Below are 103323 nucleotides of genomic sequence, written 5' to 3'. Positions count from 1 at the left end.
GCGGCAGTCCCGATCACGTTGCCGGCGTTGTCGACCGGCGTGAACACGGGGTTCGTGGGCATCAGGGTGACCTCCGGTCAGGCAGGAGAAAGGCAGCAGCGGCAGCGGGCGTGAGCGGGCAGCGAAGGGGCGCTGAGCAGGCTGTAAGGGCTGTCGTCCTCGTTGTCCTGGCAGAGGTTGCAGACCCGTGCATCTCCGGCGGTCATCCAGACCACCGCCTGGGCTCCGGCGCCAAGGTAGGCGGCGAGCATTCCGGCCCCGTAAGAGGCGGAGACGGCAACATCGGCGGCGAGCTCCAGGTCGAGGCCGGCGTCGAGAACGTCTTCGGCGTCGCCTTCGGGATCGTCGTCGCTGTCGGCCAAGGCACGTCCGGCTCGGGTGGCGCCGGCCCTCAGTGCGGAGGAGAGGACAGCGGTCGCGGTGGCGTCGGCCCTGTCGTCGCTCAGGTCGGGCGAGCCGATCGTGTAGGGGTTCTCAGGTTCGTCGAGGTCGCTGTCGTCGCCCTCATCACGGGTGACGAGGGCGTGTCCGGCGGTCCAACCGGCGCGGTGGGCGCGCTGTGCGGCAAGAGCGAGCGCCGCGCGGGTGCGGCGCCAATTACGGGCAGCAAGGGCCAAGGCGACCGCCTGGGCTGCTGCCTGCCGCCGGTGCTGTTCGGCGGGCGTCAGAGCTTCGCCGACCGCGAGACGCCAGGCGTCGACGGACGGGGCGAGGTTGATGCCGTGGATGTCGGCCCGCCAGGCGGCGAGGATGATGGCGTCGGCGGTGGCGTGCAGGGCGAGGCGGCGGGCGTAGACCGGCCGCCACACGCCTTTCAGGCTGCCGAACTGGAGGGTGGCGTCAGGCACGGCCACCCCCTCGGCTCATCCGATCTGCTTGGCGATTAGCGGCAGTACGTCCTGAGCACGCGTGGGGTGTCCGGGGTTCACGGCGTCCGCCTCCCTACAGCTTGGCCAGCGCCTCATCGAGGCAGCGCCGGTACAGGTCGTCCCAGAGTTCCTCTGGCGGTTCGCCTTGGGAGGCGTCCTTGGCAAGGCCGGGACTGTCCTCCGGGTCCTGGGGCCCGTCGCCGGTGGACGGGGGTGCCAGGTCGTTCGGGTCGGGCGGGGCCGCGTCGGACGCCGATGCCTGGGAGCCGAGGTTCTTGACGATGAAACTCCTCGCCAAGTCCTGCATGTTGCCCCAGTCGGCGATGAAGGTGCGCTCCATGAAGATCGGGTCGTCGCCGCCGTCGACGGGGGGCTCACCGATTTCGGCGCGCCACCGGTTGAGGGTGTAGGCGCCGTTGCGCAGCCGCGTCTCGCGGATTTCCTCGACCACTTTGGAGTCTCGGAAGTCGATCTCTTCGAATTCGAGGTGCCAGTCGGTGATCCCGAATCCGAGCTGAAGGAGGTGGAAGTTCAGTTTCTCCAGGATCAGGTTGGCGATCGGGATGATCGTGTTGACCCGGAACGTCTTGTCCTGCGCCTCGCCCGTACCACCGCCGAGATTGCCGGTCTCGATGATGCCCAGCTTGGCAGGGGGCACCCCGAAGCTGGCGATGATCTGGTCGCGCAGCTGGCGATCGGCGTCCAAATAGTCGGTGACCTTCCGCTGGTCCAAGACACCGACCACGCCGCTCCCGGTCGTGATGACCGGCTCGCCGACAGCCTTCGGCCCGAGGTTGAACACCCGGTACTTCTCGCGCCACTGCTGCACGTCGGCGTCGCCGTAGTGCCCCAGGTCAACGTGGAGCCGCGGCGGGTCTCCCCGCCTGAAGCATTCCTTCAAGGTCGCCATGGTGAAAAGCCACGCCGTCACCGGCAGCAAAGCCTTCTGCGCCGGGCTGACGCCGTACAGGCCGCCACGCGGCGCATCGAGGCTGATGTGGATGACCTGGTCCGCGTCGAAGCGTGCGGTGCGCACCCCGTCGACGTCCTGGATGTAACCGGACACCTCGCCGTGCTCGTCGGACACCACCGTCATGGTGGTGGCGTCCAGCGTGTACAGGGCCACCGGCTCCCCCAGCAGCGCCACGACTTCGAGGTAGGCGTCGCCGAACAGCAGCAGGTCGGTGGCCACGTTCCGCAGCAGCTGCACCATGTCCTCGCGGGCATTGCAGAACCGCATCAGCCTGCGCAGCCGCGCCACCTGAGGCGTCTCCACCGCCGTTCCGTCACCGGTCGGGCTGTCCTCCGGAACAGCCTGGAGGCCGCCCGCCGTGACTGTCCGGGCGATCAGGTCGACGCACGCACTGACCCAGTTACACGACATGTACGCCTGGTGGAGCTGGGCGAGAACCTGCTGCCGCTCCGACGTCGCCGACGTCAGGCTGCTCGTGTGCTGGATGTTGAGCGGCAGGCCGTACTCATAGCCGACCCGCCGCACCTGCGCCGGCGTCGGCGCATCCAGCGACTCGACGACCGCCTGCTCCATGACCGGGGTGCGCCCGAAGCGCTCGCGCATCCAACTCACAGCCCCCACGGGTCACCCCCTGTCAGGATCGGGAACCCGCCGATCGATGGCACCGCGGGTACGGGCCGGCTGCTACTCGTGGCATTCGGGTCGAGGGCCGGGGCCACCGGATCCGCGGTCGGGAAGTGGAAGCGGGCGCCAGTTCCGAGGTTGGCCAGGAGATAGCGAAGGCTGTCGCAGTTATGCACCAAGACGCCGTCCGCAAAGAACTCGGGGACGGCGTCGATGGTGAGGTTGTAGACGTCAGCTCGCTGTTCGTCGGCGACGAAGCTGCGCACCACAAATACGGGAGCAGGTTCGGGCTTTTGCGTACTTGTTGATCCGGAAGACTGTTCCGCAGAATCCGCAGGCCCGGTCTTCGTCGTCGACTCCTGAAGCCTTACGCCACTTCGACTTGCAGTTGTTGGAGCAGAAACGGTCATTGTCGCGGCGAGTGATGGAGTCGAACTCGTTTTGACATTGATCGCATGACCGCCGCAGAGGTTGCCGCTTCGCCCAGGCTTCCACGCCGTTCTGGCTATGCCACGCCCGCCCCGCTTCTGATCGGTGCCAGGCTGAAGCCAGGGGGCGTATGGCTTCGAGCTGCGCGAGTCGCTCAGGGGTCCGTTGGTCTCGGTGCGCCATGTGGTGTTCAGCGTGCTCGCTACCTGGCAGGCATTCGAGGTTGTCGAGGCTGTTGTTGAGTGGGTCTTCGTCGCGATGATGGATGTGACAGCCCTCGGGTATGGAGCCGTGGGCCGCCTTCCATATCTCCTGATGTAGTCGCTGAACTCCACGCTGCCGGTCTGCGATACCGGGCGTGAAGTACGATCTGTCAGCCCAGTTGGGGGAATCTGGGTATCGGCGGAATATGACGCCTCGGAAGACGAAACGGTCAACTGCTCCCATGCCGCTATTTTATCGCGATAGCGCAAAGCGTCGAGGCGCTTCCAACCAATTCCCTCGACCCAGACCGGGTGATTCCTGGTGCCCCGAAGTGTGGTCCCATCCGAAAACAGAACGGACCCAACTTCCTGGGCTCGCGCGGTCAGTCCCGCTCCAAGCACCGACCGAAGTCCCTGGCGTGTCCACACTCGGTCGCCAATTGCTACGCGTTCGATCGGCACCGAACCGCGATCCGTCGTGACCACGGTTCCGGCGACGAGACAGGCGTGGTCGTCGGCGGTTGTGTCGGCGTCTTCCGGATCGCCCTTGGTGGCGTGCGGAAGGTCGGACAGTTCCCGGTACAGCTCTCGGCAGGTCGAGAACACGTGCAGTCGAGGGCAGACATCCAGGCCCTGGGCGCGGTGGTGCGGGCAGGCCGGGCCGTCGCCGAGGTAGGAGTGGACGCGCTGCCAGCCGTTGACACGCGAGCCGGCGCCTTTGCCTGCCGGGTTCAGGTGGACGCCTTCGTCGGCGTACACGGAGGCGATCGGTTTGGCGTCGCCCCGGGTCGCCCACATCGCATCGTCGGCGTACCGGGCGGCGACGTTCTCGCCCGCGGCTTCGGCGGCGAGGATCCGGCGGGCCTGCTCTGCCTCGCCGACGCCGCGCTGGTACAGCTCCCGGTAGATCCAGACCCGGCCGTCCTCGTCGACCGCTCCCCACAGGACTGCCCAGGGTGCGGTGTAGCCCCAGTCGATGCCGTTGTAGCGGCTCCAGGTGGCGGGCAGATCGATCGGCTCGATGACGTGCCGGTCGCGGGACAACTCGGGGAACATCATTCCGGCGAACACATCCCAGTCCCCATCGAGGAAGGCCGCACGTAGCTTCTCCGGCAGCGCTTTGAGGTCGGCGGCGTACTCGGGGTTGACGTGCGGGTTGTCGGACAGCTTCGACGGGATGAAGCGGACCGTCCGGCCGCGGTCATCGGTGACCACGGCCTCGCCGTAGTTGGTGGGCTGGATGTAGCGGGCCTTCACCGCGCCGTGCCCGGGGCCGCCGGGGTTAGTGCCGGAGCGGATCCCGAGCACAGGGATGTCGGCGCGTCCGGAGCGGAGTCGGCTTTCGAGGAAGGAGCAGACGTCGGGCGGGGCCAGGGTGCGCTCGTCGAAGATGAGCAGCTGGTACTGGCCGCCCTGCCGTCGGCTGGCATCCTTCACAGACTCGGCGTAGCGGAACATCATCAGCGAGCCGTTGCTGAACTTCAGCTCGTACTCGGTTCCGTTCCACGATGCGCCGAGGGCCGAGGCGTAGCCGAAGTTGGCGAGCTCTGCGAGCAGCGACTCCTTCAGCTCGCCGTAGGTGCGGCGGAACGCGCCGACGCGGATCCCGGGGTAGCGGACGCAGGCGCGGATCCCCTCGGTGATCAAGCTGACGGTTTTGCCGCCGCCAGCGCTGCCCCCGTAGAGGACGTCGAACTCGGTGGCATTGTGGAACTCCTGCTGCTTCGGCGTGGGTACGTAGCCGAGGAGCCCGAACACGTCGATGCGGCGCAGCCGGTCGGCCTCGCGCCGTTGGACCTCAGCCTGGAGTGCCTTCAGCTCCCTCAGCTTCTGCAGTTTCAGCAGGCTGAGGGATGGCGAGGGTGACGACATTGATCGCCATCACCCCCGTACATGCCAGCTCAGGCGACTTTCGCGCTCCGCTTCCTGTGGTAAGCCTGCCTCGCCCATTCCCGTGCACACTCGCGACAGACACGCCTACCCGAAGAGGTGATGCGGAGATTATCTCCAGCGAACGGATGCCCTTTGTCGCAGTGCGTCTTGAGAGCGTTCAAGATGCGCCCTTCGGCGTGGCGCTGCTCCTTCTCGGCACGTCGCCGTGTGCGCATTCTTTGCTGCTTGCACGCGCGACATACGCGCTTTCCGTCGGGCTGGGTATACAGGTTGTCCCCTTCGAGGGGATGGCCCTGAATGCAAATGTTGCGCCGCGCATTCTGTGCTGGCTTCCCCACGCCACGCAGGATGTTGGTACGGTTCTGGACTGGCTCCAGATGGGCGGGGTTTACACATGCCCGGTTGCGGCATAGGTGGTCCAGTACGAGGCCGTCTGGGATGGGCCCGACGAGATCCTCGTAGGCGAACCGATGTGCTCGGGCACTGAGACCCGTCCGGATACCGAAGCTCCCGTATCCATCTTGATCCCGGAACGCCTGCCATTCCCAACAGTATGCAGTCTTCTGGACTTTGCCCCAGAAGCGCTCGGAAGGGGTTCCCCTAACCAGATCCGCGTGTTCCGGGTCGCCAAACCTGCGCCACCGATGATAGTGACGATTGCACCAACCGCGCGCCTTGGCTGTTGATATACAGTCCGCGATGCTGCATTGAGGCATGCGCCTATTCTATCGAAGGTGACTGAACTATGGGCTCGCCAAGCTCATTTGCTAGCCTCTCAATTTCGGCTTCAATCGCGTCGATCGTCAGTACCTGAACCTTGATCTGGTCCAGCCCGCGCAGCTTGGCGATGCGATCGAGGATTTTAACGAGGCGGTCGATGGCCGCGAGGACGGGACCGTCGTCCTCCAGGGGCTGGCCGGTCTCGGGATCCTCGACGATCCGGCCGCTGGCGGTGACGACGTAGTGCCGGGCTCGCAGGATCTTGTGAGCTTCCTCGGCGAGATAGTCCAGCTCGACCAGCTGCTCCTCGCGGTACACCTCGACGCTGGCGTGTTGGCCGGCGAGGTTCTCCTCCAGGGTCCGGTGGAAGTCCTTGGAGGCGGCTTCGGGGCTGCTGTAGCCGAGCTCCTCGTAGATCTGCGAGTACGGGACCTTTCGGCGTCGGTACTCGACAAGCTTGGCCCGGCGCGCTGCGGTCGCGGCGCGTTCGGCGCGGGGACGCGGCATCGGATCCCCTCTTTGCTCAGTGCCAGCCGGGCGGTAGTTCCTGCGGCGCGGGGTAGGGCTCGGGGGCGGGGAGCGGCTCTGGTGTGCAGTCGCAGGCTGGCAGGTTCGCCGCGTTGGGCGCCGTACACATTTTGGTGTGGACGCGGGCGGCGGCGTCCTGCCCGATGGCGTGGTGGATGCACGCGCCGACGGCCCGCGTGACGTCGGCCTGCGTGGGCAGCGGTCCGAAGTCGGTCGGGGGCTGCTGCTGGTCGGCGAGAAGGGTGAGTTCGTCGCGGCGCGTCTGGACGGCGTGCAGGTAGTCCTCGAACTCAGCGTCGGTGAGGCGGCGTTGCCAGTGCACGAGAGCCTCGGCGCCACACAGCCCGCAGGTGACGGGCGCCGCGGGGGCCGGGACGAGAGCTGGTGCCGCGCCGGATTCGAGCTGCAAGTCGCTCATGGTCAGGCCTGCGGGGCCGGCGGCTCAGCGGGCGCCGGGGCCGGCGGCTCGGCCGGGGTCTGGCCGAGGAGCTTGGCGACTTCGGCGGCGAGCTTGGCCTCGTCGGCCTTCACGTCGGCGATCAGCTTCTGGATGTCGGCGAGTAGCTCGGTGCGGGCCTGGTCGAACAGGGGCGCGAGGTGCTCCTCGATGGCGGTGACGACCTGCTCGACGTCGGCCTTGCCGATCGAGGTGAAGCGCGACAGAAGGGCATGCAGGCGGTCGGTGAGTGCGGACATAGCGGGTCTCCTGCGGGTTGAGGGCGGGTTCAGGGGACGTCGACGGTGGCCGTGGTGATGAACACCGCGCGGGCGCCGTATGCGGCTTTGAGGGCGGCGATCGGGTCGTAGTCGAGCAGCTTGTTCGCGGCGATCAGGTCGTCGGCCTGGTCGACGACCAGCGCGAAGGGGGCGATCTCGTCGAGGGTGTCGGGGAGTTGCAGGATCTGGATCCGTGCCATCACTCCCCCGCTCCGGCGATGGTCAGCGCTTCCAGGCGTAGACCTTCTCGCCGCCGATCAGCGGTGCGCCTTCAGGGCCCTTGATGTGCGGCGCTATCCAGACCGGACGGTGCACTTCTCGGGCCGGATACCACTGCTGCCGCCAGTGGCCGCGCACGATCCACTGATGGTGGAACTCACGGTCACCGGCACCAGGGGCACCGCTGGTCTTGGGGCGGCGGAGCTCGATGACGCGCACAGTCTTGGGTTCGTGGCCGACTCGACTGAGGCGCTTGCGGGCGGCCCGGTTGGGTTCGACTTCGGACGTGCAGGCTAGTGGCTGCTGCATCAGCAGCCATGCAGCCCGAAGAACCTTGGCTGCCTCTATGAACCCCTCGGCGGTGGCATTTTCTGGCGTTCCGTCGGAGCTGGCTCCGAAAGGGCCGAGGCAGTCGCTCCCCAGCATGGGACTGAGCCGAGGGAGGAACCTCCGGTTGAAGGAGAGTTCACGACTGGACATGCCAACGATCTTGGCGGTTGCGGGAAGCCACGCCTCCCGGTCGCTGAAGAACTTGATCCACAGGCAGCTGACGCCCCACAACTCATACACGTCCCAGCAGGCTGCGCGGACAGGTGACGGAACCGACGGCTCCCCGAAGTTGACCGTCACGAGTGGTTCGGCGAAGGCGATGAAACCGCTCCGGACAGGCAGGTCTTCCTGCTGGATCCGGAACTCAGGGAGGCTCCGAGACGCGGCCTTGGCGAGCTCGGTCATCTCGGCGGTGACGCAGAAGAGGTCTGCCTTGTGTACGAGCCATTCGTCAACCAGGGCATGCTCACGCGCCGACGGCATGCGGCGCGCCGACCGGAAGGGCGAGCGACCGGAGGCGATGAGTTGCTGCCAATGTGAGTAGTCCGGGCAGTTCCGGATGGAGTCGACGATCTCAGCGCGCAATTCGGGCAGGTCTTGGGGTCGGATGTCCATGTTCGTCTCCAGGGAATGCGGAAGCCCCGAGCCTGGAGACTCGGGGCTCCCTTCCCGCAGGGATCAACTGCGGGCGCTTATCGGGGCTGGTTCCGCCGCCCGGCGCTGCTGGCGCACCATGACCCGGCCAGCCTGCGGGCCCTGCCCCGGCCCGGCCGGGCGACGGAAGTTCGGGGTGTCCCGCCGCCCTCGGGGGAACGAGGTCCGGGGCGGCGGGACGTCGGGGCCCGCCTGGAGGGCTATAGAGGCCCCGAGCCGATGGCGTCCGCCCGGCCCGTGGACGACCGGGCGGACTGGGGCCGAGCAGCGGGGGTGCGGCTCAAAGCCCCGCCTGCGCGCCACCGCACGCAGACGAACAGGGGGTCAAGCGACCTCAGGCCAGTGCCAGGTGCCGCCGCCTGCCTGCTCCTCGTCGTGGCCGCAGCCGCCTTCGGCCAAGGAGTGGAGGAACATCCCTGACGGATTCAGCACGGCGAGACCGACGAGGTCGCTTCCCTCGGTGGCTTCGGTGATGATGGCGGCCCGGCACTGTGGCGTGTACTCCCCGCCGGGTGTTCCGTAGGAGCGGTAGTGCACGATGGCGCCGATCGACAGCTGCATGGGCTCTCCCTGGGGCCAACGGTATTAGGCGTCGGGTCTTCGCGGCTCAGGCGGCCTGGGCGCTGTAGGTGCGGCGAGCCCGCTCGCGGGTGGCCTTTTCGGCCCGGATGACGTCGATCGCCAGGAAGAGCGGGCGGCCGTTGCGGTCGCGGGCGGCCACCGAAAGCCTCCCGCGGTACCGCCAGTTGTGGACGACGTTCGGGGCGACGCCAGCAGCCTCGGCGGCCTGGGTGACGTTCCAGAGCGCGGTCTGCAAGTCGGCGGTCAGATCGACCATGAGGCGTCCTCCCCGGATACGACGAAAGGCCCCGACGAGTGGGACTCGTGAGGGCCTTGGGCACGTATGGGCATGCGGTTCCGTCAAGAAGTTTCACGCGTGAAAGCGAAAAAATCAAGCCGCCTGAGCGACAACTGCCGCAAGGGCCTTGACATACGCGTCGTACTCGCCGGACGTGAGGATTCGCTGGCAGTCCGGGTCCCGGCACTCGATGTACGGGCGGTCGTCGACCAGCCGAAGATCTCGGGACTCGGCTAGATACGGCCCCTTGCAGCGGGGGCACGGTGCCAGCTTGCGGACGTCGTGCTGCGGGTGCGCCTTGACGAACCGGGTGGCCGCCCCGTACCAACCGCGAATCTGCCCGGCCGGGTTGGCGTTCCCCCGGTCATGGAGCTCGGCTGCGGCGGGGTGGTACTGCATCATCCAGTCGAGGTGGGCGTCCAGGACCGTGGCACAGTCCCCTATACGCCGGCCTTCGGTGACCCCGTCGCGGCCGGGTACGTGGCCGTCCCTCCAGATGCCCCGCAGGACGAGTACGTCGGTCTGCAACTCCTCCATCTCGTCGAGGATCATCTCGGTGAGAAGGCGGGCCGCTTGGCCGGGCCAGGCGGGGGCGTCACTGGAGCGGGCGTGGATGGTGGCCGTGTTCGGCGAGCGGGTCGCGTTGAGCGCTTCGAGGTGGACGGCAGCGAGGAGTCCGGGGAGCTCGCCGAGCTGCTGACGGGCGCGGGCCGTGCAGCCGTCGCACTGGACAGGCTGTCCCCAGGTGGGGGTGAGGTGGTGCTCGGCGCCGGTCTCGTCGAGGAGGGTCTCGGCGCGGCGCCACGCGGCGTTGCAGGGGCCGGGGCAGGCAGTGGCGTGCATGGTGTGGCTCCTCGACAGCGGTGGTGCAGAGGCGCAGGGGTTGGGCCAATTGTGCACGGTGCCGCCGACTAACCGGTGTTGTCCCGGTGTTCCACGTCGGCCGCACTCGGGTCCTGGCAGAGGATCTCGATGCTGCCGTCGGCCTTCCGGAACGGGAACAGGTCTGCGGCAGCGCGCTGCCAGGCAGCCAGGAACAGATCCCTTTCCCGATGGGGCATGCCAGGAGGGAACTCAATAACTCCGGCCGTGGCGGCTCCGGACAGGCGACCGAGATCGACAGCAAACGCTGCGGCTGTGCCGGGCTTCGGTTCGATGCCGAACAACTCGTACTCCAGGACCGCGATGCGCAGCGGGTCAGCGCGAGGTGTGGGGGGCTTCCGGTTTTCTCTTCGCCAGCGCCACCTTTCGCCCCAGCTCGTGGCGACGGCCCATCCGGGGATTTCTGGATCGACTCGGGCGGGCTCGCCGCACCAGCACGTGATGACGGAGCCTGGCGCAGCGGTGAGGGCATCGGCGGTGGCATACGTGCAGGCATGGGGCCCACACTTGCGCTGATGCCGGTTCATCCCGCCTCCTCCATCCCGCGCACGACCTGGTCAGTGCGTGCGCCGCCCCATTCGAGGACGGTGACGGGCCCGTAGTTCCCGGCGATCTTCGTCCAGGATTCCGGGTCGTGGACTTCGGCGTCAGGCTCGACCCAGCAGACGGGGTAGTGGCCGTCGTTCTTCCACACGCTGCCGCAGTCGTCCCGCACCACGGTACCCGCAGGTGGCTCTGGGGTGCTGGCAGTCAGGAGATGGCCGACCATCGGATGCTGTGCGCTCACCACTCCTCCAAGGCGTCGTCGAGCGGGGCGAGTTCGCTCATGGCGCCCAGTATGCGGCCCCGGCGCGCTACTGGTCGTCGTCGTTCTCGTCGGCGTCGTCTTCCGCCTCGTCATACCGCTCGCCCCAGTGGCGATCGGCTGCCACGACTTCTTCGAGCGTCTCCTCCCACCAGGGCGTGTTCTACGCGACCTCCGAGAGCTCGACGGCGACCAGGTGGCGCGTGCCCTTGTAAGTGCGGAGGCCGGTAATCAGCGCCGGGTCGTTCGGGGAGTAGACGTAGACGTGGATCCAGCGGCCGGTGGTGCGGTGCTGGACCCAGGCCCGGGGGGCGCTGACGCCGTGGGCGGCACGGTAGGCCTTGGCGACATGGCGGCCGTACCAGGCCTTCTGGCCGTCGGGGAGGTCGCCGGCGCCGAGCTGCTCCAGGAGGTCGCCGGTGCGGATGAGGCGGCCGGCTTGGAGGTCGGCGCCAGTCTGGCCGTTGAGGGCGGCGTAACCGAGGGCGCGGCCGGCGCGGAGTGCGGCGGCGATGGTGCGGCAGATCGAGCGGAGCTTGCGGAGCATTGGATCCCCCTTGTTCCTGGTGTAGCTACACCTTAGGATCGGGTGTAGCTACACCGCAAGGGATTCACCACAGAATCTGTAGCTACACCCGAAGGAGTGGCAGATGACGCACGTAGCTACACCCGAGTACGGTCGACGCATGTCGCCGAACGTGCCGAAGACCCCCGCCCGCCAGATCCGCATCGGAGACGAGTGGTACGAGTTCGACCTCGCAGCCAAGGCGCAGGGCACCGAACGGGCAGCGATCATCCGCGAATTCATCAGCTGGTACCTCAACAAGCCCGGAGCCAAGCTCCCCGCACGCCCGGACCCGGATGCCTGGCAGACGGGGGCGGACCAGTGACCGAACGCACCGCTCTCTACCGCCTCTTCACCGACCAGGGACGCTTGCTGTACGTGGGCATAAGCTCCCGGCCTGCCGCCCGCTTCACTCAGCACAAGGGCGACAAGGACTGGTGGCCGGAGGTAAGCGCCCAGACAATCCACTGGTACCCAACGCGGGAGGCGGCTCTGACTGCCGAGCTCCAGGCAATTCGAAGCGAGAGGCCGCTCCACAACAAGGCCGGAGTCTTGGCTGCAGATCCGTCGAGTTGGAGGCCGCGCATCAAATGGGCGTCAGGCGTAGCGCAACGGGAACGAGAGGCGCTTGAGCGCGAAGTCGCGGCGGCGCGCCTCGACGGCCATACCTTCCGCGAGATCGGCACATGGACAGAGATGAACCACGAGAGCGCCCGCAAGATCTGTCTCAGGATCAACGGCCACACACAGACCCGAGCCGAACTCGAAAAATAGCCCTGAGGCCCGACATGCCAGCGGCCCCGACCGAAGCCGGGGCCGCGCGTGTGCGGGTCAGGCGGTGGCCTCCTGCTTGTGAACCGCCAGGCAGCGTGCGCACAGATCGCCCGTCTCGCGGCTCGGGCTCATGTACAGGTGCTGGCCGCAGTAGTAGCCGCCGCAGCCGTACTCGTCGCCGCCTGGGGTCTGGCCGCAGAGGTAGCCGAGACCTCGGTCGATCTGCTCGGTGCAGCCGTCTTCCTCGCAGACCGCTTCGACGTTGTATCCGGCATCGGTCTTCTCGCCGTTGCGGCAGATCGTGTAGTTGGCGTAGCCCATGGTCAGTTCCCTTCCGGCCGCATCATCGCGCGGCACTTCTCGGCGTGCGCCTGGGCGCTCGGCTGCAGGCCGGGCACAGCCGCCGCGATCTTCTTGTCCTGCGCCTCGTCGGTGTCGTCGTAGAAGACTTCAGTCACCGCGTGATCGGTCCACCGGCAGTGTTCGCCACCGCAGGATGCCCGCAGCAGGCCGTTGTCGTACCAGAGGTCGACGGTGGTCCTGCCGTCGACGGTGCCGGCGAGGGTGACGTACCGGGCGACGACGCCCTTGGGCCAGGCGGCCTGGGGCTGCGCGGTGATGGTCATGCCTGCGCCTCGTCGTCTTCGTCGTCGCCGACCATGCCGCGGTACTCGTCGGTCATGTCCCAGACAGGCTTGAGGAGCTCGTCAGCCTTGCGGAGGAAGACGGCACGCTCAACGTCATCATCCGCAAGGAGGGCCTCGCCGAGAAGGATCCCCGCGGTCTCCAGGTCTTCGTGCCCAAGGATGCCTGCGAGGTCGAAGTTTCGTACCGCTGTGTCGAGTTGGTGGAGGAACGTGTCGAGGTCGACGGCCGGTCCCTGTTCGGCGACGTAGGCGATCTCGTCGGCGTAGCGGCGGACGATGTCGTCGGCGGTGATCGTGACTGTGGCCATGCGGGTCTCCTATCGGTAGGCGGGGCCGTCGTATTCGACGGCATAGATCCGGGCGTCGGGGTGTTCCTGCTGGGTGCGGAGTACGTCGGTGACGATGCAGTCGATGCTGTTGGTCGAGTTGAAGCTGAGCAGTTGGCCGGTGCGGCGGTCGTACAGCCGGTAGTGGATCTCGGTGAACTCTCTGCCTCGCTCAGGCAGCGCCTTGCCGTTCCAGGTGTCGGTCATGGCGGTTACCGCTTCCTGATCTCGTCGGGGTAGACGCCGACCGACTGGCCGTTGGCGTCCGTGATCTGTACGACCGTGGTTCCGGCGACGGTGCCGACGCTGGTGACGGTGCCGGTTTCGCCACCCTGGTGGCCGGTGGGCTGGATCGGGTTGGTTACGACGATCTCGTCACCGGGCTTGAAGCTGGTCATGATCAGGCCTCCTACTACTACTGGTTGGTGGTCTTGGCCCACAGGCCGGTGGTGCGGATGGCGGTGGCGCTGGTCCTGGTGCGTCGTGATGGCGGTCAGGTCCACTCCCAGGTCTGGCCGGCGCGCTCGGCACGTGTGGCGGCGTCGCCGATTTCGGCGGCGAGGCTGGCCCACTCCGCGCCCATGAGGCGGTGTCGGGCGGCCTTGTGGAGCAACTCGCCGATGCGGCCGGCCTCGTGCGGAGGGATGCTGACTTCGACGGCCACGTGGCCGTCGAAGAGGTCGGCGATCTCCCGCCATTCGCGGGCACTGAGGACGTGGGCGAGCTGCTGTCCGAGGTTGCCGATGATGGTGGCGGAGCGCGGGCCCTTGGCGCCGTGGCTGATGCTGATTCCCATGTGAAGCCTTTCGGTTAGAGGCTGCGGCTGTGGGCGAGTTCGGCCGCCTGGTCGAAGGCGAGCAGGACGGGCGCGACGGTGGGCTGCTGGGCGTTCCACGAAGGGATCGTCTCGGCCTGCCAGTGGCGCTGGATGGCTTCGAGGAGCAGGACGCTGGCGTCCTCACCTTCCCGTCGGCCAGCTGCTTCGAGGCGGATGGCGCGCTCGGGGCAGATGGCTCCAGCCTCGTCGTACAGGTCGTCCTTGCACCAGCCGTCGGTCTCGATCCGGATGCGGGCCCGGTGCAGGAGCGCGGCGATCGGCGTGCGGTACGGGCTGGGGATCGCGGTCTGCGGCAGGTGCGGAATGGTGATCTCGACCGGGAGTGCGGCCGGGATGTGGTGGGTGTTGACCTCGAAGGCGACGGCCGCTTGGTCGAGACGTTCGTCCATGGCGTGCGCGACAAAGGCGAGCCGATCGTCGAGGGTGAGCGCGGCCGGCCGGGTTGCGGACCGGCTGATCGTCGTGGTCATGTGGGCGTGCCCTCTGCGCTGATGCGCGGTCGGTGGAAGGGGCGCCCCTGGTCGCTTCCAGGCATTCGAGGGGCGCCCCGGCGGGTCATTTCTCGCGGAGCGAGTAGCGGACGATCACCACGTCGGTGACGGGGACGCCGCACTCCTGGGCGTGTAGGGCGCGGATTCCGTCGAGCAGCCTGCCGACCGTCGCGCCAGGGGGCGGGGTGTAGATGCCGGTACGGTCCTTGGACGGATTGGCGCCGTACCTCAAGGGGCCGGTGGTGAGCGTGGCGCTCCATGCGTAGCTGCCGCCGGTGAGCGGGATGTTGGGGTTGCTGTAGTCGGCCATGGTGATCTCCTGTCTGGAGGGTGGGATGTCCCGACCGGCTACGGCCGGTGGTTGCGGTGCAGGCGGCGCTTCCGCGGGTCGCTGCCCTGCGCGACCTGCTTCTCCAGGCCCCGGAGCTCGTCCTCGTCGAGGAAGGCGTCGTAGTCGCTGCCGAGCGGGGCGGTGACCTGGGGGCCGGGGGTGGCGACGTTCCGGAGGCCCTTGGGCGGGCTGGTGCTGATCGGCCCGTCGCGCAAGACGATGCCTTCGACGGCCTGTCCGCCGACCATGGCTCCTCCGAGGAGCGGGTGGGTGCCGGTGACGGTGTACTCGCTGTAGAGCTGGCCGTCCTCATAGCGGGCGAGGTTCTGGGCGACGCCGAGGATGACGTAGAAGGTGTCGCCCTCCTTGAGTTCACGGCCGGCCTTCTTCGCGTCACGGCTGGTGCGCTGGTAAGTGGTCATCAAGGTCTCCTGTTTGCGTTGCTTGTGATGGTTTGTTCACCCGGACAGGGCATGGTTTGCCCCGGTCTGCACCCAATGCGGGGATGGTTGGGGGTGGACGCGGCCCGGGCGTCGTCCAGGCACCGTGAAGGTGTCCAGCCGGATAGTCCGGGGCATAACGGGCCATGTCCAGGTACCGATTACGGGCAAAGCTCACATATCAGTTGCCTTCGAGCAGGCTCAGCGCATCAGCGATGTCGGCTCGCTGATAGCCGTTCACGCGACCCACGCCGTCGATATCGACCTTGCCCGTGCCGCCCGCCCCTGCGTCGCGCAGGAGCTTGCCGAGACGCGGCTCCGTCATGCCGCCGCCGATGATCTCGGCCATCTCCTTGAGCTGCGCCACGTCGCGGCCGAGGTCGTTCATGGCGATCAGGCAGCCGCGGCAGGCGTCCATCTGCATGCGCTGCTCCGGTGTGTGGCGGAGTACGTTGCGGCCCGGGACGCCGTCCCGCTTCGGGCCGCCGGCGGCCGAGGACAGGCCGGTGGCGTTGAGGAGGTGCTGCTCGATCGGGTCGTCCCACTGCCCGGCCAGCCGCCCCGCAGACTCGCGGATCTTGGCGGCCTTCTCCAGCAGCATGGTGATCTCGCCGCGCTCGTCCTCGTCCAGGTCGAAGGATCGGGCCAGGTCGGTGACCCCGGCGAACGGGTTCACCAGCCAGCCGAAGCCGGGCCGCGGCGGGTCGAACTTGGAGGCGTCCCGGCCGGCGCCAGCCTGCCCTGCGCCGAGGATCGCGTTGGACTGGGTGGCGTTCTCGACGCGCATCGCCCACTTCGCCCCGAGGTTCGCGGACAGGGCCTGCGGGATGACGTCGACCTCCGGGTACTGGGTGATCAGCACGAGGATGATGCCCGCCCCGAGGGCGACCGCTGACAGCTCGATCAGCGCTTCGATGATCTCTTCGCGCAGCGGCTTGCCCGGTCGGGTGTAGGTGGCGACCTCGTCGATGATGACGACTTCGAGGCCGCCGATCTGTTCGATGATGGTCGCTACCAGCTTGCTCTTGCCGAGATCGTTGAGGGCGCGTTCGCGGCGGTCCTTGTCGGCAAGCAGGGCCTTCAGGAGTGCCAGCAGCCGGGCGGGGTCGGGCTTGAAGTAGGTGCAGGCGACGCCCGCCTTGGCGTAGGGGTTCCACTCGGCGTTCTGCTTCCCTGCGACGATCCGCAGGTTGATGCGCGGGTCGAAGCTGGCGCCGACGACGAGGTTGGAGGCGCCGACCCCCTTGCCGGAGCGGGCCGTGCCTGCGATGACGAACGACTGGTTGTTGATCGCCAACTTGATCGTGATGCCGCGCTTGTTCCACCCGACGGGCACGCCGTCCTTCCAGGCGTCCAACTGGACCGGCTTGCGAAGGAGCGGGGAGGGGCGTGTGGCGGCGAACGGGTCCTGGTCGGTCAGCCACAGGGAGGTGCGCGCCTCGGTGCCAGCCTTCTCGACGTCGACCATGGACACGTCGCGGCCGAGCGCACCGGCAAGCCTCGGCAGCTTCTTCTTCAGCTCGGCGACGGTGGTACGCGGCGGCAGGTCAAAAACAACGGTCGTGTTGCCGTCCCCGTCACGCTGCGGCACCGCGAGGATCTGGAGCTGCTCGTCGCCGCGTACCTCGCCGATCGCGCGCAGCGCCTCTTCCAGTTCCTTAACCGTGAGCGCCGGCGGCGGCGGGGCGTTGAACTCGCGGCGCACGATCGGCTGTTCGGGCTTCGTCATGTTCACCGGGGAGGCCAGCTGCACCGGGATGCTCGGGGCAGGTACAGGCTGGCCGACGGCGAAAGGGCGCGACACGAGGTACCAGCCGTAGCCGCCCGCCGTGCCCAGGACTGCGAGGAGCAGGGGCTGACCGCTGGCGGCCTGCTCGATGGCGGCGCCCGTCGCGGGCAGTGCGGCCAGTCCTCCGGCGGCGATGATCCCGGCGCGGGCGGCTTTCTTGCCATGGCGGACGCTGTTGGCTTCACGGTCGGTGGGCGGCAGGACGGGGGTGTTCTGCAGGGCGGCCAGCTTGGCCTCTTCTGCGGCGACGCGTCCGCCGAGGGCGGCCAGGTTCCCGCCGACGCGTGCGCCGGTCTCGGCCTGTGCTTTGGCGTGGGCGAGCCGGCCGTGCGCTTCGGCGACCATGCGGTTCTGCTGGGTGATCTTGTGGTCTTGCCTGCGCTGCTTGCGCTCCTCGGCGAGCTGCATGATCTCGGAGTCGTCGAGGTCGCGAGTGGCCAGCCAGTCCTTCATGCGGGCGGCGGCGTGGGCCCGCTGCTCCTTGAAGGCTGCCTTGGCCCGGTCGGTGCGGCTGGGCTCGGTGACGATGTCGGTGGGCTGCGGCTGCGTCTCGGGCTGTACTTCGGTGGCCACTGGCCGGGCTCCCCTCTGTGGGTAACGGCGGGCCCGCGAGGTGCGGGCCCGGGCGGTGGCTAGTGAAGACCGCTGAGGATGCCGCCGAGGGAGCTGACTCCGGAGTTCGTCACCTGGGTGGCCATGGCGCCGAAGACAGTGCCGGAGAGGGCGACGCCGAGGAGCGCGACGATGACGGCGTCGCCCACCTTGATCTTGTCGTGCTTGATCTTGAAGAAGACGATGACGGCAAGGACGATCATCGCGACGATCCCGCTCCCCAGCACCGCACCCCCGCCCGCCTGAGTGGTGACCTGCTGATTGAGCCCGGCGGGCATCTGGCCGTTCGGGTTCTGGATCACCGCGCCCTGACCGCCGTCAGGAGTGACGCCGGTACCGACGTTCACGGACCCGGTGCCCGGCGTCGCGTCGGTCTTCGCCGCGAGCTGGACAACCACGGAGCGCTGCTCGGGGCTCGCCTTGTAGGCGGCGGAGTCTAGGCCTCGGACATGGACGACGCGGCCGTCCGGCGTGGCCACCGGAGCCCCGGCAGCACGATTGATCACGGCCTGGATGTCGGCAGCGGACGCGGACGGAGCGGACATCGTGGTGACGGCGGCAGCACCTCCGAGGAGGGCTACGGCCGCGCCGCCCGAGACGGCGATCCGGCGGATGGTGGCATTCATTTCGATCTCTCCTGAGGGGTCGGTTAGTTGATGCTCGGACGGGAGTCCTTGGAGGCGGCGACGGCCGTCCGGGCGGCCGTTTCGCGGCCGATCTGGCGCCGTGCGCCTTCGCTGTACGGCTGCGTGTCGCCGGGCCTGCGCATGGGCGGCACCCCGCCGTTGTTGCGGCGCCCGTCGGGGGTTCCGGGGTCCTTCTTCTGGCGGGGCTTGATTTGGGAACTGATCAGCGACTGAGGGCCCAGAACGGGGGCCTGGGCGGCCGTCGTCGCACGGGCCTCGGCGGCACGGGATTGGGCGTCGATCTCCGGCGTCACGCCGACCTGCCGGAAGCCCGTGACGCGGTACCAGGCTTCGCCCCAGATCTGCTCGGTGACGTGCTGGCCGCCGCGTGCCGAACGGATCGCGTCGGCGACCTTCCACACCTCGGGGTGGTGCAACTGGCGGTCCTCGTCGCGGTGCTGCTGCTCGGCCCTGGCTCGCGCCTCCGCTGCCTCCGCGGCGATGTGGGCCCGCTCGTCGGCAATGGCTTTCGCGGCCTCGGCCTCCGCTGCCGCCGCAGCCTGCGCCGCGGCCTCCTTCGCGGCAGCCCGCTTCTCCCGCCGGGACGGGACACCGTCGGCTTTCTGCGCGATGCCGCGCTCGTAGATCATGAGGACAACTGGTCCGCCGATGGAGGCGAGGGCACCGATCAGGCCCGCGTTGAAGCCGATCGCCGCGTCGGTCAGGCCGCCGTACAGATTGACCCCGGCGGCGATCACTGCGCCTGCCATGATGCCGATGCGGTACGGCATCGCGTCCCGGCGGTGCGCGACCGCCCACGCGGCGCCGAAAGCCATCGCCAGCGCCAAGCCCTCCAGGAGCCCTGGAGCGGCGACGAGGAACGGCCGCTTCGGGTCCCAGAAGTGCATAAATTGGACCGGTGCCGCGATGATCAGACCGATGGCGTAGATGCCGCGGGCGCCCCACCGCCACCAGCGCTCGGCGCGTTCCTGCTCCTTGGTGCGCTGCGCCTCGGCCGCTGCGGCTTCGGCTTCCGCCTTCTCGGCCTTCGCGCGCTCCGCCTCGGACTTGGCGATCTCCGTGTTCTTCTTCGCGACGTAAGCGTTGTGGTCGACCAGCTTCCGCTCCTGCGCCAACCGGGCTCGCTCGTTGGTGAGGCGCAGCTTCTCGGCCTCCTCGGCGGCGAGGGCGCGCGCGGCGTCGGCCTTGCCTTCGGCCTCAATACGGATCGCTTCGGCTTCGGCGTCGGCGCGTTTCCGGATCGCCTCCGCCTCGGCCAGGGCCACCGGGTCGAACCGGGGCTCGGGCGAGACCACGGGCTTTCCGTTGACCTGCTTGACGGCGGTGGAGGTCACGGTGCTGGGTCCTTTCGGGTGGTCGGGTTTCAGGTCACCGGCACTTGCGGCAGGTGCAGTCCTCGCGGCACAGGCTGCGGATGGGGCCGAGCACGGCGCTGGCGACGGCGTCGCCCGCTCGCCCGCCCTTCTCTCCGCCGACTTTCTTGCCTGCGCGGTGCAGGGCTCCGGCGGCTGAGTCGAGCGTCTCGGCGGTCTTACGGCTGAACAGGCCCATGGCGGGCTCCCTTCACGATGGCCGGGGCCGTCCCGGCTCCTCTCACCACCGGCACAGGACCGGCGGATCGGGCAGTTGGTCAGGCGTGCGCGTGGAGGTACCGGGCCATCGCGTCACGGAGGGCGTCGGCGGTGTCGCGGGCCACGTCGCCGACAGCGTCCAGATCGGCCGGGTCGGCGTCGCCCAGCGCGAGCGAGGCACCGACGAGATCCCGTGCCAGGCGACGGAGTTCGGCATCCCGGACGGTGGCGATGACGGCGTCCATCGCGTCCTGCATGGCGGTGTGGGCGTCATACCTCCGCCGCCGGGCCTCGACCGTGTCCGGGATGCCCTCGGAGCGGGCCACGAACTTCTGGTACTGCTCGCCGCGGTGGGCCCGCGACTTGCCGAGTACGCCCACGACGGCATCGGCGGCCATCCGGAGGCGCCGCTCCCGGCGCCCCACCAGGTGCATGACGTACTGGGCGAGCCCTGTCGCCAGCGCCCCGGTGAGAACGCCTGCGATCCCGACGATCGCGGTGCCCATCAGCGGAACCAGCCGCGCCGCTGGGCTTCGTCCAGTCCATCGTTGATGTCGTCGTGGGCGGCAGCTTCCCGCCGCTTGTCGCCCTTCTCGCGAGCTTCCTCGGCGATCCCCCTGGCCATGTCCAGGCCCTGGGAGAGGTCGTCGTCGCTCGCGGTGCGCCACCACTTGGCCATGTCTGTGCTCCTTGTCGTTGTGGGTGCGGATCGGGTCGTGTCGGTCGGGCCGGGCGCCCGCACCCGCATGTGGCGGGTGCGGGGCATGGACGCTGGGGTCAGACCTCGTCGTTGGGGATGCGGGTGGTGGTGCCCTTGTCGTTGTCCTCGGGGCCGTTCGCGATGCGGATCATGAGTTCTCCTTAATGTGATGGCGGATGGCCTCGGACATCTCTGCTCCCATCTCGGGGTCGGGGTCTCAGGCGCCGCGCTGCTGGCGGGCGGCCTCTGTCATGGCGGCGAGGGTCTGAGTCGGGCTGGCGTCGTTCTCGCGCAGCGCCTCGTTGAAGGTGGCCTGCAGGGTGCGGTCGTCGCCGGATTCCACAGCGGCGATCATCTCGGCGACCTTGTCGTTGACGAAGTTCGGCATGGTGAGCTCCTGTCGGGTTGCGTGCCGGACTATCCGGCCGCGGCACCCCACACCCGGGCCTGCGGTGCGGAGCACAGCGGGCGGACAGGGGTCAGCGGGGGCTGGTGAAGAGCACGTACACGGTGAAGGCGACGCCGCCGACGATCGCGAGCATCGACAGGACGATCAGGGCGTAGACCACGGGTCACGCGCCCGGCTTCGGCAGCGGCGCCGGGGTGAACGCCACCTCGCCGAGTTCCAGCTCGGGGAAGTCCGGGCCGGCCACCGGGCGGGACCGCAGCCGGTAGGGGCGCCGCAAGCGCCACACCTGCGGCTCGTAGTCGAACGCCACCGTGTAACTCGGGGCTGTCGGCCACTCCAACTCGGCGGCCACGCGGACCGCATCAGCCGGATCGGCCGCACGTACCAGCTGGGTGTAGACGCCGGTCGGACGGGTCGGCCAGGTCACCGACCAGCGCGGCTTCAGGAAGGTCATGACTGCTCCTTGGTGTCGATGATGTGGAGGAGCCGCTCGATGGTGTTGAGGTGCTGCTTGATCTCGATCTCCAGACGGGCGATCACCCTGATCAGGACCCGGTCATCCGCCGCTTCCAGCACCTCGGAGGCCGCCACGGTGGCGCGAGCCCGCTCGATGTACGCGCGGTCCGCGTCCGACAGATCACGGCGCGGCATCACGCCTCCCCGCCGTCGGCCTCGGCCTGGTCGTGGGAGCCGGGCGGGCACTGGTCGACCCAGCAGCGGTGCTCCTGGCAGGAGTCGGGCGCGTTAATGAACAGGGAGTTCCACAGGTCGTCCGACCACGGAGGCGCCAGAGTCGTCGCGCTCATGACCCGTCCCCCGTCTCCTCGAAGGCGACCGTGCCGCCGTCGAGGATGTACAGCAGGCCCGCGACCACAACCTCCAGGCGGCCGAGCATCTTGGCCACCGCATGCATGTCGCTCATGTCCAGCGACATCGACGTGGCCAGCACACCCCGGGCCACCCCCACGTAGTACCGGTCGACCTCGGTAAGCTCCCGGCGGCTCACGACACCTCACCGCCCCCGCGGACAAGGGCCTGCCGGGTGATCCGCCGGTACGCGAACACCAGCCGAGCCGCCCAACGGCGCCGAACCCGAATCCGGTCCAGATCATCGAGCGTGAACCCGCAGTCGGCCGCGGCAGACTCGAACGCCTCCCGCATGTGAGCCCGGAAGCTCGGGATCGCGGCCTGCATCGGGTGCCCGGGCTCGGACAGGATCGCAACGACCTCCGCCGCCATCTGCTCCGCCTGAACCTCCGCAGACGCCAGGGCCGGCGCGACACACACCAACAGGCTGGCCATCACGCCACCTCGATCCCGGCTGCGGCAGCCCGCTCAAGGAACGCGGTGCGCTCCGACAGTTCGGCATGCGCCTCCGCCAGCGCGTCGAACTCGGCGCCCGTCAGGCTGGGCTCAGCCGACAGCCGGACGATGGTCTCCGCACAGATCTCCGCCCGCACCGTCGCGCGGACGACGTCAGCGTTGGCGGCCATCACGCCGCCTCGGAGTACTGCGTGCCGAACATCTCGATCGCGTGCAGCTCGTCGAACAACGGCTGCTCATCCGGGTGCGCCCGGTCGTAGCGGACCGCGTCGGCGTACAGGCGCAGCTCCTCCGCCCAGTCGCCCTCACGGCGGGCCGCGGCATAGGCGGTCACCAGCTCGGCACGGAACGCGTCATCGTCCAGGACGGGGACGAGTGTCGTGGCACGGGCCTCAGCGGCCGGTCGGTCGCGCCGGGCGAGGTCGCCGTCGGAAAGGGAGTTGGGGTTGCTGTCGATGGTGATCATCAGGCCACCTCGGTAGGAGTGATCTCGTCGGCCCCACTGGCTACGCGCGCCGAGCGCAGATAGCTGACGACAGCCGACTGAGGGACTTTGAGGCCGGTGCGGCGCTTGGTGCCGCTTCCGACGCGAATGGCATGGAGCCGCCCCGAAGCGATCAGCCGGTAGATCGTCGCTTGGTGGACGTCCATCAGTTCTGCAAGTTCTGCCGGAGTGAGCGCCCCATGCAACTGGGCGAGCTCTGCGGCGAGTTCGTCGTTGGGTGTAGGCACTTCTGCCTCCGGGTTGGTTAGTGCAGGTCAGCACCGATCCAGCGCACTTGGATATCCAAGTGCGACTGATGCAACCGTAGCCAGTGCAGCTTGGCTATGCAAGTGGGGCGACAAGGTCAACACACAGAAATGCCCCCAACTGCTTGGCAGTTGGGGGCATCGCGGCAGGCGGCTGGATCTATGGCACATCGATCACGTACCTGAAGGTGTGTCGGTCGCAGGGCACGATGGACTCTTGCACCTCGACAGCGTCTCCGGCCGAGTCATAGGCGGTGCGCGTCACCTTCGCGACGGGCACCCCGTCCGGGATTTCGAGGAGCTCCACCTCGTGCGGGTACGGCATGCGGACATCAAGGTCTTCGATGAACTGAACGATGCGCCGTCCGATCGGCCCATCCGGGTTCTCGATGAACGCGTTCGCGCCGCCCTTGATCAGCTTGGCCTGGGCGAGCGGCGTGCCATGCGCCAGGCTGGCCTCGTAGTAGGTGTCGACGAGCTGCATCGGGCTCTCGTCGACCGTGAACAGCAAGCGGCGCACAATGACGGGCGCGCCAGCGTCGATGCTGAAACGGTCCGCCACCGCCTCCGACGCCGAGGTCTCGACGACCTCCCGGATCACCTGCTTGGCACGCTGCCCTTGAGCCTTAGCTTCGGCGTTGTAGTTCGCCTCGCCGGTTGCGCGGCGGGCTCGGTAGATGCTGCCCGTCTGCCGCATGTTGACGTGCGGGCGTTCGCGGACGAACGCACCCTTACCTTGCTGTGAGGTCACTAGGCCCTCCATTCGGAGGAGGGCGATGCCCTTCCGCACGGTCGCTCGCGTGACCCCGAAGCGATCCTTCAACTGGTTCTCGGAAGGGATCTTGTCGCCTGGCGCGAGATCCCCCCGAAGGATCTCCGCGCGCAGGTCATTGGCGACCCGCTTGAAGGGGTGCTCGTGTGCCGGGTTGGGTGACATCGCGCTCCTGACTGATGGCTACACAAGTGAGCGTAACCGGGAGTCACGGTGTCGCGTCTACTCCGGTTTTGCCACCCAGCCTGACCAGCGGTTTACCTGAATCTCGATCACGGGGCCCTGTGGTCGTTGAGCACGATACTGCTCGTACTTGCCTACCAATGCGTCTACAAGTTCGTAGGCAAGTTGGTTCTCGATCACGCGAGCCTGACCATCGGCCCGCACCCACCACAGCGCTTCCCAGTCCTCGTCGAAGTGATCAACGATGAGAGAGACGGAGGGGTTCTCTTCGATGTTCCGGAGCCGCTTGAGGTTGCTGTGGCGCTTCGGCTTGTGATCGACAGCGATGACGATGCGTTCGCCGACAAGAGCGAAGGTTGCCGGGACTAGGTGCGGGTTCCCCTCGCCGTCCACTGTGGCGAGCCTCAAGACGCGGGCCTCGCCGAACCGTTCACGCATCCCACGGTCCGTCATCTCCATGAGCGGACAGTACCGAGAACGAGATCCGTCGCACCACTTGCACGCTCCGCGACAGTGGCGCTACTTTCAGGGAGCCAGCTTGCATATCCAAGTTGGAGCGGATCGCGAAGGAGCGCCATGCCCGAAACGGAAGTCGGCCTCTACCACGACCCTGACTATGTCGACTGGGTCTACGAACAAGACGATCTCTATCCAAGGCGCATGCCAGCTCGCCACTATCTGGGATGGGCGATCAACAGCTGCAAGTGGGACGGCCGAGGCTTCTTCTACGAGCCGTGGCCGAAATCCGAAGATGTCTCACGGATCATGGTGATCTGCGGAGGCAAAGTCCAGGCAGGCAACCGGCGTCCCCGTACCCCCACCGCCCTGTACCGGCTACGGGACGACTCCGGCAACCTGCTCTACATCGGAATCAGCGCACATCCGGAACAACGCTTCGCCCAGCATGCTGACGACAAACCGTGGTGGCCCCAGATGGCCACATTCACCATCGAGTGGTTCGGCAACCGGCGCCTAGCCCTGACCGCCGAGGCAGTCGCGATCAAGGCCGAACGCCCGGCGTACAACGTCACCCACAACCGTGCCGCCTGACGGCTCAAGCGTCGAACTCGTACCGGAGGAGGTACTCGTGGGGGCGAAGGATCATCTCGTTGACTTCTACCGCACGCCCCTGGTCGTCGTTGGCGGTACGGATGATGCGGACGACTGGGTCTCCCGTCGCAAGGTCGAGGAGGGCAGCTGTCTGCTCATCCGCCGACTCGACACGGACGTCCTCGCGGAACCGGGCAGGGGCGTGACCAGCCTCGGCGAGGCGCGCGTAGACCCCGCCGCGCCCGGTATCGACCTCAGTGATGGGTGTCCCGTCAGCAAGGTCAACGGGCAGATACGAAACGGCACGCTGGACCGGTCGGCCATCGATTTCATAGGTCCGGCCGCGCCGCCAGACCGGCCCTTCGGTGTCGAGGAGTTCGGCGATGTACTCGGGTGGTTGAACCCGCTCGACCCGGATGTCGACAGCGCGCAGCGCGCGCTCGGCAGCCTCGTTGGCCTGGATGGCTTGGCCGCTGCCCCAGACGGTGGTCGCGAGGCGCTGCGGGCAGGCCCGGACGATGCGCTCGGCGCTCATGGCGAACTCTCAAGTCTCAACGTAGGCGACCAGCACCACGGTGCCGAGGACGGTGGGCAGGTAGATCACGCGGACGCCGTTCTGCCGGTATTCGCGTTCGAGTCCCTCGGATACCCGTCGTCCTGCGGTGAGGGGGTTGCGGGAGACCTCGACCAGGGCCGGGTCGAGGCGGGCGCGTTCGTCGTCGGTCATCCGCTCAATTTGTTCTTCGGCGACGGAGTGGAAGACGACGAGGGCCCTGCGGGGTCCGTGCTTGGGCGACATGGTTCAGGCGACGTCGGTCTGGGTGTCGTCGTCGAGCGGGGGCATGCCGTGCCGTTCGCGGATGGTCTCCCAGGGGGTGCAGGCGTCTAGGTCGATGCCTTCGTCGGCGATCTGCTGAAGGACGTAGGCGAGTTGCGGTTCGTCCATGGCTGCCGCGCGGGCCGAGGCGCGGAGCTTGGCGGCTTCCTCGGCTTCGAAGGTGATGCGCACGGTGCCTCCCGGTGACGATCCAGGCTTCGACCGTAGCGCAATGAGAACGGCCGGACAGCTGTAACTGCCCGGCCGCAACACCAGCGGGTGACACCCCGCTGATCAGGATTTCCCGTCTCGTCAAAGAAGGAGCTCCGTCATGAGCTTAGAGCAAGCGTCGTCACGCGTCTTCTCCCCCGCCCTGCTAGTCGAGGTCCCGCTGCCGGACCTTCTCGTGAAGCTGGACGCGGAGATCTACGACTCGTCGATCACGGATGCCGGGTTCTTCGGCGCTGCGATCCAGCGGGAGGACGGGCACATCGCGTTGGCGATGCCGCGCGACCGGGACGAGTTCGAGCGGGACACGGTGGCACGGATCCTGCTCGGCAAGGTGCTGGGGATCTCGATGGCACCTCTGCCGCGGGCCTTGCGGGCGGAGACGATCCCGGCGTGACCTGGTACCCGGCCAGCGAGTAGCCCCCCCCCATGAGTGTCCCCCGGGTAGGCCGGGGGCTGTGCACGATCGAGCTGGGAGGTCTGAATGCTCAGTAACTGTGATCACGAGTGGGTGCCGTGGAGCGGTGCTCAGCGGTGTCGGAAGTGTGGCGCGACGCAGGGCTGATCGCTCAGGGTGAGGGGTGCGGGGTCGCTTGTGCGGCCCCGCATTCGCGTTGGAGGGTGTCGGGTATGCGATGCGACTGGGATGGTCTGCCTGCGGCGGTCCGGGGTGCGGTACTGGCCGAGACGGGTCCGGTGGTCGAGGTGCGGCCGGTGGTTGACGGGTTGACGTGTTCGTTCGCTGCGGGAGTGCGGACGAGCACGGGCCGGTGGTTCGTGAAGGGCGCGCCGGAGGCGGATCGTCGGGCGTGGAAGGCGCAGTATGCGGAGCGTCTCGTGTTCCCGCTCGTGGATGGCGTGAGTCCGGCGTTCCGTTGGAAGGTGGCGGCGGCCGGCTGGGAGTTGATGGGCTTCGACTGGGTGGAGGGCCGTCATGCTGATCTCGGCCTGGGCTCTGCCGATCTGCCGCTGGTTGCTGGGGTGTTGCGGGCGGCGCAGGGGATTACCGCGCCGGAGGTTCTTTGCAGGCCGCTTGGCCACCGTCTCGGTGCGTTCCTGGAGTCGTCGGAGGTGCCGCTGCTGGCCGGCGGGGCGCTGCTGCACACGGATACGAATCCGCACAATCTGCTGGTCGGTGACGGTCGTGCGTGGATGGTGGACTGGGCGATGTGGGCGACTGGTCCGGCCTGGGTGGACGTGGCGTGCACGGCGGTGCGGCTGATGGAGGCGGACCAGTCCGCGGAGGCGGCGTTGGAGTGGGCGGCGCAGTTCCGGTCGTGGCGGGAGGCGGATCCGCGGGCGGTGGCTGCGTTCGTGTCGGCGTCGTGCCGCCAGTGGGAGGCGATGGTCGGGCCGGTGGACTGCCGGCCGTCGAACCGGCGCTTCGAGGCGCTGCTGGCCGCGGTCCACGCGTAGGCACGCAGACAACCCGCCGCCCCGAACGGGAGTGGCGGGCTTTGTCGTGTTCAGTTCCGGCGGCGGTTCTGCGTCATGCGTCTGGCCCGAGCGTGCGCCTCTTCGGCGCTGATCAGGGCGATGTCGAGGCGCAGGAAGCCTTTGGCGACGATGAAGAAGCCATTGAGGTCGCCGTCGCCGAGGTCGCGATACTCGAAGAGGCCCGGGTTTGGGATGTGCCAGGCGGTCCCGCGGTCTCCGAGGTAGTCAGGATGCTGGGGTGGGACGCGGCCGAGGAATTCGCGCTTGAGTTCGTACTTCGGGTGGAGGCCTTGGATCTCGGCGACCCAGCCTCGCATAGCCTTGGTGCGGACCAGCCGCCCGGTGATGATGGTGTGCTGGCCGAGGTCGATGGTCTTCATGGTCCCCCTGGCGTTGAGGGGCCTATGGGATCGCATTGTGTTGGCGGAACGTGGGGCCGTTGCTGTTTCGTAACCTCCCTCGCCGCCCGGGAGTTGACCGGCCATGGATGATCTCTCCGCTCCGGTGACTGGTGACTGGTGACTATCCGGACGGCCCGCGTCTGCCGCTGATCACGCTCGATGAGGCGCGGGAGGCGGTGCGGCTGCTGATGCATTTCGCCGAGGCCGCCGACGGGGACTCGGACGAGGAGCTGGACGCGTTCGCGCTGGCCACCGACATCGCGGGACGGCTCCCGTCGGAGTAGGTGCTGGCCTGCGGCGGTCACAACTGATCGCGCTCTGCTCGGCCCTGCGGGTGGCTGACGCGGATCCGGAGCGGCCGGATCTCTGTCGCGGGCTCCAGGGTGACGGTGTAGCCGAGCTCTTGCAGGAGCGCCGTGTACTGGTCGAGGTGCTGCTGCTGGTCTGGGCCGCCGTGGTGGACGCGGACGGTGCGGGGGCTGTCCTGCCGGACGTGGAAGCCGTCGTGTCCGGCGGCGCTGAGGTGGTCGGTGATCTCTTCGATCCAGATGCGGGCGGTCATGATTCCTCCTGGGGCGGTCCGAAGATCAGGCGTGCGATCAGGTTGGCGGGGACGCCGGCGACCGCGATGACCATGGCGACGTAGCCGAACACGGCGGTCACGACGGCTGCTCCGGTCCGTCGAGGGCGGCGATCGTTGGGCAGGGCCACGGGATGACGTCGCCGGAGATCTGGTTGCAGTGCGCGCACGAGTACGTGGTGTCGTCGTACACGGACCGATACTGCTGGTGGAGGGCGCGGACGCGGGCGATGGTCGCGTTGGCCGCTGCGGCTTCCTCGGCCAAGTCGATCTCGTCGAGGTCGCCGAGGAGTTGCTTGGCGGCGTCGCTGGCTTCTTCGTAGCGGTTGGTCACAAGTCCTCCTGGTTGTAGAGGCTGGTCCAGTAGCGCCGGTCGGCCGCGCCTTCCTCGGCGGGCGTGGTGTCGTCGGGCTGGCCGTTTCCGCGGATCGTCTCGTCGAAGAGGTACAGGGCGGTGCTGATCCCGGCGACGACGCCCACGGCGGACTCGCGAACCCCGGGGATCGTGCATTGCGAGGCGCGCTGCTTGGCCTGGTCGCGCTCGACGACCAGGCGGGCACGGAGGGTCTGGAGGGCGGGCAGCGCCTCAGGAAAATCAGTCATTGCGGCTCCTCGGGCAGCTCAAGGTCGGTGATGGTGTCGGGCCAGTCGCGGTAGGCGGGGCGGCGGGTGGCGGGCCAGGGCAGGCCGGTCGCGCCCAGGCCCGCGTGGTAGCCGGGCTCGTCGGGCCAGCGGGGCTCGTCGAGGCAGCACAGGTCGAGGAACGCCCGCTCGTCGGGGTCGAGTTGAGGGGTCACGGCTGCCGTCTGTTCAGCCTGTCGCGCATCCACCGCGAGTCGCTCTCGGCCAGGCCGCGGCACTGCGGGCGACATGGATGATCCTGAGCTGGTCGCCACTGTCACACCCACCCCCGCCCCAGCCGGACCTGGTCGGCTACCCAGGCTGACCAGGCCTGTGGCCCGCCGTCGGCCAGGGCGTGGCCATTGGGGCAGTGCGGGCACAGGGCGTCGGGATCGGCGGCGGCGCTGGGACGGTCGAGCCAGATGATCCGGGTTGCGTGACCGGGGCCATGGATGGCTTCGGCGTCGTCCATGCGGTCCCAGTGGACGGTGGAAGGCCGGTCGCCGACCCAGCGGACGGAGGCGGTGCCGTCGGGCCACAGGACGCCGTCGGCGACGCGTCCAGTGCCGGAGGCGCCGGTGACGTCGAGGTCGCGCTGGAGGTAGAAGCGGCGAGGGGGCTGAAGGTCAGTCATTTCGGTTCCTTCTGGTTGATTTCGTTGGCGCCGCCCCGCTGCGCGTCTCTACGGCGCTCTCGGGATAGGCGGCCCCGGACTGCCTCCGGGGCGGGTTCGGGGCCCAGGCGGGCGTACAGGGCCGCCCGTGGGGCTGCCCGGCCGCGGGTCTGCGGCCGGGGTGGGCGGTCAGTGCGTGTCCTCGCCGAACGCGGGCCGGTCGAACGCCTCCTGGAGACGGCGGCATTCACGGTTATGGCGCGCCGCGACGGCGCGCGACACGGCGAACAGCAGCAACTGCGACAGAACGATGCAGGCCAGGAATGGCGGCCGGTGGCCGAGGATCAGCCGGGAGAGCTCGGTCACCGCTCCCCCGGCCAGAGCGCCGCCGATCGCGGACTGGACGAGGACGTAGGCGGGCGGGAACCTCATGCCGCAGCCTCCTCCGGCACTGAGGTTTCGCCGGGGGTGCGGCTGACCTTGCCGCCACGGGTGCGCCAACCGTTGGGCTTTTCGACGGGGAATGCGGCTATGACCAGCAGGCAGTCGTCGCACGGCGGTTGGATGGCGGTGAAGCCGCACTGGTGACCCCAGGCCGCTTGGGCCGCGCAGCCTTCGCAGAGGCCGAGTTCGAGGTAGATGTTCTTGACGGTCATCCAGGCCTTCGCCTGGGTGATGGTCTCGGGCGGGTTGGGGCGGGGTGCTTGGCTCTTCATCGGATTTCACTCCTTCAGTGCGGATGTCAGCCCCCGGGGGTCCACGAGGACTCTGTTTGCCTCAGGCCCGCCTCAGCGCGGCGCGGTGAGGGCGGGAAACGGCAAAGCCGTCGGGGACGCAGCGGGCGGCGTCACGGAGCGGACCGCCCGGCCGCCGTCGAGCGCGGCAAAGAATCTTGGTCGGCGTGTAAAGAAGACCGGCGCCCCGAGCCTCTGCTCCATCAGGAGGCGCCCTCGGGGACGGCCGACAACCCGTTCCGGGCATCGGTCTGCTCCCAGCCGGACAGCTGCAGCATCGCGGCGAGGAGTTCGGCGGCCTGGCTCCGGACGATCGGCGCCGGGTTCCCGTCCCACCGGCCGGCGAGCGCACTGGCCCGCTCCACCGCCCGGCCGAGCTGGTCCAGCCGCTCGTACAGCCGGTCCAGCTCGTCATCGTTGATCGTGTCGGCGCTGTGGCGCTTCATCGCTTCCTCCTGGCGGCTCGGGCTATCGCCCTGCGGGTGGCGCGGTTTGGTATCGGGTCGGGGGCGTCGGCGGCCACGACCCTCTCGACGGGCCGGAGTTCGGTCTCCCAGCGGGCGCCCGGGGTTCCGGGACGCTCACCACGGGGGCTGGACGACGGGGCGCTCACGTCCGCCTCCCAGCGCGAGGGCCGGTGATGATCCGTCCGGCCGGGTCGAGGTGCCCGTCAGCCGTGGCGAGGAGCAGCAGCGCCCGGTCGAGGACGTCGTCCGGCCGCTCACCCCGGTAGCAGCGGCGCAGGATCTCCGCCGTCCGCGGCGACAGTGCCAGGCGCAGCGGGCGCGGGGCCGGGGCGGTCGCGCGGCCTCCCATCCGTCCACCTCGCCGCTCGCCGCCCGGGCGTGAGCGCTGCTGCCGACGTGGTGCAGTGCCCGCTCGACGGCGGCCGGGTGGCTGTGGGCGTGGCCGACGGTCGGGAAGCATGGGCAGACCCGGCAGTGCCAGAACCACATGCGGGTTGCGGCACAGCGGCTGATGCCGATCGGTGCCGTGCGGGTCAGCGGACGGATCACGTCGGTCATCGCTGGCTCCCGTTGAGCGCGCGGGCGAAGGCGAAGGCATGCGGGGCGAGATGGTCGTGCCAGAGCGGATGAGCCGTCGCAGCCAGCCGGGCGGCCTCGGCCTCCAGCCAGTCGGCGAGTGCAGCCTTCGCGGCGGGGGTCAGAACCGTGCCCCTCGGCAGGCGCAGCTTGTCGGCGGCGGCCTGAAGCTCGGCGGATGGGTTGTCGGTCATCGGGTTCCTCCTGGCTGGTTCGCCAGCCGCAGCAAGATCTGCGCGTGGCAGTGGTCGGGCTCACCGAGCTCGGGAAGCGGGCAGGTGCAGGCGACATCGCGATCCCTCAAGCGCCACAGGTCAGCGAGGACGCGACGGCGGCTGAATTCTTTGCGGCCCACCCGATGGGTGTCCGGGCCGGTACCTGCGAGCCACGCCTCGTGGTGACCGCTGGCTGCCTCTTGCGCTTCCGTGAAGGATCCGAAGGGCTGAGTGATGCCGTCGGGGTGGAGCAGGATGTGGTCGTCGATGATGCGCCAGGGATTGCCGTAACGGCTGCTGCGGTCGACGATCACGGCAGCACCGGCACGCCAACCGGGGGCGCGTTTGCGCTGGATACGAGCGGTCATCGGGTTCCTCCTGGGGTGGTGGTCGTGTAGGACTGGGCGGGCACTGCCCCGGATACGCGCCGGGGCAGTGCAGGCGGGATCACGGGGTGGGGCGGTCGTTGGCTCGCTGCCGGAGATAGGCCTTGAACTCGTCGACGGCGCGCTGGTCTTCGGGGCTGATGCGGTAGTTCGGGTTGTTACCGCAGGGCGGTCCGCCAGCGGGCGGCCGGTCGTCACGCTGCTCCTGGCGGCGGATCATGAGCTGGCCAATGAAGCGCCGGTCGACCTCGTGGGCGCCCATGCGGACGGCTTGGGCGCGCTTGGGCGGCGTGATGTCGTAGTGCCATCGGTAGTCGCGGTCGGACTTCTTCTGGAACCAGGTGCGCCGGAGACCGAGCTGGGCGGCGAAGGCGTGCAGCTCCTCTTCGGTGTCGGCAGTCAGGTGGCACCAATGGGTGTGGCGCAAGCCTCGGGCCTTGGCGATCAGGGTCCAGTCACGGATCTCATCCACGTAAACGCTCACCGTCCGGCCTCCTCGGGCTGCTGCGCCTCGGCGGCCATGCGGCGGAGCAGGTTTGCTGCGGCGTCACGGTCGCGGGTGTCCCACCAGAAGCCGCCGTCCTCGTCGAGCTGCGGCCTGTACGGGATCGCACCGGGATGCGCCTGCACGGCTTCCGCCGCCTCCCGCAGCACGGCCGCCCGGTCGACGGGCTCGGGCAGGACGGCCAGCACCGCGTCGGCGTGCTCGCCGTACTCGTCGGGCTCCATCAACTCGTCGGGCAGCCAAGTGAAGCCGCTGGCCTCACAGATCGCGCGGCGGATCCGGTCACGCAGGGACGGCTGGTCGGTCATCGGGTTCTCCTTCGGTGGGCGGCGGGTCAGGCCGGCAGATAGTGGACACGCAGGGCCATGCGGGCGTCCTCGGTGGCGAAGTTCATGAGCCACGGGTAGTCGGCGCCCTCCGGCTCCCAGTCGAAGACCACCCAGCGGGCCGTCATCCGCTCGACGGGCATGAACGCCACCTCCAAGTCCATGGCGGTCGCGTAGGCGGCCAGGGCGGCGCGCGCCGCGTCGGCGTCCGGGGTGAGGAGCACGATGTCGCCGTCCTCGAACTCGGCCACCGGGACGCCCGCGTATACGCCCGCCATGTCGGCGGCCGTCGGGCGGAACCGGCCTATCGGCAGTTCCGGCACCGGCCCGGTCTCGTCCAGGAGGCGCAGCTCCTTGTAGGCAGGCAGCCGATCCGGGTCGATGTGCAGGTTGGAGCGGGTTCCGTCGAGGCGGACGAGGAGCGCTCCGGTGTCGGCGATGCCGGTGATGACGCCGGGGTACGGGGTGGTGGTGCCGCCGTAGCCGACGAACTCGATACGGCGGCCAGGCGCGGGCTCGTTGGTCATTGAGGGTCTCCGTTCGGTGCGGATTGGGTGGCCACGGCGGTTGTCGTGGCACGGCGGGCAGATCAGGCGGCGGGGCGGTAGGCGTGGAGGACGGCGAGGACGACGTCAGCCATGTGGCTGGCCCAGTCCCGCTCGCGATCCTCGGCGGTCATCGGGTACGTCTCGCGCCACTGGCCGCAGATGCAGACCTGAAGGTCGTCGTCGCTCGCGCCAGCCGGGAAGACCATGTAGTGCGGGCGTATGGCGTCGGCGAGTTGCTTGCGCAGAGGGCTGGGGGTCATGTCGTGCTCCTTCTCGGGGTGGGTGGTCATGCGGCGGTGAGGAAGGTGCCGCGTCCGACGGCTTCTTCCAGAACGCCCTTGGGCCGGGCACGGTGGCTGTGCAGCTCGTTCTCGTCCCAGGCGGCGAGCGGGACCCAGCCGCGCCGGATGGCATAGCTGCGGGCCCTGGCCGCGCCCCCGAACGAAGCGCCTCGTGCAACCGGATCGGCTGCCCACATGTCGCTGTAGGTCGCGGCGATGGCGGCGGCAGCACTGAGGTAGATGCGGGGCCGGCGTCCGCTGCGGACAGCGCTCACCGTTTCGCGGGACAGGCCGGTCTCGCGGGCCAGGACGTCCAGGGTGTGGCCCTGGCGGGTGAGCGCTTGCAACTGGCGGGCCGACGCTACGGACGGCACGAGTCCGTCGGCGTCTGGCAGCCGGCGTCGCGCGGCGGGCTTGACGCCGAGGACGGCCTGCGCGGTGTCCGCGTAGATGCGCTGGCGTCGGCCCGCGATCAGGTTGGTGACCGACGTGGTGGACAGTCCTGCGATGGCGGCGATCTCCTTGGCGGGCATGCCGCGGGTCACAAGCCACCGGGCGTGGTCGGCTGCGGGCTGCGCAGGCACTGAGGCGCGCACTCCCTGGCGTACACGGCGGTGACTGGCGTTGATGGCGTCCTGGTTGGCGCGGCGGCACTCGGGGCGGTCGCACCCGTACCGGGCGCAGGAAGCCATGCCGTGACGGACGGTGGAGCGGAGCGGTCGGGCCATGATCAATACCCCCAGGGTTCAGAAGAGACGGTCGGGTCCGGCCAGTTGGGCCGGAATGTCGGGTGGCGCGGTTGCCGTGCACTGGTGGTCGGCGATGACGAGGTGGGTGCAGCGGCCGGCGGCGATGTGCTCGGGGCTGCGGTGGATCAGGCGCGGCGGCAGCAGCGGGTGCAGCCGCAGGCAGTACGTGAACCGGCCCGCGAGGCGTGCGTCGAGCTCGGTACGGAGGTCAAGCGGAACGGGATCGGCGCGGACGTTGAGGCCGCACGGGTTGCCGACGAGGGCGGTGAGTACAGGGGCACGGCACCAGGGGCAGTTGGCGGTACGAGGGCGGTCGCTCGTCGGCCGGGACGTGTCGAGCCACACCGGCGGCGACTTCTTCGCGGTGCTCACCGCGCTTCACCCGGTTTGCACCGTTTCACGTCCGGCAGTGCATGCAGAAGTGCAGGCAAGTGCAAGCACGCAGTGCAGGTACAAAGCGGACACGCCGCAGGCCAGGCGGGGGCAGTGCATACAGTGCAAGCAACTTCCGACATAGGCGGCTGCTCACATGCGCCTGCGCGCGCATGTAGGCGGTTATGGGAATCTGTATGCACTGTATGCACTGCACCCATGCTGACCTGCGAAGACAGCACTTTTTTGCTTGCACTTCTGTATGCACTTTGCTTGCACTGCTGTATGCACTGCCTGTATCGGGCAGCCATCACTGATCCCCCCAGCGGCGGTCATCCTCGTCGGGAGCGATCAGCGCGAGACCGAGATAGAAGTGCTTTCCGTTCGACGGCTTCCGGACCACCCCACGCTGCTTGATCTCCCGGCCGAACGGCGAGGAGGAGAGCGGCTTCTCGCCCTCGGCGTGACACCAGTTCTCGTAAGCGGAACGCAGCCTTTTGGTCTCGACCTTGACGTGCTCGCCGCCGCCGAGCAGGCAGCACTCCTCCAAAAAGCGGCCCAGCTGGTCCTCCTCCTCCGCGTACAACTGGGTTGCGGCCATGACGGCGGCAGGCGGGCGCAGGCCGCCGCCGAACACGTCGACAGCACCGGCCACAATCCAGGCGAGGATCCCGGGACCCTCTTCGGCGACGAGGATCTTCGCCAGGTTCTCGATCTTCTTGTCGTCGGGGACCTTGTGCAGGAACGGCAGCAGTCTCAGCCGCCGCCAGAACGAATCCCCGCCCGCCTTGACCTGCGGCTGGTGATTGCCCATCAGCCACAGGTGATGGGTCGGCTCGAACGAGAAAAACGACTGGCGCATGTAGCGGGCGGTCAGCGTGTCCCCGCCGGTGAGCTCCTTCAGCTTCGCCTCGTCGAACTTGGCGTCCTGGTTGACCTCCGAGGCCACCACCAGGCGCAGCCCTTGCAGGCGGGCCATTTCCTCTGAGTGCTCCTGCTTGCCCGCCATCAGGAACCCGGCCGGGGCGGTGGCCGCGTAGTCGCCGAGCAGCTGACGCAGGGCGTCCATGAGGACGGACTTGCCGTTCTGGCCGCCGCCGTGGAGGAAGGGCAGGACGTGGATGCCGGTGTCGGCGGATGCGGAGTAGCCCGCCAGACGCTGTACGAAGCCGGTCATCTCCAGGTCGCCGCCGAAGGTGTCGGCGAGGAAGGCGTTCCAGCGGGGGGTGGGCATGTCAGGGTCGGGGGCGACGAGGGTGGAGCGGGTGTGCAGGGCGGCCGGGTCGGACGGGCTGAGGGTTCCGGCGGTCAGGTCGACGATGCCGCCGGGAGTGTTGAGGTGGCGGGCTGCGGCGTCGAGTTCGGTGGCGGATGCGACGACGCGCCGGTCGGTGCGCGCCAGGTGGATCGCGGCGTTGACCTTGTCGCGGGAAAGGCTGGAGGCCTTGTGCTTGCGGGCCGCCTTCTCCAGTTCCTCGTTGTCGGCGAAGCGGCCCGGGTCCAGGTCGCGGATCATGTCGCGGGCGAGTTCGACGACCAGGCCGCCCTCGTCCCACGCCCATCGATGGTCCTGCCAGATCAGCCAGTTGCCGCGCTGCGGCACGTACCGCAGGTGCTCGCCGTAGGTGTCGACGAAGAGGAGGGCGTTGCCATCGTCGGTGAACGACTCCGGCCACGTGCAGTTCGAGGTCGGCGCGCGCCGCTGGGGCTTGAGGGCCGCGGTGCCGTCGACCGGCGGTACGGCAGCTGGGCTGTCGCGCTGGGCCGGAACGGCCGTGAGGTGGCGGGTGGTGGGCTGGCTGCCGTATCCCTGCCGTTTGAGGGAGCGGGCTGCCTCACTGTGGTTGCCGCCGTGTTCCAGCAGGGCGTAGGCGCCGAACTTGGTGTACGGACGCTCGGGGTCGAACTCGGTGCTGGAGGAGAACACGAACAGGCGGTCGCGGTCGTCGGCGTGCCCGGTGGTGGCGGAGATCCCGCGGCTTTTGCCGGGGCGCTGCCAGTAGCGGGTCCGCCCGCGCGAGCCGAGCAGGCTCCAGCCGTGGGGCTCAAGGATGTGCGTCCAGTCGGTGCGCTGCTCGAAGTCCTCGCCCGGCTTCAGGCCCTCATCACTGCTCGGTCCGGCCCGGAAGAAGGCTTCCTGGGCAGGGTCGATGTAGTCCTGTTCCTCTTTTTCAAGATTGTTTGAGGGGGCGGCGACGGTGTCGAGCATGCGGGCCATCGTGTGCAGCGCCTCGTGCTCATCGGCATCGATGACCGGCACCACGCCTGCGGTCCCGGCGAGCAGGTCGTAGGAACGGCCGGTCTCGTGCACCGGCCCGTGTGAAGGGGCGACGACGACGAAGCCGCCCTCGCCGCGGGTCTCGACCAGGTCACGGATGAAGACCTTGCCCGGCTTGTCGGCGAGCACCTTGCGCTCGGCGTCGCTGAGTTCGTCCTCGCGGGCGGGGCGGCGGGCCAGTTTGGTGTTGCCGGGCACCGGCCGGCCCTCGACGCGGTACAGGAGGTGGATCCCACCGGATGGGGACCGCTCCAGGTATCCCGTGGTGAGGCGCTGCCACAGGTCGCCGAGCCCGGAGGCGTGGGCGATCTCGCTGAAGTCGCCGAGGATGTTCTCCTGGACCGCCCGGCCTTCGAACTCAAGCATTTCGAGGCCGCCGGACACGGCACCGCAGATCACGCCGATGCCCGGGTGGCCGCTGCCGAACCAGGCGTCGATCTGCTCATGCGGGGCGGCCTGCTTCTGGTACTGGCGCCAGCCCCCGAGGGGCCGCTTGGTGCCGTCGGTCGCGACGGGCACGACGGCGACGCCGGCCGCATGCCAGGCGCGGGCGGCGCTGGCGGTGTCCTGCGGTGGCTCGGTGCTCAAGGCGGTCTCCTTGCATCGTGCGGAAGCTGGCGCAGTGCCCGCCCCGGGCATCGCACCTGGGGCGCCGGCTGCCGGTCACGGCTCCGGACGGGCTGATGGAGCGGCTAGAACGGCGGTGTTCCGCCCTGTACGGGGGCCGGGGCCTGTCCGCCCTGCAGCTGGGCGAGGAGCGCCCTGACGGCGGGGTCGTTCGGGTCCAGTGCCGCGGGCGCGGCGGCCGGGGCGGGGCTGGTGATCTCGCCGGTCTGCGGGTTTACTCCGGCCGGGAGCTGCTGCGGTTCTGGGGCGTGCAGTTCGGCGACGGCGGCCGGGACGTACTGGGCGTTGAACAGCTTCGGCGGGTTGAACCCGGCCTTCTTCGGCTGGCCGTCGTGGGTGTAGGTGACGGTCAGGGTGCCGCCGACCTCCAGGCCGCGGGCGTTGGCCGCCCTGACGGCGTCCTGGACGGCGCTCTTGAGTTGGCCCTTGACGTACAGGCGCCGCTTGCCGCTGTCGTCCTCGACGGACGGGTCGCGCTCGGCGGTCTGGATGGTGACGACCAGCTGCATCATCGGGTTGCCGTCGTCCCAGAACTTGGGGTTGCCGGTGGTGAAGTCGCGCTGCTGCTCGACGGTGGGCTGCTCGGTGATCCGGCCGCTGTAGGTGGTGCCGACGGTGGCGAACTTGGCGGAGGGGGCTCCGCCGCCGCCCATGAGGAAGTCGTTGGCGTTCACGGGAGTGCTCATTGCTGTGTGCTCCTTGGCTGTTATGCGATGAGGGATTCGAAGCCGGTCCGGGTGGACGGCTTCACGACGCCCGGGCAACCGGCGGACAGGTCCGTCGAGCCGGGCTTGAACCACTCGCAGAAGCGGCACTTGGCCTCTTCGCTCGTGGGGATCTGGGACCACCAGGCGTGGTCGTAGGGGGCGTGGGCGTCACCGGAGGCGGTGATGTGCTCACGGATGCGGTCCAGCCGGTCCAGCGCGTCGAGCGCGACCTGACGGTCATACGGCTCGGTCCACACGTGAATCCGCAGCTCGTGGTAGCGGGCGACGAAGACGATCGCGACGCGTTGCGGGTGCTCGCCGGCGTTCTCCTGGCCGAGCCCGTACAGGTGGGCTTGGGTGCGGTACTGGGGGCCGGGGCCCTTGCGCCGGTAGGTGTCCAGGCTGGACGTGCCCACCAGTTTCCAGTCGAAGACGGTGCCGCTGGCCCGGTCGTACAGGTCCGAGGAGCCCTGGATGACGGCCGCGTCGATCGGGCTCGGCCTGACGGTGACCCGCTCTTCGACCTTGTAGCGGCCTTCCGTGTTGCGGGCGGTGAAGACTTCTTCCATCCAGCCGTGGAAGCCGGTGCCCAGTACGGAGGCGATCGGGTCGCCGCCTTTGGCGGTGGCCGGCCAGTCCAGCAGCTTGAAGGTGAGCTTGCGTTCGCAGGGGTCGCCGACCTCGGACGGGCCGATGCGCTTCTGCAGGGAGCGGGGTGCGTTGTGGGCGGCGTCGATGATGAGTTCGCCGACGCGTGCGGCGAGGGCCTGGCCGACTTCGTCGGAACCGGTCGCGATCACGCGATCGCCTCCAGGACGCGTTCGCCGACCCACTGGGCGACGTTGCAGGACACCGCGTTCCCCGCCTGCATGGTCTGTTCGCCCTTGTTGCCGAGCACGACATAGTCGTTGGGGAAGCGCTGAGCGAGGAGTTGTTCGCGTGGTTGGACCATGCGGAAGAAGCAGTCCTCGACCTCAGGCACCTCGGTTGGCGTGGGCTCGGCGGCTGTCTTCGCTGCCGCGTTGCGGAACGGGATGACGAGGCCGTGGTGGTTACCGCCAGCGGTGACCGTGGCAAGGGGGCGTTCGACGGACTCTGCGGTCGCGTTGCGCCGGAACTCGATCACGAACGGCGAAGCGACCAGTGCCTCGAACCCTTTAGGGTTCGCCATGCGGGTCCGCATCGGCTCTCCGGTGCTGGTGGCCGTGGTGTTCCACGTTCCGCCGGACGGCACCAGCAGCCCCTCGCCGATCTTTACGGTGCGCGATGGCAGCGGCGCCCGGTCGGCGGGGAAGGGGCGGCCGTCGTGACCGGAGTGGTTGACGGTCAGAACGGTCCGGGTCTCGGGAAACAGCGCGAGACCGGCACGGATTCGTTTCATGGTGTTCTCGGCGAGCGGCCTCGACCGATCACCAATGCGGCTGCCGGTGTTCGACCAGTCGATGATGGAGGCGGCGGGCCTGATGTACGGCTCGACGAGAGCGTGACGGCAGGCGGTGTTGGGGCAGCGGTAGTCGTACTGCTGCTTGTACTTGCCGATCTTGCGGCCGTTGCGCCACGTCTGCACGGCCGGGACGTCATGGCCGCATGCGGCGCAGTGTGCGAGCGGGCGGGGAGCCAGGTCGGGCAGCGGGATGCCGTGGCGGGTGAACACGATGTAAATCCGGTCACGCCACTGCGGGGCGTGGGGGTTTGTGCCGCTGCCGATATGCGCGGAGGAGGCTGATACGACTTGGGAGTTGTAGCCGAGCATCTCCATGCCCTTGCGCCACCAGCTGAACAGTTCCCAGTCCAGGGCGAACTCGACGACGTTCTCGCACAGAACGGCCTTGTAGCGGTGGACTTCGGTGGCCCGGATGACGTCGTAGGCGGTTGCTCGGGTCCGTTCCCAGGCGGCGTCGGGAACCGATCCGTGGTCGAGGAGGGACAGTTGCCCCTTGGTGCGCTTGCGGCCTCCGGCCGGGCTGATCTCAGTGCAGATCGGTGAGGCCCACAGGATGTCGGTGCGGGGCAGGCGCCGCATGTCGTAGTTGTTGACGTCGGCGCACAGGTGATCAGCGGTGGGGTGGTTTGCGGCGTGTGTCTCGATGGCGCGGGCCCAGTGGTTTGCTGCCAGCTTGAGTTCGTATCCGGCTGCGACCAGGCCGCTGGATGATCCGCCGGCGCCGCAGAAGATGTCGGTGAAGGTGATCGTCATGAGGCCACTTCCTGGATGTGCAGGACGAGTTGGGTGCCGCGGACGACGGGGCCGAGCCGCATGTCGGGTCCGATGAGGCGGGTGGCGTCGTCGTCTTCGAGGACGCCGGCGTCGACGATCCCGTCGACGGCTGCTTTGACTGCGGGGTACCAGTTGGCGGGGTCGCGGCGGCGCTTGTCGTGCGGGTGCAGGACGGCGGTGATGTGGGCTCGCTGGAGTTCGGGGAGGCCGAACGCGGCTTCCATGGCCGCGCCGCGGATGGCTTTGGTGACCTTCGCGCGGGTGCGCCAGTGGAGGCGCTGGTTCGACGTGAACAGACGGAGCCCGATGGGGAGCGTGACGGTGAAGGTCCGCCCGGGATCGGCGCTCACCGTTCCTCCTCACGGTTAAGCAGGGCGGCGAGCTCGGCTTCGAAGGCTTCGTCGGTGGGCTCGGCCACGTGCAGTGGGCGGGCGGAGCGGGCCTGCTCGCGGAAAGCGCGGCGCCAGGCTGCGACGCGGATGCGGTGCCGGACGGTGGCGACGATCAGCCAGGCGGCGCCGACAAGGGCAGCGAACGGGACGGCGAGGACGATGACGTTCGCGGTGATGAGGGCGACGGTGTGGAGGAAGTGGAGCATCAGGCACCGATCCAGGTTCGGCAGGCGGAGTTGCGGACCGTGGCCCGCTTGGACGGGGCGTAGCCGTGCGGGGTGATGACGCCCTCGCGGTGAGCGATGGCGAACTGCGGACCCCAGTGGTTGGGGTGGCGGGGCTTGCCGACGAGTCCGGCGGCGACGAGGTCGGCTGCCTGGAAGGGGAGTTGGAGGCTGGCGGCCAGGGCAATGGCCTTCTGGCACTGCGCGGCCCACTCGGGATCGGTGCCGGTGACGGCCTGGTCCATGCCCTCGGCCTGTGCCGCGTTGGCCACGATCGGATCGGTGATGTTCTCGGTACTCATGTGTCGCTCCAAAAGGGATGAGGGTGCCGGGGGCCGCCGCTCCCGCAGGGGGGTGTCGGGGCGACGGTCCCTCGGCTGGCAGCCGGAGCAAGGGGGGGAGCTCGACGGCTGCCGGTTTATGGGCGGACTAGATGCAGGCCATCAGTCGTGGTCGTAGAACTCGACGTGGATGCCGTCCCGCCGGACCGTGATGTTGGCGTGATCGCCGAAGGCGTCGAGGAGGACGGTCTCGAAGTGGCCGCCCTCGACTGCTCCTTCAAGCTCCTTGCACCGGAGGTAGCGCGCCTCGTCAGGACCCTCATACGGATCCTTGACCCACTCGCCGATGGCGTCGTCGCGGTGGCCGGAGACCTTGCCCAGGCTGCGGTGACCCCACATCTCCAGGTCATCCTCATCGGCGTCTGCGTCGTCCGTGGTGCGAACCCAGAGTCCGTAGGCACTGAATGTGCAAGGGTCGCCGTCGTTGAAGTAGGGCGTGTACTGCCGCCACCCAAACTCGACCACGGTCGGGTCGTCGAGGACGGCTTGAAGGATGGGCCGGAACTCTTCGATCGGCTTCTGATCGGTACGGGTGGCACCCTGCGTGTAGTCGCCGTCGACGGGAATGCCGAGGAAGTTACGGTTCGTCACTTGACGCCTCCGGGCGCGTTGAGGAGCAGGTGGGAGAGCGGGACGGTCTTGCGCTGGCTGCCGGACATCCAGGGCTTGATGGGCATGCCGTCGATGAAGTCCGCCGGTGAGGGGAGCCAGCCGAGGTCTTCGAGAACGTGCTGCTCAGCGACGAGGCGGACGGGAACCTGGATGGTGTGCCGCGCCTTCGGGACGTCGAGGGTGACGCCGAAGATCCGCTGGCAGAGCCAGACGCCTTCGGTGTGGTGGTACAGCGACCGGTGCCGGACGTCGCCGATGATCCGCTTCGAGCTGTCGATGAACTCGTGGATCGGAAGGTAGAGGTCGGGTTCGCCGCCCCACTTGCGGGCGGAGGACTGGGCGTGATGCCAGGAATTCACGAGGGTCCTTCGAGGTGGTGGCCCGCCGGGCCGTGGGCGCGTACACCGCGGCACGGCGGGAGCAGATGGGGGTCAGGCGAAGCTCGGCGGCAGGTCGATGAGCGCGATGTTCTGCGTGTCTTCGTTCCTGGGGTCGCGGTGCGGCACCGGGGAGACGTAGGGCAGGACGACCTCGGGCGAGTACGGGCGGACCATCTCGCACGGCACCTGGGTGATTCGGGGTCGAGCCTGGATGACGGCCTCGCGCAGGCGGGTCTGCTCGGCGGCGGCGCGGATCACCTTGCCCTGCAGCCGCCGAACTTCAGTGACAGCGGCATCCCGTTCGGCCTCGGCCTGGGCGATGCGCATCCCGTCTCGCAGCGAGTTCTGCAGCGCCTTGTAGAGGGCGCATTCCAGGTCGGCGTTCGCGGCGGTGACGGTCCGGTTGTCGGCAAGGAGCTGCGCGATCGTGTCCTTCAGCTGGGCGGGTGTCCGGCCGGCGTGCCGGGCTCGGCGGATGCTGGCGGCGATGGTCATTTGGCCGCCTCCGTCCGGAGCCGTGTCGCAGTCCGCTGCAGGAGGGCGAGCGCGTCGCGCTTGCTGCGACCTTTGACGGTCATCCAGGCGGCGAGGGAGACCATGCCGCAGTCAGCGGTCACTTCGCGTTCCGTCTGGGCGACGAGGTTGCTGCCGCCGACGTAGCGCGGCGTTCCGTGGACGGCGATGTTGATCGCGCCGAACAGGTCGACTCGGCAGTCCCGCAGCGGGGTGCCGCCTGCGGCCTGCTTTTCGTCGTACAGCCAGAACCGGTGGAAGCCGTTGGCCTCGATCACCTCGTAGGCCTTGTCGACGACGTCGGCGAGCAGGGTTTCGGGTGCTTTCGTCATGGTCACCACTGCTCCTCCTCGTAGGTGTTGTCGCGGATGGTTCGCCAGGCGGCGCGGCGTGCCGGGTTGCGTTCGGCGGCGATCCGCTGGTTGATACGAGCTCGGCGGGCGGCCTCCTCGCGGGCCCGGCGGCGGTCGCTGACGTGCTGGCCGACGACCATCAGGTAGCCGAAGGCGGCGATCAGGGCTGCGGTCCAGGCGATCGTCGGCCACGGGTTGGCGGTCATGCGACCACCTCGCGCCCGCCGTAGTGGCGGCATTCGCCGTGCAGGCAGGGCCGGGCCCGGCGCTGCCACTCGGGACGCTCGACACGCTCATGCCGGTAGCCCTCAGATGCTTCACGGCGCCGATCGGCGACCTTCGGCGTGAACTCCTTGTGTGCGTCCTCGGCAAGGTCGCCCACGACGGAGGCGTACACGGAGCCCACGACACAGCCGCGAGGGTCGATACGGATCCAGAACCCGCTCACGCGATCACCTCGTGCCGGGCGAGGGCGGCCGTTAGGTCCGGTGCCACGTCGAGCACGTCGGTGGGCTGGCGGCGGGGACCATCGGCGATGCCGCGGCCGATGCTGAGGTCGTCGTTCTCCTGGCGGAGCCGGGTGTTCTCGGCGTCGAGCCGTGTGAGCTGCCGTTCGCGGATGCTCAACTCGGCGTGGACTGCCTGGAGCTCGCCCTGGAGGCGGCGGATCTCTGCGGTGAGGTCAGTCGTCATCGCGCTCACCGACCTTCGGGCCGCAGGTGCAGCGGGAACGTGCCACGTTCTGGTTGATGCAGCAGGCACATCCGAGGCCGATGGAGACGGCCTGTACGGTCCCGTCACAGTCGTCGCAGCGGGCTGCTTCGGCGAGCGGGCCGAACTGGTCAACGACAGTCGTGATGTTCCACGCGGTCTGTTCGCCCTCGCGGCGCCATAGCGGGTCGCCGTCGCACATGCCGACGTACACCCAGCGGGCACCCGCCGCGTCCAGGTATTCCCTGTCGCTGCGGTAGCTACCGTCGCGGTACAGCGTCGTGGACGGAGAGTTGGTGATTGCGAACGGCTCGAAGGCCGTCATCTCGAAGTCGTTCATCGGGTCCCCCCAGAGAGTCGTCGGCCTGCCCAGATCAGGGCGGTACCGGTGGTGAAGCAGACGGCCATCAGGGCCAGCGCCTGCGTGACGAAGCGGTTGGCCGCATGGGCCGGTTCGGGCGTCAGCGGCGTCAGCGTCCGCACCCCCTCGAAGTCGTCGGCACGCGGCGCCAACGACAGCTGCCCGGGCGGGTCAGGGACGGGCTGGGGCTCGAACGGCCCCTCGTTCTCGTCCCGGAACTCGATGCAGTGGTAGTCCGCGTAGACGGCCTGCTCTTCGGTCTCGGCGAGCCACTGGATCGGGGTGCGGTTCATCAGGGCGACGAGGATCAGCGGGCAACCGTTCCCGTCGTTACCGTTGCGGGCGGGCTTGTCGTGGATGCACCGGTCGCACCAGTTCGCCATCCATCCGCAGCCCTGGCTGCTGTTGGAGAACGGGGAACCCTCTCGGGCCTCGGCGAACAACTGCGGATAGTCCGAAGGTTTCATGCGGCTTCCCGCCTCTCCGGCGTCAGGCCGAGCACGTCGAGGAGGTCGAGGAGCTCCGCTTTGACGGCCGGGTCCTGGGCGAGCTGCCGCCCCGCAAGGCGCGGCATCAGCTCGTCCAGTTCGTGCGGATGGCGGGCGGCCACCCGGTCCGCGACATGAACCGCCGCCGCCCGCAACTGCTTCGGCTCGAACCGAGTCAGCGGCACACCCCGGACGATCCAGCCGAGGAACCGGCCACGCTCAACACCCGCCATGACCCCGCTCCTTCCGGGTAGCCCTGTACGGCACGTAGTCGCGGGGCTGTGCGGTCTGGGCCCGCCACGAGGCGAGGCCCTCAATGAACCCGGCGACTGCCTCGGGGTCGGTCAGCGACCGGATGAACCCGGCGTCGTCGCCGCCCTTCTCCCCACACGACCGGCCGGAGGAATAGGCCAGCATGAACAGCTCCCGCTTCTGCGATCCCTTGGACCGGGCCACGGCGATGTCGAGGGCACTCATGCCGTCACCTGCTTCGGGTCGCTTCCGAACGGCAGGCTGGAGCAGAAGTGCGGTTCGCCGTGGGCCTCATAGGCCTCGATGTACGTGTTCTCGTTGGCCCGCTGGAGGTGCTCCAGCCGGTCGGTCAGCGCGGCGAGCAGTGCCTTGCAGTCGCGCAGCTCACGCTCCAGGTCGGTGCTCATGCGGCCACCGCCTTGGCCGGGATGACCGGCATCGAGTGGGGCGGCTCCCACGGCGACAGCTCGTTGGCGTCGGCCCGCCACGTCTGGGCCTGCGTCCAGTCGGCGGTCGGGAACGCACCCTGTAGCCACGCCACGAGCTGGCGGCGCGCATCGACCGAGACCGGCAGCCGCTCGCCCCAAGCGTTCCGGGCGACCGTCACGACCAGCCGGTCGCTACCGTCCGCGCCCAGCACCGGCGTCACGAACACGAGCCGCACTCCCGGGACCAGGCGGCCGATCCGCCAGGACAGTTGCTTCACGTGACGACGACGGCGGCCGGCCGAGGACTTCTGCGGCCGGGACGGGTGGATCTCGCTGGCCACCCGCCGCCGGGACGCCTCGACTTCGAGGAACTCGCCGCGCACGCCCTTCGACCAAACCCGCATGTCGGGGCCATAGACGGCCAGGTAGTCGAGGTCGATGGCAATGAGGGCCTGCTCGACTTCCTCAGCCGCACGAACCATCGGCTTAAGCTGCATCGAGCTCACCTGCCTTCGCGGTCTGCTGCTCCAGCCAGTCCGCGATCTCGGCACTCTTCTGGGAGATGTCCCGCAGCGTGGCCGGGTCAGCGGTCCCGGGGCGGGCATAGACGCTGGCGGCGCTGCCGATGTGCAGGGCGGCGTAGGGATTCGGCGCCAGGCAGTAGGCGGCGGTGACGAGGCCGTCACCGAGGTCGACCCCGATCGGGCCGATGATGCGGGTCTTGGTCATGACGCCACCGCCAGGGCGGCCGACTCGAACGTGGCGATCACTTCTGCCGGGGTGCGGTCGGGCTGGTCGTTCCAGTCCGCGATCCGCTCCAACGGATTGCTGTCTTCGGTCGCGGACACGACACGCTGCGACAGGTCCGCGATCACCTCGCCGAAGACGCCGTCGAGGGACTCCGGCGGAACAGGGCTCCCCGTCACGACGAGCGAGAGGGCGCCCACGGTGCACACCCGGGACTTGCACGGCGAGAGTTCGGCGTAGAAGTCGTGGTACCAGTTCTTGCAGTGCCCGTTCGTGCGGATCACCTGCGCGGCCTCGCGGTACACGGCGGCCAGTTGCGGATCGTTCATGACGCCCCTCCGGGCTGCCAGTTGGGATAGTCGGCGGCGCTGGAGCACGCCTCCGGGTGGTCGACCGCGAGCCGCTCAAAGGCGTGGTCGCTGAAGTCGATGAGGTGGTGCGCCTCGGCGGCGACACCCTCGGCCAGACGCTGCGCCCGCTGCCGGGCGACGAGGGCCCGCAGGTCCTCCTCCAGGCGGGAGGCCGTCACGTCCAGGCGCTCGATCGGATTCGTGGGAGTCGCCATCACTCGGCCCTCCCGACATCTCCGAGGGCGGCCCGCTGGACGGGCGCGACCCAATCGGGGACCGGGATCGGGTTCTCCCAGCGCATCGCGTTGCGCTCTTCGCGGTCACAGATGTCCAGCACCGCATCCAGGCGGGCACGCTGCCGGTCCACTTCGGCGCTCAACGCCAGCGCGATCCCGTGCAGCGCCTTCTCGGTGCCGTCGTCGTAGGTCGCGGTGGACCAGGTCTTCGTGCGCTCGCCGTACTGCGCCAATCGGATCTGCGCGGCGCGGGCGGTCAGGGGCTCGGTCATCGCTGGTCACCGCCGTCCGCAGTGAAGGGGTGGCGCCACGAGCGGTCGTCGTCGCCGGGACAAGCCATGCAGACGGGAGTTCCGGGCGGGTCGATGTGTCGAGCCTGCGAGTGGCCGCACCGGCAGAGCTGCTCGGCCTCCACGGCGCAGGGAGCTCCAGCGCCGTCACGGGCCAGCCGGACATCCACGGCCCGCACCATCCGGGCGACCAGCTCCGGGGACTCGCCCGGCGCGAACGCCGGCAGGTCGGCGCGGTGAAGGTCGGCGGCGACCTCGGCGCGAACCGCATCATAGAAAGCGGCCAGCAGGTCGGATGCCGCATCGGCAGGGATGTCACGATCGATCGCCGTGACCAGCTGCTTGAACTCGCGAGTGGTCGAGATACTCATGACAGGCCGCCCGTCGTCGAGCGGGTCATCGACGGCACCGAGTGCAGGACCTTGTCCGCGGCGGCATGCCGGGCCAAGACCGTCTCGCGGTCGCCCTGGTCCTCGACCGACAGCAACGGGCCACGGAAGCGGCGCAGCTCACGCTCCGCGTCGTCCAGCTCCAGCAGAGCCGACAGGATCCGCGGCGGGAGGAAACCGGCCTTGAAAGCACCGACAGCGACAGGTCCTGTTGAAGATGGGGTAGGAGATGATTGGTTCACGAGCGTCTCGCTCTCTCATGCAGGTGATTGCGTGAGCAGGGATGTGGTGCTCGGGCTCGTCGCCGGAGGTCGCAGCCCGGCGGCGGGCCGTTTTGCCGCTCTAGGCGGCGGGCCGGTCTACGTCGGCGGGGGATTCTGAAGCGATGGCCGGGCTGCGTCGCCGAGTGCTCCAGGTGCGCTTGCGTCCGGTGCGCTTGGACCGCCGGTTTCGGCCGTTCTCCGCGATCCAGAAGAGATCGCTGTCGCTGAACATCAGCTGTCCCGCCATGCGGGTGCAGGGGAACGGCGTGCCGTCCTCGGGCTTTCGGTTGACTCCGTCGCGGAGCCACTTCTCCCCCTTCTTTGACGGATCGTCCTTGTCGCGAAGACCGAGGCGGACCGCCGCCTGGGAGACTGTGTAGAAGTTCTCCAGGACGGGCTTGGCGGGGGGTGCCTTGAGGGCTGCCATGTCACTCCTTCCGGTGCGGGTCCTCATGTAGGGCGAGGAGCCGGTGGTCGGTGGGGTCGAGCTGTAGGGCGGTGCGGAGCGCCGTGTACGTGGGGGGTCTCAGGCGTCGGCGGTGGCCGAGCTCCAGCTGGTTGAGGTACGGCCTGCTGATGCCGGCTTGCGCGGCGCACTCGGCGAGATCCATGCCGAGCTCCATGCGGCGTGTTCGGAGTGCCGCCCCGTTCACCAGGTAGGTGGTGGCTGGGGGTCTTTCCATGGAGAGAATCTAGCGGGCGCATATAGCGGTTTCTAGAGGTACCGGCAGGTAACTTCTATTTACCTCTTGATTCTTCTAGTTTAGTCGCTCGAAACCTCTGGCCAAAGGTCTGATTCCGGCCAGGGTTCTAGGTGTTCCTAGCGGTAGCTAGACGTAGCTGCGATGATGGTGAGCATGGCCGCCCCCCAGGACAGCAACACCCCCCACCTGCAGCTCCTCGCTGCACTCGTGAGGCAGCGGCGCGTCGCGCTCGGCTACTCCAGCAAGGAGAAAGCCGCCGAGGCCTGCGGGCTGTCGCACATGCCGTACAGGAACGTCGAGGCAGCGCGACCGGTGAGCGACCTCACCTACACGAAGATCGAGAACGGGTTCGAATTCCTCCCCGGCTCCTGTCATGCCGTCTTGAGCGGCGCAGACTCGATCAAGCTCCTCGACGGCACCGAGCTGATCCATGGAGCGAAGATCAACCGGCCGTCGCTTGCGGAGATGTCCGAAGAGGTCAGGCAGATCATCAACGACGCCGCAAGCGTGACCGCCCCGGAGCTGACCCTCGGCCAGACCCAGGAGCTGACTCAGCAGGTTGTGAAGGAACTGCAACGGCGCGGAATTCTGCCCTCCGCGCCATGATCTGCTGAGATTCCTGTGCAACTTTTCCCCCGTAACCGGACTGTGACCTCGCCCGGCCGAGAAACTTTCAACTACCCCACTGCATAAATGCAGTTGTCGTGACACGCTGTGGGCTCACCTGGAGGGGTTCCGCTAGTGGATTAGGGGGACCTATGAGCACAGTCATTGATCTCGATCTAGGTCCAGGGCACTACGCCCACGCACTGAAGATCGACGGCAAGACCGTGTGCATACTGACCCCTCGCGCGGCCACCGACAAGGACGTTCAGGAACGCGTCCGGCGGCTGATGAAGGGTCAGGGTACGGACTGCAGAAAGTGCCGCGGCTGCGCCGTTGGCACGGCACCATAGAACCTGCAGTTCGCTGCGGAAGGGCCGGTGGCAGGGGTGCCTGCCGGCGCCTCCGACCTCCAACTTCCGTGTCCGCAGGGGGACTGGAGTCATGCCCTACATCGAGCGCCGTGGCCACAGCATCCGCGTCAAGTGGTGGGCCGGCGAGTACCTCCCCAACGGGAGCAAGAAGTACGAGAGCGCCTCAGGCCCCCAGCCCGGCGTCCGGTTCATAGACGAAGACGAGGCCTACAACTTCGGCCTCGACCGCGAATACGACGTGCGCAATGGCGTCCACGTGCGTCAGCGCGACGGCAACACCCTGATGAAGGTCTTCCTCTGGGACTGGTACGCGGACCAGGAGCTGCGTTTCAGCTCGATGCGGCGGTACAAGTCGATGCTCACGGCCAGGATCGAGCCCTACTGGGGCGACCATGCCGTCGGTGCCATCACCGCCTTCGAGTACCAGGCTTGGTCCCGGCATCTCAACGCCCTGGTCGCCGATGACGAGCTGTCGGCCAGCTACGCGAGGGACCTTAAGAAGGTCTTCGCCACGATCATGTCCGATGCTGTCGAGCCGTACCGGCTCCGCAAGTTCTCCCCCGTCGTCGTCAAGGCGCGGCGCGGTAAGTACGTGAAAAAGGCGAAGGCCAAGAAGCGCCCCCTGGAGATGGAGACGCTGTACCGGCTGGCCTGCAACGCCTACACGGTCTGGGGCTACACCGGCTGGGTCTACATCTGGCACTGCGCATTCACCGGCTGCCGGCCCGGCGAGAACTGGGGTCTGCAGCGCCAGTTCGCCTCACCGACCTGGCCGGCCTCCGACCCAGACCCCGAGCGCCGGGCGGAGTCGCTGGAGCGGTACTGCGGCAAGCGGCCCATGCATGCCATCCGTGTGCAGTACCAGCACCAGGTCGTCGAGGGTAAGCAGGAACTGACCGAACCGAAATATGAGTCTCACCGCACGCTCGTCGTGCCGGACTTCCTCCATGAGATGTACAGCGTCCTGCTGGCCTCCCACAGTTATCAATGGGCCTTTCCGTCGATGCTGGGCCGGAGCCTGCTGTCCACGAAGTTCGAGCTGGACTACTGGTATCCGATCCGGGACGGCGCGGATGAGCGGCGCACCCACCGGGGTCACCCGGTCCGTCCGGAGATTCCTGGCGTGCCGGAGATGGCGGGCAAGCGGCTGTATGCCCTGCGGCACGGCCACAAGGAGTGGCTCGACGAGGACGGGCACTGCGAGATCGCCGTGGAGTCGCGCATGGGCCACGAGGTTGCCGGGGTAAAGGGGTTGTACGGCAACCTGACGCCGGCGATGGAACTGCGCATCGCCGGTACGCTGCAGCGACGGTGGGAGAGGTTCTGGAGGCCCAGGGGGAGCCTGTGGCAGCCCCCTTTTCCCACCCCTCTCCCAGTGGATCAACAGCAGGTGGCGAACGCCCAGCTCACACGGCCCCCGCGCCGAACGCACCGTTGACCCAGACGATCACGGTTCCCCCTCTTCGGTAGCCCCCAGTGGACTGCCCGCAACACCCTGCCACGGAAACGCGCGCCCGGCTCGGGCCCTCCTTGATCGCGTACACAACTGTGGCCGGGCCGTTGCCTGCCGGGTGCGACCTTCGGGCCCCGCGGCGCGTCTTGGTGTACGAGCACCGGCCACGGGGGGCCGTAACGCCGACGACGCGGGCGTCGTTGTGCGAGTGCCGGCCGAGACACAAGGGGGTGCGGCGAAATGCGCCGTACAGTACTGGAACGCTTTCCCGCGGGCGGGCCGCGTGGCCACTGGCCCGCCGAGGAGTTCGCCCGGGACCGCAGGAACGAGGGCCTCGCGGCGGAGGTGGTCATGGACCTGGAGAGCGACGCCTTCCTGGTCGTCGTCACCCGCCCCGTGCCGGAACCGGTCTGACACCCGGCCGCGGGCGCGACCCCAGGACGACGTCCGGATTCCGCCGGTCGGCGCCTCCCGCGGGCGTGACCCTCGATGTGTCGCACCATCCGGGACCGGGCCCCGCGCTCGGCTCCCCGCACATCGGAGGGCCCCATGTCCAGCAACCGCACGGCCGAACGCGTGGGCGCGGGTGACTGGCCGCGGATCGTCGAGGAGCTCGACGCCCACGGCTGCGCCCCGACCCACCGGCTCCTGACCCCGGCCCAGTGCCGAGCTCTCGCCGACGCGTACGACCGGACCGACCGGTTCCGCGCTACGGTCGACATGTCGCGCTACCGCTTCGGGTCCGGCCAGTACCGCTACTTCGCCGAACCGCTGCCGGACCTGGTGCGTGAACTGCGCGCCGCCTTCTACCCGTTGCTGCTGCCCGTGGCCCGGGAGTGGGCGGCCCGGCTCGGGCGTCCGGCGCCCTGGCCCGACACCCTCGACGAGTGGCTGGCCCGCTGCCGGGAGGCCGGTCAGGCCCAGTGCGCGCAGATCCTGCTGCGGTACGGGAGGGGCGACTGGAACGCCCTGCACCGGGACCTGTTCGGCGACGCGGTCTTCCCGCTGCAAGTCGTCATCGGTCTCGACGCACCCGGCACCGACTACACCGGAGGCGAGTTCCTGCTGGTGGAGCAGCGTCCGCGAGCGCAGTCCAGGGGCACCGCGACCCTGGTTCCGCGGGGACACGGGCTGATCTTCACCACCCGGGACCGGCCGGTGGCCTCCCGGCGCGGCTGGTCGGCGGCGCCGGTGCGGCACGGCGTGAGCACCGTACGCTCCGGGCACCGCCGCACCCTCGGCCTCGTCTTCCACGACGCGGCCTGATCAACTCCCTCAGAAGTCACCGTAGTTGACCTGCCAGGTGGGCAGGCCCATGCGGCGCCACACCGCGACGACCCGGTCGCGGTCGTCCAGGCTGACGCGCACGTTGAACCGGTGGCGCACGTGCGCGTCGAAGAGCTCGGCCTTCACCAGGTCGTCCCGCCGCCCGTCGCCGGCCGGCCGCATCCACAGCTCGTCGTACGGCACGTCGTGCGCGGCGAGCCACGCCTGTGTCTGCGGCCGGAACTCCTCGCCCCGGCCCGAGAGCAGCACGATCGTGTCGCCGTGTGCCTGCCGGAAGCCGGTCAGCGCGTCGCGCACACAGCCGTTGAGGCCGTCCTGTTCGCAGCGCGTGAAGTCGTACGGGTTGCGGTTCAGGTTCATCGCGAGCGTGCCGTCGATGTCGCACATCACCGCGCTGGGCAGCGACGCGTCCGGGGTGTAGGGCTCGACCTCCGCCAGGACGACGGTGTCGTTCATCCAGGCGTCGGTGAGCCGCCAGCCGCCCCGCACCGCCTTGGCGTGCTTGTCGGCGAGCAGCCGGATGATGTCCTCGCCGACCGGGACGGCACGGGCCGCGTCGCGGCGCAGGCACTCCTCCACGGGGACCCCGGTGAAGTCGTGCACGACGAAGCGCGCCCGGCCCGCCACCGCGGCCTTGAGGCGCTTGGGGATGTGCGGGGTCAGATGGGTGTTGTCGACGACGACGTCGAACCCGGCGGCCAGTGTCTCGCGCACCGCCGCGTCCTGGATGGCGAGGACGGACTGCTCGGCGGTGTGCGAGCGGTCAGGCCCGCCGCCCGCGGGGTTGAGCATGGCGCGCAGGTCGTCGAGGTTGACGCGGCGGCACTGGCCGCCGGAGTCCGCGACGAGTTCGCGGGCGGCTGTGGTCTTGCCGGAAGCGGGCAGTCCGGTCATGACGTGCACGGTGGGCATGGAGCGGTTCAGCTTTCGTCGTCGTTCGTGAACGGGTCGGCGGCCGCCGGCTTGACGGTCCGCCAGATCATGAGGTCGATGTCCCGGCCGTCGAGCAGCTGGAACACGGCCGCGCGTACGGTACGGTCCTCGATCCGCTGGGCGGCCCGGGCGAACGCCGCGCGGTCCTGGGCGAGCCGGGAGATCTCGGCGAACCGCTCGGTGGCGAGACGGGACAGCTCGGCGGCCTGCCCGTCCAGCCGCGCCGCCACGGTCTGCACCCAGGCGTCGAACTCGTCGGGGACCTGCTGGAGCATGGCCTCCAGCGGGTCGGTGCCGTCGGCGGTCAGGTCCGCGATCTCGCCGGGCGCGCAACCCAGCGCCTGGGCGACCCGCTTGGGGTCCTCGGCGCCGAACCGGCGGATGCCGAGGAAGCGCCAGATGTCGCGCTCGGTGATGCCGGTCAGCACCTTGTGCAGCCGTACGTACTCGCTGATCTTCGCCTTGACGCGCAGGCCCGAGGCGTACCGGATGACGTAGCCCTCCGCGTCGGTGCCGGTGGCCTCGCGGCCGTCGGCACGGACGTTCGCCTCAGCGCGCGCGAGGAGTTCGGCGAGCGGCAGCGCGGGCCAGGACCGGGCCACCGAGCCGACCGGCGCCCAGTCCTCGGCGGCGCGCGGGAGTTCGATCTCCTCGCCCGTCGCGTCGTATGCGGCGAGCAGCACGAGATCGCGCCGGCCGCCGTAGTCCACGACGATCCGGTTCTCGGGGTAGAGGATCTCCACGAGGTAGGTGACTCCGGGCCGCAGCGTCGCCGTGTCCCGTCCGTCGAGCCAGGCACCGGCCCAGGCGGCCTGTTCGGAGGTGAACGAGCCCCGGGAGGCGACCCGCCAGCGGTCCTCGTAGTGGAAGACGATGCCGAGCGAGCCGTCGACCTTGTCGTACACCTCGAACGGCTCGTCGGGCAGCGGCGGAGCGTAGGGGCGGCCGTGGGTGTGCTCGCCGACGTTGAAGAACTTGGGCAGGCAGTGCGCCACGATCGTCCCGCTCGCGTCGTCGACGACGAGTCCGCGGCAGCGGGTGGTCACCTCGTCCCACGCCTGCTCGTACTGGCAGGACCTCGTGTACGACAGGATGGAGAGCGGCAGTGCGGGGTGCGCCTTGCGGACGACGTGGCCGGCGTCGATGGCGGCGGCCAGGCCTGCGGGCGGGATGAGGCGGTCGAGGTCGATCACTGCGTGCTCCTGGAAAGGCTGTTGTCACCCGCAGCTTGACCGATCCCGACCGCGAGGGCGAGGCATTTTCGATCAGCGCTCAGGCGGCGAGCGGCACGCTGGGCGCGATGAAGTAGCCGTCCCGGTCGTACCAGCGGATCTCGGTGACGCGGACCTCGCGGAAGCCGGTGCGCTGGAAGATGGGGTCCATGAGCGCGGCTCCTTCCGGTGCGTCGGCCGGCTCCCACCGCAGGATGGTGACGGTGGGGTTCACCGGGCTGGGCCGCCGGGCGACCTCACGGCCGGGCAGCGGGTTCCCCGCCGCGTCGAGGTCGTGCAGGAGAGCGGTGGCGACGTGCAGTTCGACGGTCATGGCGGTCTCCGGGGCCGGGCTGCTCCCGCCCGGGTGAGGGCCGGGCGGTCCGCAGGCGTGTATCTGCTGAGGGTCGCAGACCCTGAGGCGAACGCCTCAAGGCGCCCTTGAGGCGTGCTGGAGCCGGCGTCGACGCCCAGTCGCATTGGCGCTCAACTCCGGTACCGGCGAGGCCGACTGACGTATCGTCAAACAGACGTCACCCCTTGCTGGAGCCGAGCGTGAGGCCCGCGATGAAGTGCCGTTGCAGCAGCAGGAAGACGACCAGGGTGGGGAGGGCGACGATCACCGAGCCCGCCGCCAGCAGGTTGTAGTCGGTGAAGAACTGGCCGCGCAGGTTGTTCAGGGCCGACGTGATCGGCAGCTTGTCGCCGTCGGACATGAAGACGAGGGCCCACAGGAAGTCGTTGTACATCCAGGTGAACTGGAGGGTCGCCAGCGCCGCCAGGGCCGGGCGGCACAGGGGCAGGGTGATCCGCCAGAACTGGGTCCACACACCGGCGCCGTCGACGATCGCAGCCTCCAGGATCTCCTGCGGCAGGGTGCGCATGAAATTGGCGAGCACGAAGACGCAGAACCCGATCTGGAAGCCCACCTGCACGGCGATGACGGCCCAGTACGAGTCGAACATCGTCATCGAGTCGGACATCCAGTAGGGCAGCGGGATGCGGTTGAACACCACGTACAGCGGCGTCACGATCACCTGCTGGGGCAGCAGGTTGCCCGCCGTGAACAGCATCAGCAGGACGAGGGAGCCCCGCAGTCTGAGCCGTGAGACGGCGAAGGCGACGAACGAGGCGAAGAACAGGACCAGGAGCACGCCCGGCACCGCGATGATCAGGGTGTTGACGAAGTACTTCGTCATGCCCGAGTCGGTGAAGGCCTGCCGGTAGTACGCGAAGGAGAGGTGCTTGGGGAGCGAGAAGTAGCCGTAGCGCGAGGTCTCGTCGTAGGGGCGCAGCGAGGCGTAGACGGCGAGCAGCAGCGGGGCGAGGAAGGCGAGCGAGACCGTCAGGAGGAAGGCGTGCACGCCGAGGCGGCCCGGGCGGCCCCGGCGCCGTCGGGCGGTGGGGGCGGCCGCCGGGGCGGTGGTCGTGGGCACGGGGGCGGTGTGGGTGGTCATCGGTTCTTCTCCCCTCGGATCTCCTGGACCAGGTACGTGATGACGAACCCGAGGGAGACGGTCAGCAGCACCACCGCGATCGCCGAGCCGAAGCCGATGCGGCTGGCCTCGCCGATGATGTTGTCGGTGACGAGCACCGAGAGCACTTCGAGGCCGTTGCGCCCGTGGTTGACGGCGTACACGATGTCGAAGGCGCGCAGCGACTCGATGACCGTGATGACGCCGACGATGACGTTGACCGGGCGCAGCGTCGGAAAGACGACCCGGAAGAAGGTCTGGCGCTCGGTCGCGCCGTCGATGGCCGCGGCCTCCTTGAGGGAGGGGTCGACGGCCTTGAGCCCGGCGAGGTAGAGGATCATCACGTAGCCGGTGTGCCGCCAGGTGGCGGCCAGCAGGATCATCCAGATGTTCAGGTGTGGGTCGCCGAGCCAGTCGGTCGGGTGGCCCCGGTCGCCGAGCAGGGCGTTGAGCGCGCCCTGGTCGCGGGAGAAGACCAGTTGGGCGATGAACCCGACGACGGCGAGCGACAGGACGACCGGCATGTACAGGGTCGACTGGTAGAAGCGGCTGAAGCGCACGCCCCGGTCGATGAGGACGGCGAGCAGCAGCCCGAACGGCGTCGCCACGAAGCCGAGTACGCCCAGCCACATCAGGTTGTGCCGGACCGCCGGCCAGAAGGGCGGGTAGTTGGTGAAGAGGTTGGTGTAGTTCTGCGTGCCGACCCACTTGATGTCGCCGATCCCGTCCCAGCTGGTGAAGGACAGCACGACGGAGGCCACGGTGGGGCCCCACACGATGGCGATGTCGAGCAGGACGGGCAGGCCCAGCAGCACGCCGAGGACGACGAGGTCGCGGGCGGTGAACCGCCTGGAACCCCGTCGTCCGGCGCGCCGCGCGGTGATGAACGCCACGGCTGAGTACTCCAAGTCGAAGCAGACGTCGGTCAGTTGGAGGGGCGCGGGACTCTCAGCCCTCGGTGGCGAAGATGGTCTTCTTCTGCCGCTCGATGTCGTTGACGAGCCCGTCCACGTCCTTCGGGTTGCCGATGAACTGCTGAATGGCCGGGATCATCACGGTGGAGGCGAAGTCGGGGCGGGTGTCGCGGTCCAGGAACTGCGAGATCTGCTTCGCCCCGGAGACCAGTTCGACCGCCTTCTTCTGCAGCGGGGTGTACTTGGCGGTGTCCGCCCCGGTGTTGACGGCGATGTTGTTCGGGTCGCCCGCGAGGTAGACGTCCTCCGCCTTCGGGGTGGCGAGCCACGTGAGCAGGTCCTTGGCGCTCTGCATGGACTGCTTGTTCTTCAGCTCCTTGGCGTTCTTGGCGAGCAGGAAGCCGTCGATGGGCGCCTCCACCGCGTCCTGGCCGTACTGCGGGTCCATCACGGGGAACGGGAAGAACGCGATGTCGTCCTGCTCCGAGGTGGGGAACTGCTGGCCCACGTGCGGCAGCCCGAACACCGCCATGCCGGACTGCTTCTTCTGGAGGCTCTGCGCCGCCTCCTGCCAGGTGCGCCCGTTGGCGCCCTGCTGGCAGTAGGGCAGGATCCGGCGCCAGCTGTCGAAGACGTTCTTGACCCGCTGGTCGGTCCACGCCTCCTTGCCCGCCATCAGGCTCTTGTGGAAGTCGTAACCGTTGGAGCGCATGTTGAGGTAGTCGAAGGTGCCCATGGCGGGCCAGCCGTCCTTGTCGCAGAACGCGATGGGGTCGAGCTTGTCCTTCTGCATCTGCCGGGCCAGCTCGACGTACTGGTCGAAGGTCTTGGGCGCCGTGTACCCGTGCTGCGTGAACAGGCTCGCGCGGTGGAAGACCGCCCACGGGTAGTAGTAGTACGGCACGAAGTACTGCTTGCCGTCCGCGCCGGTCGACTGCGCCTTGAGCGCGTCCGAGAAGCCCTGGAAGCCCTGCCAGAGGTCGCTGATGTCGTACAGCAGACCCTTCTGGGCGAAGAACTGCATGCGGTAGCCCGCGAACCACATGAAGACGTCGTCCGGCTTGCCCTGGAGATAGCGGTTGATGTTCTCCTGGAACGTGTTGTGGTCAACGGTGTTGACCTTGATCTTGCGGCCGTCCTTGGACTGCTTCTCGTACGCCGCGAACGCGTCGGCGAACGCCTTCTTGGGGACGGCGTCCGAGGAATTCGAACCCAACCGGATCGTCTTGGTGTCGCCGCCGGGCCCGCTGCCGCACGCCGCGAGCAGCGAGGGCAGTGCGACCGCCCCGGCTCCGATCGCCGCACCACGCAGAAGATTCCGCCGAGACATCCGATGTCCCGCCACGCCGCCGGGCGCTACGGGACCGTTGAACGATGACTGCGCCATGTCCCCCTCCTCCGGGGTGCAACCCAACACAACCAAACGCGAGGCTTGGATCACACCCCCAAGTCAGGGCGTCGTCAAGGGTTTTGACGCAAAGGCGAGCAACCGTTACCGCTTCTCATCCAACAGACTTCAACAAGCCCTACCGGAAACGCTCGCCCCGCGAGGACGGTCGGCGAGAGCACGAAATCGTCCCACCTCGTGCGAGTGCGGAGGAGGGTGACGATGTGTCACCTTCCGGCCGTGCGGGTCCCGTGGTGACACCTCGGAGCGGTGGGGAGGGGCGGAGGCGGCCGACAACTACCGGGCGGCCTTCGTCACTTGAGCAACGCCGCCGCGTCCGGCCGCCGCGCCGAGGCGGCCGCCGCCGCCCCCACGAGACCGGCGTCCGTACCCATCAGCGCCGGCGCCACGGTGAGGCGCTGGACGAAGGAGAGCGTGGCGTAGTCGCGCAGCGCCCGGCGCAGGGGGGCGAACAGGACGTCGCCCGCGCCCGCCACTCCCCCGCCTATGACGGCGATCTCGATCTCGACCAGCGTCGCGGTCGCGGCGATCCCCGCCGCCAGGGCCTGGGCCGCGCGCTCGAAGGAGGCCACCGCGACCGGGTCGCCGCGCCGCGCGGCCGCGGCGACGGCGGCGGCCGAGGTGTCGCCGTCGGGGCCCGGACGCCAGCCGCCCTCCAGGGCCCGGCGGGCGATGTTGGGGCCACTGGCGATCCGCTCCACACAGCCGCGCGCCCCGCACGGGCACGCATCGCCGTCGAGGTCGACGCTGATGTGGCCGATGTGACCCGCGTTGCCGGTGGGGCCGGGGTGAAGTTTGCCGCCGAGAACGAGGCCGCCGCCGACGCCGGTGGACACGACCATGCACAGCGCGTTGTCATGACCGCGCGCGGCGCCCAGCCAGTGTTCCGCGGCGGTCATCGCGACACCGTCGCCGACGAGCTCGACATCGAGCCCGCCGGTCGCCGCGCGCACCCGCTCGACCAGCGGAAACCCGCGCCAGCCAGGGATGTTGACAGGACTGACCGTGCCCGCCGACGCGTCCACGGGCCCGGCACTGCCGATGCCTACCGCGCTCGCGCGGTGCCACAGCGGGGATCCGGTCAGCTCGGCGATGACCGCCTCGGCCGCGCGCATCACCGTGTCGCCGTCCTCATGGGCGGGAGTCGGCCGCTGCGCCCGGGCGAGAAGTCGCCCTTCGGCGTCCACCAGCGCTCCGGCGATCTTGGTGCCGCCGATGTCGAGCGCGGCCACGAGGTCGGTGTGCATCGAGGTCGGATCTCCTGGTGAGGGACGGGTAACAGCAGGTCAAGATGAGAGTCTCCCTGCATGTGACAACGTTGTCCAGGGCCTATGCTCGACGCCACACACACCGTTATGGCACCGGACCGCGCCGGACGGCTCCCGACGACGACAGGACAGCGCACTGTGGCCGAGAACGCCCGCCACCACGAGCCCCGCTACGGCAACCGTCCGACGATGAAGGATGTCGCCGCGCGCGCCGGGGTCGGCCTCAAGACGGTGTCCCGGGTGGTCAACGGGGAAGCCGGGGTGACCCCGGACACCGAGCGACGGGTACAGGAGGCCATCGAGGCGCTGGGCTTTCGCCGCAACGACAGCGCGCGGGTGCTGCGCAAGGGCCGCACCGCCTCGATCGGCCTGGTGCTCGAAGACCTCGCCGACCCGTTCTACGGGCCGCTCAGCCGGGCCGTGGAGGAGGTCGCGCGGGAGCACGGGGCGCTACTCATCAACGGTTCGAGCGCCGAGGACGCCGACCGGGAGCAGGAGTTGGTGCTCGCCTTCTGCGCCCGCCGGGTCGACGGCCTGATCGTGATCCCCGCCGGGTCCGACCACCGCTATCTCGAACCGGAGATAAAGGCGGGCGTGGCAACGGTGTTCGTGGACCGTCCCGCGGGGCGGATCGACGCCGACGTGGTCCTGTCCGACAGCTTCGGCGGCGCCCGCGCGGGAGTGGCCCATCTCCTCGCGCACGGCCACCGCAGGATCGGCTTCATCGGCGACCAGCCGCGCATCCACACCGCCACCGAGCGGCTGCGCGGCTATCACGCGGCGATGGCCGACGCGGGTCTGGCCGTCGACGACTCCTGGGTGTCGCTCGGTTCGACGTCCCCCGAGCGCGTGCGCGCGGCCGCCGAGTCGATGCTGGCGGGGCCGGACGCGGTCACCGCGCTCTTCGCGGGCAACAACCGCGTGACGGTCACGGCGGTGCGGGTGCTGGCGGGGCGCGAGCGCCCGGTGGCCCTGGTCGGTTTCGACGACATCGAACTCGCCGACCTGCTCGGCATCACGGTCATCTCGCAGGACGCCGCCGCCCTCGGCCGGACGGCCGCCGAGCTGCTCTTCCGGCGGCTCGACGGCGCCGACGAGACGCCCGCCCGGGTCGAGCTGCCCACCGCGCTGATCCAGCGCGGCTCGGGCGAGATCCCCCCGCCCGCGGACGCGTAGCCCTCCATCGGCCCCGGCTCCGGCTCCGGCCCCCCGGGCACGGCGGGCACGGCGGGCGCGGTCAGCAGGCCTTCAGGCCCGGCACCGGCTGGTCGTTGTCGCCGCCCTTCAGATAGACGACGCTGACGTAGACCTGGGTGTTGCCGCTGTCGTCGTCGGTCCTGGCCCACCAGGTGTTGGTCCACTTCCCGTACGTCTCGCGGCGGCCCAGGTTCGTCTGGCAGTAGAAGTAGTTGGTGCCCGCGTTGAGCACGCCCGCCGCGGCGCCGTCGGACCGGATGGACTTCGCGGCGCGCCACACCTCGCAGTTGAACCTGCCGCCCGCCCCCGGCCGGCAGCTGCCGGCCGGGGGCGCGGCACCGCCCGCGCTGGGGGTGCCCGGCGGGTTCTTCTTCGGATCGGGCGCCTTGCCGGCGTCGCCCTTGGCGTCACCGCTCTTGGCGGGGTCGGCCTTGGCGGACGGCCTGCCGCTCGAACGGGGCGCTGCCGAGGGCGAGTTGGGGGTGGCACCCAAGGACGGGGCGGAGGTGCCCTGGCGCGCGGCCTCGCCCGGGTCGTCGGCGGGGCGCGGGGTGGTGCCGTTCGCCGCTCCCACGGCCTGCTGTCCCCCGCTGTCCCCCGAGCCGTGGCCGAGGAGCGCGTAGGCTGTCCCGCCGCCGACCAGCACCACCGCGGCGGTCCCCGCCGCGACGAGAAGCCTGCCCCGCCCCTTGCGTCCGGCCGGTCGCGCCGGGGGCTCCTGGGCGACCACGGGCCCAAACGCCTCGGCCGGGTGGGGCCGCGGGACCGGCGGGACCACCGGGCCGAAGCCCTCGGGCCGGTGCGGCAGCGCGTCGCGCACGGTCGCGCTGCGCCGGGGCGCGACGGGCGCCGGGGCCGGATGGATCGCCGTCGGCGCGGTCTGCCCCGCGCCCGCCGCGACCTCGGCCAGCAGCCCGGCCGCGGTCCGCGCGTCGGGCCGCAGGGAGGGGTCCTTGTCCATGAGGCGCAGCAGGACCGGCCCGAGCGCCCCGGCCCGGCGGGCCTGCGGCAGCGGTTCGACCACGATGGCGTTCAGGGTCGACCAGGTGGAGGTGCGGCGGAACGGCGCCGCGCCCTCGACGGCGGCGTACAGGGTGGCGCCCAGGGCCCAGACGTCGGAGGCGGGGCCCGGCTCCTGGCCCTGGGCCCGCTCGGGTGCCAGGTAGTCCAGGGAGCCGACCAGTTCGCCACTGCGGGTCAGGTGCGTGGCCGAGCCGTCGCCCGGGTCGTCCATGGCGGCGATGCCGAAGTCGGTGAGGACCACCCGGCCGGACCGGTCCAGGAGGATGTTGCCCGGCTTCACGTCGCGGTGCAGCACGCCCGCCTGATGGGCGGCGGCCAGCGCTTCGAGGACCTTCGCCCCGATCGCCGCGGCCTCGCCCGGCTCCAGCACGCCCCGCTCGGCCAGCACGTCGTCGAGCGAGGGCCCGTCGACGAGTTCCATGACGATGACGGGGCGGCCCTCGTGCTCGGTGACGTCGTGGACGGCGACGACCGAGGGATGGCGCACCCGCGCCGCGGCCCGTGCCTCGCGCTGCATCCGCAGGCGCAGGTCGCCCAGTTCGGGCGCGGAGGCGTCGGTGTAGGTGCGCAGTTCCTTGACGGCGACCTCGCGGCCCAGCACCTCGTCGTGGGCACGCCACACGACGCCCATGCCGCCGCGGCCGAGCTGCTCGACGACCCGGTACCGGCCGGCCAGTACGTGGCTCTCCCCCGTAGACACCGCTGCCCCGTTCCGCTGTGGTGATTGTGGTCGCGTACAGAGTACGGGGCAGGGGTGACAGCGCTCGGGGCCGTCCGGTCCCGGTTCCGCTACGGGGCGGTGACGGTCAGGGTGCCGCGGCGGGGCGAGGCGAAGGCGTCGAGGTCGGCGCGGGTCAGGCCGGTCAGGCGGGCCACCTCGTCGTTGTCCAGGGCGCCGCAGTCCAGGCCGCGCAGCAGGTAGCCGGAGAGCGCCTTGGCGGTGGCGGGCTCGTCCATGACGTCGCCCTCGGTCTTGGCGACGTACGCGGCGAGGCGTCCGGCGGCCTGCTCAAGGCCCTCGCGGTAGAAGGCGTAGACGGCCGCGTAACGCGTCGGCATGTGTCCGGGGTGCATGTCCCAGCCCTGGTAGTAGGCGCGGGCCAGGGCGCGGCGGGTGAGGCCGTAGTGCAGCCGCCAGGCCTCGTGGACGTGCTCGGTGGAGCCGACCGGCAGCACGTTGGTCGAGCCGTCCGACACACGTACGCCGGTGCCGGCCGCGGCGACCTGCATGACGGCCTTGGCGTGGTCGGCGGCCGGGTGATCGCTGGCCTGGTAGGCGGCGGAGACGCCGACGCAGGCGCTGTAGTCGAAGGTGCCGTAGTGCAGACCGGTGGCGCGGCCCTGGGCGGCGTCGATCATCCTGGCCACGGCGGCGGTGCCGTCGGCGGCCAGGATGGACTGGCTGGTCTCGATCTGGATCTCGAAGCCGAGCCGGCCCTCGGGCAGGCCGTGCGTCTTCTCGAAGGCGCCGAGCAGCCGCACGAAAGCGGTGACCTGCTCGGGGTAGGTCACCTTCGGCAGCGTGAGCACGAGGCCGTCGGGCAGGCCGCCGTTGTGCATGAGGGTGGTCAGGAAGATGTCCGTGGTGCGGATGCCGCGGTCGCGGACGGCGGCCTCCATGCACTTCATGCGGATGCCCATGTAGGGGGCGGCCGTGCCGTTCCTGAAGGCCTCGGCGACGAGGCGGGCGGCGCGCGCGGCGTCGGCGTCCTCCTCGGCGTCGGGGCGCGGGCCGTAGCCGTCCTCGAAGTCGACGCGCAGGTCCTCGATGGGCTCGTCGCGGAGCTTGGCGCGCACCCGGTCGTACACGGGCTCGGCCAGCGCGTCGGAGATGCCGAGCACCTTGGCGAAGGAGGCGGCGTCCGGGGCGTGCTCGTCGAGCGCGGCCAGCGCCTGGTCGCCCCAGGAGCGGATGGTGCCCGCGCCGAAGACGTCACCGGGTACGTAGACGGTGTGCACGGGCTGGCGGGTGCCGGGGTCGCCCGGGTAACGGCGGGCGAGCTCCTCGTCCACCGTGACGAGCGAGGCACTGATCTCCTCGCTGACGACACCGGCGAGGCTCGTTGCCACCTGCTCCTGCTGACCCATCCTGCACCCTCCACACCGTCGAAACTTTTCCGCTTCACGGAATCAACAATCCGTATAGCGAAGTTAGTAGGCAGCTCCTTCTGCGTCAATGGTTGTCCGAAACGACCCGGGGCCGCGCGGTGAAGATCACCACGCGGCCCCGGGACCGAACAGAACTCGCAGGTCAGCCCTTGCGGGCGTTGACCTCTTCGGTCAGCTGCGGGACGACCTGGAACAGGTCGCCGACCACGCCGTAGTCGACCAGGTCGAAGATCGGGGCCTCGGCGTCCTTGTTGACGGCCACGATGGTCTTCGAGGTCTGCATGCCGGCCCGGTGCTGGATGGCGCCGGAGATGCCGTTGGCGATGTAGAGCTGCGGCGAGACGGACTTGCCGGTCTGGCCGACCTGGTTGGAGTGCGGGTACCAGCCCGCGTCCACCGCGGCGCGCGAGGCGCCGACGGCCGCGCCGAGCGAGTCGGCGAGGGCCTCGATGACCGCGAAGTTCTCGGCGCCGTTGACGCCGCGGCCGCCGGAGACCACGATCGCGGCCTCGGTCAGCTCGGGGCGTCCGGTCGACTCGCGCGGGGTGCGCGAGGTGACCTTGGTGCCGGTGGCCAGGGCCGAGAAGGTGACGGCGAGGGCCTCGACGGCGCCCGCGGCCGGGGCGGCCTCCACGGCGGCCGAGTTCGGCTTGACCGTGATGACCGGGGTGCCCTTGGAGACACGGGACTTGGTGGTGAAGGAGGCGGCGAACGCGGACTGCGTGGCCACCGGACCCTCGGCACCGGCCTCGAGGTCGACGGCGTCGGTGATGATGCCGGAGCCGATGCGGACCGCGAGGCGGGCCGCGATCTCCTTGCCCTCGGCGGACGACGGGACGAGCACGGCCGCGGGCGACACGGCCTCGTACGCGGCCTGGAGCGCGTCCACCTTCGGTACGACGAGGTACTCGGCGAACTCGGGGGCGTCGGCGGTGAGGACCTTGACCGCGCCGTGCTCGGCGAGCGCGGCCGCGGTGTTCTCGGCGCCGGCGCCGAGCGCGACGGCGACCGGGTCGCCGATGCGGCGGGCCAGCGTCAGCAGTTCGAGGGTGGGCTTGCGGACGGCACCGTCCACGTGGTCGACGTAGACCAGAACTTCAGCCATGGGACTTCAATCTCCTGCACGTGCGAAGAAAAGACGGGCGGTTGAGGGGCTCGGCGAGCCCTAGGCGCGCGGCCCGGTGGGTTCCCGGGCCAGGGGTGCCTAGATGAACTTCTGGCTCGCGAGGAACTCGGCGAGCTGCTTGCCGCCCTCGCCCTCGTCCTTGACGATCGTGCCGGCCGTGCGGGCCGGACGCTCGGCCGCGGAGTCGACCGCGGTCCAGGAGCCCCCGGGGCCGACCTCGTCGGCGTCGATGTCCAGGTCGCCCAGGTCCAGGGACTCCACCGGCTTCTTCTTGGCGGCCATGATGCCCTTGAACGACGGGTAACGGGCCTCGCCCGACTGGTCCGTCACCGAGACGACGGCCGGAAGGGAAGCCTCCAGCTGCTCGGAGGCGGTGTCGCCGTCGCGGCGGCCCTTGACCGTGCCGTCCTCGACGGAGACCTCGGAGAGCAGCGTGACCTGCGGGACGCCGAGGCGCTCCGCGAGCAGCGCCGGCAGCACGCCCATGGTGCCGTCGGTGGAGGCCATGCCGCAGATGACCAGGTCGTAGCCGGTCTTCTCGACGGCCTTGGCCAGGACCAGCGAGGTGCCGATCACGTCGGTGCCGTGCAGGTCGTCGTCCTCGACGTGGACGGCCTTGTCGGCGCCCATCGACAGCGCCTTGCGCAGCGCGTCCTTGGCGTCCTCGGGGCCGACGGTCAGCACGGTGATCTCCGCGTCATCGGCCTCGTCGGCGATCTGCAGTGCCTGCTCGACCGCGTACTCGTCGAGCTCCGAAAGGAGGCCGTCGACGTCGTCGCGGTCGACGGTCAGGTCATCGGCGAAGTGCCGGTCGCCGGTGGCGTCGGGCACGTACTTCACACAGACAACGATCCTCAAGCTCACGCCGGCTCTCCTACTGCATCGTCATTTCTGGGCTGCCTTGTTGCACGCAGCATAGGCGCCTGATGGGGCGGTTTCCGGTCGGGGCGACCGGCGCTCCGAACGAAATATTACTCGCCAGTACACCCAGCTTGTTCCCAGTAAGCAAGCGCTTTGAACTGTGACCTTGCCAACGCTGAGTAATCGGTCCTGCCAGGGAACTCTCAGTCGCGCAGCGCGTTGAAGCGGCCCTGGTGGTAGAGGAGCGGACGGCCGCCGCCCGCGGGGTCGCCGACGACCGCCTGACCCAGCACGATGCGATGGTCCCCGGCCGGGACACGGGCCACCACCTTGCAGACCAGCCAGGCAAGGACGCCGTCGAGGACGGGCACGCCCTCGGGGCCGGTGCGCCAGTCGGTGCCGGGGCCGAACCGGTCGGCGCCGCTGCGGGCGAAGGTGGCGGCCAGGTCCTGCTGGTGCTCGCCGAGTATGTGCACGCCGACATGGTCGGCCTCGGCGACGACGGGCCAGCTGGAGGAGCCGGTGCCGATCCCGAAGGAGATCAACGGGGGCTCCGCGGCGACGGAGTTGAGGGAGGTGGCGGTGAAGCCCACGGGCCGGCCGCCACGCTGGGCGGTGATCACCGCGACGCCCGCGGCGTGCTGGCGGAAGACCGACTTGAGGAGTTCGGGAGAGGCGGTCCGGGCGGTACCGAGCTCGGGCGAGGCCGTCATGGAATTGTCCTTCTGCAGAGAGTGCGACGAGGGCTGCGGATGATCAGCAGCCCGGACAGCGCGCGCTCGCGTTGCGGGCGAGGTCCACATGGGCGCGTCCATAGAGAAGGAGGTCTGTCGGCACATCGTCAGACTGACGATTCGGCGCCGTCGCAGTCAAGTGCCTTTGCGGATGTGGGAGATCCCTCACTGCGCGCCCCGGACCGCACACCCCCGCGCGCCTCACACGGCCTGCCCCAGCGCCGCGATGACGTCCGCCCGGCGGGGCTGTCCCGCCGCGCGGCGCACGATCCGGCCCGTCGCGTCGAGCACGAGCACCGTCGGGGTGCGCGCGATGCCCAGCTCCCGCACCAGGGCGAGCCGCTCCTCGGCGTCGATCTCCACGTGGGCGACGCCCTCCACCATCGCGGCCACCTCGGCCAGGGTGCGCCGGGTCGCCCGGCAGGGCTGGCAGAACGCGCTGGAGAACTGCACCAGCGTGGCCCGCCTCCCGAGCCCGGCGCCCAGTTCCGCCTCGCCGAGCCTGCGTCCGCCGTCCTCCACCACGCCGCCTCCCAGCACCGCCGCCCCGGTCTTCACACCGTCACTACCTGCTCTGTCGTACGGTTGCAGCGCGCACCGGCCCGCAATGATTCCCCGGGCCCCGACCTGCGAAGACGTGACGAGAATCTCCCCTGCGCGCGGCGCGAGGACTGGCCAGCTCGGCGCGCATCGGGCACCATCTGCCCAAAGCCTAAAACCTACGGCTGCGTAACTTATTCTCCGGGAGCACCCTCCCCGGGCACACGAAGGGTCTCCCCTGAGATGGCAGAACTCGTCTATCGGCCGGTCATCGGCGCCGCTCTCGCGATGTTCAAGGCGCTCGACCTGAAGATCGACACCCAGGGTTCGGAGAACATCCCGCGCACGGGCGGGGCGGTGCTCGTCAGCAATCACATCAGTTACCTGGACTTCATCTTCACGGGGCTCGCGGCGCTGCCGCAGAAGCGGCTCGTGCGTTTCATGGCCAAGGAGTCGGTGTTCCGGCACAAGATCTCCGGCCCGCTGATGCGCGGCATGAAGCACATCCCGGTGGACCGCAAGCAGGGCGAGGACGCCTACCAGCACGCGCTCGCCTCGCTGCGCTCGGGCGAGGTGATCGGTGTGTTCCCGGAGGCGACGATCTCGCAGTCGTTCACGCTGAAGAGCTTCAAGTCGGGGGCGGCCAGGCTCGCGCAGGAGGCCGGGGTGCCGCTGATCCCGATGGCCCTGTGGGGCACCCAGCGGGTATGGACGAAGGGGCGCCCCCGCAACTTCAAGCGCAGCCACATCCCCGTCACCATCCGCGTGGGCGAGCCGGTGGAGGCCCCCGCCGACCAGTACGCGGGCGCCATCACGCGGCGGCTGCGCGAGCGCTGCCAGGAGCTGCTCGAAGCCGCCCAGCGCGCCTATCCCGTACGCCCGAAGGACGCGAGCGACACCTGGTGGGTGCCGGCGCACCTGGGCGGTTCGGCGCCGACGCCGGAACAGGTGAAGGCCGCCGAGGCGGCGGGCTGAATCGTCACTCCTGTACGGCGGCGCCGACCGGGGGGTGGACGGTGATCCGCGCGCCGGGGCTGAACTTCTCCAGGAGTTCGGCCAGTTCGGCGCCCGCGGTGACCAGGTCGCAGTGCGGCGCCATGCCCTCCAGGAGGAAGAGGGCGTTGACCGACTCCTCGGTGAGGCGGGTCCGCACTCCCTGGCGCCAGTTCCAGCGGCGGCAGGTGACGCCCTCGTCGTCGCACCACACCACCTCGCCGGCGTCCGGGTGCTCGACCACCGCCTCGCCGCCCGCCACCGTGTGGAAGGCCTCCTCCCCCGTCGCCCGCACGAGCCGCATCGCCCCCTTGATGTGATCGGTGTCCTCGCCGCCGACGGGCACGAGGTGCGCGACGCTGATCGCGTTGTAGACGTCGACGAGCCGGTTGACGCGCGGAAGCCCGCCGTCGGCCGCCGCCCGCTTGGCCAGCGCCTCGGCCGAGTTGCGGGTGCGGTTCGGCTTGGACCCGAAGGCGGTGTAGACGGCACGCCAGGCGGCCATGTGCGGGTCCTCGTGCGGGGCGCGGCCCGCGAGCCGCTCGGCGAGGCGGCGCGCCGCGTCGTCGAGCAGGGCCGAACTCGCCGCGTCACTGGGCGCGTTGACGAGGCCGGACGCCTCGACGGCGACATGGGTGAAGCCGGGCGCGACGGCCAGGACGTCCTCGGACACGGTGAGCGTGAGCGTCATGATCGGTGGTGCCTCACAGTTCGGTCGGATAGATCGGCCACAGCGACGGCCGGTCGGGCGCGGCCTTGAGGGCACGCAGAACAGCCGGATGCGGTACATCGTAAAGCACTGGATAGTCCACTTCATTAAACTCCGGTCGCACCGTCCACGCGAGGCGCTCCTCGTCGAGCGAGAACCGGGCGTCGACCCCCGGCTTGTTCCCGCGTGCGTCGATCCGCGACCAGCCAGCCCGGCCCGGCAGCCGGACGGCGACGAGGCCGTGCACGAGCGGGTGGGAGCCATCGTCGTCGGCGAGCCGCTGATAGCAGAGAGCGGCCGGGATCGCCTCGGCGCGCAGCAGGGCCGCCAGGGCGTGGGACTTGGCGCAGCAGATGCCGGTGCGCTCGGCCAGGACGTCGGAGGCCCGCCAGGTCACGCGCAGGGCGCCGGCGTCCTCGGAGTGCGGGATCTCGTCCCGGACGAAGGTGTAGGCCGCTTCGGCGTATGAGTATGCGTCGGCGGTGTGAGCGGCCAGCCGGGCGGCCGTCTCGCGCACCAACGGGTGCTGGTGGTCAATGACCTCATCCGCAGCGAGGTAGGCGGAGAGTTGAGGGTTGCGCTGGATGAGCTCCATGGCACGGAGCGTACGAATGCGGCCGACCGCAAGTCAATGACTTTACGGTCAGCCGCATAAGTATCGATCCTCAGGCTCCGGTGATCAGCGAGCCATCTCTTCCTTCAGCGCCGCGAGGAAGCCGTCCACGTCGTCCTCGGTCGTGTCGAAGGAGCACATCCAGCGGACGTCACCGGCCTTCTCGTCCCAGAAGTAGAAGCGGTAGCGCTTCTGGAGCCGCTCACTGACGTCGTGCGGCAGGCGCGCGAACACGGCGTTGGCCTGCACCTCGTGGAGGATCTCCACGCCGTGCACCTGACGCACGCCCTCCGCGAGGCGCCGGGCCATCGCGTTGGCATGGCGGGCGTTGCGCAGCCACAGGTCCTTGGCGAGCAGCGCCTCCAACTGCACGGAGACGAAGCGCATCTTGGAGGCCAGCTGCATGGACATCTTGCGGATGTGCTTCAGCTGCCGGCCCGCGTCCGGGTCGAGCACGACGATCGCCTCGCCGAACAGCATGCCGTTCTTGGTGCCGCCGAACGACAGGACGTCCACGCCGACCGCGTTAGTGAACGTACGCATCGGCACGTTCAGCGACGCGGCCGCGTTGGATATGCGCGCCCCGTCCAGGTGGACCTTCATGCCGCGCTCGTGGGCGTGGTCGCAGATGGCCTTGATCTCGTCGGGCGTGTAGACCGTGCCCAGCTCGGTGTTCTGGGTGATCGAGACGACCTGCGGCATCGCGCGGTGCTCGTCCTCCCAGCCCCAGGCCTGGCGGTCGATCAGTTCGGGCGTCAGTTTGCCGTCCGGCGTCTGCACGGTGAGCAGCTTCAGCCCCGCCATGCGCTCGGGGGCGCCGCCCTCGTCCACGTTGATGTGCGCGGTCTCGGCGCACACCACCGCGCCCCAGCGGTCGGTCAGCGCCTGGAGGGCGGTGACGTTGGCGCCGGTCCCGTTGAAGACGGGGAAGGTCTCGGCGCCCGCGCCGAAGTGGCTGTGCATGACGCGCTGGAGGTGGTCGGTGTAGTCGTCCTCGCCGTACGCGATCTGGTGACCGCCGTTGGCGAGCGCGAGGGCCGCGAGGACCTCCGGGTGCGCTCCGGCGTAGTTGTCGCTGGCGAAACCGCGCACCGCCGGGTCGTGGTGCTGTCGCGCGTCCGTCCTCACGGCTTGGGGGTCAGCCACAGGCGCTGTCCGTTCACTTCCTGGGCGGGCTTGTCCCACACGCCGGCGATGGCGTCGGCCAGCTCCTTGACGTCGGTGAAACCCGCGAACTTCGCATTGGGTCGCTCGGCGCGCATGGCGTCGTGCACCAGTGCCTTGATCACCAGGATGGCAGCAGCGGCCGTCGGCCCGTCGGCCCCCTCGGCGATCCCCGCCTTGCGGAACGAGTCGCCGAGGGCCAGCGTCCATGCCTCGGCGGCGGCCTTGCCCGCGTTGTAGGCGGCGTTGTTCGCGGTGGGCTTGTGCGCGCCGGACTGGCTGACCAGCACGAAGCGGCCCCGGTCGCTGCGCAGCAGCTGGTCGTGGAAGGCGAGCGAGGTGTGCTGCACCGTCTTGATCAGCAGCTTCTCCAGAAGCTCCCAGTCGGCCAGGTCGGTCTCGGGGAAGGAGGCGCTGCCGCGCCAGCCGCCGACGAGGTGGACCATGCCGTCGACCCGTCCGAACTCCTTCTGGATGCGGTCCGCCCAGTCGCGGGTGGCCTGCAGGTCGAGGAGGTCGACGGTGTCTCCGGTGACGGTGGCCCCGCCGTGCGCGTACCGCGCGGCGTCCACGGCCTCGGCGAGGCGCTGCGCGTCCGAGTCGGCGCCCACCACGACCGCGCCCGCCTCGGCGAGCCGCAGCAGGGCGGCCCGGCCGGCCGGGCCTGCGGCTCCGGCCACGGCGACGACGGCACCGTTGAGAGGTCCGTTGTTCATCTTCTTCGCCCCTTCCGTACGAGCGCTCACGCGGCGGCTCCGACCGGAGCGGAAGCGGCGGTGATCCCCTTGGTGGAGGCGATCACGTTCTTCAGCTTCTTGGAGAGCGCCTCATAGAACATGCTGAGCGGAAACTCGTCCGGAAGCACGTCGTCGACGAGCTTGCGGGGCGGCTGCGCCAGATCCAGGGCGTCGGGACCCTTGGCCCAGCGCGATCCCGGGTGCGGGGCGAGGTAGGTGGAGACCAGCTCGTACGCGGCGAACCAGTGGACCAGCTTCGGGCGGTCGATGCCGTCGCGGTAGAGCTTCTCGATCTCGGCGCACAGCTGGTTGGTGACCTGCGGGGCGCGGTCCCAGTCGATGTGCAGCTTGTTGTCGGTCCAGCGCACCACGTCGTGCTTGTGGAGGTAGGCGAAGAGGAGCTGGCCGCCGAGCCCGTCGTAGTTGCGGACGCGGTCGCCGGAGACCGGGAAGCGGAACATCCGGTCGAACAGCACCGCGTACTGGACGTCACGGCCGTGCCGGTTGCCCTCGGCCTCCAGCTTCACGGCCTCCTTGAAGGCGGTGAGGTCGCAGCGCAGCTCTTCGAGGCCGTACATCCAGAACGGCTGGCGCTGCTTGATCATGAAGGGGTCGAAGGGCAGGTCGCCGTGGCTGTGGGTGCGGTCGTGGACCATGTCCCAGAGCACGAAGGCCTGCTCGCAGCGCTCCTGGTCGGCCACCATCTCCCGGATGTCCTCGGGCAGTTCGAGGCCGAGGATGCGCACGGACGCCTCGGTCACGGCACGGAAGCGGGCCGCCTCGCGGTCGCAGAAGATGCCGCCCCAGGTGAAGCGCTCGGGCGCCTCGCGCACGGCGATCGTCTCCGGGAAGAGCACGGCGGAGTGGGTGTCGTACCCGGCGGTGAAGTCCTCGAAGGTGATGCCGCAGAACAGCGGGTTGTCGTAGCGGGTCGCCTCCAGCTCGGCGAGCCACTCGGGCCAGACCATGCGCAGCACGACCGCTTCGAGGTTGCGGTCGGGATTGCCGTTCTGCGTGTACATGGGGAAGAGGACCAGGCGCTGCAGTCCGTCGGCGCGGTCCGCGGCGGGGTGGAACTTCAGGAGCGAGTCCAGGAAGTCCGGCACGTCGAAGGCGCTGTCGGCCCACTTGCGCAGGTCGGCGATCAGGGCGTCGTGGTAGGCCGCGTCGTGCGGCAGCAGGGGCGAGAGCTGCTCGACGGCGGCGATCACCTGGTCGAGGGTGGCCTCGACGACCGCGCGGGGCGGGGCGCCCTCCGCGTCGAAGTCGATCGAGCCGTCCTTGGACTGCCAGGGCCGGATCTCCTCGACGGCATTCTTGAGCGCGGTCCACGCGGGGTGGTCGACCACCCGCCGGTCGGACACTGCGCCCCCCACGTCCGGGTCCTGCACAAGAATTTCCGTCATGTCACTTCCTCCACAGGAGAACCTCGCGTCAAGACACCGTATCCGTGTTCGGTTGTTCCGCTCAAGAGGTACCTCAGTAAATTATCCTGTCGCGCGCGTGTCACACCGCTCTTCTTCCTGCGTTCATGCAATGGCACGGCTATGGCTGCGGCCGGACGGGACGAGGAGCAACCCACGGGCGAGCGGGCCACGCCCGCGGCCGAGCATGCGTACAAGACCGGGGCCGCACCCCGCGCCAGGCCGGCGTCAGGGCCGGCCGCCACCGCGGCCGGTGTCCACGAGCGCTCATGGGCGGGAGGCTGTGCCATGGATCTGCGCGGGGCGGGCCGTCGAGCACGATCTCGCCGAGGTGGACGTGGCCCCGCTGAACCTGCGCCTGCTCGCCCTGCTCGGCGGCGCGGCCCCGGGGCTCGCGGCCGCGGCGCAGCGCCGGCTCGGCGGCCCGGCGATCGGCGAACAGCTCGACCGGGGCCAGCGCCACAAACGCTGACGGGCGGCCCGGCGACGGTGGGATCCGCCAACCGCCCGCCCCGGATCACGGAGCATCTCACGTCCCGTGCGGGGCTTGTTTCCGGGCGCCCCGCTCACTTCAATGCGCGGTATGAGCAGCCGTCAGCCCACCAACGGACCCGGCCCGCCGGCGCAGTTGCCGCCGACGGCGTGGGCGGTGCTCGGGCTGCTCTCGTTCCCCGGCGAGCGGACCGGCTACGAGCTCAAGAAATGGGCCGACGCCTCGCTGCGGTTCTTCTACTGGGCTCCGGCGGTCAGCCAGATCTACGCCGAGCTGCGCCGCCTGGAGGACCTCGGATACGTCACGTCCCGCCGCTCGGGGCCCGAGGAGCCGCGCACCACCCGGCGGTACGCGATCAGCGAGGCCGGGCGCGGCGCGCTCGCCGGGTGGGCGGACTCCCCCGGGGCCGCGGGCCCGGCCGTTCTCAAGCACCCGCTGGTGCTGCGGGTCTGGCTCGGGCATCTCGCGGCGCCGCAGCGCCTGCGCGCTCTGGTGGGGGACCATCTCGCGCGCACCGAGGCCGAGTTGACGCAGGTGCGGGCCGCGCTCGCCCGTACCGAGGACACCGAGGGGTGGGCGTATCCGCGGATCGCGCTGCGCTGGAGCGAGCGCCGGGAGCTGGCCGAGCTGGAGCTGGCGCGGGCCATGCTCGCCGACCTGGACCTGCTGGCGGCGCCGCGGGGTGGAGATCAAGACAATCACGACGGCTGGCCCGGCCCGGGGTGACGGCCGCGGGGCCCCGCGTCAAGGGCGGCAGGAATCGCCCACGGGCGGGTGACACGGGCTGGCCCGCGCGGGGTGCGCACAGGTAGGACGGAGTCCTTCCGCCCGTCGCCCGAACCCCGGAGCCGCCCCCGTGAGTACCCGCGCAGTGCTTGTCGCAGCCCTCATCACCGGCTTCATCCTCGGGATCGCGTCAACCCGGGCGGACGACTTCGATGCCCCGCGCGAGCCGGGGTCCGTCGCGGTGGCGGGCCGTTAGGCTGCGGCTGCCGCGTGCGCACGGGACTGCGTCGCGCGCATACCGCCGTCGACGGAAGCGAGGCCTGTCTTGACGTTCCTCACCATCGGTCACCGCGGGGTCATGGGTGTCGAGCCGGAGAACACCCTGCGGTCCTTCGTCCACGCGGAACGCGCGGGCATGGACGCCATCGAACTCGATCTGCACCTCAGCAAGGACGGCGCCCTCGTCGTCATGCACGACGCCGAGGTCGACCGCACCACGGACGGGGAGGGGCCCATCGGCGAGATGACCCTCGCCGAGCTGCGGGAGCTGGACGCGGGTCAGGGCGAGCGCATCCCCGTCCTCGAGGAGGTCCTCGACGCGGTGAAGACCCCGATCCAGGCAGAGATCAAGGACGTCGCCGCGGCCCGTGCGCTCGCCGAGGTGATCCTGCGGCGCGATCTGGTGAGCCGGGTCGAGGTGCTGTCCTTCCACGACGAGGCGCTCGCCGAGATCGCCTCCCTCGTGCCCGGCGTGCGCACCGGGCTTGTCGACGACAGCTGGGGGCCCGATCTCCTCGACCGGGCCCGCGCCGTCGGCGCCAAGACCCTGGTGCTGAGCATCCACCGGCTCACTCTGGAGACGGTCGAAAGGGCCCACGCGGCGGGGTTCAAGGTGATCGGCTGGACCGTGAACACCCAGGACCACCTGCGTCTGGTGCGCGCCCTCCAGCTGGACGGCGCGACGACCGACTATCCCGAGATCCGCCGCACCGGCCGCTTCACCGCCTAGCGCTGCCTCAGCCCAGCTCCTTGACCAGCAGCTCGAACGCGAGGTCGTCGCGCTGCGGCAGGCCGAAGCGCTCGTCGCCGTACGGGAAGGGCGTCATCCTTCCCGTACGGCGGTAGCCGCGCCGCTCGTAGAAGGCGATCAGCTCGTCCCGCACCGAGATGACGGTCATGTGCATCTCGCGCACGCCCCACTCGGCCCGGGCGGTGCGCTCGGCCTCCGCGATGATCTGCTTGCCGAGGCCCGCGCCCTGGAGCGCCGGAGAGACCGCGAACATCCCGAAGTAGGCCGCGTCCCCGCGGTGTTCGAGCTGGCAGCAGGCGACCAACTCCCCGTCCCGCTCCACGGTGAGCAGCCTGCTGCCCGGCGTGGTGATGACCGCGCGCACCCCTTCGGGGTCGGTGCGCTGTCCCTGGAGGATGTCGGCCTCGGTGGTCCAGCCGGCGCGGCTGGAGTCCCCGCGGTAGGCCGACTCGATGAGCGGCACCAGTGCCTCGACGTCGGCTTCGGTGGCGTCCCGGTAGCTCAGCTCTCCGGCGGCCCGGCTGGCGGTGTCCATCGCGGTCTCCCTGCTGACTCGATTGCGCTGTGGCGGCCTCCCGAGCGTAACCCGGCCACTAAGGTCCCCGTCATGGTGCACGTACTGAGCAGCCGGACCCTGTTGCGCCCCACCGACCCCGAGCGTTCGCGCGCCTTCTACGGCGGACAACTCGGGCTTCCCGTCTACCGCGAGTTCGGTACGGGGCCCGAGCGCGGCACGGTCTACTTCCTGGGCGGAGGCTTCCTGGAGGTGTCCGGCCGCGCCGAGCACCCCCCGGCACCGGGACTCCAGCTGTGGCTCCAGGTGGCGGACGTGGCCGGGGCGCACGAGGAGCTCGTGGGGCGCGGGGTGGCGATCGCGCGGCCTCCGGTGCGCGAGCCGTGGGGGCTCGTCGAGATGTGGATCGAGGATCCGGACGGGGTGCGCATCGCGGTGGTGGAGGTCCCGGCCGACCACCCGCTGCGCTTCCGCCCCTGAGGCCGTCCCCCGCGAGACCCCCGGTCGGGCCTCTCCCGCGACGCCTGTGACCGGCGAAGATCCCTCGCGCGCTCCCCTCGTGTGTCCCTGCGCCCGCGTATGCGGCCCCGTGGGCGGGCATCGATCCCTCGGCAGGGCGATCCATCGAGCGTCATCGAGCGGGGGAGGTACGCCGTGCACGGTCCGGTGCTGCCCGGCTGGTTGCTGGTCGCGCTGTGCGCGGCGACCGGCGCGTCCTGTCTGCTGCGGATGCGCGGCGGTTCCGCGCGGGCGCGCGGCGCGGCGGCCGGCGAGGCGGTGATGGGGTTCGGGATGGCCGCGATGGCCGTACCGGCCGCGTTCCTCGCACCCTCGCCGTGGACGGCGACCACCTACGCGGTGGTCTTCGGGGGAGCAGCGCTGCGGGCGCTGTGGCTGGCGCGGGGCGGGGCGCACCATCTGCACCACGCGGTGGGCTCGCTGGCCATGGTCTACATGGCGCTCGCGATGGCGCCGGGCGCCGCGGGTGCGCACACCGGACACGAGGGGCATGCGGCGGGCGGGGTGCCGCCGCTGACCGGGGCCCTGCTCCTGTACTTCGCGGTCTACGTCCTGTCGGCGGGGGCGCGCCTGCTGCCCTCGGCGAGCGCGGGCGGACCCGCGGTCGCCGTCTCCTGGGGCGCACGGCCCGAGCTGGCCCTGGCGTGCCGGCTCTCGATGGGGATCGCCATGCTGGCGATGCTGGTGACCGTCTGAGCCGCCCGCTGGCGGGCTTCCGTCGTGGCGTGCGTCACTTGGCGGTCGCCGCCATACCTATCGGACCGGCCTCGCTCATAGGCTGAGACCATGACGGTCTCCCTCGCGTTGCTGGTGCTCGGCCTGGTGTCCGCCGTCGCCGCCCCGCGACTGCTGGCCCGCGCCGACTGGGTCGAGCGCGAGCCGGTGGTGGCGCTGTGGGTCTGGCAGTGCGTGGTGGCGGCGGTGCTGCTCTGCTTCGGGCTCGCGATGGTCTTCAGCGCCGCGTCCGCGTGGCAGACCGTACGCGGCCAGGTGTTCGCGCCCGCGCCCCGCGCCGTCGTCGAGGCGTACGCGCTCGGACCGTACGGCCCCTGGTCGGCGGCGCTCGCGGTGGTGCTCTTCCTCGGCGGCGCCTGGACCGGGGCGATGCTCACCCGGGAGATCAGGGACAGCTGGGCACGCCGTCGCCGGCGCCGCGCGGAGCTGCGGCTGCGCTCGCCGCTGCTGCCCGGCGAGGAGCCGTCGGGCGAGCGCCTGGTGGTCCTGGAGGCAGCCCGGCCCGACGCCTGGTGGCTGCCCGGCCAGACCCCCCAACTGGTCATCACCACGGCGGCACTTCGGCGCCTGAAGGGCCGTCAGCTCGATGCGGTGCTGGCCCACGAGCTCGGGCACGCGCGGGCCCGGCACGACTGGCTGCTGCACTGCTCGGGGGCGCTCGCCCGGGGGTTCCCGCAGGTGCCGGTGTTCGCCGCGTTCCGCGACGAGATGCACCGCCTGGTGGAGCTGGCCGCCGACGACGTGGCGTCCCGCCGCTTCGGGCGCCTCACCATCGCGCTCGCGCTGGTCGAACTCAACGAGCACCGCGGGGTGTTCGGGCCCTGTCCCTCGCCCGAGGGCCAGCTCCCCCAGCGGGTGCACCGGCTCCTGTCGGCGGCTCCGAGGCTGCCCGCGAGCCACCGGCTGCGGCTGACCGCGTACGCCGCCCTGGTGCCCGCCGTGCCGCTCGTCGTGGCCCTCGTGCCGGGGCTGCACGCGCTGGGCTAGCCGTATCCGGCCCGGTCGGCTTGGATCTTCCGCATGCCGCTCGCCCCCTTTGAGACCCGCCCGGCCGCGCCGCTGCGCGTCGGCCTCGTCTGCGCCCTGCTCGCCGGACTCCTGCTGATCGTGGTGGTCGCCGGGTGGGGTCCGCTGATGTCGTGGGACCGCCTGATGGCCGACGGCCTGCACCGACGGGCGGTCGCGGATCCCGGTCTCACCCACGTCAACCGGGTTCTGACCGACTGGGTGTGGGACCCGTGGACGATGCGCGCCCTGCTCGCGGTGGTCGTCGCGGTCCTGCTGCGCAGGGGCGAGCGGCTCCTCGCGCTGTGGGTCGCGGCGACGAGCGGCCTCGGTACGGCCGTGCAGCAGGGGCTCAAGGCGGCCGTCGGCCGCGACCGGCCGCGCTGGCCGGATCCGGTGGACTCGGCCGGGTACGCGGCGTTCCCGTCGGGCCACGCGCTGAGCGTGACGGTCGCCTTCGGGCTGCTCGTCTGGCTGCTCGCGCTGCACGGGGCCGGGCGCCGGCTGCGCGGCGCCGTCCTCGCGGCGGGGGTGCTGTCCGCGCTCGGCGTGGGGTTCACCCGGCTGTTCCTGGGTGTGCACTGGTTCTCGGACGTGCTGGGCGGCTGGCTGATCGGGGTGGCGGTCGTCGCGCTGAGCGCGGCCGCCCATGCCCGCTGGGCCTTGAAGCCGCGGGGATGAGCACGCGAGGATCGCGGGCATGACGATCAAGGGCGTTCTCTTCGACTTCTCCGGCACCCTCTTTCGCGTCGAGCCGGTCCAGGACTGGCTCTCCGCCGTACTCGACGCCTCCGGCACCACCCTGCCGCCGACCGAACTGGAGCGGTGCGCACGGGAGTTGGAGGTGGCGGGCGCGCTGCCCGGCGGCGCCGATCCGCTGCGGATACCCCCGCATCTGGCGGAGCTGTGGCCCGTGCGGGACCGGAGCGCCGAGCTCCACCGCACGACGTACACGGGTCTCGCGCGGGAGGTGGAGCTGCCCGATCCGGCCCTGTACGACCTGCTCTACGACCGCCACATGACCCCGCCCGCCTGGCGGCCCTACCCCGACACCGAGCGGGTCCTCGCCGGGCTGCGGGAGCGGGGCGTGAAGGTGGGCGTGGTCAGCAACATCGGCTGGGACCTGCGGCCGGTGTTCCGCTGGTACGGCCTGGACGACCACGTGGACGCGTATCTGCTGTCCTTCGAGCACGGGGTGCAGAAGCCCGACGCGCGGCTGTTCGAGGCGGCCTGCGAGGCGCTCGCGCTCGATCCGGGCCAGGTCCTGATGGTGGGGGACGACCGGCGGGCGGACGGCGGCGCCGCGGCGCTCGGCTGTGCGGTGCACTTCGTCGACCACCTGCCGGTGGACGAGCGGCCGGATGCTCTGCTGCCGGTGCTCGCGCGGGTCGCGGAAGGCCGCTGAGCGGCCGCCGGGCGCGCCGGACAAGGGGCTTGAAAGGGGCTACCCGTCCGGGGTGATCCCCCGCGTCACCCCGAACGAGCAGCCCAGGCGCAGGTCAGGCCCCGGCTAGGGGTACCGCCCTGCGACAGCCTGAGTATATTGGCTCTCAGCCAGTCAACGCAGGAGTTACAGCATGTCCCCGCGCAGCGCATCGGTCAATGAAGAACTGCGCAGACGTTCTCGCGAGCGGCTGCTGCAAGCCACTGTGGAGCTGGTGGCCGAACGAGGCTATGAATCGACGACGCTCGGCGACATCGCGGACCGGGCCGGTTCCGCCCGCGGCCTGGTGTCGTACTACTTCCCGGGCAAGCGCCAGCTGCTCCAGTCCGCGGTGCACCGTCTGATGCATCTGACCCTGGAGGCGGGCCTGGAGCGCGAGCCGCGCACCGCCGACGGGAGGGAGCGGCTGGCCCGGGCGATCGACGCGATCCTCGGGCTCACGCATGACCAGCCGGTCCTCATGCGGGCCCACATGGCCGGGATCCTCCAGGCCCAGGGTTTCGTGCAGTGCCCCGAGCAGCAGCGCCTGGCCGCGCTGTTGCGGGACACCGTCGAGCGGTACGGCTCGCAGGACGTGGACACCGAGTACCCGCTGCTGCGGGCCAATCTCATGGGCGCCGTCTTCGCCGCGCTCCTCCCGGGCGCCCCGATGGACGCGGCCACCTTGCGGGCCGAGCTCTTCCAGCGGTACGGACTGGACTGGGAGCTGGGCTCGCCGCCGCACCGGGCCCCCTGATCGGCGGCGGACGTCTACCCGCCGCGCGCCGGGCGGTGCCATCCTGAAGGCCCCAGCGGTCTTCTGCGGTTCTCTCGTCCAAGGAGCACCCGCCATGCTGCGCATCGCCGTCGTCGGATCCGGGCCGAGCGGGGTCTACACCGCCCAGAGCCTGGTGGAGCAGAGCGCGCCCCAGGACATCCACGTGGACGTCCTGGACCGGCTGCCGTGCCCGTACGGTCTGGTCCGCTACGGGGTCGCGCCGGACCACGAGAAGATCAAGTCGCTCCAGAACAACCTCCGCACGGTCCTGGAGGACGGCCGCGTCCGCTTCCTGGGGCATGTCGAGGTGGGCCCGGGCGGCGTACCGCCGGAGCTGCTGCGGCGGCTCTACCACGCGGTGGTGTACTGCGTGGGCGCCAAGTCCGACCGGCACCTGGGCATCCCCGGCGAGGACCTGCCGGGCAGCTTCTCGGCGACCGAGTTCGTGTCCTGGTACAGCGCGCACCCGGACAGCGACCCCGACTCCTTCGTCCTGGGCGCCCGTTCGGCCGTGGTGATCGGCGCGGGCAACGTGGCGGTGGACGTGGCGCGCATGCTGGCCCGCGGCGCGGACGAGCTGCGGCCGACCGACGTGCCGCAGTCCGCGCTCGGCGCGCTCGCCGTCAGCCGGGTGCGCGAGGTGCACATGGCGGCCCGCCGGGGCCCCTCGCAGGCCCGGTTCACCACCAAGGAGCTGCGGGAGCTGGGCGCGCTGCCGGGCGCCGACGTGGCGGTGGACATCGACGAGCTGGCCCTGGACCCGGACTTCGTCGACCCCGCCGCACTGCCCGGCCCGGTGCGGCGCAACGTGGAGGTGCTGCGGGGCTGGATCGGTCGGCCGCCGCGGCCGGGCACCCGGCGGCTGAGCCTGCGCTTCTACCTGCGGCCCGTGGAGCTCCTGGAGCGCGACGGCAGGGTGGGCGCGGTGCGCTTCGAGCGGACGGTGCCGGACGGCTCGGGCGGCGTGCTCCCCACCGGGAGGTACGAGGAGATCGAGGCGCAGCTGGTGCTGCGGGCGGTCGGCTACCGCGGGGTGGCGCCGCAGGGACTGCCGTACGACCCGGCGACCGGGACGGTGCCGCACGCGGCGGGCCGGGTGCTGCGGGAGGGGGCGCCGTCGCCGGGCGAGTACGTGGCGGGCTGGATCAAGCGCGGCCCGACGGGCGTGATCGGCACCAACCGCCCCTGCGCCAAGGAGACGGTCACCTCGCTGCTCCAGGACGCTCCGCTCCTGTCCGGGCGCCCCGCGGCGGCCGAACCCCTGGACGCGCTGCGGGAGTTGGGGCTGCGGCCGGTGACCTGGCAGGGCTGGCTGGAGATCGAGCGCGCCGAGGCGGAGCTGGGCCGCTCGCTGGGGCGCCGCTCGGTGAAGATCCCCGACTGGGACGGTCTGCTGTCGGCGGCGCTGGGCACGGGCTGAGGCCGCGCGCTCAGCCGTCGGCGCCCAGGCGCTCGACCTGCCGGGCCGCCGCGTCCAGGACGCTGTCGAGCAGGCCCGGGAAGAGCGCGTCGAGGTCGGCGCGGCGCAGGCCGTTCATCTTGGCGGTGCCCCGGTAGACCTGCTGGATCACGCCGCTCTCGCGCAGCACCCGGAAGTGGTGGGTGGTCGTCGACTTGGTGACGGGCAGCACGAAGTAGGAGCACGAGAGCTCCCCCTCCTGCGCGGCGAGCGCCCGGACCACGCGCATCCGCATCGGGTCGGACAGCGCGTGCAGGACGCCCTCCAGGCGGATCTCGTCGCGCGCCGGGTGGGCGAGTTCACGGGTGTTCGTCGCGGTGGTCACGAGATCGATTGTACGAGACTCATCGTAGTTTGACATCTGCCGTACTACGATGAGTATCGTACGAAGCGATCCCGGCGCCGCACCGGCGCCCCCGGCCGTCCGACTGGAGTTGCCGTGTCTGCTGCGAGTGCCCTCTTCGAGCCCTACACCCTGCGGTCCGTGACCATCCCGAACCGGGTCTGGATGGCGCCGATGTGCCAGTACTCCGCCGAGGTCTTCGGGCCGGGCGCGGGCGTCGCCCACGACTGGCACTTCGCCCACTACGCGGCGCGCGCCGTCGGCGGCACCGGCCTGATCCTGGTGGAGGCCACCGCCGTCAGCCCCGAGGGGCGGATCTCGCCGGGAGACCTGGGCATCTGGAACGACACCCAGGTCGAGGCGCTGCGCCGGATCGCCACGTTCCTGGAGGGCCAGGGCACGGTGCCCGGCATCCAGATCGCGCACGCCGGACGCAAGGCCTCCACGGACCGCCCCTGGCGGGGCGGGGCGCCGCTGAAGCCCGGGAGCGAGGAGGGCTGGCAGCCGGTCGGGCCGAGCCCGGTCGCCTGGGACGAGCACCACACCGTACCGACCGTGCTGACGATTGATCAGATACAGGAGATCGTCGGCCAGTTCGCCGACGCGGCCCGCCGGGCGCTGGACGCCGGGTTCAAGGTCGTCGAGATCCACGGCGCGCACGGCTATCTCATCGGCCAGTTCCTCTCCCCGCACTCCAACAAGCGCACCGACCGGTACGGCGGCTCGTTCGAGAACCGCACCCGCTTCGCCCTCGAAGTCACCGACGCCGTACGGGCGGTGTGGCCCGAGGAACTGCCGCTCTTCTTCCGCATCTCGGCCACCGACTGGCTGGAGGAGGGCGGCTGGAACGCCGACGAGACGGTGCGCCTGGCCGCGCTGCTCAAGGAGCACGGCGTGGACCTCCTGGACGTGTCGACGGGCGGCAACGCCTCGGGCGTACGCATCCCGACCGGCCCGGGCTACCAGGTGCCGTTCGCCGAGCGGGTGCACAACGAGAGTCCGCTCGCGGTCGCGGCCGTCGGCCTGATCACGGAGCCGGAGCAGGCCGAGAAGATCCTCGCGAACGGCGAGGCGGACGCGGTCCTGCTGGGCCGCGAGCTGCTGCGCAACCCGTCGTGGGCCCGCCAGGCAGCCCGCGAACTGGGCGGCGAGGTGCACGTGCCGGACCAGTACCACCGCTCGGTCTGAGCCGGGCCGCCCCGCGGCTCAGCCGACCTCGAAGGGCCCGCTCACCCCGGTGAACGGGCCCGTGGCGCTGTCCCCGTGGTACGCCAGCCGGTAGGTCCCGGGCGGGGTGTCCGCCGGGATGTTCCACGTGACGGTGGCGATCGAGGTCGTGGCGCCGGTGCGGGTCCAGCGGAAGACCGTGGCCCAGTCGCCGTCGTCCGCGACGCGCGTCCACGGTCCGTCGGGGCCGAGGCGCTCCACGGACAGGTAACTTCCGCCCCTGCGCAGGTCGTTGGAGGGGTGTGCGGCCACGAAGGAGGCCGTGGCGCGGCGGCCGATCAGCGAGAAGTCCAGCAGGTCGCCGAAGTGTCGGCCCGGGTGCGGCGCGTCCCTCGCGGACCGGCGTCGCACCGGGCGCACCGGCACCGCGGGCTCCGGCGTGCCGGGGTCGACCGGGGTGCCGTCGCGCAGCGCGGTCGCGAGGCCCGCCACGCTCTGGCACAGCGCGGGAAGCTCCCAGCGTCCGAAGAGCGTGCTGCCTCCCTCGTACTCCTGGGCGTCGTACTCCTCGGGCGTCGTCACGTAGTGGACGTAGCCGTTGCTGTATCCGGCGACGAGGACGTCGCGGAGGTCGGCGCCGACGATCGCCGCGACCGTGCGCCGCAGCCGCAGTCCGGCCACGATCGTGACCTCTGCGGGTATGCCGATGAGGAACAGCGGCCCGATGCGCAGGAGTTGGAGAGGTGCGTGCTCCTGGACCATCGGCACGATCCGGTTGACCGGGCCGGCCGGAAGGGCGAGCGCCTTGGGGTGCTGGGCGTCGCGCAGGGCGGGCGCGAGGGGGTAGACGAGCCGCCGCGAGACCGCGTCCCACAGGGGGTTGGCCCCGGGCCTGAAACCCCTGAAGCCCGGGCCGTCGACCCCGGCGCCCGCGAAGGCGGCCGCACCGGCCACCGGCGGCGAGGTGCGGTGGACGCGGCCGTCGCCGGTGAACTCCGGGCGCACCTCGACGGCGGACAGGTGCACATGGGTGGCGCGGAAGTCGAGCCCGCCGGAGATCTCCCCGCCCCCGGTGAGCGCGGCCGCGGCCTCGTACTGGCGGGTGCCGATGATCCGGGTGTTGTCGAACTGGTCGCCGGTCGGACCGCGGCCGGGTGCCAGCTGGAGGTTGGGCGACATGTCGCCCGCGTTCGTCTGCGCGAAGGCGGTCACCAACTGCGGTGCCGAACGGGCGAGATAATCCACTCCCCCGACCGCGCGCTCCCAGTGCAGAGCGGCATAGCCCTTGTTGTCCGCGCTGATCAGCCGGTTGCGGTTGGTCATGCTGGTGTTGTGGGTGGCGAACCAGTTGACGGCGCCGACGAGCCGCCCGTCGCGTTCGACGGCGAGCAGGGTGGTCTGGGGGTCGACGCCGTCCGGGAAGTGCGCGCGTTCGGCCGCCGGGTTGCGCTCGAAGGCCCGGCGCGACCGGTTGACGCTGGCACCGCCCAACTCGCCGTGCGCGAGCCGCAGCCGTGCGGGCGCCAGATCGGCGACGGCCGCACGGGCGGCCTCGGTGATGCCGTCGGTGATCGCGCCGAACGTACGCTCCCGGAAGCCGCCGGTGTTGCTGTTGTAGAGCCGGTGGTGGAAGTAGCCGCCGGGTCCGCAGTGGGTGTGGGTGGCGGTCAGCATCACGTTGGACGCGCCGTAGCCCGCGGGCAGCCGCCGCAGCACCTCCCGCACGACGGCGTCCGACATCAGCGGCAGCTCGCACACCACCAGGAGCAGCCGGGCGCCGCCCTCCTCGAAGGCGAAGGCGCGGGCCCGTTGGCGGGTGTGGATCCCCGCGCTCTGCTGGTCCGCCTTGCCGTAGCCGAGCAGGCCGCACTCGGCCGCCTCCCCGGTGATGTCGGCGATGCCGCGCCCGGCCCGAAATCCCATGCGGGGCAGGCTAGTTGACGTGGTCCGGGTCGGAGTCGGCGATCTGCTCGTACAGCGGCTGGGCCTGGAACCAGCCGGCGAAGTGGCCGCCGAGCTGGCCCCGGGTGTGCAGGGCGGTCTCGCGGTCGATGCGGCGCGGGGTGCCGGCGGCCATGGCAAGGAGCTGCGCCTGGCAGGAGCGCTCCATCGTGATGAACCACCACACCGCCTCGGCGACCGAGTGCCCCACGGTGAGCAGCCCGTGGTTCTGGAGGATCACTGCCTTGTAGGCGCCGAGCGCCGCGGCGATCCGCTTGCCCTCCTCGGCGTCGCTGACCACGCCCCGGTAGTCGCTGTAGAGACCGTGGTCCTCGAAGAAGGCGCAGGCGTCCTGGGTGATGGGGTCGAGCGGGATGCCGAGCGAGGAGAACGCCTTGCCGTGCAGCGAGTGCGCGTGGGCGGCGGCCACCGCGTCCGGGCGCGCCTGGTGGACCGCGGCGTGGATGACGAACGCCGCGCGGTTCACCGGGCGGGCGCCGTGCAGGAGGTTGCCCTCGTGGTCGACGAGGATCAGGTCGGACGCCTTGATCCGGCCGAAGCTCATGCCGAAGGGGTTCACCCAGAAGCGGTCGGGGTGCTCGGGGTCGCGGACGGTGATGTGCCCGGCCACCCCCTCGGAGAAGCCGAAGCGGCCGAACAGCCGGAATCCGGCCGCCAGTTGCTCCTTGCGGTAGCGGCGCTCCTCGGCCACGTCCTCGAAGACGGGCGGCAGGGGCACGGTGACCCCTTCGGGCATGGGGCCCGCCGCGCCCGCTATCACCTCGGCGGGGGCCGGAGCCGCGCCTTCGTCACTCATCTGGGTTCCTCCTGGAGGGAGTTGGCCGGGCGATGGAGAGGGGTGCCGCAGAGCTCGGATCGGATACATTCGCGTATCCGATACGCGTTCGGATGCTTTCCAAGCGCGCAGGCGCTGTCAAGGGTCCGGGAGGGACACGTGCCCAGGGGAACGACGAAGCGGCGGCCGCAGACGCTGGCCCGGCTGCTGGACGCCGCGCTCGACGTGTTCGCGGAGTCGGGGTTCGGGGCGGCCAGGATCGAGGACGTCTGCCGGCGCGCGGGCTACACCCGGGGCGCCTTCTACTCCAACTTCTCCTCCAAGGAGGAGCTGTTCTTCGCGCTCTTCGACGCGCACGCGGCACGCGAACTGGAGCGGATCACCAGGCTGGCCGACGAGACCGAGGACAGCGACCTCTCGGCGGCCCGCATCGCCGCCCTGCTCGCCCATATCGAGCCCGACGAGCGCACCTGGTATCTGGTGACCACCGAGTTCACCCTGTACGCGATCCGCAACCGCGCGGCGGCCGCCCGGCTCGCCGAGCACGACGCACGGCTGCGCGAGGAGGCCGCGGCCCTGCTCGGGGCCCTGTTGGCGCGGGCCGGGCTCCGGCCGCGCGGGGACCTGGCGGAACTCGTACGCGTCGTGGTCGCTCTGCGTGAGGGAGCGCTCGGGCAGAGTTATGTGGAGCCGGACGTCCTGGCGCCGGGCGCGCTGGCCGCACGGTTCCTTCCGTACCTGGTGGAAGCGCTGACCGAACCCGTCTGAGCTGCTGCTTCTCTCGCCTTGGAGGCCGTTGTCAGTGGCCGGGTGCACACTGTCCCCTATCCGGAACAACGGCGTTTTGGAGGGACCGGCATGTCCGAGGTACTGCTCACCGTGGGTACGCGCAAGGGGCTCTTTCTGGGCCGCAGGCGCGGCGGAATCTGGGACTTCGACGGTCCCCACTTCAACGCCCAGGCGGTGTACTCCGTCGCCATCGACACCCGCCGGGAGCCCGCGCCGCGGCTCCTGGTCGGCGGGGACAGCACCCACTGGGGGCCGTCCGTGTTCCACTCCGACGACCTGGGCCGCGGCTGGACGGAGCCGAAGCAACCGGCCGTGAAGTTCCCCGAGTTCACCGGCGCCTCCCTGGAGCGGGTCTGGCAGCTGCGCCCGGCCGGGCCCGAGGCGCCGGGGGTGGTGTACGCGGGCACGGAGCCGGCCGCGCTGTTCCGCTCCGAGGACGGCGGCGAGAGCTTCGCGCTCGTACGACCGCTGTGGGAGCACCCGACCCGCTCGCGCTGGGTCCCCGGCGGCGGGGGCGAAGGCCTGCACACCATCGTGACGGACCCGCGGGACGCCCGGGCGCTGACGGTCGCCGTGTCCACGGCGGGCGTCTTCCGCACCTCGGACGGCGGGGAGAGCTGGGCGCCCGCGAACAAGGGCGTCTCGGCGGTCTTCCTGCCGGATCCGAACCCGGAGTTCGGCCAGTGCGTCCACAAGATCGCCCAGGACTCCGGCGACCCGGACCGGCTGTACCTCCAGAACCATTGGGGCGTCTACCGCAGCGACGACGCCGGCGGGCAGTGGACGGACATCGGGGCGGGCCTTCCCTCCACCTTCGGTTTCGCCGCCGCCACCCATCCCCGGCGCTCCGGCACCGCCTACGTCTTCCCGATCACGGCCGACTCCGACCGGGTCCCGGCGGACAACAAGTGCCGGGTCTTCCGCACCGAGGACGCGGGCAAGAACTGGGAGCCCCTCTCGGCGGGCCTGCCGCAGGACGCCCACTACGGCACGGTGCTGCGCGACGCCCTGTGCACGGACGACGCCGACCCGGCGGGGGTCTACTTCGGCAACCGCAACGGCGAGGTGTACGCGAGCGCCGACGACGGCGACAGCTGGACGCTGCTCGCCTCGCACCTGCCGGACGTGCTGTGCGTACGGGCGGCGGTGATCGGTTGACGGGCGCGGGAACGCGGCGGGTGCTGCGCCAGTAGAGTGACGGCCGTGGCAGCACGACCGTTGAAAGAGATCGTCGAGCCCGGCTGGGCGGACGCACTGGAACCCGTGGCCGGGAAGGTCGCCGCGATGGGCGACTTCCTCCGGGAGGAGATCGCGGCAGGACGCACCTACCTGCCGTCAGGACCGAACGTACTGCGGGCGTTTCAGCAGCCGTTCCACGACGTCCGGGTGCTGATCGTCGGCCAGGACCCGTACCCGACGCCGGGGCACGCCGTCGGCCTGTCGTTCTCGGTGGCGCCCGAAGTGCGTCCGCTGCCCGGCAGTCTGGAGAACATCTTCCGCGAGCTGCACTCCGACCTGGGCGTGGGAAGGCCCTCCAACGGCGACCTCACACCGTGGACGCGGCAGGGGGTGCTGCTGCTCAACAGGGCGCTGACGACCGCGCCCCGCAAGCCCGCCGCCCACCGGGGCAAGGGGTGGGAGGACGTCACCGAGCAGGCCATCCGGGCCCTGGTCGCGCGCGGCACCCCGCTGGTCTCGGTGCTGTGGGGCAGGGACGCCCGCAACCTGCGCCCGCTGCTCGGCGACCTCCCGGCGATCGAGTCCGCGCACCCCTCCCCGATGTCGGCGGACCGCGGTTTCTTCGGCTCGCGGCCCTTCAGCCGTACGAACGAACTTCTCCAGCGGCAGGGCGCCCAGCCCGTCGACTGGCGCCTGCCGTGACGGACGCGGGCGCGCCCTGGGTGCTCGGGGTCGACTCGGGCGGATCCGGTGTGCGCTTCGCCCTGCGCCGCACCGAGCCGGGCTCCCCCGTCGAGACGGTCACCTCGAAGGAGCCGGTGCGGACCGGCCCCGGCGGAATCGACGCCGGGCACCTGCTGGAGCAACTGCTTCCGGCGGTCAGGGAGTTGAGGGCGCGCACCGGGGCGGAGCACATCGCGGCGGCGGCGGTCGGCGCGGCCGGGATGGCCACGCTCGGCGACGCGCTGCGGGCCGAACTGCCCGGCGCGCTCGCCCGTTCGCTCGGCGTGCGCACCCTCGCCCTGGCCGCCGACGCGGTCACCGCCTACGCGGGCGCGCTCGGCCAGCGGGCCGGGGCGGTGGTCGCCGCCGGGACCGGGATGATCGCGCTCGGCACGGACCTCGACGACTGGCGGCGCGCCGACGGTTGGGGGCATCTGCTCGGCGACTGCGGTGGCGGCGCCTGGATCGGCCGGGCCGGGCTCGATGCCGCCCTGCGCGCCCACGACGGGCGGCGGGGCGGCTCGGCGGCGCTGCTCGCCCGGCTGAAGGCGGTGTTCGGCGCCCCGGGCGAGCTGCCGGGGCTGCTGTATCCGCGCGGCGACCGGCCCGCGGTGCTGGCCTCGTTCGCGCCCGAGGTCGCGCGGTGCGCCGCCGACGACCCGGTGGCGGCGGGCATCCTGCGGAACGCGGCCCAGCACATCGTCGAAACCACCGCCGCGGTCTGCCCGCCGGAGGGCCGCGAAGCACCCCAAGTGGCGCTCACCGGGGGCCTGTTCAAGCTGGGCGACCCCCTTCTCGTACCCCTGCGGGAGGAGCTGGACCGCCAACTGCCGTACGCCCGCACGGTCGAAGCGGCCGGGGATCCGCTCGACGGCTCCCTGCTCATCGCGGCGAGCCTCGCGGGCGCGGAGCTGCGACTGCCGCGTGACCCGCGCATGTTGTGGCTCGCGACCGGGTGAGTGCCACGACAGACCAGGACAGTTGATCTTTATGCCACTCTCCGGGAAAAACGGGACAGATACCGCTCAGCTGTCCCCTCCCCGAACAGCCGCCCGCGCAAAACCAGTAGCATGCGACGCCATGAGCACCCCCACTGGGCCAGCATCCGGCCTGCCCGTACGAATGCCGCGACCCCGCCAGTCCGGCCGGCACCGCCGCCCGGAACCGGTGGTTGCTCCGGAGGGCGCGCCCGCGCTCGTTCTCGCCGTTCCCGGCGCTCCCGGCCCCGCTGTGCGCGGCCTGGCCGACGAGGTCATCAGCATCGCCCGCTCCGAGCTGCCCGGCCTGCACGCCCGCATCGGCTACCTGGACAGCACCGAAGCCGACTCCGCCGAGTACCCCACGCTCGACGCCGTTCTCGCCCAGACCGCGGCCGAGCGCGGCGCGCGCGTCGAGCAGGCGCGCGCGGCGGGCCGCGAGGTCGCCGACCCGCAGGGCCCGGCCGCCGTCGTCGTGCCGCTGCTCGCGGGCCCCGACAGCGCCCTGATCCGCCGGATACGGCAGGCGGTCATGGACAGCCGCGCGGCCGCCGAGCTGACCGATGTGCTCGGCCCGCACCCGCTGCTCGCCGAGGGCCTGCACGTGCGGCTCTCCGAGGCCGGTCTGGCCCGCGCCGACCGCGCCCGCCTCTTCACGGTCGCGACGGCCGCCGACGGGATCATCCTGGCGACGGTCGGCGGCGAGGAGGCCGTGCAGGCCGCCGGGATCACCGGCATGCTGCTCGCCGCCCGGCTCGCCGTGCCGGTGATGGCCGCCGCGCTCGACCAGGAGGGCGCGATCGCGGCGATGGCCGCGCAGCTGCGCGGCTCGGGCTCCGTGCAGCTCGCCGTGGCCCCGTACCTGATCGGCCCGGAGGTGGCCGACGGGCTGCTCGACGCCGCCGCCAAGGAGGCCGAGTGCGCGGTCGCCGAGGCGCTCGGCGCCTACCCGGCGATCGGCAAGCTGGTCCTGTCGCAGTACGCGGCCGCGCTGGGCATCACCCCGCAGCCGCAGGGATCGCCGGTTCACTGACCTGCGCACGATGCGAGAGCGGGGCCGCACCGGACGTCCGGTGCGGCCCCGCTCTGTCGCGGGACGCCGTCAGCGGAAGACGACGCACGAGGCGGCGGGCGCCTCGATCGAGCCCGCCCGGGCCGGGATGCCGGTGGCGGCGTCGATGTCGAACCAGGTGACGTCGCCGGAGCGCTCGTTGGAGGCGTACAGGCGGCGCCCCGACGGGTCGAGGGTGAGGTCGCGGGGCCAGTGGCCGCCGCAGTCCACCGTGGTGACGAGGCGGGCCCGTTCGCCCGTCTCGTCCAGCGAGAGGACCGCGATCGAGTCGTGCCCGCGGTTGGCCGCCCACACGAAACGTCCGTCGTGGGCGACGACGACCTCCGAGGGATGGGTCTCCTCGCTCACGCCGTCCTCCACGACGCGCGTCTCGCCGAGCGGTTCGAGGACGCCGCCGTCGGCGTCCCAGCGGCACACGGTGAGCGTGGGCGCCAGTTCGTTGAGGACGTACGCGTGCCGGCCCGCCGGATGGAAGGCGAGATGGCGGGGGCCGCTGCCGGGCCGCAGCGCGGCCTCGCCGTGCACGCGCAGGGCGCCGGTCTCCGGGTCGAGTTCGCAGACGCGTACGGAGTCGGTGCCGAGGTCGACGCTGACGACCCAGCGGCCGCTCGGGTCGACGAGCACCTGGTGGGCGTGCGGCTCCCCCTGACGGTCGGGGTGCGGGCCCGATCCGTGGTGCGTGAGGACGGACACCGCCGGGCCAAGGCCCCCGCTGGGCCGGATCGGCAGAGCGGTGACGCTGCCGGAGCCGTAGTTGGCGGTGACGAGGTGCCCGGCGGCCAGCGCGAGATGGGTGGGCCCGGCACCGTCCACCGCGACGGGCTCGCCGATCGGCCGGGGTACCGGAGCGGTGATGTCGAAGGCGGCGGCCGTCCCCTCGGCGCTCTCCCCCACGGCGTACAGGACGGCTCCGTCCGCGGAGACCGTCAGATACGACGGGTTGGCGACGGCCGCCGTGGAGCCGAGCGGGGTCAGCGCCCCGGTCTCCTCGTCGACGGCGACCGCGGTCAACCCCCGCCCGCCCGCCGTGGTGAACGACCCGATGAACGCCCGAGCGGCCCTGTCCCTGCCCACATGCAACCCCTCTCCGCCGAGGCCGCCCCGGCGACCCGGAGCCGGCCCGCACACCGCTGTGCTCCGGCGACCGTAGCAGGGGGTCTAGACCAACTGGGCGGTGTGGCTGGGGTGTCCAGCCGCCGAGGGCCGGTCACGCCGGTCAGGCCGCCAACGGAGCCCGGGGTGACGAGGTCAGCGGGGCGGCCAGTTCCGCCAGGGCCCGCTCCAGGCCGTGCAGGTGCTTCAGCGCGGCCTCCGCGCCCGGGTGGTGGTGGGGAGTGGGGATCGATGCCAGGGCGGGGGCGGCCAGGGCATCGGGGCCCGGGGTGACCAGGGCCGCCACCGCCGCCTCCACGCGCTGGCAGGCGGCGGTGAGGCGGGCGTCGTGGGAGGCGGCCGGGTCGGCGGCCACCGCGGCCAGGCCCCGCACCTCGCGGGCGCAGTCGTCGAGCAGGACCAGGACCTGGCGGGCCCGGGCCCGGCGGGCGCGCAGCGGGCTGAGCGGGTGGACGAGCGGGGCGAGCGAGAGGCGGACCCGGCCGAGCAGGAGTTCCAGTTCGGCGGCGCGCGGCGCCGGGTCGGCGCTCTCGTCACCGGCCAGCCGGTGCGCGGCCGCACTCGTGCACCGGTGTACGCAGTGCAGGGCCCGCTGGATCCACGCGTCGGTGGCGTCGTGCGTCCTGACGGGAAGGACCAGGGCGACGGCGACGACCGCGCCGAGCGCGCCCACCGCGGTCTCCTGGACGCGGAGCACGAGCAGCCCCGGATGCAGGACGCCGAGCAGTCCGTAGAGCAGGCCCGCCATGACGGTGACGAAGAACATCATCCAGCTGTAGCTGGGCGCGGCCGTGTAGAAGATGCCGAAGACGCACACCGCGACCAGCGCCGCGGTCGGGGCCGGGGCTCCGTGCAGCGGGATGGCGATGAGCAGCCCGGCGGCGATGCCGGTCACCGTGCCGAGCACCCGGCGGAAGCCGCGGACCAGGGTCTCGCCGCGCGAGGCGGTGTTGACGAAGATCCACCAGGCGGCGCCGACGGCCCAGTACCAGCGGGCCTCGGAGAGCGCCTGGCCCACGCCCAGCGCGATCGCGCAGGCCACGGTCGCCTGGAAGGCCTGCCGGGTGGTGGGGCGGGCGAACCCGCGCCCGGTGAGCGGCGCGGGAACCGCGGGCGGCGCGATGCGGCGCTCGACGCACCACAGCCCGAACCGGACCCCGGCCGAGGCGGCGAGCGCCAGCGCGACGGCTCCGTAGAGCTCGGGCAGCTGGGCGGGGACCGCGTGCAGGAACTGGGTGGTGAAGAACATCATGAAGGCGAAGATCCCCAGCGCGTGGCCGCGCGGGCCCCAGCGCCGGGCGTACACCCCGGCGAAGATCACCACGAGCCAGCAGGCGTCGCGCAGCAGCGGCATGTCGTGCAGCGCGGCCGCGAGGGCGAGCACCGGGAAGCCGACCGCGGGCAGCAGCGCGGTGGTGACGGCCTGGGCGGGGACCCGCGCGTCGCCGACCGTGAAGAGCGCGAGCAGCGAGGCGAGGCCCGCGGTGATCGAGGCGGGCAGCGAGAGGCCGCAGAGTTCCGCGGCGGTCACCGACAGGCCGACACCGAGCACGGCTCGCAGCGAGACGCGCAGTCGCACAAGCCCCGGATCCGGAGCCACAAACATCCTCTTCACGGCGGTGGCCGCGCCCCCTCACGTGCACAGTGCTTCAGGCATGACAAAGGCGCCGCGGGCCCGGACCGGCGTCGTCGCCGTCCCGCGCGCTGAGCGGCGCCGTCCTCAGAGGAAAACATCCAAAGTCCCACTGGCTCAACCGAGCTCTGCATCACTGGGCCATTGGTACAGTCGATGCCGTATCAACAGGACCAGAGGGGAGCCAACGGGCCATGACGGTGGACACACTCGACACCCGGATCCTGCGGCTGCTCATCGAGCAGCCGCGCACGAGCGTCCGGGAGTACGCGCGCATCCTCGGCGTCGCCCGGGGCACCCTCCAGGCGCGGCTCGACCGGATGGAGCGGGACGGCGTGATCACCGGCACCGGCCCGGCGCTCTCCCCCGCGGCGCTCGGCCACCCGGTGCTCGCGTTCGTGCACATCGAGGTGACCCAGGGGCATCTGGACGAGGTCGGCGACGCCCTGGCGGCGGTGCCCGAGATCATCGAGGCGTTCTCGATCACCGGTGGCGGCGATCTGCTGACCCGGGTCGCGGCCCGCGACAACGCCCATCTCGAAGACGTCATCCAGCGGCTCATCCAGCTCCCCGGCGTGGTCCGCACCCGTACCGAGGTCGCGCTGCGCGAGCGGGTGGCCCACCGGCTGCTGCCGCTGGTGGAGTCGGTGGGGCGCGCTGCCGCGAAGTGAGCGGCGCCGACTGCCCGCGGTCCTTGGCATGCTGGGACACATGCGCATATCACGGACTACTTCGGTCATCTTCGATCTCGACGGCACGCTCGTGGACAGCGAGCCGAACTATTACGAAGCCGCGCGCCAGGTGCTCGCGCGCTATGGCCTCCCGGGCTTCACCTGGGAGCAGCACGCGCGCTTCATCGGCATCGGCACCCGCGAGACCCTGGAGATCCTGGACCGGCAGCACGCGCTGACCGGGTCCGTCGAAGAGATGCTGGCCGCGAAGAACGCGGCCTATCTGGAGCTGGCCCGCGCCTCCACCGAGGTCTTCCCCGGGATGCGCAAGTTCGTGGAGCGGCTGCACGCGGCGGGCGTGCCGATGGCGGTGGCCTCGGGCTCCTCGCAGTCGGCGATCGAGGCGGTGCTCGGCGGCACCGGACTCGCCCCGTTCATGGAGCTGGTGGTGTCGGCCGAGGAGGTCGAGCACGGCAAGCCCGAGCCCGACGTCTTCCTGGAGGCCGCCCGCCGGCTCGGCGCCGCGCCCGCCGACTGCGTGGTCGTCGAGGACGCGGCGCCCGGTGCGGCGGCCGCGCACGCCGCCGGGATGCGCTGCGTCGCCGTGCCCTATCTGCCGAGGACCGCCGACGACCCGGCGTTCGCCACGGCGGGCCTGCTCTTCCCCGGCGGCCAGCGGGAGTTCGACGCCGAGCGGGCGTACGACTGGGTGACGGGCGCCTGATCCACGCCCGGCCCGGCGCGGAGCGGGCCGTCGCCCCGCCCGACGCCAACCCTCAACAGGCCTTGCCCGCAAGGGATTTGGCGGGCGCCCGGCTCCCGTACCAGCTTCCTCCCGGACGATTGACGGAAGGTCTGGACCAATCTACGGTGTGGGACGCCACCCCCCTCGCACCCTCCTCAGGTCCCCCCACGGTCCAGGAGCCGCCGCGCCCCCACCGAGGCGCTCCCGGAGGCAAGGAGCACAGCATGATCGGGCGTACGTTACGTCTGCTGGGAGCCGGTCTGGCGCTGGTTCTCGCGGCCCAGGCCCCGGTGGCCGCGGCGCCGGGCTCGGCCCGGACCGACACCTGCGCGGTCAAGTCGCGGCCCGCGGGCAAGGTGCTGCAGGGCTACTGGGAGAACTGGGACGGCGCCGCCAACGGCGTCCACCCGCCGCTGGGCTGGATCCCGGTGACCGACTCCCGCATCGCCGCGCACGGCTACAACGTCGTCAACGCCGCCTTCCCGGTGATCCTGTCGGACGGCACCGTCCTGTGGCAGGACGGCATGGACTCGACGGTGAAGGTGCCCACCCCCGCCGAGATGTGCCAGGCGAAGGCCGCGGGCCAGACGATCCTGATGTCCATCGGCGGGGCCGCGGCCGGCATCGACCTCGGTTCGAGCGCGGTCGCCGACCGGTTCGTGGCCACGCTCGTGCCGATCCTCAAGCAGTACAACTTCGACGGGATCGACATCGACATCGAGACCGGTCTGGTGGGCAGCGGAAGCATCACCACCCTGTCCGACTCGCAGGCCAACCTGGTCCGCGTCATCGACGGCGTACTCGCCCAGATGCCCCCGAACTTCGGCCTGACGATGGCCCCGGAGACGGCGTACGTCACCGGCGGCAGCGTGGCCTACGGCTCGATCTGGGGCGCGTACCTGCCCATCGTGAAGAAGTACGCGGACAACGGCCGCCTGTGGTGGCTCAACATGCAGTACTACAACGGCAGCATGTACGGATGCTCCGGGGACTCCTACGAGGCCGGTACGGTCGACGGCTTCACGGCCCAGACCGCCTGTCTCGACCGGGGCCTCGTCGTCCAGGGCACGACGATCAGGGTGCCCTACGACCGGCAGGTCCCGGGCCTTCCGGCACAGCCGGGCGCGGGCGGCGGATACATGACGACCGATCAGGTGGCGCAGGCCTGGAGCGCCTTCGGCGGCGGGCTCAAGGGTCTGATGACCTGGTCCCTGAACTGGGACGGCTCGAAGAACTGGACGTTCGGCGACAACGTCAGGGCGCTGCAAGGGCGTTGACGCGGCAGGGGCGCCGGGCCGCACGCCACCCCCGCCCCCCGGTGTCGGGGATTCCCCTCAGACCGCCCTGGGCCCGTGGGCGAGGAGCCTGCCGACCGCCCGCCGCGCGGCGGGCATCATGCCCCGCACCGGGAGCTCCAGGACGGTCCGCTCCGGACCGCTCTGGAGCGGGACGGCCGGGCGGTACCAGGTGCACGGGGAGAGGAGGGGGCCGGGCGGGCCGCCCGTATGGGCCTTGAGGGCGACGCTGACCAGGGTGAGCAGCAGGTCCACGTCCGAGTCGCAGTCCAGCAGTATGGTCACCCACGCGGATCCGGGTTTGAGGCGGATCGCGGTGCTGTGTCTCAGCTCGGTCCGCAGGCGCTCGATGGCGGTGCGGGTGAGATGCAGGTCGGCCGCGAATCCGGAATGGAAATGCACCACTTCGTATTCCGCCGTGAAAAGCGCCTCCCCAACTGCGCAGCGGGGCCGGCCACTTACCAGGTTCGGCCATGATTGCAACTGTTCCATGGCGCGATGAGCCGCGGTCATAACGCCATCCTCGCGCACACTTCACCCGAAGGACCACCCCCAGCCACCCACGGATGAGTTTCGTGGCCGGTCCGCGCCCGGTGACCTGCGGCCCAGGGCAGCACTTCACGGTATTCACCTCCGCGTCATCTTCCGTACAGGTGACCGGATCTCGCGGCCGGCCCCGGTTCCGGCGGCCCGCTCGGCGGACTTCCGGCGGGTCGCGGCACGCCGAGACCCGCGTCGCGGCACGCCGAGACCCGCTCGGCCAACCGCCCGGCGTTCTACCCCGACTCGCGTGCTGTGCCTGCGAATGTCCCGAACCCCGCCCTTATGGATCCTGAAGTACGGGCGTGGCGCACCCCCCTCCTCCCGGCACGCGGCGGCACTTCCGTGCCTCGGAGGCAAGCGGAGGGGCATCTTCCGAAAACCTGCACACCGAATGCGCAGGGCCGTCACCGTGGCCACGGACGGGTCTCGGGTCCGGACCGGAGCCCGGGGCTTTGGGGCGGGAGTGTCCCAGTTGAGAAAGGTGAGCACCTCGCCCGAGGAATTCATCTCGTGAAGCTCGTGAAGAATCTGACCCCGAATCATGAACACACCTGCACGCGACGGCAATTCAGAGCTCCACAGAACCCCCGAACCGCCCCGGAGCGATTGGCTGTGAAAGCCGTCGGCGTGTTTTGATCCTGGCCACTGCGGGAGCCCCGGCAAGGAGTTCCCGCCAGGAAATGTCCCCATGAAAGGCAGTACTCCCATGAACAACGCTCCCCAGGTCGAGACCCTCGAGATCTCCGACGCCGACCTCGACAACGTGTCCGGCGGCCTCGTCGGTACCGTGGTCGGCAACGTGACCGGCACCGCCGACTCCGTTCTCCCGGTCTCCGGCATCGTCGGCTCCGTCACGGGTCTCGTCGGCTCGGTCACGGGCGTGAACACCGGCGCCGTCACCGGCCTGGCCTCTGGCCTCGTCGCCGGTCTCTGAGATCGCGCACGAGCCCCGGAACCCTCGGTTCCGGGGCTCATTGCCGATGAATGCGCGCATGGTTCACGGTTAGGGAAAGAGTTCCGTGCAGTTTCGCCAGCAGGCCCTTTCCAAACTGCAGTCACCGGAGGAACTCGACCTGCCGGTGCGTTTCGCACGCCCGCAGGGCCGACTCGTTCTCTTCGTCACGGTGCTGGTCATGGCCGCCGCGTGTTTCTGGGCGGTGACGGGTTCCGTTTCCTCCACGATCGACGCACCCGGCATCCTCACCCACGCACAGGGCAGCTATGTCCTGCAGAGCCCCCTCGCGGGCCAGGTGACCGGTGTGTTCGCCAAGGAGGGCGAGACCCTCGCGGCCGACGCGCCGCTCCTCAAGGTCCGTACCGCACAGGGCGACCGGATCGTCCGCGCGATCGCGGCGGGCCGCCTCACCAGTCTCTCCGCCACCATCGGCTCCGTCGTCGCCACGGGCGCGAACCTGGCGAGCGTGGAGCGCACCGGCGGCCCCGACGACCCCCTGATGGTGATGCTGTACGTGCCCGGCGACAGCACGGCGAGCGTCCCGCCCGGCGCGGCGGTCGACCTCACCGTGCAGTCCGTCCCGGCCGAGCGGTACGGGGTGCTGCGCGGCCGGGTGGCGGCGGTCGGCAGGGCTCCGCAGACCCAGCAGCAGATCGCCGCCTTCCTCGGCGACGGGCAGTTGGCCGAGCAGTTCTCGCAGCACGGCAGGCCGGTGGGGGTGCTGGTGCGACTCGACCGTACGCCCGCCACGAAGTCCGGCTACCGCTGGTCCTCGGCCCAGGGCCCGCCGTTCGCCGTCGACTCCATGACCCTGGCCACCGGCACCGTCCACCTGGCCGACCGGCGTCCCATCGATTGGCTGCTCCCGTGACCGCACCCTCCCCCACCACCCCACCGCTCCCGCCCACCGGCCACGGTCGGCGCCGCCCGCCCAACTCGACTGGTGCGGGCCGCCGTTCACGCCCGCGTGGCGCACCGAAGGCCCCCCGCACGAAGACCGTGCGCAGCCCCACCGTCCTCCAGATGGAGGCGCTGGAGTGCGGCGCGGCGTCGCTCGCCATGGTGCTCGCCCACCACGGACGCCATGTGCCGCTGGAGGAGCTGCGGATCGCGTGCGGCGTCTCGCGCGACGGCTCACGCGCCAGCAACGTCCTGAAGGCTGCCCGCGGCTACGGCCTCACCGCCAAGGGCATGCAGATGGAACCGGCCGCGCTCGCCGAGGTGCAGGCGCCCGCCATCCTGTTCTGGGAGTTCAACCACTACGTCGTCTACGACGGCATGGGCCGGCGCCTCGGGCGGCGGGGCGTGCACATCAACGACCCCGACAAGGGCCGCCGCTTCGTGCCGACGGAGGACTTCGACACCAGCTTCACCGGCGTCGTCCTGGTCCTGGAGCCCGGCCCCTCCTTCCGGCGCGGCGGCAGGAAGCCCGGTGTCCTCGGCGCGCTGCCCGCACGGCTGCGCGGGACCACGGGCACGATGCTGGCCTCGCTGCTCGCCAGTCTGCTGCTCGTGGCCGTCGGCGCCACGCTGCCCGCGCTGAGCCGCACGTACATCGACCTGTTCCTGGTGGGCCGTCAAACCTCGCTGCTGGGCGTGCTGTTCGCGGCGATGGGCACCATGGTGGCGCTCACCGTCGTGCTGACCTGGCTCCAGCAGGCGAACCTGCTGCGGGGGCGCATCATCTCCTCCACGCTCAGCAGCGCCCGCTTCTTCCGGCACCTGCTGCGGCTTCCCGTCACGTTCTTCGCGCAGCGCAGCCCCGCCGACCTGGTCCAGCGGCTCCAGTCCAACGACGCGGTCGCCGAGACGCTGGCGCGCGACCTGACCGCGGCGGCCGTGGACGGCATCGTGGTGCTGCTCTACGCCTTCCTGCTGTGGACCTACGATCCCCAGCTCACCCTCATCGGGGTGGGCATCGCCCTGCTCAACGTCGTCGCGATGCGCATCGTCGTGCGGCTGCGGGCCACCCGTACCCAGAAGCTGCGCGCCGACAGCGCGCGCCTCACCAACACCTCGTACACCGGGCTCCAGTTGATCGAGACGATGAAGGCCACCGGCGGCGAGAACGGGTACTTCCGGCGCTGGGCCGGTCAGCACGCCACGACGCTGGAGGAGCAGCAGCGCCTGGGGGTGCCGAGCGCCTGGCTCGGGGTGGTCGCCCCGGCGCTCGCCACGCTCAACAGCGCGCTGATCCTGTGGATCGGCGGGCTGCGGGCGGTGGAGGGCCACATCTCCATCGGTCTGCTCGTCGCGTTCCAGGCGCTGGTGACCCGCTTCACCGCGCCGGTCACCCGGCTCAACGGCGTCGCGGGCCGCATCCAGGACTTCGCGGCCGACGTGGCTCGTCTCAAGGACGTCGAGAACTTCCCCGCCGACGCGCTGCACACCCGCCCGGAACCGGCCGCGAGCACGCGCCGCCTCAAGGGCCATGTCACGCTCGAAGACATCACGTTCGGCTACAGCCCCCTCGACAAGCCCCTGCTGACGGGCTTCTCGCTGACCGTCGGGCCGGGGCAGCAGGTGGCCCTGGTCGGCGGCTCCGGGAGCGGCAAGTCGACGGTCTCCCGGCTGATCTCGGGGCTCTACGCCCCCTGGGAGGGCACCATCCGCATCGACGGCCGGCGTCTCGAGGACATCCCGCGCGGCGCGCTCGCCGCCTCGGTCTCCTTCGTCGACCAGGACGTCTTCCTCTTCGAGGGCACGGTCCGCGACAACGTCGCCCTGTGGGACCCCTCCGTCCCGGACGACGCCGTGGTCGCCGCCCTCAAGGACGCCGCGCTGTACGAGGTCGTCGCGCGCCGGCCCGGCGGCATCCACAGCCGGGTCGAGCAGGACGGGCGCAACTTCTCCGGCGGCCAGCGCCAGCGCCTGGAGATCGCGCGGGCGCTGGTGCGGCGGCCGAGCATCCTCGTCCTCGACGAGGTCACCAGCGCCCTGGACGCCGAGACCGAGCACGTCATCATCGACAACCTGCGCCGCCGAGGCTGCGCCTGCGTCGTCATCGCCCACCGCCTGAGCACGGTCCGCGACAGCGACGAGATCGTGGTGCTCGACCACGGCACCGTGGTCGAACGCGGCAGGCACGAGGACCTCCTCGCCGCCGCGGGGCCGTACGCCGATCTGGTCAGGGAGCACTGAGGTGACCTCCATGCATCCGGTCGCCGACCCCGGCGCCGCCGGGCACGACGCCGTCGTCGGCGCGCTCGGCGGGCTCGGACAGCACGTCGACTGCGCCGGTCTCGGCGGCTTCTCCCTGGAGGGGCCGCAGGTGCTGTGGCTGGTGGTGAGCGGCGCCCTCGACCTGTTCGCGGTCGACGCGGCGGCCCAGGGCCACTGGCACTTCCTCGGCCGCCTGGAGCCCGGGACCCTGCTGCTCGGCCCCGTCGAGGGCCCGCAGCACACCCTGGTCGGGCGCCCCTTGAGGGAGTGCGTGCTGCGCCGCATCCCGTTGCGCGAGCTGTACGGGTCGCCGGACCCGTACGCGGGGCAGTACCTCAGCCAGTACGACACCGGGGACGCGGCCCTCAGCCTGCTGGAGCACGCCTTCTCGCTCGGGGTCGGGCGCGGTCAACGCGTGCTGTTCGAGGCCCCGTTGGACGGCCGCACCGCGCTCGACGAGGCGGTGGCCGACGACGACATCCTCTGGCTCCCGGTGTCGCCCGGCAGTGTGCAGTACGGGGCGGCCTTCAGCGCGGAGGCGGCCGGAGACCTGCTGGTCGACGGCGCCCTGTGGCAGGGCATGGTCAACCGGCAGTACCGGCTGCTCGCCGCCCTCGACCGCTGGATCGAGCACCTGGAGCGGGCGCACGAGGACCGGGCCGCGGCCGGCATCAAGGCGGGCGAGGCCGTCCGCGAGGAGGCCGACCGGGCGCTGCTCACCTCCATCGGCCAACGCCGCAAGGCGCCTTCGCGTACCCCGGGCTCCGGTGACGACGCCACCTACGCGGCCTGCCGCCTGGTGGCCGGGGCGGCCGGGATCACCCTCGCCGACCCGGCGCTCGGCGGCGCCGTGAGCGACCGCATCGACCCGGTCGAGCAGGTCGCGGTCGCCTCGCGCATCCGTACCCGGCCGGTGCGCCTGGACGGGCGCTGGTGGCGCGAGGACTCCGGCCCGCTGGTGGGCCACCGGACGAGCGGCACGCCGGTCGCCCTGCTGTGGCGGCGCGGTGGATACGAGGCCGTGCACCCGGCGTCCGGCCGGCGTACCCGGGTGGACGCGGGCAACGCGGACGAGTTCGAGCGGCGCGCCGTCATGTTCTACCGGCCGTTGCCGGAGAAGGCGCTGGGCAAGTGGGGGCTGCTGCGGTTCAGCCTGCGCGGCACCCGCGGCGATATGCGCAATCTGCTGCTCGCCGGTCTGGTGACCGTGGCGCTCGGCGCGCTGGTGCCGCTCGCGACCGGCCAGGTGCTCGGCGTCTACGTGCCGCGCGCCGAGAGCGGTCTCATCGTGCAGGTCTCGCTCGCCGTCATCGTCAGCGCCGTCGTGTCCGCCGCGTTCACACTGCTCCAGAACCTCACCATCCTGCGCATGGAAGGGCGGATCGAGAGCACGCTCCAACCCGCCGTGTGGGACCGGCTGTTGAGGCTGCCGACGAAGTTCTTCACCGAGCGCTCGACCGGTGAACTGGCCGGCGCGGCGATGGGGGTCAGCGCGATCCGCCGGGTGCTCTCGGGCATCGGCCCGGTGGCCGTGCAGGCGGGCACGGTCGGCGTGGTGAACCTGGTCCTGCTGCTGTGCTTCAGCGTGCCGCTGGCGCTGGTGGCGCTCGCCCTGCTGGTCGTGATCGCCCTGGTGTTCCTGACCCTCGGGATGTGGGAGCTGCGCTGGCAGCGCCGACTGGTCGAGCTGGGCAACAAGCTCAACAACCAGGCGTTCCAGACCCTGCGCGGGCTGCCCAAGCTGCGGGTGGCGGCGGCGGAGAGCTTCGCGTACGGCGCGTGGGCGGGCGAGTTCGCGCGCAGCCGGGAGCTCCAGAAGCGGGCCGGCCGGATCAAGAACCTGACGACCGTCCTCAACGCGGTGTATCTGCCGCTGTGTTCGCTCCTCCTGTTCGTCCTGCTGGCGGGCCCGGCCCGCGGCGCCCTGTCGGCGAGCGCCTTCCTCACCTTCAACACGGCCGTGACGATGCTGCTGACCGCGGTCACCCAGCTCACCGGCGCGTTCATCTCCGCGGCCGCCGTGCTGCCCATGTTCGAGCAGATCAAGCCGGTGCTCGACGAGGCGCCCGAGGTGCGCGGGGCCAGCACCCAGCCCGGCGTCCTGTCCGGCGGGATCGAGGCACGGGGCCTGTCCTTCCGCTACACCGACGACGGGCCGCTGGTCCTGGACGACGTGTCCCTGAAGGTGGCCCCGGGCGAGTTCGTGGCGGTGGTCGGGCCGAGCGGCTGCGGCAAGTCGACCCTGCTGCGGCTGCTCATCGGCTTCGACGACCCGGTCTCGGGCAGCGTCCTGTACGACGGCCAGGACCTGGCGGCCCTGGACCGGGCGGCCGTGCGCCGCCAGTGCGGGGTCGTGCTGCAGAACGCCCAGCCGCTCACCGGATCGATCCTGGACTGCGTCTGCGGGGCCGAGGTGTTCACGCAGGAGGAGGTGTGGGAGGCCGCCGCGATGGCGGGCCTCGCCGAGGACATCAAGCGGATGCCGATGGGGCTGCACACCATGATCTCCGGTGGCGGGGCCGTGTCGGGCGGCCAGCGCCAGCGGCTCATGATCGCCCAGGCGCTGGTGCGGCGCCCCCGCGTGCTGTTCTTCGACGAGGCCACCAGCGCCCTCGACAACGAGACCCAGCGCGTCGTGATCGAGAGCACCCGGAGCCTCAGGGCCACCCGCGTGGTGATCGCCCACCGGCTCTCCACGGTCCTGGACGCCGACCGCGTGATCGTGATGTCCGAGGGCC

The 103323-nt window shown here is 70.5% G+C and carries 152 protein-coding genes (2 of these 152 running past the window's edge); 36 read left to right on the top strand and 116 right to left on the bottom strand.

The genetic code is table 11. From position 1 onward, the window contains the following. The 17 genes from AC07F3_RS19015 to AC07F3_RS18935 all read right to left on the bottom strand — a co-directional run. A protein-coding gene (locus AC07F3_RS19015; RefSeq protein ID WP_479115476.1) for a hypothetical protein crosses the window boundary here: on the bottom strand, nt 1-62 show its 5' end (the start). The gene continues 445 nt to the left of window position 1, outside the view; 62 of the gene's 507 nt are visible here — the first part of the coding sequence; its start codon is at nt 60-62; its stop codon lies beyond the left edge, outside the window. A 15-nt stretch (nt 63-77) separates the two neighbouring features. Continuing rightward, a complete protein-coding gene (locus AC07F3_RS19010; protein WP_479115474.1) occupies nt 78-848 on the bottom strand; it encodes a hypothetical protein in 771 nt (256 codons plus the stop codon). 94 nt (nt 849-942) lie between these two features. Further along, a complete protein-coding gene (locus tag AC07F3_RS19005; protein WP_479115472.1) occupies nt 943-2415 on the bottom strand; it encodes a phage portal protein in 1473 nt (490 codons plus the stop codon). Nucleotides 2416-2450: 35 nt separating this feature from the next. Beyond that, entirely contained in the window at nt 2451-2732 is a 282-nt protein-coding gene (locus tag AC07F3_RS19000) for a hypothetical protein (protein ID WP_479115858.1), read from the bottom strand. Further along, entirely contained in the window at nt 2698-3342 is a 645-nt protein-coding gene (locus tag AC07F3_RS18995) for an HNH endonuclease signature motif containing protein (protein WP_479115857.1), read from the bottom strand. The genes AC07F3_RS19000 and AC07F3_RS18995 overlap by 35 nt, the downstream gene beginning before the upstream one ends. A gap of 1657 nt (nt 3343-4999) precedes the next feature. After that, nucleotides 5000-5707, bottom strand: coding sequence for an HNH endonuclease signature motif containing protein (locus AC07F3_RS18990; RefSeq protein WP_479115470.1), 708 nt, complete (start codon nt 5705-5707; stop codon nt 5000-5002). Nucleotides 5708-5711: 4 nt separating this feature from the next. After that, entirely contained in the window at nt 5712-6218 is a 507-nt protein-coding gene (locus AC07F3_RS18985; RefSeq protein WP_479115468.1) for a hypothetical protein, read from the bottom strand. Between the two features lie 16 nt (nt 6219-6234). Then, the gene (locus AC07F3_RS18980; RefSeq protein WP_479115466.1) at nt 6235-6657 is read right to left on the bottom strand and encodes a hypothetical protein; all 423 of its coding nucleotides are present in this window, start codon (nt 6655-6657) and stop codon (nt 6235-6237) included. Between the two features lie 2 nt (nt 6658-6659). Beyond that, the gene (locus AC07F3_RS18975) at nt 6660-6935 is read right to left on the bottom strand and encodes a hypothetical protein (RefSeq protein WP_479115464.1); all 276 of its coding nucleotides are present in this window, start codon (nt 6933-6935) and stop codon (nt 6660-6662) included. A gap of 29 nt (nt 6936-6964) precedes the next feature. Further along, a complete protein-coding gene (locus tag AC07F3_RS18970) occupies nt 6965-7156 on the bottom strand; it encodes a hypothetical protein (RefSeq protein WP_479115462.1) in 192 nt (63 codons plus the stop codon). Between the two features lie 22 nt (nt 7157-7178). Next, nucleotides 7179-8120: a hypothetical protein gene (locus tag AC07F3_RS18965; protein WP_479115461.1), complete on the bottom strand. Its 942-nt coding sequence runs from the start codon at nt 8118-8120 to the stop codon at nt 7179-7181. A 363-nt stretch (nt 8121-8483) separates the two neighbouring features. Continuing rightward, nucleotides 8484-8720 (bottom strand): hypothetical protein, encoded by a 237-nt coding sequence (locus AC07F3_RS18960; RefSeq protein ID WP_479115459.1) that lies wholly within the window; start codon nt 8718-8720, stop codon nt 8484-8486. Between the two features lie 46 nt (nt 8721-8766). After that, the gene (locus tag AC07F3_RS18955; RefSeq protein WP_365447520.1) at nt 8767-8997 is read right to left on the bottom strand and encodes a MerR family transcriptional regulator; all 231 of its coding nucleotides are present in this window, start codon (nt 8995-8997) and stop codon (nt 8767-8769) included. A 114-nt stretch (nt 8998-9111) separates the two neighbouring features. Beyond that, complete coding sequence (locus AC07F3_RS18950; RefSeq protein ID WP_479115457.1) at nt 9112-9861, bottom strand: hypothetical protein; 750 nt, start codon at nt 9859-9861, stop codon at nt 9112-9114. Between the two features lie 68 nt (nt 9862-9929). Beyond that, nucleotides 9930-10427, bottom strand: coding sequence for a hypothetical protein (locus tag AC07F3_RS18945; RefSeq protein WP_479115455.1), 498 nt, complete (start codon nt 10425-10427; stop codon nt 9930-9932). Then, nucleotides 10424-10687, bottom strand: a complete 264-nt coding sequence (locus tag AC07F3_RS18940) for a hypothetical protein (protein ID WP_479115453.1) — start codon at nt 10685-10687, stop codon at nt 10424-10426. The genes AC07F3_RS18945 and AC07F3_RS18940 overlap by 4 nt, the downstream gene beginning before the upstream one ends. Nucleotides 10688-10868: 181 nt before the next feature. Next, the gene (locus tag AC07F3_RS18935) at nt 10869-11252 is read right to left on the bottom strand and encodes a hypothetical protein (RefSeq protein WP_479115451.1); all 384 of its coding nucleotides are present in this window, start codon (nt 11250-11252) and stop codon (nt 10869-10871) included. A 103-nt stretch (nt 11253-11355) separates the two neighbouring features. Between AC07F3_RS18935 and AC07F3_RS18930 the strand changes: the two genes are divergently transcribed. Beyond that, nucleotides 11356-11595, top strand: a complete 240-nt coding sequence (locus AC07F3_RS18930) for a hypothetical protein (RefSeq protein ID WP_479115449.1) — start codon at nt 11356-11358, stop codon at nt 11593-11595. Further along, nucleotides 11592-12044 carry a GIY-YIG nuclease family protein gene (locus AC07F3_RS18925; protein WP_479115447.1) on the top strand — a complete coding sequence of 151 codons (453 nt, stop codon included), beginning with the start codon at nt 11592-11594 and terminating at the stop codon, nt 12042-12044. Before AC07F3_RS18930 ends, AC07F3_RS18925 begins: the two co-directional genes overlap by 4 nt. A gap of 57 nt (nt 12045-12101) precedes the next feature. Here the strand turns inward: AC07F3_RS18925 and AC07F3_RS18920 are convergent, their stop codons facing one another. From AC07F3_RS18920 to AC07F3_RS18795, 26 genes are all read right to left on the bottom strand, one after another. Then, nucleotides 12102-12365: a hypothetical protein gene (locus tag AC07F3_RS18920; RefSeq protein ID WP_479115445.1), complete on the bottom strand. Its 264-nt coding sequence runs from the start codon at nt 12363-12365 to the stop codon at nt 12102-12104. Between the two features lie 2 nt (nt 12366-12367). After that, nucleotides 12368-12670 carry a hypothetical protein gene (locus AC07F3_RS18915; protein ID WP_479115444.1) on the bottom strand — a complete coding sequence of 101 codons (303 nt, stop codon included), beginning with the start codon at nt 12668-12670 and terminating at the stop codon, nt 12368-12370. Next, nucleotides 12667-12999, bottom strand: coding sequence for a hypothetical protein (locus AC07F3_RS18910; protein ID WP_479115442.1), 333 nt, complete (start codon nt 12997-12999; stop codon nt 12667-12669). Before AC07F3_RS18910 ends, AC07F3_RS18915 begins: the two co-directional genes overlap by 4 nt. 9 nt (nt 13000-13008) lie before the next feature. After that, nucleotides 13009-13224: a hypothetical protein gene (locus AC07F3_RS18905; protein WP_479115440.1), complete on the bottom strand. Its 216-nt coding sequence runs from the start codon at nt 13222-13224 to the stop codon at nt 13009-13011. A 5-nt stretch (nt 13225-13229) separates the two neighbouring features. Further along, nucleotides 13230-13415: a hypothetical protein gene (locus tag AC07F3_RS18900; RefSeq protein ID WP_479115438.1), complete on the bottom strand. Its 186-nt coding sequence runs from the start codon at nt 13413-13415 to the stop codon at nt 13230-13232. Nucleotides 13416-13510: 95 nt separating this feature from the next. Then, entirely contained in the window at nt 13511-13813 is a 303-nt protein-coding gene (locus AC07F3_RS18895) for a DUF7739 domain-containing protein (RefSeq protein WP_479115436.1), read from the bottom strand. Between the two features lie 14 nt (nt 13814-13827). Beyond that, nucleotides 13828-14325 carry a DUF6197 family protein gene (locus AC07F3_RS18890; protein WP_479115434.1) on the bottom strand — a complete coding sequence of 166 codons (498 nt, stop codon included), beginning with the start codon at nt 14323-14325 and terminating at the stop codon, nt 13828-13830. An 85-nt stretch (nt 14326-14410) separates the two neighbouring features. After that, the gene (locus tag AC07F3_RS18885) at nt 14411-14656 is read right to left on the bottom strand and encodes a hypothetical protein (RefSeq protein ID WP_479115432.1); all 246 of its coding nucleotides are present in this window, start codon (nt 14654-14656) and stop codon (nt 14411-14413) included. A gap of 38 nt (nt 14657-14694) precedes the next feature. After that, nucleotides 14695-15099, bottom strand: a complete 405-nt coding sequence (locus tag AC07F3_RS18880) for a hypothetical protein (RefSeq protein WP_479115430.1) — start codon at nt 15097-15099, stop codon at nt 14695-14697. Nucleotides 15100-15298: 199 nt separating this feature from the next. Next, nucleotides 15299-17479, bottom strand: coding sequence for a hypothetical protein (locus AC07F3_RS18875; RefSeq protein WP_479115428.1), 2181 nt, complete (start codon nt 17477-17479; stop codon nt 15299-15301). A gap of 59 nt (nt 17480-17538) precedes the next feature. Then, complete coding sequence (locus tag AC07F3_RS18870) at nt 17539-18144, bottom strand: hypothetical protein (RefSeq protein ID WP_479115426.1); 606 nt, start codon at nt 18142-18144, stop codon at nt 17539-17541. A 23-nt stretch (nt 18145-18167) separates the two neighbouring features. Continuing rightward, nucleotides 18168-19499, bottom strand: coding sequence for a hypothetical protein (locus AC07F3_RS18865; protein WP_479115425.1), 1332 nt, complete (start codon nt 19497-19499; stop codon nt 18168-18170). Nucleotides 19500-19533: 34 nt separating this feature from the next. After that, entirely contained in the window at nt 19534-19716 is a 183-nt protein-coding gene (locus AC07F3_RS18860; protein ID WP_479115423.1) for a hypothetical protein, read from the bottom strand. Nucleotides 19717-19795: 79 nt separating this feature from the next. Further along, complete coding sequence (locus AC07F3_RS18855) at nt 19796-20242, bottom strand: hypothetical protein (protein ID WP_479115421.1); 447 nt, start codon at nt 20240-20242, stop codon at nt 19796-19798. Continuing rightward, the gene (locus tag AC07F3_RS18850) at nt 20242-20415 is read right to left on the bottom strand and encodes a hypothetical protein (protein ID WP_479115419.1); all 174 of its coding nucleotides are present in this window, start codon (nt 20413-20415) and stop codon (nt 20242-20244) included. Before AC07F3_RS18850 ends, AC07F3_RS18855 begins: the two co-directional genes overlap by 1 nt. Nucleotides 20416-20653: 238 nt before the next feature. Beyond that, the gene (locus tag AC07F3_RS18845; RefSeq protein WP_479115417.1) at nt 20654-20824 is read right to left on the bottom strand and encodes a hypothetical protein; all 171 of its coding nucleotides are present in this window, start codon (nt 20822-20824) and stop codon (nt 20654-20656) included. A 184-nt stretch (nt 20825-21008) separates the two neighbouring features. Then, nucleotides 21009-21299 carry a hypothetical protein gene (locus AC07F3_RS18840; protein ID WP_479115415.1) on the bottom strand — a complete coding sequence of 97 codons (291 nt, stop codon included), beginning with the start codon at nt 21297-21299 and terminating at the stop codon, nt 21009-21011. Beyond that, nucleotides 21296-21496 (bottom strand): hypothetical protein, encoded by a 201-nt coding sequence (locus tag AC07F3_RS18835; protein ID WP_479115413.1) that lies wholly within the window; start codon nt 21494-21496, stop codon nt 21296-21298. The genes AC07F3_RS18840 and AC07F3_RS18835 overlap by 4 nt, the downstream gene beginning before the upstream one ends. Next, nucleotides 21496-21651 carry a hypothetical protein gene (locus AC07F3_RS18830; RefSeq protein ID WP_479115411.1) on the bottom strand — a complete coding sequence of 52 codons (156 nt, stop codon included), beginning with the start codon at nt 21649-21651 and terminating at the stop codon, nt 21496-21498. Before AC07F3_RS18830 ends, AC07F3_RS18835 begins: the two co-directional genes overlap by 1 nt. Then, nucleotides 21648-21851 carry a hypothetical protein gene (locus tag AC07F3_RS18825; RefSeq protein ID WP_479115409.1) on the bottom strand — a complete coding sequence of 68 codons (204 nt, stop codon included), beginning with the start codon at nt 21849-21851 and terminating at the stop codon, nt 21648-21650. The genes AC07F3_RS18830 and AC07F3_RS18825 overlap by 4 nt, the downstream gene beginning before the upstream one ends. Further along, on the bottom strand, nt 21848-22147 hold the full coding sequence (locus tag AC07F3_RS18820) for a hypothetical protein (RefSeq protein ID WP_479115407.1): 300 nt from the start codon (nt 22145-22147) through the stop codon (nt 21848-21850). Before AC07F3_RS18820 ends, AC07F3_RS18825 begins: the two co-directional genes overlap by 4 nt. After that, nucleotides 22147-22338, bottom strand: coding sequence for a hypothetical protein (locus tag AC07F3_RS18815; RefSeq protein ID WP_479115405.1), 192 nt, complete (start codon nt 22336-22338; stop codon nt 22147-22149). The genes AC07F3_RS18820 and AC07F3_RS18815 overlap by 1 nt, the downstream gene beginning before the upstream one ends. Then, nucleotides 22338-22634, bottom strand: coding sequence for a hypothetical protein (locus tag AC07F3_RS18810; protein ID WP_479115403.1), 297 nt, complete (start codon nt 22632-22634; stop codon nt 22338-22340). Before AC07F3_RS18810 ends, AC07F3_RS18815 begins: the two co-directional genes overlap by 1 nt. After that, nucleotides 22634-22900, bottom strand: a complete 267-nt coding sequence (locus AC07F3_RS18805) for a helix-turn-helix domain-containing protein (RefSeq protein ID WP_479115401.1) — start codon at nt 22898-22900, stop codon at nt 22634-22636. Before AC07F3_RS18805 ends, AC07F3_RS18810 begins: the two co-directional genes overlap by 1 nt. Nucleotides 22901-23078: 178 nt before the next feature. Beyond that, nucleotides 23079-23855 carry a GntR family transcriptional regulator gene (locus tag AC07F3_RS18800; RefSeq protein WP_479115399.1) on the bottom strand — a complete coding sequence of 259 codons (777 nt, stop codon included), beginning with the start codon at nt 23853-23855 and terminating at the stop codon, nt 23079-23081. Nucleotides 23856-23912: 57 nt separating this feature from the next. Then, entirely contained in the window at nt 23913-24332 is a 420-nt protein-coding gene (locus tag AC07F3_RS18795; RefSeq protein WP_479115398.1) for a TIGR03668 family PPOX class F420-dependent oxidoreductase, read from the bottom strand. 117 nt (nt 24333-24449) lie between these two features. Here AC07F3_RS18795 and AC07F3_RS18790 point away from each other — a divergent pair, with 117 nt between their 5' ends. After that, nucleotides 24450-24923 carry a GIY-YIG nuclease family protein gene (locus AC07F3_RS18790; RefSeq protein ID WP_479115396.1) on the top strand — a complete coding sequence of 158 codons (474 nt, stop codon included), beginning with the start codon at nt 24450-24452 and terminating at the stop codon, nt 24921-24923. 4 nt (nt 24924-24927) lie between these two features. Here the strand turns inward: AC07F3_RS18790 and AC07F3_RS18785 are convergent, their stop codons facing one another. From AC07F3_RS18785 to AC07F3_RS18775, 3 genes are read right to left on the bottom strand one after another with little or no spacing between them, the layout of a single operon-like run. After that, nucleotides 24928-25458: a GntR family transcriptional regulator gene (locus AC07F3_RS18785; protein ID WP_479115394.1), complete on the bottom strand. Its 531-nt coding sequence runs from the start codon at nt 25456-25458 to the stop codon at nt 24928-24930. A gap of 9 nt (nt 25459-25467) precedes the next feature. Continuing rightward, on the bottom strand, nt 25468-25722 hold the full coding sequence (locus AC07F3_RS18780; RefSeq protein WP_479115392.1) for a hypothetical protein: 255 nt from the start codon (nt 25720-25722) through the stop codon (nt 25468-25470). 3 nt (nt 25723-25725) lie between these two features. Then, nucleotides 25726-25932 carry a hypothetical protein gene (locus tag AC07F3_RS18775; RefSeq protein ID WP_479115391.1) on the bottom strand — a complete coding sequence of 69 codons (207 nt, stop codon included), beginning with the start codon at nt 25930-25932 and terminating at the stop codon, nt 25726-25728. A 139-nt stretch (nt 25933-26071) separates the two neighbouring features. Between AC07F3_RS18775 and AC07F3_RS18770 the strand changes: the two genes are divergently transcribed. Continuing rightward, the gene (locus AC07F3_RS18770; protein ID WP_479115389.1) at nt 26072-26365 is read left to right on the top strand and encodes a hypothetical protein; all 294 of its coding nucleotides are present in this window, start codon (nt 26072-26074) and stop codon (nt 26363-26365) included. Between the two features lie 233 nt (nt 26366-26598). After that, the gene (locus AC07F3_RS18765; RefSeq protein WP_479115388.1) at nt 26599-27384 is read left to right on the top strand and encodes a phosphotransferase; all 786 of its coding nucleotides are present in this window, start codon (nt 26599-26601) and stop codon (nt 27382-27384) included. 50 nt (nt 27385-27434) lie between these two features. On the opposite strand, the gene AC07F3_RS18760 is transcribed toward AC07F3_RS18765, so the two are convergent. Next, nucleotides 27435-27785 (bottom strand): hypothetical protein, encoded by a 351-nt coding sequence (locus tag AC07F3_RS18760; RefSeq protein WP_479115386.1) that lies wholly within the window; start codon nt 27783-27785, stop codon nt 27435-27437. A 131-nt stretch (nt 27786-27916) separates the two neighbouring features. Between AC07F3_RS18760 and AC07F3_RS18755 the strand changes: the two genes are divergently transcribed. Then, on the top strand, nt 27917-28090 hold the full coding sequence (locus AC07F3_RS18755) for a hypothetical protein (protein ID WP_479115385.1): 174 nt from the start codon (nt 27917-27919) through the stop codon (nt 28088-28090). 17 nt (nt 28091-28107) lie between these two features. On the opposite strand, the gene AC07F3_RS18750 is transcribed toward AC07F3_RS18755, so the two are convergent. From AC07F3_RS18750 to AC07F3_RS18535, 44 genes are all read right to left on the bottom strand, one after another. After that, nucleotides 28108-28368: a hypothetical protein gene (locus tag AC07F3_RS18750; RefSeq protein ID WP_479115384.1), complete on the bottom strand. Its 261-nt coding sequence runs from the start codon at nt 28366-28368 to the stop codon at nt 28108-28110. A 97-nt stretch (nt 28369-28465) separates the two neighbouring features. Next, a complete protein-coding gene (locus tag AC07F3_RS18745; protein WP_479115382.1) occupies nt 28466-28720 on the bottom strand; it encodes a hypothetical protein in 255 nt (84 codons plus the stop codon). Further along, the gene (locus AC07F3_RS18740) at nt 28717-28989 is read right to left on the bottom strand and encodes a hypothetical protein (RefSeq protein WP_479115380.1); all 273 of its coding nucleotides are present in this window, start codon (nt 28987-28989) and stop codon (nt 28717-28719) included. Before AC07F3_RS18740 ends, AC07F3_RS18745 begins: the two co-directional genes overlap by 4 nt. Continuing rightward, nucleotides 28986-29183 (bottom strand): hypothetical protein, encoded by a 198-nt coding sequence (locus tag AC07F3_RS18735; protein WP_479115378.1) that lies wholly within the window; start codon nt 29181-29183, stop codon nt 28986-28988. The genes AC07F3_RS18740 and AC07F3_RS18735 overlap by 4 nt, the downstream gene beginning before the upstream one ends. A 101-nt stretch (nt 29184-29284) precedes the next feature. Further along, entirely contained in the window at nt 29285-29641 is a 357-nt protein-coding gene (locus tag AC07F3_RS18730; protein WP_479115377.1) for a hypothetical protein, read from the bottom strand. 168 nt (nt 29642-29809) lie between these two features. After that, the gene (locus AC07F3_RS18725; protein WP_479115375.1) at nt 29810-30052 is read right to left on the bottom strand and encodes a hypothetical protein; all 243 of its coding nucleotides are present in this window, start codon (nt 30050-30052) and stop codon (nt 29810-29812) included. Continuing rightward, on the bottom strand, nt 30049-30336 hold the full coding sequence (locus AC07F3_RS18720) for a hypothetical protein (protein WP_479115373.1): 288 nt from the start codon (nt 30334-30336) through the stop codon (nt 30049-30051). Before AC07F3_RS18720 ends, AC07F3_RS18725 begins: the two co-directional genes overlap by 4 nt. 221 nt (nt 30337-30557) lie before the next feature. Further along, complete coding sequence (locus AC07F3_RS18715) at nt 30558-30800, bottom strand: hypothetical protein (protein WP_479115371.1); 243 nt, start codon at nt 30798-30800, stop codon at nt 30558-30560. Between the two features lie 163 nt (nt 30801-30963). Continuing rightward, nucleotides 30964-31170 carry a hypothetical protein gene (locus tag AC07F3_RS18710; RefSeq protein ID WP_479115369.1) on the bottom strand — a complete coding sequence of 69 codons (207 nt, stop codon included), beginning with the start codon at nt 31168-31170 and terminating at the stop codon, nt 30964-30966. A 205-nt stretch (nt 31171-31375) separates the two neighbouring features. Continuing rightward, nucleotides 31376-31591, bottom strand: coding sequence for a hypothetical protein (locus AC07F3_RS18705; protein WP_479115367.1), 216 nt, complete (start codon nt 31589-31591; stop codon nt 31376-31378). Further along, the gene (locus tag AC07F3_RS18700; RefSeq protein WP_479115365.1) at nt 31588-31980 is read right to left on the bottom strand and encodes a DUF4326 domain-containing protein; all 393 of its coding nucleotides are present in this window, start codon (nt 31978-31980) and stop codon (nt 31588-31590) included. Before AC07F3_RS18700 ends, AC07F3_RS18705 begins: the two co-directional genes overlap by 4 nt. Nucleotides 31981-32059: 79 nt before the next feature. After that, nucleotides 32060-32482: a DUF4031 domain-containing protein gene (locus AC07F3_RS18695; protein ID WP_479115363.1), complete on the bottom strand. Its 423-nt coding sequence runs from the start codon at nt 32480-32482 to the stop codon at nt 32060-32062. Next, nucleotides 32479-32811: a hypothetical protein gene (locus tag AC07F3_RS18690; protein WP_479115361.1), complete on the bottom strand. Its 333-nt coding sequence runs from the start codon at nt 32809-32811 to the stop codon at nt 32479-32481. Before AC07F3_RS18690 ends, AC07F3_RS18695 begins: the two co-directional genes overlap by 4 nt. Before the next feature lie 26 nt (nt 32812-32837). Further along, complete coding sequence (locus AC07F3_RS18685; RefSeq protein WP_479115360.1) at nt 32838-33356, bottom strand: hypothetical protein; 519 nt, start codon at nt 33354-33356, stop codon at nt 32838-32840. Between the two features lie 62 nt (nt 33357-33418). Further along, the gene (locus AC07F3_RS18680; protein ID WP_479115358.1) at nt 33419-33637 is read right to left on the bottom strand and encodes a hypothetical protein; all 219 of its coding nucleotides are present in this window, start codon (nt 33635-33637) and stop codon (nt 33419-33421) included. Nucleotides 33638-33663: 26 nt separating this feature from the next. Further along, nucleotides 33664-34386 carry a helix-turn-helix domain-containing protein gene (locus AC07F3_RS18675; protein ID WP_479115357.1) on the bottom strand — a complete coding sequence of 241 codons (723 nt, stop codon included), beginning with the start codon at nt 34384-34386 and terminating at the stop codon, nt 33664-33666. An 18-nt stretch (nt 34387-34404) separates the two neighbouring features. After that, nucleotides 34405-34779 carry a hypothetical protein gene (locus tag AC07F3_RS18670; protein ID WP_479115355.1) on the bottom strand — a complete coding sequence of 125 codons (375 nt, stop codon included), beginning with the start codon at nt 34777-34779 and terminating at the stop codon, nt 34405-34407. Nucleotides 34780-35089: 310 nt separating this feature from the next. After that, nucleotides 35090-37645 carry a phage/plasmid primase, P4 family gene (locus AC07F3_RS18665; protein ID WP_479115353.1) on the bottom strand — a complete coding sequence of 852 codons (2556 nt, stop codon included), beginning with the start codon at nt 37643-37645 and terminating at the stop codon, nt 35090-35092. 104 nt (nt 37646-37749) lie between these two features. After that, nucleotides 37750-38370, bottom strand: a complete 621-nt coding sequence (locus AC07F3_RS18660; protein ID WP_479115351.1) for a hypothetical protein — start codon at nt 38368-38370, stop codon at nt 37750-37752. 20 nt (nt 38371-38390) lie between these two features. Continuing rightward, entirely contained in the window at nt 38391-39191 is an 801-nt protein-coding gene (locus tag AC07F3_RS18655) for a PD-(D/E)XK nuclease family protein (RefSeq protein WP_479115349.1), read from the bottom strand. Next, on the bottom strand, nt 39188-40588 hold the full coding sequence (locus AC07F3_RS18650) for a DNA cytosine methyltransferase (protein ID WP_479115347.1): 1401 nt from the start codon (nt 40586-40588) through the stop codon (nt 39188-39190). The genes AC07F3_RS18655 and AC07F3_RS18650 overlap by 4 nt, the downstream gene beginning before the upstream one ends. Beyond that, nucleotides 40585-40959 carry a RusA family crossover junction endodeoxyribonuclease gene (locus AC07F3_RS18645; RefSeq protein WP_479115345.1) on the bottom strand — a complete coding sequence of 125 codons (375 nt, stop codon included), beginning with the start codon at nt 40957-40959 and terminating at the stop codon, nt 40585-40587. The genes AC07F3_RS18650 and AC07F3_RS18645 overlap by 4 nt, the downstream gene beginning before the upstream one ends. Further along, a complete protein-coding gene (locus AC07F3_RS18640) occupies nt 40956-41207 on the bottom strand; it encodes a hypothetical protein (RefSeq protein WP_479115343.1) in 252 nt (83 codons plus the stop codon). Before AC07F3_RS18640 ends, AC07F3_RS18645 begins: the two co-directional genes overlap by 4 nt. Then, nucleotides 41207-41527, bottom strand: coding sequence for a hypothetical protein (locus AC07F3_RS18635; RefSeq protein WP_479115341.1), 321 nt, complete (start codon nt 41525-41527; stop codon nt 41207-41209). Before AC07F3_RS18635 ends, AC07F3_RS18640 begins: the two co-directional genes overlap by 1 nt. A 141-nt stretch (nt 41528-41668) precedes the next feature. Continuing rightward, nucleotides 41669-42157, bottom strand: coding sequence for a hypothetical protein (locus AC07F3_RS18630; protein WP_479115339.1), 489 nt, complete (start codon nt 42155-42157; stop codon nt 41669-41671). Then, the gene (locus AC07F3_RS18625; protein ID WP_479115337.1) at nt 42154-42537 is read right to left on the bottom strand and encodes a DUF6915 family protein; all 384 of its coding nucleotides are present in this window, start codon (nt 42535-42537) and stop codon (nt 42154-42156) included. The genes AC07F3_RS18630 and AC07F3_RS18625 overlap by 4 nt, the downstream gene beginning before the upstream one ends. A gap of 72 nt (nt 42538-42609) precedes the next feature. Further along, on the bottom strand, nt 42610-43053 hold the full coding sequence (locus tag AC07F3_RS18620) for a hypothetical protein (RefSeq protein WP_479115335.1): 444 nt from the start codon (nt 43051-43053) through the stop codon (nt 42610-42612). Further along, on the bottom strand, nt 43050-43403 hold the full coding sequence (locus AC07F3_RS18615; protein ID WP_479115333.1) for a DUF6197 family protein: 354 nt from the start codon (nt 43401-43403) through the stop codon (nt 43050-43052). Before AC07F3_RS18615 ends, AC07F3_RS18620 begins: the two co-directional genes overlap by 4 nt. A 2-nt stretch (nt 43404-43405) precedes the next feature. Continuing rightward, the gene (locus tag AC07F3_RS18610; RefSeq protein WP_479115331.1) at nt 43406-43630 is read right to left on the bottom strand and encodes a hypothetical protein; all 225 of its coding nucleotides are present in this window, start codon (nt 43628-43630) and stop codon (nt 43406-43408) included. Further along, a complete protein-coding gene (locus AC07F3_RS18605) occupies nt 43627-43872 on the bottom strand; it encodes a hypothetical protein (RefSeq protein WP_479115330.1) in 246 nt (81 codons plus the stop codon). The genes AC07F3_RS18610 and AC07F3_RS18605 overlap by 4 nt, the downstream gene beginning before the upstream one ends. Further along, on the bottom strand, nt 43869-44117 hold the full coding sequence (locus AC07F3_RS18600; protein WP_479115328.1) for a hypothetical protein: 249 nt from the start codon (nt 44115-44117) through the stop codon (nt 43869-43871). Before AC07F3_RS18600 ends, AC07F3_RS18605 begins: the two co-directional genes overlap by 4 nt. Then, the gene (locus AC07F3_RS18595) at nt 44107-44475 is read right to left on the bottom strand and encodes a hypothetical protein (RefSeq protein ID WP_479115326.1); all 369 of its coding nucleotides are present in this window, start codon (nt 44473-44475) and stop codon (nt 44107-44109) included. Before AC07F3_RS18595 ends, AC07F3_RS18600 begins: the two co-directional genes overlap by 11 nt. Continuing rightward, entirely contained in the window at nt 44472-44963 is a 492-nt protein-coding gene (locus tag AC07F3_RS18590; RefSeq protein ID WP_479115324.1) for a hypothetical protein, read from the bottom strand. The genes AC07F3_RS18595 and AC07F3_RS18590 overlap by 4 nt, the downstream gene beginning before the upstream one ends. Beyond that, nucleotides 44960-45217 (bottom strand): hypothetical protein, encoded by a 258-nt coding sequence (locus AC07F3_RS18585; protein ID WP_479115322.1) that lies wholly within the window; start codon nt 45215-45217, stop codon nt 44960-44962. Before AC07F3_RS18585 ends, AC07F3_RS18590 begins: the two co-directional genes overlap by 4 nt. After that, nucleotides 45204-45461, bottom strand: coding sequence for a hypothetical protein (locus AC07F3_RS18580; RefSeq protein WP_479115320.1), 258 nt, complete (start codon nt 45459-45461; stop codon nt 45204-45206). The genes AC07F3_RS18585 and AC07F3_RS18580 overlap by 14 nt, the downstream gene beginning before the upstream one ends. Then, complete coding sequence (locus AC07F3_RS18575) at nt 45458-45643, bottom strand: hypothetical protein (RefSeq protein WP_479115319.1); 186 nt, start codon at nt 45641-45643, stop codon at nt 45458-45460. The genes AC07F3_RS18580 and AC07F3_RS18575 overlap by 4 nt, the downstream gene beginning before the upstream one ends. After that, nucleotides 45640-46161, bottom strand: coding sequence for a hypothetical protein (locus AC07F3_RS18570; RefSeq protein ID WP_479115317.1), 522 nt, complete (start codon nt 46159-46161; stop codon nt 45640-45642). Before AC07F3_RS18570 ends, AC07F3_RS18575 begins: the two co-directional genes overlap by 4 nt. Continuing rightward, nucleotides 46151-46393 carry a hypothetical protein gene (locus AC07F3_RS18565; RefSeq protein ID WP_479115315.1) on the bottom strand — a complete coding sequence of 81 codons (243 nt, stop codon included), beginning with the start codon at nt 46391-46393 and terminating at the stop codon, nt 46151-46153. Before AC07F3_RS18565 ends, AC07F3_RS18570 begins: the two co-directional genes overlap by 11 nt. Next, entirely contained in the window at nt 46390-46740 is a 351-nt protein-coding gene (locus AC07F3_RS18560; RefSeq protein WP_479115313.1) for a DUF6197 family protein, read from the bottom strand. Before AC07F3_RS18560 ends, AC07F3_RS18565 begins: the two co-directional genes overlap by 4 nt. Then, nucleotides 46737-46976 (bottom strand): hypothetical protein, encoded by a 240-nt coding sequence (locus tag AC07F3_RS18555; protein WP_479115312.1) that lies wholly within the window; start codon nt 46974-46976, stop codon nt 46737-46739. Before AC07F3_RS18555 ends, AC07F3_RS18560 begins: the two co-directional genes overlap by 4 nt. Beyond that, nucleotides 46976-47269 (bottom strand): hypothetical protein, encoded by a 294-nt coding sequence (locus AC07F3_RS18550; RefSeq protein WP_479115310.1) that lies wholly within the window; start codon nt 47267-47269, stop codon nt 46976-46978. The genes AC07F3_RS18555 and AC07F3_RS18550 overlap by 1 nt, the downstream gene beginning before the upstream one ends. Next, the gene (locus AC07F3_RS18545) at nt 47266-47658 is read right to left on the bottom strand and encodes a hypothetical protein (RefSeq protein ID WP_479115308.1); all 393 of its coding nucleotides are present in this window, start codon (nt 47656-47658) and stop codon (nt 47266-47268) included. The genes AC07F3_RS18550 and AC07F3_RS18545 overlap by 4 nt, the downstream gene beginning before the upstream one ends. A gap of 360 nt (nt 47659-48018) precedes the next feature. Further along, nucleotides 48019-48366: a hypothetical protein gene (locus tag AC07F3_RS18540; protein WP_479115306.1), complete on the bottom strand. Its 348-nt coding sequence runs from the start codon at nt 48364-48366 to the stop codon at nt 48019-48021. A gap of 1 nt (nt 48367) precedes the next feature. Further along, a complete protein-coding gene (locus tag AC07F3_RS18535; RefSeq protein WP_479115304.1) occupies nt 48368-48622 on the bottom strand; it encodes a helix-turn-helix domain-containing protein in 255 nt (84 codons plus the stop codon). A 174-nt stretch (nt 48623-48796) separates the two neighbouring features. On the opposite strand from AC07F3_RS18535, the gene AC07F3_RS18530 reads away from it, so the two are divergent. From AC07F3_RS18530 to AC07F3_RS18515, 4 genes are all read left to right on the top strand, one after another. Then, nucleotides 48797-49249, top strand: coding sequence for a hypothetical protein (locus AC07F3_RS18530; protein ID WP_479115302.1), 453 nt, complete (start codon nt 48797-48799; stop codon nt 49247-49249). A gap of 441 nt (nt 49250-49690) precedes the next feature. After that, entirely contained in the window at nt 49691-51058 is a 1368-nt protein-coding gene (locus AC07F3_RS18525; RefSeq protein ID WP_479115301.1) for an integrase, read from the top strand. A 255-nt stretch (nt 51059-51313) separates the two neighbouring features. Then, nucleotides 51314-51487: a hypothetical protein gene (locus tag AC07F3_RS18520; RefSeq protein ID WP_479115299.1), complete on the top strand. Its 174-nt coding sequence runs from the start codon at nt 51314-51316 to the stop codon at nt 51485-51487. 135 nt (nt 51488-51622) lie between these two features. Further along, complete coding sequence (locus tag AC07F3_RS18515) at nt 51623-52339, top strand: 2OG-Fe(II) oxygenase (protein WP_479115297.1); 717 nt, start codon at nt 51623-51625, stop codon at nt 52337-52339. A 9-nt stretch (nt 52340-52348) separates the two neighbouring features. Here the strand turns inward: AC07F3_RS18515 and AC07F3_RS18510 are convergent, their stop codons facing one another. The 7 genes from AC07F3_RS18510 to AC07F3_RS18480 all read right to left on the bottom strand — a co-directional run bounded on the left by AC07F3_RS18510 (nt 52349) and on the right by AC07F3_RS18480 (nt 59548). Then, nucleotides 52349-53272, bottom strand: a complete 924-nt coding sequence (locus AC07F3_RS18510) for a phosphatase domain-containing protein (RefSeq protein WP_479115295.1) — start codon at nt 53270-53272, stop codon at nt 52349-52351. Between the two features lie 8 nt (nt 53273-53280). Further along, nucleotides 53281-54486: a T4 RnlA family RNA ligase gene (locus AC07F3_RS18505; protein ID WP_479115294.1), complete on the bottom strand. Its 1206-nt coding sequence runs from the start codon at nt 54484-54486 to the stop codon at nt 53281-53283. Nucleotides 54487-54565: 79 nt separating this feature from the next. After that, nucleotides 54566-54838 carry a hypothetical protein gene (locus tag AC07F3_RS18500; protein ID WP_479115292.1) on the bottom strand — a complete coding sequence of 91 codons (273 nt, stop codon included), beginning with the start codon at nt 54836-54838 and terminating at the stop codon, nt 54566-54568. A 199-nt stretch (nt 54839-55037) separates the two neighbouring features. Next, the gene (locus tag AC07F3_RS18495) at nt 55038-55961 is read right to left on the bottom strand and encodes a carbohydrate ABC transporter permease (RefSeq protein ID WP_479115290.1); all 924 of its coding nucleotides are present in this window, start codon (nt 55959-55961) and stop codon (nt 55038-55040) included. Continuing rightward, complete coding sequence (locus tag AC07F3_RS18490; RefSeq protein ID WP_479115288.1) at nt 55958-56872, bottom strand: carbohydrate ABC transporter permease; 915 nt, start codon at nt 56870-56872, stop codon at nt 55958-55960. The genes AC07F3_RS18495 and AC07F3_RS18490 overlap by 4 nt, the downstream gene beginning before the upstream one ends. A gap of 55 nt (nt 56873-56927) precedes the next feature. Continuing rightward, the gene (locus AC07F3_RS18485; RefSeq protein ID WP_479115856.1) at nt 56928-58223 is read right to left on the bottom strand and encodes an ABC transporter substrate-binding protein; all 1296 of its coding nucleotides are present in this window, start codon (nt 58221-58223) and stop codon (nt 56928-56930) included. 371 nt (nt 58224-58594) lie between these two features. After that, nucleotides 58595-59548, bottom strand: a complete 954-nt coding sequence (locus AC07F3_RS18480; protein WP_479115286.1) for an ROK family protein — start codon at nt 59546-59548, stop codon at nt 58595-58597. Nucleotides 59549-59707: 159 nt separating this feature from the next. Between AC07F3_RS18480 and AC07F3_RS18475 the strand changes: the two genes are divergently transcribed. Then, nucleotides 59708-60745: a LacI family DNA-binding transcriptional regulator gene (locus AC07F3_RS18475; RefSeq protein ID WP_479115855.1), complete on the top strand. Its 1038-nt coding sequence runs from the start codon at nt 59708-59710 to the stop codon at nt 60743-60745. A gap of 61 nt (nt 60746-60806) precedes the next feature. On the opposite strand, the gene AC07F3_RS18470 is transcribed toward AC07F3_RS18475, so the two are convergent. The 6 genes from AC07F3_RS18470 to AC07F3_RS18445 all read right to left on the bottom strand — a co-directional run bounded on the left by AC07F3_RS18470 (nt 60807) and on the right by AC07F3_RS18445 (nt 67177). Further along, on the bottom strand, nt 60807-62489 hold the full coding sequence (locus tag AC07F3_RS18470; RefSeq protein WP_479115284.1) for a serine/threonine-protein kinase: 1683 nt from the start codon (nt 62487-62489) through the stop codon (nt 60807-60809). An 89-nt stretch (nt 62490-62578) separates the two neighbouring features. Further along, nucleotides 62579-63877, bottom strand: a complete 1299-nt coding sequence (locus tag AC07F3_RS18465; RefSeq protein ID WP_479115282.1) for a DUF6986 family protein — start codon at nt 63875-63877, stop codon at nt 62579-62581. A gap of 163 nt (nt 63878-64040) precedes the next feature. Beyond that, nucleotides 64041-65003 (bottom strand): electron transfer flavoprotein subunit alpha/FixB family protein, encoded by a 963-nt coding sequence (locus AC07F3_RS18460; protein ID WP_479115280.1) that lies wholly within the window; start codon nt 65001-65003, stop codon nt 64041-64043. 99 nt (nt 65004-65102) lie between these two features. Then, a complete protein-coding gene (locus tag AC07F3_RS18455; protein WP_479115278.1) occupies nt 65103-65888 on the bottom strand; it encodes an electron transfer flavoprotein subunit beta/FixA family protein in 786 nt (261 codons plus the stop codon). A 200-nt stretch (nt 65889-66088) separates the two neighbouring features. After that, nucleotides 66089-66598 carry a flavin reductase family protein gene (locus AC07F3_RS18450; RefSeq protein ID WP_479115277.1) on the bottom strand — a complete coding sequence of 170 codons (510 nt, stop codon included), beginning with the start codon at nt 66596-66598 and terminating at the stop codon, nt 66089-66091. 222 nt (nt 66599-66820) lie between these two features. Beyond that, a complete protein-coding gene (locus tag AC07F3_RS18445; protein WP_479115275.1) occupies nt 66821-67177 on the bottom strand; it encodes a TlpA family protein disulfide reductase in 357 nt (118 codons plus the stop codon). A 225-nt stretch (nt 67178-67402) separates the two neighbouring features. Here AC07F3_RS18445 and AC07F3_RS18440 point away from each other — a divergent pair, with 225 nt between their 5' ends. Then, nucleotides 67403-68134, top strand: coding sequence for a lysophospholipid acyltransferase family protein (locus AC07F3_RS18440; RefSeq protein WP_479115273.1), 732 nt, complete (start codon nt 67403-67405; stop codon nt 68132-68134). Between the two features lie 4 nt (nt 68135-68138). Here AC07F3_RS18440 and AC07F3_RS18435 read toward each other — a convergent pair whose 3' ends face one another. The 5 genes from AC07F3_RS18435 to AC07F3_RS18415 all read right to left on the bottom strand — a co-directional run bounded on the left by AC07F3_RS18435 (nt 68139) and on the right by AC07F3_RS18415 (nt 72781). After that, nucleotides 68139-68843, bottom strand: coding sequence for a B3/B4 domain-containing protein (locus tag AC07F3_RS18435; RefSeq protein ID WP_479115271.1), 705 nt, complete (start codon nt 68841-68843; stop codon nt 68139-68141). Between the two features lie 13 nt (nt 68844-68856). Further along, complete coding sequence (locus AC07F3_RS18430) at nt 68857-69456, bottom strand: transglutaminase-like domain-containing protein (protein WP_479115270.1); 600 nt, start codon at nt 69454-69456, stop codon at nt 68857-68859. Nucleotides 69457-69540: 84 nt separating this feature from the next. After that, a complete protein-coding gene (locus AC07F3_RS18425) occupies nt 69541-70602 on the bottom strand; it encodes a threonine aldolase family protein (RefSeq protein ID WP_479115854.1) in 1062 nt (353 codons plus the stop codon). Further along, nucleotides 70599-71354, bottom strand: coding sequence for an SDR family NAD(P)-dependent oxidoreductase (locus AC07F3_RS18420; protein ID WP_479115268.1), 756 nt, complete (start codon nt 71352-71354; stop codon nt 70599-70601). The genes AC07F3_RS18425 and AC07F3_RS18420 overlap by 4 nt, the downstream gene beginning before the upstream one ends. Nucleotides 71355-71380: 26 nt before the next feature. After that, nucleotides 71381-72781: a DUF6421 family protein gene (locus AC07F3_RS18415; protein ID WP_479115266.1), complete on the bottom strand. Its 1401-nt coding sequence runs from the start codon at nt 72779-72781 to the stop codon at nt 71381-71383. Between the two features lie 301 nt (nt 72782-73082). On the opposite strand from AC07F3_RS18415, the gene AC07F3_RS18410 reads away from it, so the two are divergent. The 4 genes from AC07F3_RS18410 to AC07F3_RS18395 all read left to right on the top strand — a co-directional run bounded on the left by AC07F3_RS18410 (nt 73083) and on the right by AC07F3_RS18395 (nt 75027). After that, a complete protein-coding gene (locus AC07F3_RS18410; protein ID WP_479115264.1) occupies nt 73083-73271 on the top strand; it encodes a hypothetical protein in 189 nt (62 codons plus the stop codon). Between the two features lie 111 nt (nt 73272-73382). Beyond that, nucleotides 73383-74018: a PadR family transcriptional regulator gene (locus tag AC07F3_RS18405; RefSeq protein ID WP_479115262.1), complete on the top strand. Its 636-nt coding sequence runs from the start codon at nt 73383-73385 to the stop codon at nt 74016-74018. A 130-nt stretch (nt 74019-74148) separates the two neighbouring features. After that, on the top strand, nt 74149-74274 hold the full coding sequence (locus AC07F3_RS18400) for a hypothetical protein (RefSeq protein WP_479115260.1): 126 nt from the start codon (nt 74149-74151) through the stop codon (nt 74272-74274). Nucleotides 74275-74343: 69 nt separating this feature from the next. Then, nucleotides 74344-75027, top strand: a complete 684-nt coding sequence (locus tag AC07F3_RS18395; protein WP_479115258.1) for a glycerophosphodiester phosphodiesterase — start codon at nt 74344-74346, stop codon at nt 75025-75027. A 7-nt stretch (nt 75028-75034) separates the two neighbouring features. Here the strand turns inward: AC07F3_RS18395 and AC07F3_RS18390 are convergent, their stop codons facing one another. Continuing rightward, nucleotides 75035-75583 carry a GNAT family N-acetyltransferase gene (locus tag AC07F3_RS18390; RefSeq protein ID WP_479115256.1) on the bottom strand — a complete coding sequence of 183 codons (549 nt, stop codon included), beginning with the start codon at nt 75581-75583 and terminating at the stop codon, nt 75035-75037. A 72-nt stretch (nt 75584-75655) separates the two neighbouring features. On the opposite strand from AC07F3_RS18390, the gene AC07F3_RS18385 reads away from it, so the two are divergent. The 7 genes from AC07F3_RS18385 to AC07F3_RS18355 all read left to right on the top strand — a co-directional run bounded on the left by AC07F3_RS18385 (nt 75656) and on the right by AC07F3_RS18355 (nt 81442). Beyond that, nucleotides 75656-76042, top strand: a complete 387-nt coding sequence (locus AC07F3_RS18385) for a VOC family protein (protein ID WP_114035070.1) — start codon at nt 75656-75658, stop codon at nt 76040-76042. Nucleotides 76043-76216: 174 nt separating this feature from the next. Next, complete coding sequence (locus AC07F3_RS18380; protein ID WP_479115254.1) at nt 76217-76777, top strand: DUF5134 domain-containing protein; 561 nt, start codon at nt 76217-76219, stop codon at nt 76775-76777. A gap of 90 nt (nt 76778-76867) precedes the next feature. Beyond that, complete coding sequence (locus AC07F3_RS18375; protein ID WP_479115252.1) at nt 76868-77803, top strand: M56 family metallopeptidase; 936 nt, start codon at nt 76868-76870, stop codon at nt 77801-77803. A gap of 33 nt (nt 77804-77836) precedes the next feature. Further along, a complete protein-coding gene (locus AC07F3_RS18370) occupies nt 77837-78502 on the top strand; it encodes a phosphatase PAP2 family protein (RefSeq protein WP_479115250.1) in 666 nt (221 codons plus the stop codon). A 19-nt stretch (nt 78503-78521) separates the two neighbouring features. Then, nucleotides 78522-79226 carry an HAD family hydrolase gene (locus tag AC07F3_RS18365; RefSeq protein ID WP_479115248.1) on the top strand — a complete coding sequence of 235 codons (705 nt, stop codon included), beginning with the start codon at nt 78522-78524 and terminating at the stop codon, nt 79224-79226. Between the two features lie 172 nt (nt 79227-79398). Further along, nucleotides 79399-80001 carry a TetR/AcrR family transcriptional regulator gene (locus AC07F3_RS18360; RefSeq protein WP_479115246.1) on the top strand — a complete coding sequence of 201 codons (603 nt, stop codon included), beginning with the start codon at nt 79399-79401 and terminating at the stop codon, nt 79999-80001. Between the two features lie 94 nt (nt 80002-80095). Beyond that, nucleotides 80096-81442 (top strand): FAD-dependent oxidoreductase, encoded by a 1347-nt coding sequence (locus AC07F3_RS18355; protein WP_479115244.1) that lies wholly within the window; start codon nt 80096-80098, stop codon nt 81440-81442. A gap of 10 nt (nt 81443-81452) precedes the next feature. On the opposite strand, the gene AC07F3_RS18350 is transcribed toward AC07F3_RS18355, so the two are convergent. Then, entirely contained in the window at nt 81453-81842 is a 390-nt protein-coding gene (locus AC07F3_RS18350; protein WP_479115242.1) for an ArsR/SmtB family transcription factor, read from the bottom strand. A 78-nt stretch (nt 81843-81920) separates the two neighbouring features. On the opposite strand from AC07F3_RS18350, the gene AC07F3_RS18345 reads away from it, so the two are divergent. Next, a complete protein-coding gene (locus AC07F3_RS18345; protein WP_479115240.1) occupies nt 81921-83012 on the top strand; it encodes an NADH:flavin oxidoreductase/NADH oxidase in 1092 nt (363 codons plus the stop codon). Nucleotides 83013-83030: 18 nt separating this feature from the next. Here AC07F3_RS18345 and AC07F3_RS18340 read toward each other — a convergent pair whose 3' ends face one another. Beyond that, complete coding sequence (locus AC07F3_RS18340) at nt 83031-84914, bottom strand: neutral/alkaline non-lysosomal ceramidase N-terminal domain-containing protein (protein ID WP_479115238.1); 1884 nt, start codon at nt 84912-84914, stop codon at nt 83031-83033. A gap of 10 nt (nt 84915-84924) precedes the next feature. Next, nucleotides 84925-85749: a class II aldolase/adducin family protein gene (locus AC07F3_RS18335; protein ID WP_479115236.1), complete on the bottom strand. Its 825-nt coding sequence runs from the start codon at nt 85747-85749 to the stop codon at nt 84925-84927. Between the two features lie 138 nt (nt 85750-85887). Here AC07F3_RS18335 and AC07F3_RS18330 point away from each other — a divergent pair, with 138 nt between their 5' ends. The 5 genes from AC07F3_RS18330 to AC07F3_RS18310 all read left to right on the top strand — a co-directional run bounded on the left by AC07F3_RS18330 (nt 85888) and on the right by AC07F3_RS18310 (nt 90429). Further along, nucleotides 85888-86496, top strand: coding sequence for a TetR/AcrR family transcriptional regulator (locus AC07F3_RS18330; protein ID WP_479115234.1), 609 nt, complete (start codon nt 85888-85890; stop codon nt 86494-86496). A gap of 90 nt (nt 86497-86586) precedes the next feature. Continuing rightward, nucleotides 86587-87675 (top strand): WD40/YVTN/BNR-like repeat-containing protein, encoded by a 1089-nt coding sequence (locus AC07F3_RS18325; protein ID WP_479115232.1) that lies wholly within the window; start codon nt 86587-86589, stop codon nt 87673-87675. 45 nt (nt 87676-87720) lie between these two features. Then, the gene (locus AC07F3_RS18320) at nt 87721-88398 is read left to right on the top strand and encodes a uracil-DNA glycosylase (protein WP_479115230.1); all 678 of its coding nucleotides are present in this window, start codon (nt 87721-87723) and stop codon (nt 88396-88398) included. Next, complete coding sequence (locus AC07F3_RS18315; protein WP_479115229.1) at nt 88395-89378, top strand: N-acetylglucosamine kinase; 984 nt, start codon at nt 88395-88397, stop codon at nt 89376-89378. Before AC07F3_RS18320 ends, AC07F3_RS18315 begins: the two co-directional genes overlap by 4 nt. A 121-nt stretch (nt 89379-89499) precedes the next feature. Beyond that, on the top strand, nt 89500-90429 hold the full coding sequence (locus AC07F3_RS18310) for a sirohydrochlorin chelatase (protein WP_479115227.1): 930 nt from the start codon (nt 89500-89502) through the stop codon (nt 90427-90429). Between the two features lie 69 nt (nt 90430-90498). Here the strand turns inward: AC07F3_RS18310 and AC07F3_RS18305 are convergent, their stop codons facing one another. Then, on the bottom strand, nt 90499-91542 hold the full coding sequence (locus AC07F3_RS18305; RefSeq protein WP_479115225.1) for a lactonase family protein: 1044 nt from the start codon (nt 91540-91542) through the stop codon (nt 90499-90501). Nucleotides 91543-91684: 142 nt separating this feature from the next. Further along, nucleotides 91685-93187 (bottom strand): FUSC family protein, encoded by a 1503-nt coding sequence (locus tag AC07F3_RS18300; RefSeq protein ID WP_479115853.1) that lies wholly within the window; start codon nt 93185-93187, stop codon nt 91685-91687. Between the two features lie 221 nt (nt 93188-93408). Between AC07F3_RS18300 and AC07F3_RS18295 the strand changes: the two genes are divergently transcribed. The 3 genes from AC07F3_RS18295 (at nt 93409) to AC07F3_RS18285 (ending at nt 95907) form a co-directional block, all read left to right on the top strand. Further along, nucleotides 93409-93885, top strand: a complete 477-nt coding sequence (locus AC07F3_RS18295; RefSeq protein ID WP_479115223.1) for an Lrp/AsnC family transcriptional regulator — start codon at nt 93409-93411, stop codon at nt 93883-93885. 40 nt (nt 93886-93925) lie between these two features. Next, nucleotides 93926-94609 carry an HAD family hydrolase gene (locus AC07F3_RS18290; RefSeq protein ID WP_479115221.1) on the top strand — a complete coding sequence of 228 codons (684 nt, stop codon included), beginning with the start codon at nt 93926-93928 and terminating at the stop codon, nt 94607-94609. Between the two features lie 245 nt (nt 94610-94854). Continuing rightward, nucleotides 94855-95907, top strand: a complete 1053-nt coding sequence (locus AC07F3_RS18285) for a chitinase (protein ID WP_479115219.1) — start codon at nt 94855-94857, stop codon at nt 95905-95907. A gap of 57 nt (nt 95908-95964) precedes the next feature. Here AC07F3_RS18285 and AC07F3_RS18280 read toward each other — a convergent pair whose 3' ends face one another. Further along, on the bottom strand, nt 95965-96330 hold the full coding sequence (locus AC07F3_RS18280) for a luciferase domain-containing protein (protein WP_479115217.1): 366 nt from the start codon (nt 96328-96330) through the stop codon (nt 95965-95967). Nucleotides 96331-97174: 844 nt separating this feature from the next. On the opposite strand from AC07F3_RS18280, the gene AC07F3_RS18275 reads away from it, so the two are divergent. From AC07F3_RS18275 to AC07F3_RS18260, 4 genes are all read left to right on the top strand, one after another. Then, on the top strand, nt 97175-97402 hold the full coding sequence (locus AC07F3_RS18275; protein WP_114035089.1) for a type A2 lantipeptide: 228 nt from the start codon (nt 97175-97177) through the stop codon (nt 97400-97402). An 85-nt stretch (nt 97403-97487) separates the two neighbouring features. After that, entirely contained in the window at nt 97488-98294 is an 807-nt protein-coding gene (locus AC07F3_RS18270) for a hypothetical protein (RefSeq protein WP_479115215.1), read from the top strand. Beyond that, on the top strand, nt 98279-100564 hold the full coding sequence (locus tag AC07F3_RS18265; protein WP_479115213.1) for an NHLP family bacteriocin export ABC transporter peptidase/permease/ATPase subunit: 2286 nt from the start codon (nt 98279-98281) through the stop codon (nt 100562-100564). Before AC07F3_RS18270 ends, AC07F3_RS18265 begins: the two co-directional genes overlap by 16 nt. 10 nt (nt 100565-100574) lie before the next feature. Further along, nucleotides 100575-103323, top strand: the 5' portion of a protein-coding gene (locus AC07F3_RS18260) for an NHLP bacteriocin export ABC transporter permease/ATPase subunit (RefSeq protein WP_479115852.1). Its footprint extends 86 nt past the window's final position; the window shows 2749 of its 2835 coding nt (coding positions 1-2749); its start codon is at nt 100575-100577; its stop codon lies off the right edge, out of view.

It is taken from the genome of Streptomyces sp. NPDC045846 (assembly GCF_056431605.1).
The sequence above is the reverse complement of the archived record's forward strand: the minus strand, read 5'-3'. Positions and strand labels throughout refer to the sequence as shown.

Coding starts and splice junctions, on each gene's coding strand:
- AC07F3_RS19005 (WP_479115472.1), bottom strand. CDS start 2,415: ATGGAGCAGGCGGTCGTCGAGTCGCTGGATGCGCCGACGCCGGCGCAG.
- AC07F3_RS18995 (WP_479115857.1), bottom strand. CDS start 3,342: ATGGGAGCAGTTGACCGTTTCGTCTTCCGAGGCGTCATATTCCGCCGA.
- AC07F3_RS18990 (WP_479115470.1), bottom strand. CDS start 5,707: ATGCCTCAATGCAGCATCGCGGACTGTATATCAACAGCCAAGGCGCGC.
- AC07F3_RS18985 (WP_479115468.1), bottom strand. CDS start 6,218: ATGCCGCGTCCCCGCGCCGAACGCGCCGCGACCGCAGCGCGCCGGGCC.
- AC07F3_RS18980 (WP_479115466.1), bottom strand. CDS start 6,657: ATGAGCGACTTGCAGCTCGAATCCGGCGCGGCACCAGCTCTCGTCCCG.
- AC07F3_RS18975 (WP_479115464.1), bottom strand. CDS start 6,935: ATGTCCGCACTCACCGACCGCCTGCATGCCCTTCTGTCGCGCTTCACC.
- AC07F3_RS18970 (WP_479115462.1), bottom strand. CDS start 7,156: ATGGCACGGATCCAGATCCTGCAACTCCCCGACACCCTCGACGAGATC.
- AC07F3_RS18965 (WP_479115461.1), bottom strand. CDS start 8,120: ATGGACATCCGACCCCAAGACCTGCCCGAATTGCGCGCTGAGATCGTC.
- AC07F3_RS18960 (WP_479115459.1), bottom strand. CDS start 8,720: ATGCAGCTGTCGATCGGCGCCATCGTGCACTACCGCTCCTACGGAACA.
- AC07F3_RS18955 (WP_365447520.1), bottom strand. CDS start 8,997: ATGGTCGATCTGACCGCCGACTTGCAGACCGCGCTCTGGAACGTCACC.
- AC07F3_RS18950 (WP_479115457.1), bottom strand. CDS start 9,861: ATGCACGCCACTGCCTGCCCCGGCCCCTGCAACGCCGCGTGGCGCCGC.
- AC07F3_RS18945 (WP_479115455.1), bottom strand. CDS start 10,427: ATGAACCGGCATCAGCGCAAGTGTGGGCCCCATGCCTGCACGTATGCC.
- AC07F3_RS18935 (WP_479115451.1), bottom strand. CDS start 11,252: ATGCTCCGCAAGCTCCGCTCGATCTGCCGCACCATCGCCGCCGCACTC.
- AC07F3_RS18930 (WP_479115449.1), top strand. CDS start 11,356: ATGACGCACGTAGCTACACCCGAGTACGGTCGACGCATGTCGCCGAAC.
- AC07F3_RS18920 (WP_479115445.1), bottom strand. CDS start 12,365: ATGGGCTACGCCAACTACACGATCTGCCGCAACGGCGAGAAGACCGAT.
- AC07F3_RS18915 (WP_479115444.1), bottom strand. CDS start 12,670: ATGACCATCACCGCGCAGCCCCAGGCCGCCTGGCCCAAGGGCGTCGTC.
- AC07F3_RS18910 (WP_479115442.1), bottom strand. CDS start 12,999: ATGGCCACAGTCACGATCACCGCCGACGACATCGTCCGCCGCTACGCC.
- AC07F3_RS18905 (WP_479115440.1), bottom strand. CDS start 13,224: ATGACCGACACCTGGAACGGCAAGGCGCTGCCTGAGCGAGGCAGAGAG.
- AC07F3_RS18900 (WP_479115438.1), bottom strand. CDS start 13,415: ATGACCAGCTTCAAGCCCGGTGACGAGATCGTCGTAACCAACCCGATC.
- AC07F3_RS18895 (WP_479115436.1), bottom strand. CDS start 13,813: ATGGGAATCAGCATCAGCCACGGCGCCAAGGGCCCGCGCTCCGCCACC.
- AC07F3_RS18890 (WP_479115434.1), bottom strand. CDS start 14,325: ATGACCACGACGATCAGCCGGTCCGCAACCCGGCCGGCCGCGCTCACC.
- AC07F3_RS18885 (WP_479115432.1), bottom strand. CDS start 14,656: ATGGCCGACTACAGCAACCCCAACATCCCGCTCACCGGCGGCAGCTAC.
- AC07F3_RS18880 (WP_479115430.1), bottom strand. CDS start 15,099: ATGACCACTTACCAGCGCACCAGCCGTGACGCGAAGAAGGCCGGCCGT.
- AC07F3_RS18870 (WP_479115426.1), bottom strand. CDS start 18,144: ATGAATGCCACCATCCGCCGGATCGCCGTCTCGGGCGGCGCGGCCGTA.
- AC07F3_RS18860 (WP_479115423.1), bottom strand. CDS start 19,716: ATGGGCCTGTTCAGCCGTAAGACCGCCGAGACGCTCGACTCAGCCGCC.
- AC07F3_RS18855 (WP_479115421.1), bottom strand. CDS start 20,242: ATGGGCACCGCGATCGTCGGGATCGCAGGCGTTCTCACCGGGGCGCTG.
- AC07F3_RS18850 (WP_479115419.1), bottom strand. CDS start 20,415: ATGGCCAAGTGGTGGCGCACCGCGAGCGACGACGACCTCTCCCAGGGC.
- AC07F3_RS18845 (WP_479115417.1), bottom strand. CDS start 20,824: ATGCCGAACTTCGTCAACGACAAGGTCGCCGAGATGATCGCCGCTGTG.
- AC07F3_RS18840 (WP_479115415.1), bottom strand. CDS start 21,299: ATGACCTTCCTGAAGCCGCGCTGGTCGGTGACCTGGCCGACCCGTCCG.
- AC07F3_RS18835 (WP_479115413.1), bottom strand. CDS start 21,496: ATGCCGCGCCGTGATCTGTCGGACGCGGACCGCGCGTACATCGAGCGG.
- AC07F3_RS18830 (WP_479115411.1), bottom strand. CDS start 21,651: ATGAGCGCGACGACTCTGGCGCCTCCGTGGTCGGACGACCTGTGGAAC.
- AC07F3_RS18820 (WP_479115407.1), bottom strand. CDS start 22,147: ATGGCCAGCCTGTTGGTGTGTGTCGCGCCGGCCCTGGCGTCTGCGGAG.
- AC07F3_RS18815 (WP_479115405.1), bottom strand. CDS start 22,338: ATGGCCGCCAACGCTGACGTCGTCCGCGCGACGGTGCGGGCGGAGATC.
- AC07F3_RS18810 (WP_479115403.1), bottom strand. CDS start 22,634: ATGATCACCATCGACAGCAACCCCAACTCCCTTTCCGACGGCGACCTC.
- AC07F3_RS18800 (WP_479115399.1), bottom strand. CDS start 23,855: ATGTCACCCAACCCGGCACACGAGCACCCCTTCAAGCGGGTCGCCAAT.
- AC07F3_RS18795 (WP_479115398.1), bottom strand. CDS start 24,332: ATGGAGATGACGGACCGTGGGATGCGTGAACGGTTCGGCGAGGCCCGC.
- AC07F3_RS18790 (WP_479115396.1), top strand. CDS start 24,450: ATGCCCGAAACGGAAGTCGGCCTCTACCACGACCCTGACTATGTCGAC.
- AC07F3_RS18785 (WP_479115394.1), bottom strand. CDS start 25,458: ATGAGCGCCGAGCGCATCGTCCGGGCCTGCCCGCAGCGCCTCGCGACC.
- AC07F3_RS18780 (WP_479115392.1), bottom strand. CDS start 25,722: ATGTCGCCCAAGCACGGACCCCGCAGGGCCCTCGTCGTCTTCCACTCC.
- AC07F3_RS18770 (WP_479115389.1), top strand. CDS start 26,072: ATGAGCTTAGAGCAAGCGTCGTCACGCGTCTTCTCCCCCGCCCTGCTA.
- AC07F3_RS18765 (WP_479115388.1), top strand. CDS start 26,599: ATGCGATGCGACTGGGATGGTCTGCCTGCGGCGGTCCGGGGTGCGGTA.
- AC07F3_RS18760 (WP_479115386.1), bottom strand. CDS start 27,785: ATGAAGACCATCGACCTCGGCCAGCACACCATCATCACCGGGCGGCTG.
- AC07F3_RS18750 (WP_479115384.1), bottom strand. CDS start 28,368: ATGACCGCCCGCATCTGGATCGAAGAGATCACCGACCACCTCAGCGCC.
- AC07F3_RS18740 (WP_479115380.1), bottom strand. CDS start 28,989: ATGACTGATTTTCCTGAGGCGCTGCCCGCCCTCCAGACCCTCCGTGCC.
- AC07F3_RS18730 (WP_479115377.1), bottom strand. CDS start 29,641: ATGACTGACCTTCAGCCCCCTCGCCGCTTCTACCTCCAGCGCGACCTC.
- AC07F3_RS18725 (WP_479115375.1), bottom strand. CDS start 30,052: ATGAGGTTCCCGCCCGCCTACGTCCTCGTCCAGTCCGCGATCGGCGGC.
- AC07F3_RS18720 (WP_479115373.1), bottom strand. CDS start 30,336: ATGAAGAGCCAAGCACCCCGCCCCAACCCGCCCGAGACCATCACCCAG.
- AC07F3_RS18715 (WP_479115371.1), bottom strand. CDS start 30,800: ATGAAGCGCCACAGCGCCGACACGATCAACGATGACGAGCTGGACCGG.
- AC07F3_RS18710 (WP_479115369.1), bottom strand. CDS start 31,170: ATGGGAGGCCGCGCGACCGCCCCGGCCCCGCGCCCGCTGCGCCTGGCA.
- AC07F3_RS18705 (WP_479115367.1), bottom strand. CDS start 31,591: ATGACCGACAACCCATCCGCCGAGCTTCAGGCCGCCGCCGACAAGCTG.
- AC07F3_RS18700 (WP_479115365.1), bottom strand. CDS start 31,980: ATGACCGCTCGTATCCAGCGCAAACGCGCCCCCGGTTGGCGTGCCGGT.
- AC07F3_RS18690 (WP_479115361.1), bottom strand. CDS start 32,811: ATGACCGACCAGCCGTCCCTGCGTGACCGGATCCGCCGCGCGATCTGT.
- AC07F3_RS18685 (WP_479115360.1), bottom strand. CDS start 33,356: ATGACCAACGAGCCCGCGCCTGGCCGCCGTATCGAGTTCGTCGGCTAC.
- AC07F3_RS18680 (WP_479115358.1), bottom strand. CDS start 33,637: ATGACCCCCAGCCCTCTGCGCAAGCAACTCGCCGACGCCATACGCCCG.
- AC07F3_RS18675 (WP_479115357.1), bottom strand. CDS start 34,386: ATGGCCCGACCGCTCCGCTCCACCGTCCGTCACGGCATGGCTTCCTGC.
- AC07F3_RS18660 (WP_479115351.1), bottom strand. CDS start 38,370: ATGAGCACTCCCGTGAACGCCAACGACTTCCTCATGGGCGGCGGCGGA.
- AC07F3_RS18650 (WP_479115347.1), bottom strand. CDS start 40,588: ATGACGATCACCTTCACCGACATCTTCTGCGGCGCCGGCGGATCATCC.
- AC07F3_RS18640 (WP_479115343.1), bottom strand. CDS start 41,207: ATGCTCCACTTCCTCCACACCGTCGCCCTCATCACCGCGAACGTCATC.
- AC07F3_RS18635 (WP_479115341.1), bottom strand. CDS start 41,527: ATGAGTACCGAGAACATCACCGATCCGATCGTGGCCAACGCGGCACAG.
- AC07F3_RS18620 (WP_479115335.1), bottom strand. CDS start 43,053: ATGACCATCGCCGCCAGCATCCGCCGAGCCCGGCACGCCGGCCGGACA.
- AC07F3_RS18615 (WP_479115333.1), bottom strand. CDS start 43,403: ATGACGAAAGCACCCGAAACCCTGCTCGCCGACGTCGTCGACAAGGCC.
- AC07F3_RS18610 (WP_479115331.1), bottom strand. CDS start 43,630: ATGACCGCCAACCCGTGGCCGACGATCGCCTGGACCGCAGCCCTGATC.
- AC07F3_RS18600 (WP_479115328.1), bottom strand. CDS start 44,117: ATGACGACTGACCTCACCGCAGAGATCCGCCGCCTCCAGGGCGAGCTC.
- AC07F3_RS18595 (WP_479115326.1), bottom strand. CDS start 44,475: ATGAACGACTTCGAGATGACGGCCTTCGAGCCGTTCGCAATCACCAAC.
- AC07F3_RS18590 (WP_479115324.1), bottom strand. CDS start 44,963: ATGAAACCTTCGGACTATCCGCAGTTGTTCGCCGAGGCCCGAGAGGGT.
- AC07F3_RS18585 (WP_479115322.1), bottom strand. CDS start 45,217: ATGGCGGGTGTTGAGCGTGGCCGGTTCCTCGGCTGGATCGTCCGGGGT.
- AC07F3_RS18580 (WP_479115320.1), bottom strand. CDS start 45,461: ATGAGTGCCCTCGACATCGCCGTGGCCCGGTCCAAGGGATCGCAGAAG.
- AC07F3_RS18575 (WP_479115319.1), bottom strand. CDS start 45,643: ATGAGCACCGACCTGGAGCGTGAGCTGCGCGACTGCAAGGCACTGCTC.
- AC07F3_RS18570 (WP_479115317.1), bottom strand. CDS start 46,161: ATGCAGCTTAAGCCGATGGTTCGTGCGGCTGAGGAAGTCGAGCAGGCC.
- AC07F3_RS18565 (WP_479115315.1), bottom strand. CDS start 46,393: ATGACCAAGACCCGCATCATCGGCCCGATCGGGGTCGACCTCGGTGAC.
- AC07F3_RS18560 (WP_479115313.1), bottom strand. CDS start 46,740: ATGAACGATCCGCAACTGGCCGCCGTGTACCGCGAGGCCGCGCAGGTG.
- AC07F3_RS18555 (WP_479115312.1), bottom strand. CDS start 46,976: ATGGCGACTCCCACGAATCCGATCGAGCGCCTGGACGTGACGGCCTCC.
- AC07F3_RS18550 (WP_479115310.1), bottom strand. CDS start 47,269: ATGACCGAGCCCCTGACCGCCCGCGCCGCGCAGATCCGATTGGCGCAG.
- AC07F3_RS18545 (WP_479115308.1), bottom strand. CDS start 47,658: ATGAGTATCTCGACCACTCGCGAGTTCAAGCAGCTGGTCACGGCGATC.
- AC07F3_RS18540 (WP_479115306.1), bottom strand. CDS start 48,366: ATGGCAGCCCTCAAGGCACCCCCCGCCAAGCCCGTCCTGGAGAACTTC.
- AC07F3_RS18535 (WP_479115304.1), bottom strand. CDS start 48,622: ATGGAAAGACCCCCAGCCACCACCTACCTGGTGAACGGGGCGGCACTC.
- AC07F3_RS18530 (WP_479115302.1), top strand. CDS start 48,797: ATGGCCGCCCCCCAGGACAGCAACACCCCCCACCTGCAGCTCCTCGCT.
- AC07F3_RS18525 (WP_479115301.1), top strand. CDS start 49,691: ATGCCCTACATCGAGCGCCGTGGCCACAGCATCCGCGTCAAGTGGTGG.
- AC07F3_RS18520 (WP_479115299.1), top strand. CDS start 51,314: ATGCGCCGTACAGTACTGGAACGCTTTCCCGCGGGCGGGCCGCGTGGC.
- AC07F3_RS18515 (WP_479115297.1), top strand. CDS start 51,623: ATGTCCAGCAACCGCACGGCCGAACGCGTGGGCGCGGGTGACTGGCCG.
- AC07F3_RS18510 (WP_479115295.1), bottom strand. CDS start 53,272: ATGCCCACCGTGCACGTCATGACCGGACTGCCCGCTTCCGGCAAGACC.
- AC07F3_RS18500 (WP_479115292.1), bottom strand. CDS start 54,838: ATGACCGTCGAACTGCACGTCGCCACCGCTCTCCTGCACGACCTCGAC.
- AC07F3_RS18495 (WP_479115290.1), bottom strand. CDS start 55,961: ATGACCACCCACACCGCCCCCGTGCCCACGACCACCGCCCCGGCGGCC.
- AC07F3_RS18485 (WP_479115856.1), bottom strand. CDS start 58,223: ATGTCTCGGCGGAATCTTCTGCGTGGTGCGGCGATCGGAGCCGGGGCG.
- AC07F3_RS18480 (WP_479115286.1), bottom strand. CDS start 59,548: ATGCACACCGACCTCGTGGCCGCGCTCGACATCGGCGGCACCAAGATC.
- AC07F3_RS18465 (WP_479115282.1), bottom strand. CDS start 63,877: ATGGGTCAGCAGGAGCAGGTGGCAACGAGCCTCGCCGGTGTCGTCAGC.
- AC07F3_RS18460 (WP_479115280.1), bottom strand. CDS start 65,003: ATGGCTGAAGTTCTGGTCTACGTCGACCACGTGGACGGTGCCGTCCGC.
- AC07F3_RS18450 (WP_479115277.1), bottom strand. CDS start 66,598: ATGACGGCCTCGCCCGAGCTCGGTACCGCCCGGACCGCCTCTCCCGAA.
- AC07F3_RS18440 (WP_479115273.1), top strand. CDS start 67,403: ATGGCAGAACTCGTCTATCGGCCGGTCATCGGCGCCGCTCTCGCGATG.
- AC07F3_RS18435 (WP_479115271.1), bottom strand. CDS start 68,843: ATGACGCTCACGCTCACCGTGTCCGAGGACGTCCTGGCCGTCGCGCCC.
- AC07F3_RS18430 (WP_479115270.1), bottom strand. CDS start 69,456: ATGGAGCTCATCCAGCGCAACCCTCAACTCTCCGCCTACCTCGCTGCG.
- AC07F3_RS18420 (WP_479115268.1), bottom strand. CDS start 71,354: ATGAACAACGGACCTCTCAACGGTGCCGTCGTCGCCGTGGCCGGAGCC.
- AC07F3_RS18415 (WP_479115266.1), bottom strand. CDS start 72,781: ATGACGGAAATTCTTGTGCAGGACCCGGACGTGGGGGGCGCAGTGTCC.
- AC07F3_RS18405 (WP_479115262.1), top strand. CDS start 73,383: ATGAGCAGCCGTCAGCCCACCAACGGACCCGGCCCGCCGGCGCAGTTG.
- AC07F3_RS18390 (WP_479115256.1), bottom strand. CDS start 75,583: ATGGACACCGCCAGCCGGGCCGCCGGAGAGCTGAGCTACCGGGACGCC.
- AC07F3_RS18385 (WP_114035070.1), top strand. CDS start 75,656: ATGGTGCACGTACTGAGCAGCCGGACCCTGTTGCGCCCCACCGACCCC.
- AC07F3_RS18375 (WP_479115252.1), top strand. CDS start 76,868: ATGACGGTCTCCCTCGCGTTGCTGGTGCTCGGCCTGGTGTCCGCCGTC.
- AC07F3_RS18370 (WP_479115250.1), top strand. CDS start 77,837: ATGCCGCTCGCCCCCTTTGAGACCCGCCCGGCCGCGCCGCTGCGCGTC.
- AC07F3_RS18365 (WP_479115248.1), top strand. CDS start 78,522: ATGACGATCAAGGGCGTTCTCTTCGACTTCTCCGGCACCCTCTTTCGC.
- AC07F3_RS18360 (WP_479115246.1), top strand. CDS start 79,399: ATGTCCCCGCGCAGCGCATCGGTCAATGAAGAACTGCGCAGACGTTCT.
- AC07F3_RS18355 (WP_479115244.1), top strand. CDS start 80,096: ATGCTGCGCATCGCCGTCGTCGGATCCGGGCCGAGCGGGGTCTACACC.
- AC07F3_RS18350 (WP_479115242.1), bottom strand. CDS start 81,842: ATGTCAAACTACGATGAGTCTCGTACAATCGATCTCGTGACCACCGCG.
- AC07F3_RS18340 (WP_479115238.1), bottom strand. CDS start 84,914: ATGGGATTTCGGGCCGGGCGCGGCATCGCCGACATCACCGGGGAGGCG.
- AC07F3_RS18335 (WP_479115236.1), bottom strand. CDS start 85,749: ATGAGTGACGAAGGCGCGGCTCCGGCCCCCGCCGAGGTGATAGCGGGC.
- AC07F3_RS18325 (WP_479115232.1), top strand. CDS start 86,587: ATGTCCGAGGTACTGCTCACCGTGGGTACGCGCAAGGGGCTCTTTCTG.
- AC07F3_RS18310 (WP_479115227.1), top strand. CDS start 89,500: ATGAGCACCCCCACTGGGCCAGCATCCGGCCTGCCCGTACGAATGCCG.
- AC07F3_RS18300 (WP_479115853.1), bottom strand. CDS start 93,187: ATGTTTGTGGCTCCGGATCCGGGGCTTGTGCGACTGCGCGTCTCGCTG.
- AC07F3_RS18295 (WP_479115223.1), top strand. CDS start 93,409: ATGACGGTGGACACACTCGACACCCGGATCCTGCGGCTGCTCATCGAG.
- AC07F3_RS18290 (WP_479115221.1), top strand. CDS start 93,926: ATGCGCATATCACGGACTACTTCGGTCATCTTCGATCTCGACGGCACG.
- AC07F3_RS18285 (WP_479115219.1), top strand. CDS start 94,855: ATGATCGGGCGTACGTTACGTCTGCTGGGAGCCGGTCTGGCGCTGGTT.
- AC07F3_RS18275 (WP_114035089.1), top strand. CDS start 97,175: ATGAACAACGCTCCCCAGGTCGAGACCCTCGAGATCTCCGACGCCGAC.